At 68.4% G+C, this 110,188-nt stretch carries 122 protein-coding genes, 2 tRNA genes, 1 pseudogene and 1 riboswitch (2 of these 126 running past the window's edge); of the genes and pseudogenes, 71 read left to right on the top strand and 54 right to left on the bottom strand.

Annotated elements, in window-relative coordinates; translation table 11 throughout:
- The 4 genes from EV651_RS20150 to EV651_RS20135 form a co-directional block, all read right to left on the bottom strand.
- Positions 1–1,391, bottom strand: partial view of a phosphoenolpyruvate carboxykinase (GTP) gene (locus tag EV651_RS20150; protein ID WP_133786731.1) — the 5' portion only. The gene continues 493 nt to the left of window position 1, outside the view; only the first 1,391 of its 1,884 coding nucleotides appear in the window; it begins with the start codon at positions 1,389–1,391; its stop codon lies off the left edge, out of view.
- 322 nt (positions 1,392–1,713) lie between these two features.
- Positions 1,714–2,934, bottom strand: coding sequence for a hypothetical protein (locus EV651_RS20145; RefSeq protein WP_133786730.1), 1,221 nt, complete (start codon positions 2,932–2,934; stop codon positions 1,714–1,716).
- Positions 2,934–3,527, bottom strand: a complete 594-nt coding sequence (locus EV651_RS20140; protein ID WP_166658668.1) for a hypothetical protein — start codon at positions 3,525–3,527, stop codon at positions 2,934–2,936. The genes EV651_RS20145 and EV651_RS20140 overlap by 1 nt, the downstream gene beginning before the upstream one ends.
- 225 nt (positions 3,528–3,752) lie before the next feature.
- Positions 3,753–4,307, bottom strand: a complete 555-nt coding sequence (locus EV651_RS20135) for a hypothetical protein (protein WP_133786728.1) — start codon at positions 4,305–4,307, stop codon at positions 3,753–3,755.
- Between the two features lie 180 nt (positions 4,308–4,487).
- Here EV651_RS20135 and EV651_RS20130 point away from each other — a divergent pair.
- Together EV651_RS20130 and EV651_RS20125 are read left to right on the top strand one after the other, a co-directional pair.
- Positions 4,488–4,560: transfer RNA gene (locus tag EV651_RS20130), tRNA-Arg, on the top strand.
- A gap of 196 nt (positions 4,561–4,756) precedes the next feature.
- Complete coding sequence (locus EV651_RS20125; RefSeq protein WP_238157079.1) at positions 4,757–4,981, top strand: hypothetical protein; 225 nt, start codon at positions 4,757–4,759, stop codon at positions 4,979–4,981.
- 54 nt (positions 4,982–5,035) lie between these two features.
- Here the strand turns inward: EV651_RS20125 and EV651_RS20120 are convergent, their stop codons facing one another.
- From EV651_RS20120 to EV651_RS20105, 4 genes are all read right to left on the bottom strand, one after another.
- On the bottom strand, positions 5,036–5,305 hold the full coding sequence (locus EV651_RS20120; RefSeq protein WP_133786726.1) for a hypothetical protein: 270 nt from the start codon (positions 5,303–5,305) through the stop codon (positions 5,036–5,038).
- 112 nt (positions 5,306–5,417) lie between these two features.
- Positions 5,418–5,756: a hypothetical protein gene (locus tag EV651_RS20115; RefSeq protein WP_133786725.1), complete on the bottom strand. Its 339-nt coding sequence runs from the start codon at positions 5,754–5,756 to the stop codon at positions 5,418–5,420.
- Between the two features lie 32 nt (positions 5,757–5,788).
- On the bottom strand, positions 5,789–6,913 hold the full coding sequence (locus tag EV651_RS20110; RefSeq protein ID WP_133786724.1) for a hypothetical protein: 1,125 nt from the start codon (positions 6,911–6,913) through the stop codon (positions 5,789–5,791).
- A 29-nt stretch (positions 6,914–6,942) separates the two neighbouring features.
- On the bottom strand, positions 6,943–7,473 hold the full coding sequence (locus tag EV651_RS20105) for a GNAT family N-acetyltransferase (protein WP_133786723.1): 531 nt from the start codon (positions 7,471–7,473) through the stop codon (positions 6,943–6,945).
- A 112-nt stretch (positions 7,474–7,585) separates the two neighbouring features.
- Here EV651_RS20105 and EV651_RS20100 point away from each other — a divergent pair, with 112 nt between their 5' ends.
- Entirely contained in the window at positions 7,586–8,251 is a 666-nt protein-coding gene (locus tag EV651_RS20100) for a Type 1 glutamine amidotransferase-like domain-containing protein (RefSeq protein ID WP_133786722.1), read from the top strand.
- A 222-nt stretch (positions 8,252–8,473) separates the two neighbouring features.
- Here the strand turns inward: EV651_RS20100 and EV651_RS20090 are convergent, their stop codons facing one another.
- Both EV651_RS20090 and EV651_RS20085 read right to left on the bottom strand, forming a co-directional pair.
- Positions 8,474–8,869: a hypothetical protein gene (locus tag EV651_RS20090; protein WP_133786721.1), complete on the bottom strand. Its 396-nt coding sequence runs from the start codon at positions 8,867–8,869 to the stop codon at positions 8,474–8,476.
- Between the two features lie 99 nt (positions 8,870–8,968).
- Positions 8,969–9,550 (bottom strand): helix-turn-helix domain-containing protein, encoded by a 582-nt coding sequence (locus EV651_RS20085; RefSeq protein WP_133786720.1) that lies wholly within the window; start codon positions 9,548–9,550, stop codon positions 8,969–8,971.
- 80 nt (positions 9,551–9,630) lie between these two features.
- Here EV651_RS20085 and EV651_RS20080 point away from each other — a divergent pair, with 80 nt between their 5' ends.
- Positions 9,631–9,870 carry a hypothetical protein gene (locus tag EV651_RS20080; protein WP_133786719.1) on the top strand — a complete coding sequence of 80 codons (240 nt, stop codon included), beginning with the start codon at positions 9,631–9,633 and terminating at the stop codon, positions 9,868–9,870.
- Between the two features lie 141 nt (positions 9,871–10,011).
- Here EV651_RS20080 and EV651_RS20075 read toward each other — a convergent pair whose 3' ends face one another.
- On the bottom strand, positions 10,012–10,446 hold the full coding sequence (locus tag EV651_RS20075; RefSeq protein ID WP_133786718.1) for a VOC family protein: 435 nt from the start codon (positions 10,444–10,446) through the stop codon (positions 10,012–10,014).
- A gap of 72 nt (positions 10,447–10,518) precedes the next feature.
- On the opposite strand from EV651_RS20075, the gene EV651_RS20070 reads away from it, so the two are divergent.
- The 3 genes from EV651_RS20070 to EV651_RS20065 are packed head-to-tail and all read left to right on the top strand — an operon-like array spanning position 10,519 to position 12,199.
- Positions 10,519–11,286, top strand: coding sequence for a phosphotransferase (locus tag EV651_RS20070; RefSeq protein ID WP_202870407.1), 768 nt, complete (start codon positions 10,519–10,521; stop codon positions 11,284–11,286).
- A 46-nt stretch (positions 11,287–11,332) separates the two neighbouring features.
- On the top strand, positions 11,333–11,497 hold the full coding sequence (locus EV651_RS41420) for a hypothetical protein (protein WP_166658667.1): 165 nt from the start codon (positions 11,333–11,335) through the stop codon (positions 11,495–11,497).
- A 57-nt stretch (positions 11,498–11,554) separates the two neighbouring features.
- Positions 11,555–12,199: a nucleotidyltransferase domain-containing protein gene (locus EV651_RS20065; RefSeq protein ID WP_133786716.1), complete on the top strand. Its 645-nt coding sequence runs from the start codon at positions 11,555–11,557 to the stop codon at positions 12,197–12,199.
- Here the strand turns inward: EV651_RS20065 and EV651_RS20060 are convergent.
- Positions 12,185–12,583 (bottom strand): cytidine deaminase, encoded by a 399-nt coding sequence (locus tag EV651_RS20060; protein ID WP_133786715.1) that lies wholly within the window; start codon positions 12,581–12,583, stop codon positions 12,185–12,187. The two genes, EV651_RS20065 and EV651_RS20060, sit on opposite strands and share 15 nt — an antisense overlap.
- Positions 12,584–12,646: 63 nt before the next feature.
- Between EV651_RS20060 and EV651_RS20055 the strand changes: the two genes are divergently transcribed.
- Complete coding sequence (locus EV651_RS20055) at positions 12,647–13,501, top strand: alpha/beta fold hydrolase (protein ID WP_166658666.1); 855 nt, start codon at positions 12,647–12,649, stop codon at positions 13,499–13,501.
- Here EV651_RS20055 and EV651_RS20050 read toward each other — a convergent pair.
- Positions 13,489–14,064 carry a histidine phosphatase family protein gene (locus tag EV651_RS20050; RefSeq protein ID WP_238157088.1) on the bottom strand — a complete coding sequence of 192 codons (576 nt, stop codon included), beginning with the start codon at positions 14,062–14,064 and terminating at the stop codon, positions 13,489–13,491. The two genes, EV651_RS20055 and EV651_RS20050, sit on opposite strands and share 13 nt — an antisense overlap.
- Positions 14,065–14,077: 13 nt before the next feature.
- The gene (locus EV651_RS20045; RefSeq protein WP_133786712.1) at positions 14,078–14,422 is read right to left on the bottom strand and encodes a ClpX C4-type zinc finger protein; all 345 of its coding nucleotides are present in this window, start codon (positions 14,420–14,422) and stop codon (positions 14,078–14,080) included.
- Positions 14,423–14,602: 180 nt separating this feature from the next.
- On the opposite strand from EV651_RS20045, the gene EV651_RS20040 reads away from it, so the two are divergent.
- Positions 14,603–15,121 (top strand): AAA family ATPase, encoded by a 519-nt coding sequence (locus EV651_RS20040; RefSeq protein WP_370352999.1) that lies wholly within the window; start codon positions 14,603–14,605, stop codon positions 15,119–15,121.
- Positions 15,122–15,221: 100 nt separating this feature from the next.
- Positions 15,222–15,596, top strand: coding sequence for a hypothetical protein (locus tag EV651_RS20035; protein ID WP_131337233.1), 375 nt, complete (start codon positions 15,222–15,224; stop codon positions 15,594–15,596).
- Positions 15,597–15,686: 90 nt separating this feature from the next.
- Here the strand turns inward: EV651_RS20035 and EV651_RS20030 are convergent, their stop codons facing one another.
- On the bottom strand, positions 15,687–16,625 hold the full coding sequence (locus EV651_RS20030) for a phosphotransferase (RefSeq protein ID WP_133786710.1): 939 nt from the start codon (positions 16,623–16,625) through the stop codon (positions 15,687–15,689).
- 20 nt (positions 16,626–16,645) lie between these two features.
- Here EV651_RS20030 and EV651_RS20025 point away from each other — a divergent pair, with 20 nt between their 5' ends.
- Entirely contained in the window at positions 16,646–17,488 is an 843-nt protein-coding gene (locus tag EV651_RS20025; RefSeq protein WP_133786709.1) for a DUF72 domain-containing protein, read from the top strand.
- Positions 17,489–17,506: 18 nt separating this feature from the next.
- A complete protein-coding gene (locus tag EV651_RS20020) occupies positions 17,507–17,965 on the top strand; it encodes a hypothetical protein (protein WP_133786708.1) in 459 nt (152 codons plus the stop codon).
- A gap of 26 nt (positions 17,966–17,991) precedes the next feature.
- Here the strand turns inward: EV651_RS20020 and EV651_RS43105 are convergent, their stop codons facing one another.
- On the bottom strand, positions 17,992–18,483 hold the full coding sequence (locus EV651_RS43105; RefSeq protein WP_133786707.1) for a methylated-DNA--[protein]-cysteine S-methyltransferase: 492 nt from the start codon (positions 18,481–18,483) through the stop codon (positions 17,992–17,994).
- Positions 18,484–18,520: 37 nt separating this feature from the next.
- Positions 18,521–19,351, bottom strand: a complete 831-nt coding sequence (locus tag EV651_RS20010) for a carbon-nitrogen hydrolase family protein (protein ID WP_133786706.1) — start codon at positions 19,349–19,351, stop codon at positions 18,521–18,523.
- Positions 19,352–19,751: 400 nt separating this feature from the next.
- Here EV651_RS20010 and fgd point away from each other — a divergent pair, with 400 nt between their 5' ends.
- From fgd to EV651_RS19995, 3 genes are read left to right on the top strand one after another with little or no spacing between them, the layout of a single operon-like run.
- Entirely contained in the window at positions 19,752–20,756 is a 1,005-nt protein-coding gene (fgd, locus tag EV651_RS20005) for a glucose-6-phosphate dehydrogenase (coenzyme-F420) (protein ID WP_133786705.1), read from the top strand.
- A 10-nt stretch (positions 20,757–20,766) separates the two neighbouring features.
- Complete coding sequence (locus EV651_RS20000; protein WP_133786704.1) at positions 20,767–21,342, top strand: GNAT family N-acetyltransferase; 576 nt, start codon at positions 20,767–20,769, stop codon at positions 21,340–21,342.
- 27 nt (positions 21,343–21,369) lie between these two features.
- The gene (locus EV651_RS19995; protein ID WP_133786703.1) at positions 21,370–21,951 is read left to right on the top strand and encodes a GNAT family N-acetyltransferase; all 582 of its coding nucleotides are present in this window, start codon (positions 21,370–21,372) and stop codon (positions 21,949–21,951) included.
- A gap of 35 nt (positions 21,952–21,986) precedes the next feature.
- Here EV651_RS19995 and EV651_RS19990 read toward each other — a convergent pair whose 3' ends face one another.
- A complete protein-coding gene (locus tag EV651_RS19990; RefSeq protein ID WP_133786702.1) occupies positions 21,987–22,748 on the bottom strand; it encodes an IclR family transcriptional regulator in 762 nt (253 codons plus the stop codon).
- A gap of 112 nt (positions 22,749–22,860) precedes the next feature.
- Here EV651_RS19990 and EV651_RS19985 point away from each other — a divergent pair, with 112 nt between their 5' ends.
- The 8 genes from EV651_RS19985 to EV651_RS19950 all read left to right on the top strand — a co-directional run bounded on the left by EV651_RS19985 (position 22,861) and on the right by EV651_RS19950 (position 28,961).
- Positions 22,861–24,066 (top strand): aldolase/citrate lyase family protein, encoded by a 1,206-nt coding sequence (locus EV651_RS19985; protein WP_238157078.1) that lies wholly within the window; start codon positions 22,861–22,863, stop codon positions 24,064–24,066.
- 9 nt (positions 24,067–24,075) lie between these two features.
- Positions 24,076–24,315: a thiamine-binding protein gene (locus tag EV651_RS19980; RefSeq protein ID WP_130386770.1), complete on the top strand. Its 240-nt coding sequence runs from the start codon at positions 24,076–24,078 to the stop codon at positions 24,313–24,315.
- The gene (locus tag EV651_RS19975; protein WP_133786701.1) at positions 24,308–24,682 is read left to right on the top strand and encodes a helix-turn-helix domain-containing protein; all 375 of its coding nucleotides are present in this window, start codon (positions 24,308–24,310) and stop codon (positions 24,680–24,682) included. Before EV651_RS19980 ends, EV651_RS19975 begins: the two co-directional genes overlap by 8 nt.
- An 86-nt stretch (positions 24,683–24,768) precedes the next feature.
- On the top strand, positions 24,769–25,260 hold the full coding sequence (gene uraD, locus EV651_RS19970; RefSeq protein ID WP_133786700.1) for a 2-oxo-4-hydroxy-4-carboxy-5-ureidoimidazoline decarboxylase: 492 nt from the start codon (positions 24,769–24,771) through the stop codon (positions 25,258–25,260).
- Positions 25,257–25,574, top strand: a complete 318-nt coding sequence (uraH, locus tag EV651_RS19965; protein WP_133786699.1) for a hydroxyisourate hydrolase — start codon at positions 25,257–25,259, stop codon at positions 25,572–25,574. Before uraD (EV651_RS19970) ends, uraH begins: the two co-directional genes overlap by 4 nt.
- 6 nt (positions 25,575–25,580) lie before the next feature.
- Positions 25,581–26,486, top strand: coding sequence for a factor-independent urate hydroxylase (gene pucL / locus EV651_RS19960; protein ID WP_133786698.1), 906 nt, complete (start codon positions 25,581–25,583; stop codon positions 26,484–26,486).
- Entirely contained in the window at positions 26,486–27,829 is a 1,344-nt protein-coding gene (locus EV651_RS19955) for an 8-oxoguanine deaminase (RefSeq protein ID WP_133786697.1), read from the top strand. The genes pucL and EV651_RS19955 overlap by 1 nt, the downstream gene beginning before the upstream one ends.
- Positions 27,830–27,947: 118 nt before the next feature.
- Positions 27,948–28,961, top strand: coding sequence for a type IV toxin-antitoxin system AbiEi family antitoxin domain-containing protein (locus tag EV651_RS19950; protein ID WP_133786696.1), 1,014 nt, complete (start codon positions 27,948–27,950; stop codon positions 28,959–28,961).
- Here the strand turns inward: EV651_RS19950 and guaD are convergent, their stop codons facing one another.
- From guaD to EV651_RS19920, 6 genes are all read right to left on the bottom strand, one after another.
- Positions 28,962–30,239, bottom strand: a complete 1,278-nt coding sequence (guaD, locus tag EV651_RS19945) for a guanine deaminase (protein ID WP_133786695.1) — start codon at positions 30,237–30,239, stop codon at positions 28,962–28,964.
- Positions 30,236–31,102 (bottom strand): xanthine dehydrogenase accessory protein XdhC, encoded by an 867-nt coding sequence (gene xdhC / locus EV651_RS19940; protein ID WP_133786694.1) that lies wholly within the window; start codon positions 31,100–31,102, stop codon positions 30,236–30,238. The genes guaD and xdhC overlap by 4 nt, the downstream gene beginning before the upstream one ends.
- Positions 31,090–33,429, bottom strand: coding sequence for a xanthine dehydrogenase molybdopterin binding subunit (gene xdhB / locus EV651_RS19935; protein ID WP_133786693.1), 2,340 nt, complete (start codon positions 33,427–33,429; stop codon positions 31,090–31,092). The genes xdhC and xdhB overlap by 13 nt, the downstream gene beginning before the upstream one ends.
- Positions 33,426–34,862 carry a xanthine dehydrogenase small subunit gene (locus EV651_RS19930; RefSeq protein ID WP_133786692.1) on the bottom strand — a complete coding sequence of 479 codons (1,437 nt, stop codon included), beginning with the start codon at positions 34,860–34,862 and terminating at the stop codon, positions 33,426–33,428. The genes xdhB and EV651_RS19930 overlap by 4 nt, the downstream gene beginning before the upstream one ends.
- Positions 34,859–36,796, bottom strand: coding sequence for a 2-oxo-4-hydroxy-4-carboxy-5-ureidoimidazoline decarboxylase (gene uraD, locus EV651_RS19925; RefSeq protein WP_133786691.1), 1,938 nt, complete (start codon positions 36,794–36,796; stop codon positions 34,859–34,861). Before uraD (EV651_RS19925) ends, EV651_RS19930 begins: the two co-directional genes overlap by 4 nt.
- 139 nt (positions 36,797–36,935) lie before the next feature.
- Positions 36,936–38,480: a helix-turn-helix domain-containing protein gene (locus tag EV651_RS19920; protein ID WP_133786690.1), complete on the bottom strand. Its 1,545-nt coding sequence runs from the start codon at positions 38,478–38,480 to the stop codon at positions 36,936–36,938.
- 266 nt (positions 38,481–38,746) lie between these two features.
- Here EV651_RS19920 and EV651_RS19915 point away from each other — a divergent pair, with 266 nt between their 5' ends.
- From EV651_RS19915 to EV651_RS19890, 6 genes are read left to right on the top strand one after another with little or no spacing between them, the layout of a single operon-like run.
- Positions 38,747–39,559 carry a hydroxypyruvate isomerase family protein gene (locus EV651_RS19915; protein WP_133786689.1) on the top strand — a complete coding sequence of 271 codons (813 nt, stop codon included), beginning with the start codon at positions 38,747–38,749 and terminating at the stop codon, positions 39,557–39,559.
- Between the two features lie 19 nt (positions 39,560–39,578).
- Entirely contained in the window at positions 39,579–40,463 is an 885-nt protein-coding gene (locus tag EV651_RS19910; protein ID WP_133786688.1) for a 2-hydroxy-3-oxopropionate reductase, read from the top strand.
- Positions 40,463–42,238: a glyoxylate carboligase gene (gene gcl, locus EV651_RS19905; protein WP_133786687.1), complete on the top strand. Its 1,776-nt coding sequence runs from the start codon at positions 40,463–40,465 to the stop codon at positions 42,236–42,238. Before EV651_RS19910 ends, gcl begins: the two co-directional genes overlap by 1 nt.
- Before the next feature lie 3 nt (positions 42,239–42,241).
- Positions 42,242–43,441, top strand: a complete 1,200-nt coding sequence (locus tag EV651_RS19900) for a glycerate kinase (RefSeq protein WP_133786686.1) — start codon at positions 42,242–42,244, stop codon at positions 43,439–43,441.
- Entirely contained in the window at positions 43,438–44,778 is a 1,341-nt protein-coding gene (allB, locus tag EV651_RS19895; RefSeq protein WP_133786685.1) for an allantoinase AllB, read from the top strand. Before EV651_RS19900 ends, allB begins: the two co-directional genes overlap by 4 nt.
- Entirely contained in the window at positions 44,775–45,590 is an 816-nt protein-coding gene (locus tag EV651_RS19890) for a bifunctional allantoicase/(S)-ureidoglycine aminohydrolase (protein WP_133786684.1), read from the top strand. Before allB ends, EV651_RS19890 begins: the two co-directional genes overlap by 4 nt.
- On the opposite strand, the gene EV651_RS19885 is transcribed toward EV651_RS19890, so the two are convergent.
- Together EV651_RS19885 and EV651_RS19880 are read right to left on the bottom strand one after the other, a co-directional pair.
- The gene (locus tag EV651_RS19885; protein WP_133786683.1) at positions 45,580–46,119 is read right to left on the bottom strand and encodes a GNAT family N-acetyltransferase; all 540 of its coding nucleotides are present in this window, start codon (positions 46,117–46,119) and stop codon (positions 45,580–45,582) included. The genes EV651_RS19890 and EV651_RS19885 overlap by 11 nt on opposite strands.
- A 50-nt stretch (positions 46,120–46,169) precedes the next feature.
- Positions 46,170–46,529 carry a hypothetical protein gene (locus EV651_RS19880; protein ID WP_133786682.1) on the bottom strand — a complete coding sequence of 120 codons (360 nt, stop codon included), beginning with the start codon at positions 46,527–46,529 and terminating at the stop codon, positions 46,170–46,172.
- A gap of 18 nt (positions 46,530–46,547) precedes the next feature.
- Here EV651_RS19880 and EV651_RS19875 point away from each other — a divergent pair, with 18 nt between their 5' ends.
- Positions 46,548–47,315 (top strand): SDR family NAD(P)-dependent oxidoreductase, encoded by a 768-nt coding sequence (locus tag EV651_RS19875; RefSeq protein ID WP_133786681.1) that lies wholly within the window; start codon positions 46,548–46,550, stop codon positions 47,313–47,315.
- On the opposite strand, the pseudogene EV651_RS19870 reads toward EV651_RS19875, so the two are convergent.
- Positions 47,305–48,099, bottom strand: a pseudogene (locus EV651_RS19870) (FkbM family methyltransferase). The gene EV651_RS19875 and the pseudogene EV651_RS19870 overlap by 11 nt on opposite strands.
- Before the next feature lie 147 nt (positions 48,100–48,246).
- Here EV651_RS19870 and EV651_RS19865 point away from each other — a divergent pair.
- A complete protein-coding gene (locus tag EV651_RS19865; protein ID WP_133786680.1) occupies positions 48,247–48,576 on the top strand; it encodes a hypothetical protein in 330 nt (109 codons plus the stop codon).
- Here EV651_RS19865 and EV651_RS19860 read toward each other — a convergent pair whose 3' ends face one another.
- Both EV651_RS19860 and EV651_RS19855 read right to left on the bottom strand, forming a co-directional pair.
- Positions 48,577–49,371 (bottom strand): ABC transporter permease, encoded by a 795-nt coding sequence (locus EV651_RS19860; protein WP_133786679.1) that lies wholly within the window; start codon positions 49,369–49,371, stop codon positions 48,577–48,579.
- Complete coding sequence (locus EV651_RS19855; RefSeq protein ID WP_133786678.1) at positions 49,368–50,309, bottom strand: ATP-binding cassette domain-containing protein; 942 nt, start codon at positions 50,307–50,309, stop codon at positions 49,368–49,370. Before EV651_RS19855 ends, EV651_RS19860 begins: the two co-directional genes overlap by 4 nt.
- 105 nt (positions 50,310–50,414) lie before the next feature.
- On the opposite strand from EV651_RS19855, the gene EV651_RS19850 reads away from it, so the two are divergent.
- On the top strand, positions 50,415–51,185 hold the full coding sequence (locus EV651_RS19850) for a TetR/AcrR family transcriptional regulator (RefSeq protein ID WP_202870405.1): 771 nt from the start codon (positions 50,415–50,417) through the stop codon (positions 51,183–51,185).
- A gap of 43 nt (positions 51,186–51,228) precedes the next feature.
- Entirely contained in the window at positions 51,229–51,450 is a 222-nt protein-coding gene (locus EV651_RS19845; RefSeq protein ID WP_133786676.1) for a hypothetical protein, read from the top strand.
- A gap of 163 nt (positions 51,451–51,613) precedes the next feature.
- Here EV651_RS19845 and EV651_RS19840 read toward each other — a convergent pair whose 3' ends face one another.
- From EV651_RS19840 to EV651_RS19825, 4 genes are all read right to left on the bottom strand, one after another.
- Positions 51,614–52,216 carry an FMN reductase gene (locus EV651_RS19840; protein ID WP_133786675.1) on the bottom strand — a complete coding sequence of 201 codons (603 nt, stop codon included), beginning with the start codon at positions 52,214–52,216 and terminating at the stop codon, positions 51,614–51,616.
- A complete protein-coding gene (locus EV651_RS19835) occupies positions 52,213–53,313 on the bottom strand; it encodes an LLM class flavin-dependent oxidoreductase (RefSeq protein ID WP_133786674.1) in 1,101 nt (366 codons plus the stop codon). Before EV651_RS19835 ends, EV651_RS19840 begins: the two co-directional genes overlap by 4 nt.
- 145 nt (positions 53,314–53,458) lie before the next feature.
- Positions 53,459–53,794 carry a tetratricopeptide repeat protein gene (locus tag EV651_RS19830; RefSeq protein ID WP_133786673.1) on the bottom strand — a complete coding sequence of 112 codons (336 nt, stop codon included), beginning with the start codon at positions 53,792–53,794 and terminating at the stop codon, positions 53,459–53,461.
- Positions 53,795–53,845: 51 nt separating this feature from the next.
- Positions 53,846–54,721, bottom strand: coding sequence for an aldo/keto reductase (locus EV651_RS19825; protein WP_133786672.1), 876 nt, complete (start codon positions 54,719–54,721; stop codon positions 53,846–53,848).
- A gap of 180 nt (positions 54,722–54,901) precedes the next feature.
- On the opposite strand from EV651_RS19825, the gene EV651_RS19820 reads away from it, so the two are divergent.
- Together EV651_RS19820 and EV651_RS19815 are read left to right on the top strand one after the other, a co-directional pair.
- Positions 54,902–56,398: an alkaline phosphatase gene (locus EV651_RS19820; RefSeq protein WP_238157076.1), complete on the top strand. Its 1,497-nt coding sequence runs from the start codon at positions 54,902–54,904 to the stop codon at positions 56,396–56,398.
- Entirely contained in the window at positions 56,398–57,207 is an 810-nt protein-coding gene (locus EV651_RS19815) for a polysaccharide lyase family protein (RefSeq protein ID WP_133786670.1), read from the top strand. Before EV651_RS19820 ends, EV651_RS19815 begins: the two co-directional genes overlap by 1 nt.
- Positions 57,208–57,209: 2 nt before the next feature.
- Here EV651_RS19815 and EV651_RS19810 read toward each other — a convergent pair whose 3' ends face one another.
- Positions 57,210–58,790 (bottom strand): alkaline phosphatase, encoded by a 1,581-nt coding sequence (locus EV651_RS19810; protein WP_133786669.1) that lies wholly within the window; start codon positions 58,788–58,790, stop codon positions 57,210–57,212.
- Between the two features lie 172 nt (positions 58,791–58,962).
- Between EV651_RS19810 and EV651_RS19805 the strand changes: the two genes are divergently transcribed.
- The 3 genes from EV651_RS19805 to EV651_RS19795 are packed head-to-tail and all read left to right on the top strand — an operon-like array spanning position 58,963 to position 60,510.
- On the top strand, positions 58,963–59,193 hold the full coding sequence (locus tag EV651_RS19805; protein ID WP_131295164.1) for an antitoxin VbhA family protein: 231 nt from the start codon (positions 58,963–58,965) through the stop codon (positions 59,191–59,193).
- Positions 59,190–60,008, top strand: coding sequence for a Fic family protein (locus EV651_RS19800; protein WP_133786668.1), 819 nt, complete (start codon positions 59,190–59,192; stop codon positions 60,006–60,008). Before EV651_RS19805 ends, EV651_RS19800 begins: the two co-directional genes overlap by 4 nt.
- A gap of 19 nt (positions 60,009–60,027) precedes the next feature.
- Complete coding sequence (locus EV651_RS19795) at positions 60,028–60,510, top strand: GNAT family N-acetyltransferase (RefSeq protein ID WP_133786667.1); 483 nt, start codon at positions 60,028–60,030, stop codon at positions 60,508–60,510.
- Between the two features lie 631 nt (positions 60,511–61,141).
- Here EV651_RS19795 and EV651_RS19790 read toward each other — a convergent pair.
- The 6 genes from EV651_RS19790 to EV651_RS19765 all read right to left on the bottom strand — a co-directional run bounded on the left by EV651_RS19790 (position 61,142) and on the right by EV651_RS19765 (position 67,337).
- Positions 61,142–62,581 carry a diguanylate cyclase domain-containing protein gene (locus tag EV651_RS19790; protein ID WP_133786666.1) on the bottom strand — a complete coding sequence of 480 codons (1,440 nt, stop codon included), beginning with the start codon at positions 62,579–62,581 and terminating at the stop codon, positions 61,142–61,144.
- Positions 62,582–62,662: 81 nt separating this feature from the next.
- Positions 62,663–63,418, bottom strand: coding sequence for a sugar phosphate isomerase/epimerase (locus EV651_RS19785; RefSeq protein ID WP_133786665.1), 756 nt, complete (start codon positions 63,416–63,418; stop codon positions 62,663–62,665).
- A gap of 28 nt (positions 63,419–63,446) precedes the next feature.
- Positions 63,447–64,262, bottom strand: coding sequence for a sugar phosphate isomerase/epimerase (locus EV651_RS19780; RefSeq protein WP_133786664.1), 816 nt, complete (start codon positions 64,260–64,262; stop codon positions 63,447–63,449).
- Positions 64,259–65,431: a dihydrodipicolinate synthase family protein gene (locus EV651_RS19775; RefSeq protein WP_133786663.1), complete on the bottom strand. Its 1,173-nt coding sequence runs from the start codon at positions 65,429–65,431 to the stop codon at positions 64,259–64,261. The genes EV651_RS19780 and EV651_RS19775 overlap by 4 nt, the downstream gene beginning before the upstream one ends.
- Positions 65,431–66,591, bottom strand: a complete 1,161-nt coding sequence (locus EV651_RS19770; protein ID WP_133786662.1) for a Gfo/Idh/MocA family protein — start codon at positions 66,589–66,591, stop codon at positions 65,431–65,433. Before EV651_RS19770 ends, EV651_RS19775 begins: the two co-directional genes overlap by 1 nt.
- Positions 66,588–67,337 carry a cupin domain-containing protein gene (locus EV651_RS19765; RefSeq protein WP_133786661.1) on the bottom strand — a complete coding sequence of 250 codons (750 nt, stop codon included), beginning with the start codon at positions 67,335–67,337 and terminating at the stop codon, positions 66,588–66,590. Before EV651_RS19765 ends, EV651_RS19770 begins: the two co-directional genes overlap by 4 nt.
- 200 nt (positions 67,338–67,537) lie before the next feature.
- Here EV651_RS19765 and EV651_RS19760 point away from each other — a divergent pair, with 200 nt between their 5' ends.
- Positions 67,538–68,392 carry a hypothetical protein gene (locus tag EV651_RS19760; protein ID WP_133786660.1) on the top strand — a complete coding sequence of 285 codons (855 nt, stop codon included), beginning with the start codon at positions 67,538–67,540 and terminating at the stop codon, positions 68,390–68,392.
- Here EV651_RS19760 and EV651_RS19755 read toward each other — a convergent pair.
- Positions 68,379–69,791: an FGGY family carbohydrate kinase gene (locus EV651_RS19755; RefSeq protein ID WP_133786659.1), complete on the bottom strand. Its 1,413-nt coding sequence runs from the start codon at positions 69,789–69,791 to the stop codon at positions 68,379–68,381. The genes EV651_RS19760 and EV651_RS19755 overlap by 14 nt on opposite strands.
- A 114-nt stretch (positions 69,792–69,905) precedes the next feature.
- Here EV651_RS19755 and EV651_RS19750 point away from each other — a divergent pair, with 114 nt between their 5' ends.
- From EV651_RS19750 to EV651_RS19720, 7 genes are all read left to right on the top strand, one after another.
- Positions 69,906–70,799, top strand: coding sequence for a nucleoside hydrolase (locus EV651_RS19750; protein WP_133786658.1), 894 nt, complete (start codon positions 69,906–69,908; stop codon positions 70,797–70,799).
- On the top strand, positions 70,796–72,091 hold the full coding sequence (locus tag EV651_RS19745) for an ABC transporter substrate-binding protein (protein WP_133786657.1): 1,296 nt from the start codon (positions 70,796–70,798) through the stop codon (positions 72,089–72,091). The genes EV651_RS19750 and EV651_RS19745 overlap by 4 nt, the downstream gene beginning before the upstream one ends.
- Before the next feature lie 2 nt (positions 72,092–72,093).
- On the top strand, positions 72,094–72,993 hold the full coding sequence (locus EV651_RS19740; RefSeq protein ID WP_133786656.1) for a carbohydrate ABC transporter permease: 900 nt from the start codon (positions 72,094–72,096) through the stop codon (positions 72,991–72,993).
- A gap of 115 nt (positions 72,994–73,108) precedes the next feature.
- Positions 73,109–73,996, top strand: coding sequence for a carbohydrate ABC transporter permease (locus EV651_RS19735; RefSeq protein ID WP_133786655.1), 888 nt, complete (start codon positions 73,109–73,111; stop codon positions 73,994–73,996).
- Positions 73,997–74,006: 10 nt separating this feature from the next.
- Positions 74,007–75,002, top strand: a complete 996-nt coding sequence (locus EV651_RS19730; protein WP_133786654.1) for a sugar phosphate isomerase/epimerase — start codon at positions 74,007–74,009, stop codon at positions 75,000–75,002.
- Entirely contained in the window at positions 74,999–75,877 is an 879-nt protein-coding gene (locus tag EV651_RS19725; RefSeq protein ID WP_133786653.1) for a transketolase, read from the top strand. The genes EV651_RS19730 and EV651_RS19725 overlap by 4 nt, the downstream gene beginning before the upstream one ends.
- Entirely contained in the window at positions 75,874–76,842 is a 969-nt protein-coding gene (locus EV651_RS19720) for a transketolase family protein (RefSeq protein ID WP_133786652.1), read from the top strand. Before EV651_RS19725 ends, EV651_RS19720 begins: the two co-directional genes overlap by 4 nt.
- On the opposite strand, the gene ribB is transcribed toward EV651_RS19720, so the two are convergent.
- A complete protein-coding gene (gene ribB / locus EV651_RS19715) occupies positions 76,826–77,440 on the bottom strand; it encodes a 3,4-dihydroxy-2-butanone-4-phosphate synthase (protein ID WP_133786651.1) in 615 nt (204 codons plus the stop codon). The genes EV651_RS19720 and ribB overlap by 17 nt on opposite strands.
- Before the next feature lie 84 nt (positions 77,441–77,524).
- Positions 77,525–77,658, bottom strand: a riboswitch (FMN riboswitch).
- A gap of 44 nt (positions 77,659–77,702) precedes the next feature.
- Here ribB and EV651_RS19710 point away from each other — a divergent pair.
- From EV651_RS19710 to EV651_RS19700, 3 genes are all read left to right on the top strand, one after another.
- Positions 77,703–79,187, top strand: coding sequence for a DUF4038 domain-containing protein (locus EV651_RS19710; RefSeq protein ID WP_133786650.1), 1,485 nt, complete (start codon positions 77,703–77,705; stop codon positions 79,185–79,187).
- Between the two features lie 29 nt (positions 79,188–79,216).
- Entirely contained in the window at positions 79,217–80,194 is a 978-nt protein-coding gene (locus EV651_RS19705) for a sugar-binding transcriptional regulator (protein ID WP_202870404.1), read from the top strand.
- A 154-nt stretch (positions 80,195–80,348) separates the two neighbouring features.
- Positions 80,349–81,689 (top strand): threonine/serine exporter ThrE family protein, encoded by a 1,341-nt coding sequence (locus EV651_RS19700; RefSeq protein ID WP_133786649.1) that lies wholly within the window; start codon positions 80,349–80,351, stop codon positions 81,687–81,689.
- On the opposite strand, the gene EV651_RS19695 is transcribed toward EV651_RS19700, so the two are convergent.
- Both EV651_RS19695 and EV651_RS19690 read right to left on the bottom strand, forming a co-directional pair.
- Entirely contained in the window at positions 81,686–82,807 is a 1,122-nt protein-coding gene (locus EV651_RS19695) for a sialidase family protein (RefSeq protein WP_133786648.1), read from the bottom strand. The two genes, EV651_RS19700 and EV651_RS19695, sit on opposite strands and share 4 nt — an antisense overlap.
- Positions 82,804–84,330: a DUF4185 domain-containing protein gene (locus EV651_RS19690; RefSeq protein WP_133786647.1), complete on the bottom strand. Its 1,527-nt coding sequence runs from the start codon at positions 84,328–84,330 to the stop codon at positions 82,804–82,806. The genes EV651_RS19695 and EV651_RS19690 overlap by 4 nt, the downstream gene beginning before the upstream one ends.
- Before the next feature lie 193 nt (positions 84,331–84,523).
- Here EV651_RS19690 and EV651_RS19685 point away from each other — a divergent pair, with 193 nt between their 5' ends.
- From EV651_RS19685 to EV651_RS19675, 3 genes are read left to right on the top strand one after another with little or no spacing between them, the layout of a single operon-like run.
- On the top strand, positions 84,524–84,922 hold the full coding sequence (locus EV651_RS19685) for a cyclic nucleotide-binding domain-containing protein (RefSeq protein WP_130386825.1): 399 nt from the start codon (positions 84,524–84,526) through the stop codon (positions 84,920–84,922).
- Positions 84,912–85,889, top strand: coding sequence for an adenylate/guanylate cyclase domain-containing protein (locus EV651_RS19680; protein ID WP_133786646.1), 978 nt, complete (start codon positions 84,912–84,914; stop codon positions 85,887–85,889). The genes EV651_RS19685 and EV651_RS19680 overlap by 11 nt, the downstream gene beginning before the upstream one ends.
- Before the next feature lie 4 nt (positions 85,890–85,893).
- Positions 85,894–86,628, top strand: a complete 735-nt coding sequence (locus EV651_RS19675) for a GNAT family N-acetyltransferase (RefSeq protein WP_238157075.1) — start codon at positions 85,894–85,896, stop codon at positions 86,626–86,628.
- Here EV651_RS19675 and EV651_RS19670 read toward each other — a convergent pair.
- Together EV651_RS19670 and EV651_RS19665 are read right to left on the bottom strand one after the other, a co-directional pair.
- The gene (locus tag EV651_RS19670) at positions 86,606–87,799 is read right to left on the bottom strand and encodes a hypothetical protein (protein ID WP_133786645.1); all 1,194 of its coding nucleotides are present in this window, start codon (positions 87,797–87,799) and stop codon (positions 86,606–86,608) included. The two genes, EV651_RS19675 and EV651_RS19670, sit on opposite strands and share 23 nt — an antisense overlap.
- Positions 87,796–88,122 (bottom strand): PadR family transcriptional regulator, encoded by a 327-nt coding sequence (locus EV651_RS19665; protein ID WP_130386830.1) that lies wholly within the window; start codon positions 88,120–88,122, stop codon positions 87,796–87,798. The genes EV651_RS19670 and EV651_RS19665 overlap by 4 nt, the downstream gene beginning before the upstream one ends.
- A gap of 133 nt (positions 88,123–88,255) precedes the next feature.
- On the opposite strand from EV651_RS19665, the gene EV651_RS19660 reads away from it, so the two are divergent.
- Positions 88,256–89,182 carry a helix-turn-helix domain-containing protein gene (locus tag EV651_RS19660; RefSeq protein ID WP_133786644.1) on the top strand — a complete coding sequence of 309 codons (927 nt, stop codon included), beginning with the start codon at positions 88,256–88,258 and terminating at the stop codon, positions 89,180–89,182.
- A 1-nt stretch (position 89,183) separates the two neighbouring features.
- On the opposite strand, the gene EV651_RS19655 is transcribed toward EV651_RS19660, so the two are convergent.
- Entirely contained in the window at positions 89,184–91,115 is a 1,932-nt protein-coding gene (locus EV651_RS19655) for a Xaa-Pro dipeptidyl-peptidase (RefSeq protein ID WP_133786643.1), read from the bottom strand.
- Positions 91,116–91,260: 145 nt separating this feature from the next.
- Here EV651_RS19655 and EV651_RS19650 point away from each other — a divergent pair, with 145 nt between their 5' ends.
- The 4 genes from EV651_RS19650 to EV651_RS19635 all read left to right on the top strand — a co-directional run bounded on the left by EV651_RS19650 (position 91,261) and on the right by EV651_RS19635 (position 94,583).
- A complete protein-coding gene (locus EV651_RS19650) occupies positions 91,261–92,274 on the top strand; it encodes a LacI family DNA-binding transcriptional regulator (RefSeq protein ID WP_133786642.1) in 1,014 nt (337 codons plus the stop codon).
- A 14-nt stretch (positions 92,275–92,288) separates the two neighbouring features.
- Positions 92,289–93,191, top strand: coding sequence for a 1,4-dihydroxy-2-naphthoyl-CoA synthase (locus EV651_RS19645; protein WP_133786641.1), 903 nt, complete (start codon positions 92,289–92,291; stop codon positions 93,189–93,191).
- Between the two features lie 79 nt (positions 93,192–93,270).
- Positions 93,271–94,236, top strand: coding sequence for a teichoic acid biosynthesis protein C (locus tag EV651_RS19640; RefSeq protein WP_133786640.1), 966 nt, complete (start codon positions 93,271–93,273; stop codon positions 94,234–94,236).
- Positions 94,237–94,262: 26 nt separating this feature from the next.
- Positions 94,263–94,583, top strand: coding sequence for a hypothetical protein (locus EV651_RS19635; RefSeq protein WP_133786639.1), 321 nt, complete (start codon positions 94,263–94,265; stop codon positions 94,581–94,583).
- Positions 94,584–94,612: 29 nt separating this feature from the next.
- Here the strand turns inward: EV651_RS19635 and EV651_RS41905 are convergent, their stop codons facing one another.
- A complete protein-coding gene (locus tag EV651_RS41905) occupies positions 94,613–94,912 on the bottom strand; it encodes a hypothetical protein (protein ID WP_202870403.1) in 300 nt (99 codons plus the stop codon).
- On the opposite strand from EV651_RS41905, the gene EV651_RS19630 reads away from it, so the two are divergent.
- Positions 94,901–95,551: a substrate-binding domain-containing protein gene (locus tag EV651_RS19630; RefSeq protein ID WP_202870402.1), complete on the top strand. Its 651-nt coding sequence runs from the start codon at positions 94,901–94,903 to the stop codon at positions 95,549–95,551. The genes EV651_RS41905 and EV651_RS19630 overlap by 12 nt on opposite strands.
- Here the strand turns inward: EV651_RS19630 and upp are convergent.
- On the bottom strand, positions 95,548–96,189 hold the full coding sequence (gene upp / locus EV651_RS19625) for a uracil phosphoribosyltransferase (protein WP_133786637.1): 642 nt from the start codon (positions 96,187–96,189) through the stop codon (positions 95,548–95,550). The genes EV651_RS19630 and upp overlap by 4 nt on opposite strands.
- A 103-nt stretch (positions 96,190–96,292) precedes the next feature.
- Here upp and EV651_RS41415 point away from each other — a divergent pair, with 103 nt between their 5' ends.
- The 5 genes from EV651_RS41415 to EV651_RS19605 all read left to right on the top strand — a co-directional run bounded on the left by EV651_RS41415 (position 96,293) and on the right by EV651_RS19605 (position 99,198).
- A complete protein-coding gene (locus tag EV651_RS41415) occupies positions 96,293–96,454 on the top strand; it encodes a hypothetical protein (protein WP_166658664.1) in 162 nt (53 codons plus the stop codon).
- 75 nt (positions 96,455–96,529) lie between these two features.
- Positions 96,530–97,015: a tRNA adenosine deaminase-associated protein gene (locus EV651_RS19620; RefSeq protein WP_133786636.1), complete on the top strand. Its 486-nt coding sequence runs from the start codon at positions 96,530–96,532 to the stop codon at positions 97,013–97,015.
- Positions 97,016–97,046: 31 nt separating this feature from the next.
- Positions 97,047–97,475, top strand: a complete 429-nt coding sequence (locus EV651_RS19615; protein ID WP_133786785.1) for a nucleoside deaminase — start codon at positions 97,047–97,049, stop codon at positions 97,473–97,475.
- 13 nt (positions 97,476–97,488) lie between these two features.
- Positions 97,489–97,579: transfer RNA gene (locus tag EV651_RS19610), tRNA-Ser, on the top strand.
- A gap of 107 nt (positions 97,580–97,686) precedes the next feature.
- Positions 97,687–99,198: a potassium/proton antiporter gene (locus EV651_RS19605; RefSeq protein WP_133786635.1), complete on the top strand. Its 1,512-nt coding sequence runs from the start codon at positions 97,687–97,689 to the stop codon at positions 99,196–99,198.
- A 17-nt stretch (positions 99,199–99,215) separates the two neighbouring features.
- Here EV651_RS19605 and EV651_RS19600 read toward each other — a convergent pair whose 3' ends face one another.
- Together EV651_RS19600 and EV651_RS19595 are read right to left on the bottom strand one after the other, a co-directional pair.
- Positions 99,216–99,779 carry a LytR C-terminal domain-containing protein gene (locus EV651_RS19600; RefSeq protein WP_133786634.1) on the bottom strand — a complete coding sequence of 188 codons (564 nt, stop codon included), beginning with the start codon at positions 99,777–99,779 and terminating at the stop codon, positions 99,216–99,218.
- A 32-nt stretch (positions 99,780–99,811) separates the two neighbouring features.
- Entirely contained in the window at positions 99,812–100,105 is a 294-nt protein-coding gene (locus tag EV651_RS19595) for a type II toxin-antitoxin system VapB family antitoxin (protein ID WP_133786633.1), read from the bottom strand.
- A gap of 182 nt (positions 100,106–100,287) precedes the next feature.
- Here EV651_RS19595 and EV651_RS19590 point away from each other — a divergent pair, with 182 nt between their 5' ends.
- From EV651_RS19590 to EV651_RS19575, 4 genes are all read left to right on the top strand, one after another.
- Positions 100,288–101,835, top strand: a complete 1,548-nt coding sequence (locus EV651_RS19590; RefSeq protein WP_133786632.1) for a helicase HerA-like domain-containing protein — start codon at positions 100,288–100,290, stop codon at positions 101,833–101,835.
- 114 nt (positions 101,836–101,949) lie between these two features.
- Entirely contained in the window at positions 101,950–103,266 is a 1,317-nt protein-coding gene (locus EV651_RS19585; protein ID WP_238157074.1) for a diguanylate cyclase, read from the top strand.
- Positions 103,267–103,287: 21 nt separating this feature from the next.
- Complete coding sequence (locus EV651_RS19580; protein WP_133786630.1) at positions 103,288–103,812, top strand: SigE family RNA polymerase sigma factor; 525 nt, start codon at positions 103,288–103,290, stop codon at positions 103,810–103,812.
- 322 nt (positions 103,813–104,134) lie between these two features.
- Positions 104,135–104,896: a hypothetical protein gene (locus tag EV651_RS19575; protein WP_133786629.1), complete on the top strand. Its 762-nt coding sequence runs from the start codon at positions 104,135–104,137 to the stop codon at positions 104,894–104,896.
- A 132-nt stretch (positions 104,897–105,028) separates the two neighbouring features.
- On the opposite strand, the gene EV651_RS19570 is transcribed toward EV651_RS19575, so the two are convergent.
- Positions 105,029–106,228, bottom strand: a complete 1,200-nt coding sequence (locus tag EV651_RS19570; RefSeq protein WP_133786628.1) for a hypothetical protein — start codon at positions 106,226–106,228, stop codon at positions 105,029–105,031.
- Between the two features lie 155 nt (positions 106,229–106,383).
- On the opposite strand from EV651_RS19570, the gene EV651_RS19565 reads away from it, so the two are divergent.
- Both EV651_RS19565 and EV651_RS19560 read left to right on the top strand, forming a co-directional pair.
- Positions 106,384–106,899, top strand: coding sequence for a SigE family RNA polymerase sigma factor (locus EV651_RS19565; RefSeq protein WP_130386848.1), 516 nt, complete (start codon positions 106,384–106,386; stop codon positions 106,897–106,899).
- Positions 106,899–107,924, top strand: coding sequence for a hypothetical protein (locus tag EV651_RS19560; protein WP_133786627.1), 1,026 nt, complete (start codon positions 106,899–106,901; stop codon positions 107,922–107,924). Before EV651_RS19565 ends, EV651_RS19560 begins: the two co-directional genes overlap by 1 nt.
- Before the next feature lie 34 nt (positions 107,925–107,958).
- On the opposite strand, the gene EV651_RS19555 is transcribed toward EV651_RS19560, so the two are convergent.
- Together EV651_RS19555 and EV651_RS19550 are read right to left on the bottom strand one after the other, a co-directional pair.
- Complete coding sequence (locus tag EV651_RS19555; RefSeq protein ID WP_133786626.1) at positions 107,959–108,462, bottom strand: DinB family protein; 504 nt, start codon at positions 108,460–108,462, stop codon at positions 107,959–107,961.
- Complete coding sequence (locus EV651_RS19550) at positions 108,459–109,253, bottom strand: helix-turn-helix domain-containing protein (protein ID WP_133786625.1); 795 nt, start codon at positions 109,251–109,253, stop codon at positions 108,459–108,461. Before EV651_RS19550 ends, EV651_RS19555 begins: the two co-directional genes overlap by 4 nt.
- 125 nt (positions 109,254–109,378) lie before the next feature.
- Between EV651_RS19550 and EV651_RS19545 the strand changes: the two genes are divergently transcribed.
- Positions 109,379–109,741 carry a nuclear transport factor 2 family protein gene (locus EV651_RS19545; protein ID WP_133786624.1) on the top strand — a complete coding sequence of 121 codons (363 nt, stop codon included), beginning with the start codon at positions 109,379–109,381 and terminating at the stop codon, positions 109,739–109,741.
- 50 nt (positions 109,742–109,791) lie between these two features.
- On the top strand, positions 109,792–110,188 hold the 5' portion of the coding sequence (locus EV651_RS19540; RefSeq protein WP_133786623.1) for a phytanoyl-CoA dioxygenase family protein. 341 nt of this gene lie beyond the right edge of the window; 397 of the gene's 738 nt are visible here — the first part of the coding sequence; the start codon lies at positions 109,792–109,794; the stop codon falls past the right edge of the window.

The raw sequence follows: 110,188 nt of genomic DNA, 5'->3' as shown, positions 1-110,188 counted from the left end.
GTCGCGCCCATGAACACCCCATGCGCCCAGTCACGGGACTCGGTCACCAGCGGGACCGTCGTGGCGCGACGGCCGCCGAAGATGATCGCGGAGATCGGTACGCCGTTCGGGTCGTCGTACTCGTCGGCGATGATCGGGCACTGCTTGATCGGCGTGCAGAAGCGGCTGTTCGGGTGGCTCGACAACTCGCCCGACGCCGGCGTCCACTCCCGGCCCTTCCAGTCGGTCAGGTGGTCCGGCGGCGTCGGCGAGTACCCCTCCCACCACACGTCGCCGTCATCGGTGAGTGCGACGTTGGTGAAAACCGAGTTGCCCTTCTCGATCGTGCGCATCGCGTTCGGGTTCGTCTTCCAGCCGGTGCCGGGTGCTACCCCGAACAGGCCGAACTCCGGGTTCACGGCGTACAGCCGGCCGTCCTTGCCGAACCGCATCCAGGCGATGTCGTCGCCGAGCGTCTCGACCTCCCACCCCTCCAGAGTCGGGTCGAGCATCGCCAGGTTCGTCTTGCCGCATGCGCTCGGGAAGGCGGCCGCGATGTAGTGGACCTTCTTCTCCGGCGAGATCAGCTTCAGGATCAGCATGTGCTCGGCGAGCCAGCCCTCGTCGCGGGCCATCGCCGACGCGATCCGCAGCGAGTAGCACTTCTTGCCGAGCAGCGAGTTACCGCCGTACCCGGAGCCGTAGGACCAGATCGCCCGCTCCTCGGGGAACTGGACGATGTACTTCTCGTCGTTGCACGGCCACGGCACGTCCTGCTGGCCGGGTGCGAGCGGCGCGCCGACCGAGTGCAGGCAGGGGACGTACGGCGCCGCGTCGCCCATCTTCTCGAGTACGTCGGCACCGGTTCGGCACATGATCCGCATCGAGGCTACGACGTACGCCGAGTCCGTGATCTCGACGCCGAACATCGGCTTGTCCGCGGTCAGCGGACCCATACAGAACGGGACGACGTACATCGTCCGGCCGCGCATCGAACCGCGGTACAGCTCCGTCAGCGTCGCCTTCATCTCGACCGGGTCGACCCAGTTGTTGGTCGGGCCCGCGTCGGCTTCGTTGGTGGAGCAGATGAAGGTGCGCTGCTCGACCCGGGCGACGTCCGACGGGTCCGTGCGGACCCAGAACGAGTTCGGCTTCTTCTCGTCGTTCAGCCTGACCATCGTGCCGGCCGCGATCAGTTCGTCGGTCAACTCGGCGTACTCCGCGTCCGAGCCGTCGACCCAGTGGATCCGGTCGGGCTGCGTGAGGGCGGCGACCTCGGCCACCCAGGCCAGCAGGCCGGCGTGGCGGGTCGGTGCGTCGGTCACGTCGTACGGTGCCTCGGCTTCGAGGGGCTCCTTGGCGACTGCGGGGGCGGCGGCTTCGGTATGGGTCGGGCTGGCGGTAGTCGTCATCGGCGGCTCATTCCCTCTCGGCTGTCGGGTCCGGCGACCGCGCGACCCCTCGACGCTGAGGGGGTACGGCTCCGGCCGCCGGGGTCTCCGGCGGTTCGATTCAGCTGGCTGGCGGTGTGATCTGTCGCAGACCAGTGCGTCCAGTGGACGTATACCAGTGTGCAAGTGGTACTACGGTACGGGATCGACCCGAGTGCTGAGAACCCCTAGAACGTGAACCCGGTCACAAACTTTTCGCGACAATCGCTTTCCGGTTCAGCTTGTGAAAACGAGAACGGCCCGCGCTGTTCGCGCGGGCCGTTCCAGGAGATTTTCCGGTGCTTCAGCTGGTCTGCCGCCAGATGTCGTTGACGAGCCGCTGGATGTCCGCGGCCTCCGCGGGCTGGCCGTAGACCATCGCGCCGACCAGCCACCACTGCCCGCCGCTCAGGAACGCGCGCGTCATGGTGATCGTGTACGGCGTTGTCGTCGACACCGTCAGCCAGGTCCGGGCGTCCTTCGCGGTCGCCGGTGCGGTGGTCTTGTAGATCTTCGTCCACTGCTGGTCGAACGTCGGCCGGTCGGACAGGCATTTGGCCAGGCTCGCGCACGGATGCAGGGCGAACTGCGCCTGCATCGCGTTCTTCAGCCCGCCCGGATCCTGGTCGCTCCTGGTGACGATCCGGCGCAGGATCAGCTGCGAGGACTCACCGAGGAAACCCACCTGCGGCGGCCGCGGCCAGCCGACCGCGAACGGCAGCTCGGCGTTCGCCACGACCTGTACGTCGGCGCCGGCGGCGTACGTCGCGCCGAAGACGCCCGGCGATCCGTCGGACCGCTTGTACGGGGCGGTCGTGACGCGGTTGATCGGCGGGATCAGGACGCTCGAGGCGATCGGCTCCGGGCTGACGGCCGGCGGCGGGGCGGCCTCGGCCGGTTCGTCCTTGACGCTGCCGCCGATCGCGGTGCCGATCGAGTAGGCGACGGTGAACACGATCAGCACGACGACCGCGACGACCGCGTAGATCCACGGACCGATCTTGCGGCGGTACTGGCGGGCGACCTCGATCTTCGACTGCGCCTCCGTTACCTGCTCCTGCGGCGTCGCGGTCTGCTCGGGGCGGTCGACGTACGACGGGATGCTGCCTTGTGACGCGGTGTCGCCGGGCGGGAGGATCGGCGGCGTCGCGCCGTACCCGACGAGCTGGTTGCGGACCGCCTGCAGCGACTCGTCGTCGTTCCCGAGTACGCCGTCGAGAGGGTCGACCAGGCGCTCGGCGCCGGTCTCGCCGTAGGTCAGTTGGGTGATCGCGTACGGGCGGCTCGAGGTGAAGTTGGCCGCCCAGAGCGGGGTCTCCTGGCGGCCCGGTTCGAGTGCGGCGTCGCGGCTCGCCTTGGTGAGGCGGTCGACCACGGTCGGGTTCCGGGCGCCTTCCTCACTGAGGACGAGCGCGATCACGTCCGTCCCGGTGAACGTGCGGCCGTGCCACAACTCCGCCAGCGGGTGCAGCAGGATCCGCTGATCGAACTGGTAGCCCGGGATCTCCGGCGTGCTGTTGGTCATCACTGTTTGCTTTCCCAGATCGCCCGGTCCGCGAGGGCCAGCGCCGCCTTCTGCGCCGTGTCCGCGTCCACGGGGTTGGCCTTGTAGTCCACCTGTACGACGATGTCCGCGCGCTGCACCAGCGTGTGCACGGTCCAGGACTCACCGGCCAGTCCGGTCGCGGTTCGGCTGGCCTTGGTCGGGTACGGGCGGTCCCCGTCGTACTTGTTCATCGTCGACCGGCTGAACGTCCGGCTCGCGACCTGGGCCGGCGTGAACGGCGCGTTCCCCGCGCCGGCATCCAGCCCGCCGTACGCCGTGATCGTGACGGTCACGCTCGCCGACGTGTACGCGCGCACCTTCTGGCGCGAGCTCGCCGCCGTGCAGCTGATCGTCGTCGTCCCGCCCTGCGTCATCGTCACCGGACCGGACGATGCCTTGGGCAACAGGTTCGACACGTCCCCGATCCGCGCGCACAGATCCGCCGGCAGCACCCGCGCCGGCAGGATGTCCTTCGGCGTCACCGGCTCCCCGACCGCGAACCCGATCCCACCCCCCACCAGCGCGGCCACACCACACCCGATCGCCGTACCCCGCACCAGTCGACTACCCATGCCCGCGACCTTAACCACGCGAAGGTCCTCCCTACGCCCAACACCCCGCCCCACCACAAGCGGCAGCGCCTCTGAAGGAGCCTGTGAACAAGCAGTGATGGCTGTGAACAGGAAATAACCTGTCCACAGCCACCGCCGCGCCGGTCACGGCCCGACGATTGCCACCTGATCCGGAGGATGCGGCCCGGTCTGCAGCGGATCGGCGTACCGGAGTTGCCTGCTTGGTCAGCTGAGGAGGGTCTTCACCGAGCCGCCGGACTCGGTGAGCTTCGCGCCGAGCCCGTTCAGCGCCTCACCGACCGTCGCGAGGATGCCCGACAGGTCCTGCAAGTTCCCGGCCAGCGCCTCGACCTCGGTCGCGACACCGCCGATCTGCCCGCTTCCGTCGTTCAGCTTCTTCGCCGCGGCGTCGCCGATCCCGGGGATCTTGTCGAGCTCACCCGCGAGCCCGGCCAGCATCCCGGCCGCGTCGTGCAGCTTGTCCTTGGCCGCGTTCATCGTCCCGGCGCTCCCGGCCAGCGCCTTCCGCGCACCGCCCTCGCCGTCGTCCCCGACCAGCGCCCCGGCCGCCTTCGCCGCCTGCTCGCCGGCCTCCGCCAGCCCCGACCCGATCGCCTTCAACAGCTCCGGCAGCTTCCCGATGAGCCCGAGCGCGTCGTCCGGCAGCCCGCGCACCAGATTCAGCACCTTCTCGAAGTCGTCCGAGTTCTCCATCACGAACCCGACCGCCTTCTTCACATCCCCCAGATCCCGCCCACCGAGCAGGTCCTCAATACCCATGCGCGGATCGTAGAGCCCCCACCCACCTCCCCGGCCGCGCCGCACCGTGCCCCCGCCGTACGGCGCCGTGCCCCCGCCGTACCCCGGTCGTACCCCCCGAATTCGCCCCCCGGAGACCTCCCTCCGGAGCCGATTGGCCTCCACCCGCCCCCTCCATGTATCGTTACTCGACGTTGTCCAGCGCTCGTAGCTCAACGGATAGAGCATCTGACTACGGATCAGAAGGTTGGGGGTTCGAATCCCTCCGAGCGCGCAACCAAAACCCCAGGTCACGAGCTGAATGACCTGGGGTTTCGCTTTGTCCGGCGGGCTGTTTTTGCTAACGCCTCTGCTGTCACGGCACCATGTCCGACGTGTCGGTTGCTCGCCCGAGGGTCGTTTGTCTGTGCGGTTCGCTGCGCTTCAGTAGGGAGTTTGCGGCCGAGCGCACGCGCTTGACGCTCGAGTTGGTGATCGTCCTGGCTCCGGAGGCCACCGAGGCGCCTGTGCTGGACCCGTTGCTCGTGCGGGCCTTGGGGGAGCTGCACCTCCGCCGGATCGACCTTGCAGATGAGGTACGAATCGTGAATCCCGGGGGCTACATCGGCGAGGCCACCCGCCGCGAGATCGCCTACGCCAACGCCTTGGGCAAGCCCATCACGTACCTCCACGGACCGGCGAGGGACGACAGCTAGTCGGCTCCCCTGACCCGACACGTCCGGGCTGCCGATTGCTGACAGCCGTGGCTGCTAATCCGCCTTGCGCCCGAACACTCGCTTGGCGACGGAGCCGGTGCCGATAGCGGCGAACAGGGCGACAAAGATCCCCGAGGGAACGGAGCTGAAACTCGAATCGACTCCGTGGAAGGTGGCGTCGCCTCCATAAAGGCCGACGAACAGCACGGCCGCCCACATCGCGACGATCGCCAGCGTGGCCCACATCTCGCGAACAAGGATCCGTGCAGCCCAGCCTCCACGAGGGGACCGAACTGAAGACTGATCTTGCATGGTTGTTGTCATGACTGCCTCCTAAGGTCCACTCCTAGTCTCATCCGGGTGCTGAACCGCCGGGAGAGCCAGAGGTCAGGCACCGCGTAGGCAGAGGTCCCAAGCGGCAGGCCGCGTCTGCTGCTCAGCTGGACTCTCGTCCGGCGAGGTGGATCGAGTCAGGCCCGACGCCCCAGATGCGTGAACGAAGTGACAGCCGGTGACTGATGGCGCGCACCTGTGCAGTGTGCAGCTCGACCCGCAGCGTCTCGTCGGTACCCGGCTGGCTGAAATGGCCGTAGATGTAGGGGTAGGACGGCGGGCCGACCGCCTCCAGATACCGCAGTACGGCGTGCTCAGGCACCGGGTCAGGGACCCAGGCGGAGCCTGCCGTGACGTGGTGACCGGACTCAAGGGCGGCGTTGATCTCGTGGATCTGGCGCAGCTCGATCGTATGCGTGGTGACAGCCACAAGGTGGTGCATGGTGTTCTCCGTCTGCCCGTGGGTTGGCCGACTCAGCTCTCGTCCTGCACCCAGATTGCGTCGTGCTCGATGACGCAGCCAGGGCCACAGGTCCCGGCATACGACCGCGATGATCCTCCCCGCCGGTGGGCCAGTGCGGCGACTTTGGCCAGGTACTGCCGGGGGAACTCGGCGCGGGCTTGGAGTTCGAGTGGGTCGGCGTACGGGATGAGGCGTAGCCAGGAGACGAGCTTGTGTACGCCGACGAGCGCCTCGGTCGCGATGAGGTCGTGGCGGAGGACGTGCGGGTCGGCGTCCAGGTGATCACGCCATACGGCCAGGTAGGCGTCGTACAGGGCTTCTCTGTGTGCGGGCGACAACGGCGCGCCGGTCCACTCCACGACCGAGTCGAGGAAGCCGTGCAGCGAGACGAACGGATGACCCCAGATCGCGTTGCCGAAGTCGAAGAACCGCGGTCGGAGTACGCCGGTTGAGCGGTCGGCGAAGATGTTCGCCGGGTATACGTCGTTGATCTCCAGGTCGAGGGGCACGACGTCGCTGAGGGACGCGGTGTGTCGATCGAGTACGTCGGCAGCCCGCGCAGCTCGCGCTAGCAGATCCGGCTCGAGTCGCAGCGGATGCCCGGGCTGCAAGGCCGCCCACTCCTGGGCTACGGCGCGCACTCGGTCGCCGGCCGTGGTGGGCGGCAGCTCGATGATGCCCGGATGCTCGGTCGCGTCGAGGTGGCCGAGGAGCGTGCGCTGAAGACGTGCCAAGGCTTGTACGACGGTGCAGCGCGTCGCCTGATCCGCAACGTCTGGATGCGTCAGCGTTGATCCTTGATCAGCTGCGAGCAGCCAACTGCGTTCGCGGTCCACGGCGATCGGCACGATCACGTCATCCGGCGCGAGCTGCGCCAAGGCCGCGACGAGACCGGCCTCGAACCGATGCCCCGGATTGTTCTCCTTGAACCACACCAGGCCTTCGACGGTTGGATAGCAGCGGACGACAGACCAGAAGCGCGCCCGGTAGGTGACCGGTACGCCGCTGATCCGGCGACCGCTCTCCGCGAGTCGGGCGCTCACCCAGGCGTCCGCGATCTGCGTCCACTCCTGCGACATCCATCGCTGAACCCACTGGCCTCGAGCATCCGGGCCGAACGGTCTCGCATGCAGCATCCGGCGACGCTAACCCCCGGCGCCGACAGTTACGGCGTGACCGGGGACCGCATGCCTAACCACTGCTCGGCGCCCCAGGCCTCGAACCGCTCCACCTCGATGAACCCCAGCTTCGCCGCGAGGCGCATCGAGCCGACGTTGGCGGTCTGAGTAGCGAGCACCACCGGCTCGCCGGGCAGGACGCCGTCGAGCCATTCGAGGGCCGCCGCGCACGCCTCACCGGCGTACCCGAATCCCCACGCCTGCGGCAGGAACAGGTAGCCGAGATCAGCTTTCCCAACGGCGGCCGGGCGGTGCTTGGTTGCTCTTCTGAGCAGGATCTGGCCGATCATCATCCCGTCGAGCTCAACGACGAAACTTCCGGGCCACCGCTCGGGCACCTCGGGCGTCTCGCGCTCGACCTCGTCACGCGGGCGGGGACCGCCGAGGTACGTGTTCACCTTCGGCGAGGCGAGCAGCTCGACGAACGCCGTACGGTCGCGTGCTTCGGACTCACGGAGTACGAGGCGCTCGGTCTTGATCGGCTCCGGCGGCCACGCCACGAGTCCCAGAGGTTCCATCCGGGCACGCTAACAGAGGGATTTCTGACAGGGTGTCGGATCTGGAACCTAGCGTTCGTAGTACAGGTGAACCGGCGGCCGGTCGAGGGCGCCAAGACAGATGGAGCCAGTTATGCATCTTCTGCTCACGTCCGGAGGCATCACGAACCCGAGCATCAGCGACGCGCTCGTCGAGTTGCTGGGCAAGCCGATCGCCGAGTCCCGTGCGCTGCTCATCCCGACGGCGATGTGGGGCCATCCGATGCTCGGGCCCACCCAGGTACGGGGCTCCGTCACCGGCGAACCTCCCTGGCACATGCCCAGGCTGGGGTGGGAATCCGTCGGCGTCCTCGAGCTCACCGCGTTACCCAGCATCGGCGAGGAGCGGTGGGTGCCCTGGGTACGTGAGGCCGACGTACTGCTGGTGGACGGCGGCGATGCGACGTACCTGTGCCACTGGATGCGGGAGTCAGGCCTGTACGACCTCCTGCCGTCGCTCCACGACACAGTCTGGGTGGGGGTGAGCGCCGGCAGCATGGTGATGACACCGCGGATCGGTGACGACTTCGTCTCGTGGACGTCTGCCCCGGACGACCGCACGCTCGGAGTCGTCGACTTCTCGATCTTCCCGCACCTGGACCACGAGAGCATGCCGGAGAACACCCTGGCCAACGCGGAGAGGTGGGCCGCCGGCCTCGAGGGCCCGTCGTACGCCATCGACGAGCAAACCGCGATCAAGGTAACCAACGGCACCACCGAAGTAATCTCCGAAGGCCACTGGAAAGCCTTCCCCGCCTAGCCCCTCAAACGTGCAAGGGGCAGGCGAGTTCTTGGGAACGGCCGTCGAACGTCCGGCGCTCGATCAGCTCGTCGAACAGGCGAACGTATCGGCTCCGAAAACCATCCGCTGCTCGTCGCCGTACAAGGCAAGCCGCCGGTCCAGAAACTCCGGGCCTTGCTTACCCCAGTACGGCCCCAGCCGGCGTCGTCGTACGACAAATGGGGGCCGTCCGCTTGCCGACTAACTCCGCTCGCGGGAGGTCGGGCGATCCCGGCGACGTACGGCTGAAGTCTCCGCACGGTCAGTTGGCGTCGCGGGTGCCGCGTCGGCGCGGCTATTTGTCAGCAGACGCTCGGCCCTGAGTGCGAGGAGATGTATCTCGCGATCGGTGTCATTGCCGCCGAGGATGAATTCCAACGAATCCTGGTCGGTGTAGTAGCGATGGATCACCTGTTCGAGGTCGGCAGCTGATGCACTCCCCATGTCGAGGCGCGCGGCGAGAGCGACGATGTCAGCGGCATCCTTGCGGCGCTGGGCAACCAGCTTGGTAGCCAACAGGAACTCGTCGGTGGCGTACGTAATGTGCAGACCAGGCGCATCGCCGCGTTGCAACGCGTCCTCCGGCAGCGGCGGCATCCACGGGGCTGGCTCGGGTGTTGAGCCAGTCCTCGGGGAGCTTGCGTTGGCTTGCCATCTCGCGCGCCTCGTCGACTACGGCCTGGTCACGGGCATCGGTCATGCGGTCACCAGGTCGCGGGCGGGGATGAAGATGTTGGCTTGTGCCAAGTAGGCCGGGGTTTGCTCGATGATCTCGTGGTTGTCCAGGAACGGATGTTCAGGAATCCAGCGATCGGGGAGCGGGTTGACCTTGGTCCAGTCGGGCGGGTCCTCGCCGGCTTCCTCGAATTCGTGCGCTGTCAGGACGGCGAGGAGTGCATCGAAGCCTGCATGGCCGGTCGTGCCTGGCGCCGCCTCCCAGGCTGCTTCGGAACCATCGTGACGGCGTAGCAGCAAGCGGAGGTGGTCGCGGCCCTGGAGCAGCATCCGCCACGCCCACTCTTCGTCCCTCGCCTCGCGGATAGCCGTCGCGGTGGCCGGAGCCGTCATGATCCGATACTCACGCGCCGCGTGCAGGGCACGCGCAATCCGCCCAGCCCGCAGGAAGAACTGCGCCGTCGGCTTGGTCCTTCCGGAACGGTAAGTGGAGAAGCGCGAAGCGGACGTGCCGAGCGCAGTGGCGAACGCAGCCTGGGACAGCCCGCTCTCGGCGAGAGCGCGATTCAGGTGCTCGCTGACCGCCTGACTGTCCTTGTCCATGCCCGCACCCCCTGAGCCCGTTATCTAATCAGATAATAGCCTCGTTGTCTGACTGAGCCAACGTCGAGGCACAAGAGATTGTGGCCAAACGGTTCCCGCACAAGCGGGCGTTCGAGATCGACGGGATCATGGTCGAGCTGTTCCTGGTGCAGACCGACGCGACTGGTCCGTTCACCGACTTCTGGGGTGTTGCGCGGCACGACTGGCCGGCGGACGTGTTCGACGTCGAGGCTGACGGTCTCCGGGTCGCCAGCGCAATGGCCGTGACCGGCTACCGGGCGGGCTGGGAAGACCTGCAGTCGAAACTGCAGGGCAGGTGACCGGCCAGCGATCTGGGGAAGGGACGACGTACGGCGCGATCACGCCGCAGGGTGCCTCGACGCAGGAGCATCGATACACGGTCGCGCGGTGACCGTCGTCATCGGGACGAGCGGCGAACCCGCCCCGAGAAACGCATCGACTCAGTCGAGGCAGAATTCGTTGCCCTCGACATCTTGCATGTTGAGGCAGGACTCGTTTTCTTCGTCGGCGAGGAGTAGTTGGCCGCGGGTTGCGCCGAGGGGGAGTAGGCGGGCGCACTCGGCCTCGAGTGCTGCCAGGCGCTCTTCGCCTACGAGGCCGGTGCCGACGCGTACGTCGAGGTGTACGCGGTTCTTGACGACCTTGCCTTCGGGGACGCGCTGGAAGAACAGTCGCGGTCCGACACCCGTTGGATCGACGCACGCGAACGCGGATCCCTGACGCTCGGGCGGTTGCGCGCGGTCGTACTCGTCCCAGCTCTCGAACCCTGGCGGTGGCGGCGGTACGACGTACCCCAACACCTCGCACCAGAAACGAGCGACGCGCTCAGGATTCGCGCAGTCGAAAGTGACCTGAACCTGCCTGACCGTTGCCATGCGACCACCGTAAAGGGTACGGCGGCCAAATGTCTGTCGAGATAATGCGACCGACCGGGCATCATGTCGGGCGTGGAAACCGAAGAGGTGCTGACCGGAGGGAATGTCTCCGACCGGGTCGTGCGGGTCGGCGCGACGGTACGGAAGCCCGCCCTCGTTCAGACGGCCGGGGTGGAGGCGGTGCTCACCCATCTCTCCGACTTCGACGGGGCGCCGCGCACGTTGGGGCGGGACGAGCAGGGACGTCATGTCCTCGAGTTCATCCCTGGTGCGTTGGCCGACACGCTGCCGCCGTTCTCGCTGGACGAGTTGGCCCGCGTCGGTCGGCTGATTCGTGAACTCCACGACGCGATGGAGAGCTTCCGACCGCCGGCCGGCACCGTGTGGGGGGTGGTGGTCCCCGACCCCACCGGCGGCGATCTGATCTGCCACAACGATCTCGCTCCGTGGAATCTGGTGCGCGACGGTGAACGCTGGGTGTTCATCGACTGGGACAACGCGGGGCCGTCGTCGCGGCTGTGGGATCTCGGGTACGCCGCGCACGGGTTCGTACAGTTTGTGGCTGGAGGCAACGTCGACGTCGACGGACCGCGGTTGCGTGCGCTGGCGGACGGGTACGGGCTCGACGCGGAGCAGCGCCGGGCCTTCCCAGCGCAGATCGCGGCGCATACGCGGGGCATGTACGACCTGCTGGTCCACGGCCACCGCACCGGCGCGCAGCCCTGGGCACGTCTGTACGCCGAGGGCCACGCCGACCACTGGGGCCCGACCGCCGACTACATCGAGGCTCACCACGACGCCTGGGTCGCAGCACTGCTCTCGGATTCGAGCCTGCCGTAACGCTTCCCCGGCGGTGCCCGATCTAGCGGGTAGGGGGTGGTGGGGAATGACTGTGCTGCGGATGTTGCTCGCTGTGTTCTTCGTTCTCGCCGGACTCGGAGGCATCGTCTCGGCACTCCGCCGAGGCAACCTGTTCGATCTCGTCGGAGCCGTGGCGCTCTTCGCGATCGCCGCCGCGCTGTGGCCCCGGCGACACCGAAGCCGCATCTAGCAGCACTCCTCGAAATGCATTTGCCGCGCCGGGTGCGCGGCGGGGATCGTTGCGGACATGACTTCCGAGCCGGTGGTGCGATCGGCGGCCGAGGCCGAGGAGGCCCGGTACTGGGCTCGCCTCTACGGGCGTTGGGAGTCGTTCGATCTGATTCAAGCGGCGGCGTTCATGGACGGGTTCGAGCGGCCGTGGTGGGTGGTCGGCGGGTGGGCCGTGGATGCGTTCACCGGCGTACGGCGTGAGCACGATGACGTCGACGTGTCGATTTTCGCGTCCGACGTACCTGCGCTGCGTGAGCACGTAGGCGATCGGTGGCATCTGTGGAACCTGGCCGGTGGCGACATGCGGCCGTTGACGCAGCAGCACCCGGAGGTGTTCAACCCGGCGAGTCAGCTGTGGGTGCGCGAACACGGCGATGCTCCGTGGGTCCTCGATCTACCGCTGACTCCGGATCGAGACGGGCTGTGGACGAACAAGTTCGTGCCGGATCACGTCGGCGCGATCGACGAGGTCACGTGGGTGGCAGACGACCACATCCGCTACCTGAATCCCGAGATCGTCCTGCTGTTCAAGGCGCGGAAACGGCGTACCAAGGACGAGCAGGACTTCGCTCGTGTGTGGCCGATGCTTGCGGAGGGCAAGCAGGCTTGGCTTCGCGGCATGATCCCCGGGCACCCTTGGTTGCGTTCACTCGAGGGGTGACGGCCACTCGGTTTCGGGCAAGAGGGTCCGGAGGGGCGTCGTACGGTGTCTGCCGAGGATCACCTCGGTGTCGAGGTTCGACGGGTCGATCTGCCGGATGAACTCCCGGCAGCGGCCGCATGGGGCGACGACGTGCAGTGGGCCGTCGCCGCGCCAGACGGCGACGATCCTCGCGATCTTGTACTCGCGCGCGGTCACCATCGCGGCGATGGCGGCGTGCTCGGCGCAGAACCCCGTACCGGACGCGGTGTCGATGCACACGCCGACGTACACGTTGCCGGCCTCGGTGACCAGCGCCGACGCCACATCACCGAAGATCCGATCGTCGACATGGTACGGATGCAGCACGGCCGCGGCCGCGTCGATGAGCTCGTCGTTGATCACCCCGGAGAAGCTAGCAACGCTAGCGTCGGTGAATCCACCGGATTTGCATGTGAGACTGCGGTGGTGGCCGAGTCGTATGTGGTGCTCAACGGGGTGCGGCACTGGGTGCGTGTGGTCGGTGATCCACAGGCGGGTACGCCGATCGTCGTGGTGCACGGTGGACCCGGCGGGTTCATCTACGACTTCGAGCGGTTGACGGGGCCATTGCTCGAGCAGCTCGGGCCGGTTGTGTACTACGAGCAGCGCGGCTCCGGTCGCAGCGATCAGGATGGGCGGTACGCCGTACCGCTGCTGGTCGACGATCTGGAACAGCTGCGGCGGCATCTCGAGCTACTGCGGATCACGTTGCTCGGCATCTCGTTCGGCGGAGACCTCGCGGCCGAGTACACGATCGCGCACCCGGACCGCGTCGACCGGCTGATTCTCCAAGGCACCGCGCTGGCCGGTCCGTTGACCCCTTCGCCGTGGGGATCCGGGTTCGAGGCGGTCGCGACCAGCGACGAGATGCGGGCCGCGATCCGTACGGCGGTGGCGGAATCGGGGCCGCGCGCCGTCTGGGAGGTCGTGGATCGACGGACCGTCGATCGGTTCCTGTTCCACCAGCCCACGGCCGCCCGGCGGGTCCGCGAACTGTGGACCGAGAGCGGGCTGATCAACACCGGCGAGATGGCGGCCGCGCTGGCGAAGGAACCTCCGCGATCGGTACCGCTCGTCGACGAGCTCGCCGCGATCGACGTACCGGTCCTGGTGCTGATCGGTTTCTGGGATCGCAATGCGGGCGTCGACGCGTGCCGCGACCTGGCCACCCGGCTCCCGCGCGCGCAACTTCGCGTCTTCGACGAGAGCGCCCACTTCCCGAACGTCGAGGAGCCCGAGCGGTACGTCGCCGAGATCGCCGCCTTCCTTCACACCGACTGACGTGGCAGGAATGGTTCAACAGGATCTGGCTCTACGGCGTCCTGCAGATTGATCTCGTGTACGCCGCAGAACTCGACGCGGCGCGCGTCCGTGAGCGCCTCGATCACCATGCTGTGGCACACGGCAACGAACGGTTCGTCGTCGACAGCGGCCTGTCGATGGAGCGCTCCGAGCGCGCGTCGACGTACCGAGGACTGCGGTTCCCAAGTACGCGTCTCGCCCGGCGGCCACTCGCCGCCGTGGCGGTGGAAGTCGTCGGTCGCCGCGATCGCCTCCGCCGAACGCCAGGACAGCGTCGCATCCGGAAGCCACTCGCGAAGATCGAACTCGACCGCCGTCAACGGAAGCCGAGTCTCCGCCGCGATCAGGCTCGCGGTCTGCATCGCCCGCGTCATCGGCGAAGCAACAATCCGCCGCGCCCCGCAGTCCCGAAGCCGCCGCCCGGCCGCCTTCGCCTGCTCGATCCCTCTTGCCGACAACGGTGAGAAGTCGCGCGCCGGCCCCCACCAGCCCTCCGCGTTCAGCTGACTGCCGTCGACCTCCCCGTGCCGGACGAGCAACACCCGAGTCAATCGCCTACTCCTCGCCCGAGAACCGTTCCCAGGCGGACTGCCGGCTGATGCCGAGGGCCTCGCCGATCCGGGCCCAGGTGACCGAGCGGGAACGCAGGCGCAGTACCCGATCCTGTACGGCGGCCTCGACCTGCCCGCGCGACTTGTCGAGCCGAGCCATGTCGGCCAGCAACTCCTCGTCACTCTTCCCGTCCAGCGGCGGAAACGACGCAATCGGCTGCTCGTTGATCACCTGCACCGACAGATCGACACACTCGTTGCAGATGAACACCCCCGGCCCCGCGATCAACCGCTCGATCTCGTCCTTGGCCTTCCCACAAAACGAACACCGCAACACGTTGTCCGGCATCCCAACCCTCCAGGTCTGTCAGGTTTCCCCTGACACGTTTGTCAGGCTAAACCTGACAAACGTACGGGTCAACGGGCGAGGGAGAATCTGTGGAGTGGAGTTGTTTGTGCGGTATCAGAGTCCGGTGCCGGAGGAGGAGCTCGGCTTCACCTCGATGATGTGGCTGCGAACCAAGCTGCCATGAGGTTGGTGTATTTGACGGGGTCCTCCGGGGTTGGGAAGACGGCTGTCGGTGAGGAGCTGCGGCGGCGGGGGTTTGCTGTGTACGACGTTGACGCGGACGGGTTGGCGCGATGGTTCGAGAACGGGACCGGGGTCGAGGTGCGGATGCCGCCGTACCGCGACGACGCCTGGTTCGCCTCGAACACCTACCGGCTGCCGGTCGACACCGTGCGGCGCATCGCGGATGAGGTGGGCGACGGGGTCACGTTCATCTGCGGGACAGTGGGGAACGACAACGAGATCTGGGACTTGTTCGACACGGTCATCAGCCTCAGCCTCGACGCCGAAACGTTGCGCGGCCGGCTCGTGGGCCGACGCGGCACCTTCGGATCGAGCGGCCCGGAGCTGGAACGCGTACTCGCCTGGCACGCCCAGGTAGACGCCGACAACAGCCGGTACGGCGCCCTACTGGTCAACGCGAACGCCCCAATCCCCGAAGTCACAGACCGCGTACTCGACATGCTCGGTATTCGCTGAGCTCCGGGCGCGATCTGCTGAGGCATCGTCGGCGGGTTTCAGCAGGCGGGCGCCGGCGGGTGGGGTGAAGTGGGCTGGTGGATCACTTACCGTGATGCTTATGGCGTTTGGTGCGAAGGGGAGCAAGGGGGAGTCGTTCCTTGCGGTGGTGGTTGGTGGTGGGGCGGCGTTCGGGCTGGTGGTGCTCACGTCGCGGGCGTGGAAGGCGTGTCACGTCGACGTCACCGGGAGCGTGCCGAACGGGCTGACGTTGCTGTTCCTCGGCGTACCGATCGCGCTGATCGTCAACCTGGTGCTGTTCACCCTCGTCTTCCGGTACGCCGGGAAGGCGTTCCTGTTCTCGCTGATCGCCGCCGCCATCGCGATCGCGATCGCCGACCTCGCGCTCTTCTCCTGGCAAGGCACCCCGGCCGCCTCACCCGGCACCTGCCCTGGCAACGTCCCGCCCTGGTGGCCGACCTGGATCCCGACCTGAACCGCCAGCCCATCACAATCGCACCGCCCCGGGTGTAGTCAGGCGTGAGCGCGCACGAGCGTGGCAATTGTGATGGCCTGGCGGTCCGCCTCAGAGCAATCGCAGTAAGGCGGCGGCGCGTTCTGGGTCGCCGAGGTGGGCTGCTGTGGGGAACAGGCGGGCCCAGGAGCCGGCGCGGGTCAGCTGACTGAGGCGGCGGGCGAGCTCGGCCGCGCGGCGGAGGTCGGGCAACGTGTGACCCCTCCATCCTTCGAGGTACGCGTCCTCCAACCGCGCCATCACCTCAGGACCGTGCTCCTCGGCGGCACGATCGAGCGCGACGAGCAGGCTGCAGAACGGATGCCCGACATTCGCGTCACCCCAGTCGAAGAACGTGTACCGCCCAGCCCCCGCCACCAGGATCTGACCGTCATGCAGATCGGCATGATCCAGCGAATCCGGTACGCCGATCGCCGCCAGCTCCTCGCACCACGCGACCAACCGCGGCCGGATCGACCGCAACCGTTCACGATCCGCCGCATCCAATGTCTCGTTCCCGGCGACGGCCTCGTCGAAGACCCTCGGCAGTCCCGAAACCCGAGCATCAGGTACGCCGAGACGCAGCAACTCCTCCGTCCGCGGTACGAGCGCCCGCTGCAGGTCGGCGTACTGCGTCAACGCCTCCTCCCACTCACGCGGCCCAGCCCTCTGAGCGCGCAGCACCGGCCCGCCGGACGGCAACAGCGACCACCCGCGTTGGGCGTCGACGGCGTACGGCGTGAGGACGTGCTCAGGCGCCCATCGCGACAGTGCCTCGCCCAGCCCGGCCTCGAACGCGCTCCCGGGCGAGGCCGCCTTGAACCACACCGGCTCCACTGCCTCGATCCGGACGATCACCGACCACGGCCGGACCCTCGCCTGACGCGGGCCGGTCTCGCGGATGCCGAGCTCGGCGAGTCGCGCCTCCAGCCAACCGAGCGCCGCCGTACGCCAGGACGGATCCTCCCAAGGCGTCAACGCGTCCGGGTACGCGCCGCGGTTGATGTCCATGCCGGGACCATAATCGAGGGATGACACGCTGGCCGGACTCCCCGTACCGAGTAGGGATCTCGGGCTGGCGCTACGCGCCGTGGCGGAAGGTCTACTACCCCGATGGGCTGCCGCAACGCGCCGAACTCGAGTATGCGTCGTCCCGGCTGAACTCGATCGAGCTGAACGGCTCGTTCTACTCCCTCCAGCGCCCGACGTCGTACCAGCGCTGGTACGACGAGACGCCCGAGGGCTTCGTCTTCTCGGTCAAGGGCCCGCGGTTCGTCACGCACCTCAAGCGACTCGCCGACGTGGACGCGCCGTTGGCGAACTTCTTCGCGTCCGGAGTTCTTGCGCTAGGCAACAAACTTGGGCCGGTGCTGTGGCAGCTGCCGCCCAACTTCCAGTACGACGCCGACCGCTGTGCGAGCTTCTTCGCCCAGCTGCCCCGGACCACAGCCGAAGCGGCCGAGGTCGCCAAGCGCCACGACGAGCGGATGAAGGGCCGCGCACTGCTCGAGCCGAGAGCCGAGGGACCGCTGCGGTACGCGATCGAAGTACGTCATGACAGCTTCAAGACCAAGGAGTTCATCGAGCTCTGCCGCGAGCACGACGTCGCGCTGGTGTGTGCCGACACCGCCGGCAAGTGGCCGATGTTCGGCGACGTCACCGCGGACTTCGCCTATGTCCGGCTGCACGGCGCCGAGGAGTTGTACGTCAGCGGGTACGACGACAAGTCGCTCGGCCGCTGGGCGCGCAAGATCCGCTCCTGGAAGTGCGACACGTACGTGTACTTCGACAACGACGTCAAGGTGCGTGCGCCGTACGACGCCGAGCGGCTGGCCGATCGCCTCGGAATCAGTTCGGCCGCCGACGAAGTGTGAGGGCTTACCGTCGGCCACATGACGCAGAACCCCGGAGAACTCGTCGAGCAAGCAGTCCAACGTTCCCTGAAGCTGATCGTCACCTGGCCGGCGTGGGACGGCGAGCCGCGGACGTCCGACGACGACCGCATCTTCACGCCGCACAAGGCGGTTCGCCGGATCGCCGACCACCTGATCGATCACCTGGCCGAGGTCGAGGCCTTGCTGGCCGGCGTACCGACGCAGCCTGACGAGTGGCACGCGAGCGCACTCACCTCCGCAGCGGACCTCGCGCCGTTCACCGAGGAGGACGTCCGCGAGGCCGAGCAGCGACTGCAACGCCTCGGGCGGACCTTTGTGCTGCGGTACGCCGCCCTCGACCCGGCCGAGTGGGACAAGGACCGCACCCCCAACTGGACCCTCCGCCAGATCGCGGAACATCTGACCGAACTCGACTGGTACGCGGCCCAGGTCGGCGACCTGTCACAAAAGGACTAGATACAAAAGGACTAGTTACAAAGCAACTAGAACAGGCGAGCGCCGACCGGCTCCTCCAGGTCGAGGAGGAACTGCTTCCGCTTCAACCCGCCGGCGTACCCGGTGAGGGACCCGTTCTTCCCGATCACCCGATGACACGGGACGACGATCGACAACGGGTTCTGCCCGACTGCCTTCCCCACCGCCTGCGCTGGCTCGCCGAGGCGCGCCGCGATCTCGCCGTACGTCGTGGTCTCGCCGTACGGGATCTCTTCGAGCACTGACCAGACCCGCCGCTGGAACTCGTCACCGATGAGCCGGGTCGGCAACTCGAAGGTCACCCGCGAGCCGGCGAAGTACTCCTCCAACTGCTCGACGACGACCGCGATGAGCGGGTCGGACGCCTCGACCCGCTCACCCAGCGTCTCCGCCGTCGGCTTCACCCAGTGGTGCGGAAAGTAGACGCCGACCAGCACGTCCTCCGACACCACCACCGTGAGCTCCCCGATTCGGGTGCTGACCACCGCATGCCTGTTCATGCCTATGGAACGCGCCAGCACCCGAACCTGTGAGGCCTTACGACCCGATGCGCTCCCGCGTCCGCTGCCGGAATGCCCGGCCGACCGTGGTCCAGTCGTCCGGCTTCAGGTCGGCGACCGCGATTGCCGGTCGGCCGTCCTCCGGCGCCTGTGCGACCCACTCGCCACGCACGTTCGTTACGCCTGCGACCAGACCGGTCGCCGGGTTCGCGGTGACGGCCAGGCTGATCCAGCAGGTGTTGTTCGCGGCCGTGCCCTGTGCCTGTACGCCGATGTGCCCGTTGGGCCCGTTGGTGCTGGCGTAGGAGACCAGGACGGCGTCGACGCCGAGCCGGTCGTACTCCGTGAACAGCTCCGGGAAGAGCACGTCGAGCCCGAGTGCGAGCCCGAACCGGTACCCGTCCACCTCGAACGTCACCGGCTCCGTGCCCGGCGAGTACATCCAGGTGACCTTGGTGGTCGAGAGCGCGCGTTCGTCGTACCGAGTGACCAATCGGCTCTTGTCCGACACGACGTACATGCTGTTGTGCGGTCGCGCGTCGGGCTGTTGGTGGACCGACGGGATGACCGTCCAGATCCCGAGCTCACCCGAGAGCCTGGTGATCTGGTCGAGCTCGTCCTGCAGTGCGGCCCAGTCGGCCTTGGACCAGTCGGACGGACCGATCTCGTCCGGACCGAGTGATGACATCACCCGCTTGCTCGGGAAGCAGATCGCTCCTTCTGTGAAGTGGACGAGGCGCGCTCCGGCGGCCGCGGCCTCGCGCATCAGGCGACGTACCTCGTCACCGCTCTCGCGGAGCTGGGCGGCGTTGGTCGGGTCTTCACGGACCGTCGACTGGGAGACGGCGATTCGTAGGCTTTCCGGCATGTCTGGTTCTCCTTGGGGAGTCGGACGGAAGTGCCGGAGGGCAGTCGTGTAGGACTCGCCGGTTTTCGCGGCGCGGGCTCGTACCCGTTGCTTGAAGTTCCTGTGCGCTGTCATCTGGCCTTCCACGCACTCGCACGCGATCCCCCAGCGATCCCGTCGAGGCGGCAGACCAGGACGAGCGGCCCGAGACAGGAAGTCCCTTTGCCTTCTCGATGTGACCGCGCTGGGGGCGGTCGACGAAGGTGAGGCGCGGGCCGCGCCGGGCCAACATCCTCTCCGAGCCCCGCGCCCGGAGTCAATCAGGCTCTCCGAATCAGCGCCGGCGACCTCGGGCGGCATAAAGTCGGACCTGGGCGCGGTTGTCTTCCGGAGTACGCGCAGACGACGTTTGGAGCAGAGGGTGAGCATTCGGGTCGGGTACAAGGCTTCGGCGGAGCAGTTCGGGCCGCGGGATCTGGTGGAGTACTCCGTTCGGGCCGAGGAGCTCGGGCTCGACAGTGTGACCGTGTCGGACCACTTCCTGCCGTGGCGGCACGAGGGCGGCCACGCGCCGTTCGCGCTCGCCTGGCTGGCGGCGGTCGGTGAGCGGACCAACCGGGTGCTGCTCGGTACGTCGGTGCTGACGCCGACGTTCCGGTACAACCCGGCGGTGATCGCGCAGGCGTTCGCGACGCTGGGTGTGCTTTACCCGGGGCGCGTCATGCTCGGCGTCGGCTCCGGCGAGGCGCTGAACGAGATCGCGGTGTCGGGGATGGAGTGGCCGGAGTTCAAGGAGCGGTTCGCCCGGCTCCGGGAGGCCGTCCAGTTGATCCGGGACCTGTGGACGAAGGACGGCGTCAGCGCCGAAGGGCCGTACTACAAGACCGTGGACGCGTTCATCTACGACCGCCCCGAGACGCCGCTGAAGGTGTACGTCGCCGCGGGCGGCCCGCTCGTCGCGCGGTACGCCGGGCGCGCCGGTGACGGGTTCATTGCGACGTCCGGCAAGGGGATGGAGCTCTACACGGAGCAGCTGATGCCCGCCGTACGCGAAGGGGCCGAGAAGGCCGGGAAGAAGTTCGAGGACATCGACCGGATGCTCGAGGTCAAGCTCTCCTACGACCGCGACCCGGAGTTGGCGCTGGAGAACACGCGGTTCTGGGCGCCGCTGTCGCTGACCGCGGAACAGAAGCACAGCGTGACGAGTGCGACCGAGATGGAGCGGCTCGCCGACGAACTGCCGATCGAGCAGGTCGCGAAGCGGTGGATCGTGGCGTCGGACCCGGAGGAGGTCGTGAAGCAGTTCCAGCCGTACCTGGACGCAGGCTTCAACCACTTCGTCGTACACGGTCCGGGGAACGACCAGGAGCGCTTCCTCACCCAGTTCACCGAGGATGTCCTTCCGCTGCTGCGCAAACTGGGCTGACAATCACCCCGTGGCCGAATACGAGATCGTTCAGGAGGGCGACCCGCGGTGCGCCGAGCTGGAGGCAGCCGGGTATCGCGTGGTCGCCGAGTCCTGGGCGGTCCGGCTGTTCGAACCGGATCGTGAGCTGTTGGAGTCCGCCGTACGCCGGGTGACCGCCGGCGGACTCACCCTCCGCGAACTCGGACCCGAGTCGGCCGCGGATCTGCATGCGCTGGAGAAGACGAACGAGGCGGACTATCCCAACACGCCCGCGACGCATCGCGTGGTGGGAGACCTCGCCGCCGTCGCGGCACTGTGGCCTGAGCACCGGGTCTTCGGTGCCTTCGACGGCAACCGGCTGGTCGGCGCGACGGTGATCCGCGAGAAGGACGGCTTCGGTGACACCGGCTTCACCTCGGTCCTCGCCACCCATCGCCGCCGCGGCGTCGCCCAGGCCGTCAAGGCCGCGTCGATCCTCGCCTTCCTCGACATCGGCATCACCCGCTTCAGCACCGGCGGAGCCGCAGCCAACCAAGCCAGCCTCCAGGCCAACCAGTCCCTCGGCTACCAACTGACCGAACGATGGCGGACCTACGCCCCCTGACCGCAGGCCTCGCACTAGCATCGCGGGATGCCTCTGCTTGTGGATGCGGTTCTGGCTCAGGGCGTGTTGCGAGATACGGCACAGCCGCGGCTGGCGGTGGACGACGGGCTGGTGCTGCGACCGTGGCAGGGGCGGGACGCCGCCTCGGTGCGGACCGCGTTCGGCTGTCCCGACATCCAGCGTTGGCATGTCCGGCGGCTCGACACTCTCGAGGAGGCAGACGAGTGGATCGGGCAGTGGGTCGACTGCTGGGACGCTGAGACTGCGGCGAGCTGGGCGGTTGTCGATGGAGATGACGAACCGCTGGGTCAGGTCGGGCTGCGCGACATCTCCTTGGCCCAAGGGTCGGCCGCGCTGTCGTACTGGGTGACCCCTACCGCCCGGGGACACGCGGTCGCCGCGAGGTCGGTCGAGGCCCTGTCCGCCTGGGCGTTCGGGCCGATCGGGTTCAACAGGCTGAACATCCACCACTCCACCGCCAACACTGCGTCGTGCCGGGTCGCCGCGCGCACCGGCTACCACCACGAGGGAACGCTGCGGCAGGCAATCATGCACGCCGACGGCTGGCACGACTGGCACCTCCACGGCCGCCTGCGCACCGACACCTGAGCTCAGGTGCACCACCTACACCGATGGACCGCGAGTTAGTGCAGGTCGTCGGAGAGGGACTTGGCGGCTTGGGTCAGGAGGGGGATGGCTTGTTCTACGAGGGATTCGGTCATGCGGCCGGCGGGGCCGGAGATGGAGATGGCCAGGGGGGTGGGGGCGTCGGGGACGGCTACCGCGACGCAGCGGACGCCGACTTCCTGCTCGCCTTCGTCGATCGCGTAGCCGACCTCCGAGGCCTGGTGGAGCTGGGTGGTGAAGACGTCAGGGGTGACGATCGTGTTGTCGGTGTGCTTGGGCATGCCGGTGCGGTGCAGGAGGTCGCGGACCTCCGCGTCGGGGAACTGGGCGAGGATCGCCTTGCCGACGGCGGTGCAGTGCGGCAGGACGCGGCGGCCGACCTCGGTGAACATGCGCATCGAGTGCCGCGACGGGACCTGGGCGAGATACACGATCTGGTCGCCGTCGAGCATCGCCATGTTGGCGGACTCGCCGAGCTCGTCGACGAGCCGGGCCAGATGCGGCCGGGCGAACACACTCAGCATGTGCGACGAACTCTCCCCGAGCCGGATCAGCTTCGGTCCGAGCACGTACTGCCGCGACGGCTCTTGACGCAGGTAGCCGAGGTCGACCAAGGTGCGAACCAGCCGGTGGATCGTCGGCAGCGGCAGGCCGGAGGCGGCGGCCAGCTGGGACAGGCCCATCATCCCGCCCGCGTCGGCCATCGTCTCGAGCAGCCCGAAGGCGCGCTCGATGGACTGCACGCTGCCGGTGCGCCCCTTGCCGTTCGTCTCCACCATGACAACCACCTTTCCGGATCACGGAAGTTTAGCGCCAGATCTCGGAAGCTCGAATGGTTGTGTCTTCCGCAAAGTAGATATTAGTCTCCACAATACGGAAAAGGAGGCTGCAGTGAGCCTGGATGATCTGGTGACCGAGCTTGACCGGCGGCTGGCGGCCGCGGACGCGGCGCTGACGGCGGACTATCGCGGCGATCGCGGTGTCCGGCAGCCGGTCCACACGGTGTACGTTCCGGCCGATCGGTACGACGTACGCACGGTGGCGGACTGGAGTGCGCAGGCGCGCGCGGCCCTCGACGAGTACGGCGGATCGGCGGCCGAGTTCGCGAAGGTCCTGGATCTGCCGGGCGATCTCGCCGATGACGTGTACGACCGCGTGCGGGCCAAGCTCGAGCGTGAGCCGATCGAGGACCTCCGCATCGACTTCGAGGACGGCTACGGCAACCGGCCGGACGACGAGGAGGACGCCGCGGCGATCGCGGCCGCCGAGGTGCTGGCAGCCGGCAAGCAGACGCCGTACCAGGGTCTCCGGATCAAGTCGCTGGAAGCGCCGACGAGGCGTCGTGGTGTGCGAACGCTGGATCTCTTCCTCAAGAACCTGGGCGCGATCGACGACGGCTTCATCATCACGCTCCCCAAGGTGACTTCCGTCGAACAGGTCGAGGCGATGGTGTTCGTGCTCGAGACGCTCGAGCATCAGTACGGCCTACCGCCGTTGAAGTTCGAGATCCAGGTCGAGACCCCGCAGGCGATCCTCGGCGCGGACGGCACCGCGCTGATCGCCCGGATGATCAAGGCCGGCGGCGAGCGCGTAACCGGTCTGCACTACGGCACGTACGACTACTCCGCCTCACTCGGCGTCGCGGCGGCGTACCAGAGCATGGAGCATCCTGTCGCCGACCACGCCAAAGACGTCATGCAGTTGGCGGCGGCCGGCACCGGCGTGTTCGTATCCGATGGATCGACCAACGTTCTCCCGGTCGGCGACGCGGTCCACGACGCCTGGCGCCTGCATTTCCGGCTGGTACGGCGTTCGCTCGCACGCGGCATCTACCAGGGCTGGGACATGCATCCCGCCCAGCTCCCGACCCGGTTCGCGGCGACGTACCTGTTCTATCTGGAAGGCTTCGACCAGGCCGCCCGCCGCCTGCGCGCATACCTGGGTGACGGCGAGTCCGGGTACCTCGACGAGCCCGCAACGGCCGCTGCTCTCGCCGGTTTCGTACTGCGCGGCATCGAGTGCGGCGCGATCGAGACGTCGGAGTTCGACGACAACGACCTCGCCAGGCTGGCGCGCCGAGCAGTCCCGGAGAGTTAGCCTCGCGGCATGCGACTGGTTGCGGAGTTCACCACGGAACCCTTCGATGTGGAGGGGGCGCCGCCCGCGCACGCCACTGAGGCGTTGCGTGCGGCGGAGGCGGCCGGGCTCGACTGCGAGTTCGGCCCGCTCGGTACGCAGGTCAGCGGCGAGCAGCATCTCCTGCTGCCGGCGCTCCCGAAGGTTCTCGAGGCGGCGTTCGCCGGCGGCGCGAGCCAGGTGACGTTGCAGGTACGGCGCGATGCCTGAACAGCACCCGCTGGTGCAGGCGATCGCACCGCTCGTCGAGCGGCTGGACGCTCAACTCGTCGACGCGGCGGAGGCCCGCGCGGACGATGTGACGCTCGAGTGGGACGGCGAGCCCGTGGTCGCCGTACGCCTATCCCCTGCAAAAGCGCCTGAAAAGCCAGAGGGTGGCGTGCAGAGTCTGCTGGCCGGTGTTGCCGAGGAACTGGGCGGTCCATTGCGTGATCTGTCGCGGCACGACAAGCAGCAGGCCGTGCTGCTGCTGGAGGCGCGCGGAGCCTTCGAGTACCGCAAGTCGGCCGAGATCGTCGCCGAGGCGCTCGGCGTCACGCGCTTCACCGTCTACAACTACCTGAACCGCGCTCGCTGATTTCAACAAACTGTTGACGGCGGGCGCGGCAGCTGACACTCTCGTCATACGGAAAGTCGATTTCGGGATTCGAGAAGGTGTGATCCGTGGACCTGGAGGAGTTCAACTCCGCTCCGACCGACCGGTTGCGGCCGGTCCTGGCTGCCTGCTGCGACGTGCCCCGCTGGGTCGACGCGATCCTGGCCAAGCGGCCGTACGGCGATCTCGCGGCGCTGACCGCGGTCGCCGACCAGTCGCTGCGGGAGCTCGACGACAACGAGGTCGATCGCGCACTGCAGGCGCATCCACGGATCGGTGACCGGCCGCAGGGCGCGAGTACCGAGGCGGCCTGGTCGCGGAACGAGCAGGCCGGTGTCGGTGACGACGCCGGCGTCCGACAGGAGCTTGCCGACGGCAACCGTCAGTACGAGGAGCGGTTCGGCCGGGTGTTCCTGATCTGCGCCACCGGGTTGTCGGCGGCGCAGATGCTGGACAGCCTGCGGACCCGCCTCACGCACGACGATGCGACCGAGGCAATCGTCGTACACGAAGAGCTTCGCAAGATCGCGTTGCTCCGGCTGGGCAAGGTGGTGGCATGAGTTCCCTGTCCACACACGTCCTCGACACCGCGCTGGGGCGACCGGCGCGGAACGTCCAGGTCCGGCTCTACCGGGGTGACGTTCTCGAAGCCACCGGTACGACGGACGACGACGGGCGGATCGGGGAGCTCGCGCCGGCGTTGGAGCACGGAACGTACCGGCTCTGGTTCGACGTCGCGGCGTACGCGGTATCCACCGGCCAGGACATCTTCTTTCCCGAGGTCTCCGTGACCTTCACGATCGCCGACGAGCGGCATTACCACGTCCCGTTGCTGCTCAGCCCGTTCGCGTTTTCCACCTACCGAGGGAGCTGATCTCAGATGGCCATCCACCTGGGAGCCAACCAGTACGGCAAAGCCGAGAACCGCGTCGTCCGCATCTACCGCGACACGCCCCGCCACCAGATCCGCGACCTGAACGTGTCGACTGCGCTCCGCGGCGACTTCGAGGACGCGCACACGACCGGCGACCAGTCCGACGTACTGCCGACCGACACGCAGAAGAACACCGCGTTCGCCTACGCCAAGGAGAAGGGGGTCGGGGCGATCGAGGATTACGCGCTGACGCTCGGCGCGCATTTCCTGGACGCTTCGCCGGCTGCGCAGGGGGCGCGGGTCGAGGTCGAGGAGTACGCCTGGGAGCGGATCCAGGTCGACGGGCAGGGGCACGACCACTCGTTCGTCCGGACCGGCGGCGGTGTGCGGAACACGGTTGTCAATGTGGAGGGCCGCGGCGCGGAGCGGAAGACTTACGTCGTGTCGGGGATCAGCGACCTCGTCGTACTGAAGTCGACCGGGTCGGAGTTCCACGGGTTCCTGAAGGACGAGTACACGACACTGCGGGAGACGAACGACCGGATCCTGGCGACATCGCTGGTCGCGCGGTGGCGCTACGACCACACCGAGGTCGATTGGGACAAGTCGTACGACGAGATCAAGGGACTGCTGCTCTCGCGATTCGCCACGATCCACAGTCTTGCGTTGCAGCAGACGTTGTACGGCATGGGCGAGGCGGTGCTCGAGCAGCACCCGGAGGTCGCCGAGATCAAGTTCTCGGCGCCGAACAAGCACCACTTCCTCGTCGACCTGTCGGCGTTCGGCGTCGAGAACCCCGGTGAGGTCTTCATCGCGGCCGATCGCCCGTACGGCCTGATCGAGGCGACGGTCACGCGCGACGACGCGAGCGACGCCGGCAGCGCGTGGGTCAACATCGCCGGCTTCTGCTGATGGAACGGATCGTGATCGAGGGCGCGTACGTGGCGACCCTCGATCCGGCCCGGCGAGAGTTCGTCGGGCACGTGGTTGTCGAGGGCAACCGTATCGCGGCGGTCGGTCCGGGGCCGGCTCCGACGTACGACGATGCACGCGTCGTTGACGGAGACGGCTGCCTGGTCACGCCGGGGTTCGTGAACACGCATCAGCACCTGTACCAATGGGTCACACGCGGTCTCGCTGCGGACGCAACGCTCTTCGAGTGGCTGACGACGCTGTACCCGGTGTGGGCGCGGATCTCCGAGGAGACCGTGTACGTCGCGGCGCGGGCGGCGCTTGCTCAACTCGCGCGCACCGGATGCACAACGGTTGCCGATCACCACTATGTCTTCCCGCGTGACGGTGGCGATCTGCTCGCGGCGGAGATCGCGGCGGCGGGTGAGATCGGGCTGCGGTTCCATCCGGCCCGGGGGTCGATGGACCGCGGTCAGAAGGACGGCGGACTGCCGCCCGACTCCGTGGTCGAGAACCGCGATGAGATCCTCGCCGCGACTGAGGCCGCGATCGACTGCTGGCACGACCCGGCACCCGATTCGATGCTGCAGATCGTGGTCGCTCCCTGTTCGCCGTTCAGCGTGAGCGGCAAGCTGATGCGCGAGTCCGCGGAGCTGGCAAGGCGCCGCGGGGTGCGGATGCACACCCATCTCGCCGAGACCACGGACGAGACGGACTGGTGCCGGGAGACGTTCAATTGCACGCCTCTCGAGTACGCCGACCGCCTCGGATGGACCGGTCCCGACGTGTGGTTCGCGCACGGGATCCACTTCGACGACGCGGAGATCAAGCACCTGGGCAGCACCGGCACCGGCGTCGCCCACTGCCCTAGCTCCAACGCCCGCCTCGGCGCCGGCATCGCCCGTACGGCGGACCTCCGGGCTGCGGGTTCTCCGGTCGGCCTGGGCGTGGACGGTGCCGCGAGCAACGAATCCGGCAGCCTGGTGGAGGAACTCCGCCACGTCCTGCTCTTCGCCCGCGCCCGCGGCGGCCCGCAAGCACTGACCGTCCGCGCCGCCCTGGAGATGGCGACCCTGGACGGCGCCCGCATCCTGGGCCGCTCCAACGACATCGGCTCGATCGAACCCGGCAAACAAGCCGACCTCGCCGTGTGGAACCTCACCACCCTCCCGCACGCCGGCATCCCCGACCCGATCGCAGCCCTCACCCTCTCCACACCCCCACCCCTGACACTCCTGTTGGCCAACGGCCGCGCCGTCGTAGAACACGACGTACTCCAAACCGCCGACGAGGAAACCCTCGCCACCCAGGTAGCCCGCACCCAGGCCGAGCTCGTCGGCTGACTCGTAACCCCCGCCGGGGACTGGGCACTAGCAATAGCCTGTTCCCGGTCCCCGAGGGTTATCCACAGTTGCACGATCACCGGCCCGCGGGTCGTGTGAGACGTGCATCTTCTTGGGCATGAACAGACGACTGGAAGTGATCGCGGCGGGCCGGGGCGGGTGGTTCACGCGCCCCGATGCGCTCGCCGCCGGCTACAGCGACAGCGAGCTCCGGCAACGCGTACGCAGCGGGCAATGGCTGAGACTGAGCTTCAACTCGTACGTCGACCCGCGGGCCTGGCCAGATGAACCGCCTTGGGAGCGGGCGACTCGGGTCCATCTACTGAACGTGCGGATGGCGAGCGAACGGCTCGGTGACGTCGTCGTGAGTCATCAATCCGCTGCCATGCTCCACGGCTTGCCCGTCTGGGGAGTTGACCTGTCGAGGGCGCACTTCACCCGGATGGCATCCGGCGGAGTTCGCACCGGCCGAGGGGTTCGGGTGCATCGCGGTGCGGTCTCCGCCGACGAGATCGTCGAGTTGGACGGCCTCAAGGTCACGACGGTTGACCGCGCGGTGGTGGAGACCGCCTGTACGACGTCGTACGAGGTCGGCGTAGTTCTCGCCGACGCCGCGCTCCACGAGCCGCTGACGACGCGCGAGCAGTCTTCGCCTCACAACCAGCTGACCACCCGTGGCCAGTTGGTAGCTGCTGTACATCGGCATCGGCATTGGCGCGGGGTGCCGGCCGCCCACGCCGCCGTGTTGTTTGCGGACGGCCGGAGTGAGTCGGTCGGCGAGTCTCGGCTCCGCGTGCTGATGGCTAACCACGGTCTGCCCACGCCAGAGCTGCAGGTGGAGATCCGGGACGTCGACGGCGGCCTGATCGGGCGGGTCGACTTCTTGCTCGCGGGCGTGCTGGTGGTCGAGTTCGACGGCGCGATGAAGTACGGCGACAACGCAGACGCCGTACTGGCGGAGAAGTATCGCGAGGATCGCCTCCGCGAGCGCGGGTACGGCGTGGCCCGCGTCAACTGGGCCGACCTGGACCACCCGCACAAAACCGCCGCGCGCCTCAGGCAGGCGTTGTCGGCATATGCGGTGGGGACTGGGAATAGGCAATTGCTGGTTCCCAGTCCCCGTGGGGGGTGATCAGTGGAGGAGGTCGCCGTTGATCCAGACGGCTTGGACGTCGGCGGGGGTTCCTAGGGTGAAGATTCGGGCCAGGGCTTCCTCGGTGTCTTCGGCGTGGGTGATGGCTACCGCGAGGGGCGAGCCTTCGGCGGGGCGGAGGAGTTGGGCGTCGAAGTGGTGGCCTACCGACAGGTGGCCGACCTGGGGCAGGTCCAGGGCCTCGGCGCCGGCGGCGGTGGCGAGGTAGAGCAGGTGGGCTGCGGAGAGCGGCCGGCCCTGGTCGCCTTGGAGTTGCTGGCAGAAGTACGCCTGGAGCCCTTCCTTCAGGAGCGAGAAGCCGGTGCCCGCGCCGACATCCGATCCAAGCGCCACGCGTACGCCGTACTGCAGGTGTCTCGTCAGCGGGAACAGCCCGCTCCCGAGCGCCGCGTTGCTCGTCGGGCAGTGCGCGACGGTGGCGCCGCTGACAGCCAGCATCTTGAGCTCGACGTCCGTCGGGTGGACGTTGTGGGCGAGCACGGTACGCCGGTCCACCAGGCCGTGCCGGTCGTACGTCGTCACGTAGTCGCAGCCCCCGAACAGGTCGGCGACGCTCGCGATCTCGGCCTCGTTCTCGTTCACGTGCGACGTGAACAGCGCACCGGGGATCGCCTGCATCAGGTCATGGCAGGTCGCGAGCATTTCGTCCGTGCAGGAGAGCGAGAAGCGCGGCGTCACGGCGTACCGGTTGCGGCCGACGCCGTGCCAGCGGTTCGCGAGGGCGAGCGACTCGGCGTACGCGCGGACCGGGGTGGTGAGCAGCTCCGGCCGGAGCAGGCGGTCGCTGAGCACGAGTCCGGACGTGATGCGGAGCCCGACCTTGGACGCGGCGTCGAAGAGCGTGTCGACCGCGTCGGCGTAGTGCGCGCCGAAGACGAGCGCTGACGTCGTGCCAGCCGCCGCGAGCCCGCGGACGAACTCTCCTGCGACGCCTGAGGCGTAGTCGACGTCCGCCATCCGCGCCTCCTCGGGGAGGGCGTACCGGTCGAGCCATTCGAGCAGTGGCAGTCCGAGGCCGCCGACGGCGCGGATCTGCGGGAAGTGCACGTGGGTGTCGACGAATCCGGGCAGTACGACGCCGTCCCGCAGATCTACGACCTGCTCGGCGGGATGCGCCTGGCGGATCTCCACGAACGGGCCGCGGGCAACGATCATCCCGTCCTCGACCAGCAGTCCCGCGTCGCTGTCGACCCGCAGGCCGCCGCCCTCGAACGGGTTCTCCGGCGTGTCGATGAACGTGCCACGATAAAGAGTCATGCCTTTGCCTCACGCTGAGCCGGCGTGGGGCGACGCTCGGCAGAATGAGCCGACGCGGGATGCCGCTCGGCGACGAACTGCTGCAGGAGCCAGGCCGCGACGCTCACCGCGATCACGGCCGGTTCCTTACCGGGGAGATCGGACAGACCGATCGGCGTGGTGATGCGAGCGATCGCCTCGGCGGAGTTGCCGTCCTCGGCGAGCTTGCGCCGGAACCGCGTCCACTTCGCACTGGAGCCGATCAACCCGATGGTCGCCAGTTCCTCGTTGCGAATCGCGGCGTCACAGAGCGCGGCATCCTCCGCGTGGTCGTGCGTCATGATCAGAACGTGCGTGCCGGGCGGAAGCTCGCCGACAACGAGCTCCGGCAGCACCGGCACGTTGTGCACGTGGACGTGCGCGACCGCGTCGTCTAGCACTGCTAGCCGATCATCAGTCAGCTGGTCGGCCCGCGAGTCGATCAGATGCAGCTCGAGGTCGTGCCGCGCGAGTACCCGCGCCAGCTCCAGCCCCACATGCCCGACCCCGAAGATCGCCACCGAAGGCACCACAGGCAGTGGCTCCAGCAACAACTTCACCTCGCCACCACAACACTGAACGCCATGCTGGTACGGCGCTTTGTCGGACAACGCCGCCGTTAATACTTCAGGCGTGGTCACGTCCTCGGCGATCATCGCCCGCGAACGTTCGACGGCCAGAGCCTCCAGGTTCCCGCCACCCACCGTCCCCCAGACGTTGTCAGCAGCAACAACCATCTTCGCCCCAGCCTCCCGAGGCGCATGCCCACGAACAGACATCACGGTGACGAGAACCCCAGGACGACGGGCCGATCGCAGCCGCTGAACCGCCTTTACCCACTCCACGAGACACCTCCCCGAGCTCGATCGACCGCCCAGTAGACGGCCTCGGGGGTGGCGGGTGAGGGGAGGTTGACGGTGGTGCCTGGGGGGCCGAAGGCGGCGGCTGCGTGGCGTAGGGCCTCCCGGACGGAGAAGGCCAGCATGAGTGGCGGTTCGCCGACGGCCTTGGAGCCGTAGACGGCGCCGTCCTCGTGGGCCTTCTCCAGCAGGGTGACGTTGAAGACCTCAGGCATCTCGGAGAAGCTCGGCAACTTGTACGTGCTCGCCGCCTGAGTGGACAAACGACCGCGACGATCGCCCGAACTCTCGTCCCAACGAAGGTCCTCGAGCGTCAACCACCCAGCGCCCTGCACGAAGCCGCCCTCGATCTGCCCGATGTCGATCAACGGGCTGAGGCTGTCCCCGACGTCGTGCACGATGTCGACGCGGCGCAGGGTGTACGACCCGGTGAACCCGTCGACCTCGACCTCCGACGCCGCAACGCCGTACGCGAAGTACTTGAACGGCTCGCCGCGCATCGCGTTGGCGTCCCAGTGCAGGCCCTCGGTCCGGTAGAACCCGGCCGCCCAGAGCTGGACCCGCTGGTGATAGGCGAGATTCACCAGTTCGTTCCAGTCCACGCCGTCCCCGGACAGTCCGCGTACGACGCCGTCCACGAAGCGCACGTCCGAGGGGCTGATCCCGAGCCGCCCTCCGGCGACCTGTGCCAGCCGTTCCCGGATCTGCTCGCACGCGTTCTTGATCGCCGCGCCGTTGAGATCGGCACCCGAGGACGCCGCGGTCGCCGACGTGTTCGGCACCTTGTCGGTCCGCGTCGGCGCCAGCCGCACCCGCTCCAACGGCAGCCCGAGCGTGGTCGCCGCCACCTGCAGCATCTTCGTGTGCAGGCCCTGCCCCATCTCCGTGCCGCCGTGGTTGATCAGCACCGAGCCGTCCTTGTAGACGTGCACCAGCGCCCCGGCCTGGTTGAACGCGGTCAGGTTGAACGAGATCCCGAACTTCACCGGCGTCATCGCCAGTCCACGCTTCACATACGAATGCGAGGCATTGAAGGCTGCAACCGAGGCCTGCCGCGCGGCAATATCACCCTTGGCGAGCACCTGACTCCAGCACGACTCCAGCCGATCCGCGTGCCGCACCGGTTGCCCGTACGGCGTGGAGTCGCCCACCTGGTAGAAGTTCCGCCGACGCAGCTCCAACGCGTCGTACCCGAGCAGCGGGGCGCACCGTCCGAGGATGTCCTCGATCACGAGCATCCCTTGCGGCCCGCCGAATCCGCGGAACGCGGTCTGCGACGTCTTGTTCGTCTTCGCGATCCGCCCGTCCACGCGCACATGCGGAATCTCGTACGCGTTGTCGATATGGCACATCGCCCGCGCCAGCACCGGCTCCGACAGGTCGAGGCTCCACCCGCCGTCGGCCGTCAACGTCGCGTCCAAAGCGACAAGCTTGCCATCGGCCCCGAACCCGACGGTCCACGAACTGTGGAATCCGTGCCGCTTCCCGGACATCGTCATGTCCTGGGTCCGGTTCAGCCGCAATCGCACCGGCCGCCCGGTCAGCGTCGCACCGAGCGCGGCGATCGCGGCGAACCCGTGCGGCTGCATCTCCTTGCCGCCGAACCCACCGCCCATCCGCAGGCACTGCACCGTCACCGAGTGACTAGACAGCCCCAGCACATGCGCGACGATCTCCTGTGTCTCCGACGGGTGCTGCGTGCTCGACTGCACGAAGATCTGCCCGTACTCGTCCACCAGCGCCAACGCCGCATGCGTCTCGAGATAGAAGTGCTCCTGCCCAGCGAACTCGAACTCGCCACGGAACACGTGTTCCGCGTTCGCCAGCGCAGCCGAGACATCCCCGCGCTCCAGGTGCCGCCCGATGCCCTGGAAGCTCCCCGCCTCGATCGCCTCGCGCACACTCACCAGCGACGGCAGCGGCTCGCACTCGACCTCGACCGCCAACGACCCGAGCCGCGCGGCCTCCAGCGTCTCCCCGAGCACCCAGCACACCGCATGCCCGTTGAACATCACCTCATCCGGGAACAACGGCTCGTCGTGCTTCACGCCGGCGTCGTTCACGCCTGGTACGTCGTCCGCCGTCAACACGCGCACCACACCGGGCACGTCGTACGCCGGCTTCACCCGAAGAGCGGTCACGCGCGCGTGGGCGTGCGGCGACTGCACCGGCCAAGCGTGCAGTACGTCGCGGGTGCGCATCACCAGATCGTCCGTATACAAGGCGGCCCCGGTCACGTGCAGCGCGGCGCTCTCATGCGGCATCGGTACGCCGACGACCGCAGCAGCAGGCCGTTCAGACAACGAGCTCATGCGCCGACCTCCTGAAAGTAGAAGCGCAACAACGACTGGCCGAGCATCGCGGAGCGGTACGACGAACTGGCGCGGTGATCGTCCATCGGCGTACCCTCCGCGGCCATCACGCCCGCCGCGATCCGCACGGTCTCCTCGGTCCACGGACGACCGATCAGCGCGGCCTCGGTCTCGTACGCGCGCAGCGGGGTGGCCGCGACACCGCCGAGCCCGATGCGGGCCTCGCGGACGACACCGTCCCTCACGTCGACGGCGTACCCGATCGCAACGCTGGAGATGTCGTCGAAGCGCCGCTTGGCGATCTTGTGGAACGCGGTCATCGGTGCCAACGGCAACGGGATCACGATGGTCCGGATCAGCTCGTCCGGATCCTTGACGGTCTGCCGGTATCCGGTGAAGTACTCCGCCAGCGGGACAATGCGCTCGCCCCGCCGGGAGGCGAGGACGAGCGAGGCGTCGAGCGCGAGCAGCGCCGGCGGCGTGTCGCCGATCGGTGAGCCGGTGCCTAGGTTCCCGCCGATCGTCGCGCCGTTGCGGATCAGCCGCGAGGCGAATTGGGGCATCAGCTGAGCGAGCAACGGGACCCGCCCCGCGAGCCGCCGCTCGATCTCGGTCAGCGTCAGCGCCGCACCCAACCGGACCTCGTCACCGCCGAAGCTGAACTCGCGCAGCTCCTCCAGGCGGTCGATCGCGATCGTCAGCGACGGGCGGGAGCCGAAGATGTTCACCTGCACACCGAGGTCGGTCGACCCGGCCACGAGCTGCGCGTCCGGTCGCTCCGCGATCAACTCCAGCACTCCGTCGAGCGAAGCGGGCCGAACGAACTCACCCTGGGTGGACACGATCCCCGTCGCCACGGGAGCGGGCGGGGCCGCGTCCCGGCGGGCGGCGAACGTGTCGTTCTCGGCGGGGGTGTCGAGCGCGTACGCCGCGTCCCGGATCGGCCGGTACCCCGTGCAGCGGCACAGATTCCCGCTCAGCGCGTGCAGGTCGAATCCGTTCGGTCCGTGCTCGTGATCGCCCTCGCCACAAGCACGCCCCGGTCGGTAGTACTCCGCCGCCATACTGCAGATGAAGCCTGGCGTGCAGTACCCGCATTGCGAGCCACCGCGCACCGCCATCTCCTGCTGGACCGGGTGCAAGTCAGCCGGAGAACCGAGGCCCTCCGACGTGACCAGCTCCTGGCCGTCCAGCGACGCGACCGGCAGCAGGCACGCGTTGACCGCGGTCCACTCGGTCTGGGAGTCGGTGCCCGGCCGGGCCACCATCACCGAGCAGGCACCGCACTCGCCTTCCGCGCACCCCTCCTTGGCGCCGGTCAGGCCGCGGTCCCGCAGCCAGTCCAGCACGGTGGTGTGCACGGAGATGTCGCCGAGAGCGGTAACCTCACCGTTGACGGTCAAGGCGGGGGCGCGGAGGGCTTGTGTAGTCATCGATTCGTGCTCCATCGGGTGCGTGCACTGTGGATCGGGTTGGCCTCGGAGACGAAGTCGTCGAACCGGTACCCAGCGATCTTCGCGATCTCGAGCAGCGCTGCGGCGTGCTCCTGGTTCTCGCAGTTGCCGAGCCGCTCGCGACCTTGCTCGACGATCCGCTCGTACGACTCGGCGTCGCGCACCGAGATCACCAGCGGGAAGCCGAAACGGTCCTCGTACGCCGAGGTGATCGCGGTCAGCTCGTCCCGCTCCGGGTCGCCGAGGAACGTGAGGCCCTTGTCCGACTGGTCGCGCAGCGAGGCCTCTCCGCTGAGACCGTCGGCGACGAACTGCGATCCGAGCCGCGGGTACGCCTGGATCAATTCGAGCTGCTCCTCGCGGGAACCGGAGAACAACGCCTCCTGGAACGAGCGCCGGAGCGCGTGAGTGTCGGCGTACGGGCGCATCTCCCAGGCCCGCTCGACGGCCCAGCGCGGACCCTGGAACAGGGAGCCGAAGGTCTCGACGAACTCCTCGCGGCTCATCTCGTTCACCTGGTCCAGCCGGACCGAGTCGCCGGGCTGCCCCGCGACCGCCGGGCCGAAGCTCTTGCCGACGTGGTGGAACAGGATGTTCAGGCCGATCGCGGTCAGGCTGCCGAGCGTGATGCCGCTGCCGAAGATGATCTCGGCCCAGTCCGGCACGGCCTGCGCGACCTGCGGCTGTGCGGTCACGTACATCGCCAGGCCGACGCTTGTCGCCACGATCACCACGTTGCGGTGGTCGTGGAAGTCGACCTTCGCGAGCGTCTGGAACCCGACCACGGCCACGGTCGCGAACATCGCCAGCGCCGCACCGCCGAGCACCGGGTGCGGTACGCCTGCCACGATCGCGCCGGCCTTCGGCACCAGCCCGATCAGGATCATGATCGCGCCCGCGGTCGCCACCACCCACCGGCTGCGGATCCGGGTCAGCCGGACCAGGCCGACGTTCTCGGCGAAGCAGGTGTACGGGAACGAGTTGAAGACGCCGCCGATCGTGGTCGCCAGGCCGTCGGCCCGCAGCGCCCGGGCGATGTCCTCGCGGCCGATCCGCTTCTCGACGATCTCACCGGTCGCGAACACGTCACCGGTGGTCTCCACCGCGGTGATCAGCATGACCACGACCATCGAGATGATCGCCGCGATCGAGAACTTCGGCCAGCCGAAGTAGAACGGTGTCGTCACGCCCGCCCAGGCCGCGTCGCCGACCGCGCCGAAGTGCGCGTCGCCGAACGCCCAGGCCACCAGGGTCCCGACGACCAGGCCGATCAGTACGGCGATGGTCGCCATGAAGCCCTTGAACACCCGCTGGATCAGGACGATCAGCGCGAGCGTGCCGAGTGCGTACGCCATGTTCTTACCGCTGGTCGGCGCCGCGGTCGGACCGGCGCCGCCGACCGCGTCCCCGGCCGCAACCGGCAGCAGCGCCAGACCGATGATCGTGATCACCGAGCCGGTCACCACTGGCGGGAAGAACCGGATCAGCTTGCTGAAGTACGGCGCGATGAAGAACGTGGCCAGCCCGGCAACCAGAACGGCGCCGTAGATCACCAGCAGACCGTCGGTCCCGCCACCGGCCGCGAGGCCGATCGCGATCATCGGCGAGACCGCGGTGAACGTCACGCCCTGCAGCAGCGGCAGCCGTACGCCGACCTTCCAGAAGCCGACCGACTGGATGATCGACGCGATCCCGCAGGTGAAGAGGTCGGCGTTGATCAGGTGGATGAGCTGCTCGGTGGTGAGTCCGATCGCACTGGCGAGCAGGATCGGTACGATCACCGCCCCGGCGTAGAACGCCAGCACGTGCTGAGCGCCGTACACCGCCAGCTTCCCAGGTGGCAGCACCTGGTCGACGGGATGGCGGTTGGTATGACGGCTGGGCCGACTGCTGGGTCGCAGGACTGCCTTCATCGGGACACGCTCCTCGGCTGCGTGGGGCGGCGGGGATTTTGCCTGCCCCTGAGCATCGACTCACCGAGCGGTGGATTGCACCCCGTGAACCTCCGAAGATGAACGACCGGAGAACGCCTCGTTTCGTGCGATCACACAACTACAGCGATTTGCAGGCGAGGAACACATCCACCCGGTCCTCGAGGGTCGACAGATCGCGTCCGGTCAGTTGCTCAACGCGTTCGATCCGGTAGCGAACGGTGTTCACGTGCAGATGCAGGTACTCCGCCGTACGGGTCCAGGAGCACGAGCAGGCGAGGAACGCCTGCAGCGTCATGAGCAGGTCGGCATGGGTACGGCGGTCGTGGTCGAGGACCGCTCCGAGGACGCGGTTGCTGTACGTACGCCGTACGTCGTCGGGAAGTGTGCCGAGGAGGAGGACGTGGGAGGCGACCTCGTCCGAGGTCACCACCGAGACCGGCGCCCGCGCCGCCCGAGCAGCCCGTTGCGCGAACCGCGCCTCCTCGAGCGCGCCGGCGAGCGCGTCGATCGACGTCTCGCCGCTGATCCCGACCGTGAGGCGGGCCCGGTTGAGACCCGGAGCGAGGCGTCCGAAGGCCCGTCGAAGCTGCTCGGGAAGCTCGGGGGTGAACGGCAGGAACGCGACGAGCAGATCGTCCCGGCCAGGGGCGACCACGGCAGGACCGACTGTGAGGGCGACGTCCTCGAGCAGGCTCAGTGCGACCTCGCCGTGCCCGTCCTCCCGCAGCTCGGTGACCGCTACGACCATCGGCCGCTCGGAGTGCGCGCCCGCCTGCCGGAGTCGCGCGGCGACCTCGGCCTGTGGCGCGCCGGACTCGACCAGCGCTAAGGCGTCGGCGACCAACGGGCGCAGTGCACGGCGGCCCTCGTCGCGGCGGGCGCGGTCCAGCGCGGCGATCGCGCTCAGCTCGTGCACGGCCTCGACATGATCGCGGGACCACGTCGTGTGGTCGCCGTCGATGACCAGCACCCACGCGGTCAGCCGGTTGCCGAACCCCGATCCGACCGGGAACAGGCTGTACGGCGAACCTCCTGCCTCCTTCGGCGCCACCGCCACGGCCGGCATCCGGTCGGCGGTCAGGAAGCGTCGCGTCACCGCGTCGACCGTCTCGGCGTCGAGCTCACTGGGACCGGGTACGACGTGGCGCCCGGTCGGGGTCAGCACACGGCAGTCGTGCCCGATCTCGGCGGAGATCCGCGCCGCGAGCTCGTCGAGACTGCGCCCGGCCGCGATCGACGACAGCAGCTGCCGCTGCCGCACCAGGCTCGCCGACAACCGCGCGCCCGTCTCGGCCGAGCCCGCCGCGGCGACGTACTCCGTCACATCCGCGAACGCGACCTCGATCGGCACCTCGACCAACGTCACGTCATGCCGCCGGCACGCTTCCAGGAGATCCGCCGGCACGTCGCCAAGCTGCGCCTTTCCCGCGAGGATCGTGGTCGCGCCGCGGCCGGCCATCGACGCCACGAACACCTCGCTGTCGGCCGCCTGGCGCCGCCAGACCAGCCCGGTCAGCACCACTTCGCCGCCGCTCAGGTACCGCCCCGGCTCCAGCAGGTCGGTGGTCACGAGCCGGCCGATCGGCCGGTCCAGCGTCCCGCCGGCCGAGTGCATCAACCGCAACCCGAGCTCCGGCGCATCGAGCAGTTCAGCCAGCAACACGACGTACCTCCGGCCCGGATCCCCTTTAGAGGAACGTACAACGCGCGCGCCCGCACACGAAGCCCTTCACCCAAACCGACCCACCCGCCCAAAGCCACTTTGTGCACCAGATCCGTGCTCCGAGCGCTCCACTGTACGGATCCGATGCACAAAGTCGGTCTCGGTGCAGGCCGGCGGGGCCGGGCGCTTGACGGGTTGTGGGGGTGAGCTTATGGTCATTTCACAAAGCAGAAGTTAAGTTCCACAATGCGGAAATTGGAGTCGGGATGAGTCACCAGCTGAAGTACACGGTGAACTGTTCTTTGCTCTTCACCGAGTTGCCTCTGCTCGAGCGGCCGGCGGCCGCTCGGCGGGCAGGGTTCAGCGCGGTGGAGTTCTGGTGGCCGTTCGTCGAGGCCGTCCCGCCGCAGCGGCAGGTCGACGCGTTCGTGAACGCGGTCACCGACGCCGGTGTGCAGCTGACCGGCTTGAACTTCTTCGCCGGTGACATGCCGGGCGGCGACCGCGGGCTGGTGTCCTGGCCGAAGCGGTCGAGCGAGTTCCGCGACAACATCGACGTCACCGTCGGCATCGGTGAGCGGCTCGGTACCCAGGGCTTCAACGCCCTGTACGGGAACCGCGTGGACGGCAGCAGCGAGCAGGAGCAGGACGACGTCGCCGTCGAGAACATTACCCTCGCCGCCAAGGCCGCCGCGCGGATCGGCGCCACCGTCCTCGTCGAGCCGGTCAGCGGCGCAGAGCGCTACCCGCTCAAGGTCGCCTCCGACGCGCTCGCCGTCATCGATCGCGTGCAGGCGGCGTACGACGTACCGAACATCGGGCTGCTCGCGGACCTGTATCACCTCGCGGTCAACGGCGACGACGTCGACCGGGTGATAGCCGAGCAGACCGAACGGGTCGCCCACGTGCAGATCGCTGACAACCCGGGCCGCAACGAGCCCGGCACCGGCACGCTCCCGCTCGACCGCCAGCTGACCGCTCTCGAGGGATGCGGCTACACCGGCTGGGTCGGGCTCGAGTACAAGCCGTCCACCACCTCAGAAGCAAGCTTCGGCTGGCTGCCGTACGAGCGCCGCTGATCCATTTAGGAGACGAATAATGACGAACATCGCCTTCATCGGCCTCGGCATCATGGGCAACCCGATGGCCGTCCACCTCGCCAACGCCGGTCACACCGTCGCCGGCCTCGACCGTACGCCGGAGCGCGCCGAGGCACTGATCGCCGCCGGCGGCCGGGCCGCGACCTCGATCGCCGACGCGGTCAAGGGCGCCGACGTGATCTGCGTGATGGTGCCGGACTCGCCCGACGTCCAAGACGTCCTCGAAGGCGAGAACGGCGTCTTCCAGAACGCCGAGACCGGCGCGCTCATCATCGACTTCTCCAGCATCCGCCCGGACGTCACGCAGCAGCTCGCCGAGCAGGCCCGCGCCATCGGCTTCCGGCTGCTCGACGCACCGGTCTCCGGTGGCGAGGCCGGTGCCAAGAACGCCGCGCTGTCGATCATGGTCGGCGGCTCGGCGGACGACTTCGCCGAGGCCAAGCCGCTGTTCGACGTGGTCGGCAAGACCGTCGTCCACGTTGGCCCGAGCGGTTCCGGCCAGACGGTCAAGGCCGCCAACCAGCTGATCGTCGCCGCGAACATCCAAGCCGTCTCCGAGGCGGTCGTCTTCCTGGAGGCGTACGGCGTCGACACCAAGGCAGCCCTCGAAGTACTGGGCGGTGGCCTCGCAGGGTCCACCGTGCTGAACCAGAAGAAGGACAACATGCTGTCGCGCTCGTTCGAGCCCGGCTTCCGGATCGACCTGCACCACAAGGACATGGGCATCGTCACCGCGGCCGCGCGCGAGGCGGGCGTCGTCGTACCGCTGGGCGCCCTGGTGGCGCAGCTGGTCGCGTCGGCCCGTGCGAACGGCGACGGTGACCTCGACCACTCCGCTCTCCTCCGCGGCGTCGAGCGTCTCTCCGGCAAGGCGGTCGTCTGATGGCCCGCATGCGCGCGGTCGATGCCGCCGTACTGATCCTGGAGAAGGAAGGGTCGACGCAGGCGTTCGGGCTGCCCGGCGCCGCGATCAACCCGTTCTACAGCGCGATCCGCGCCCACGGCGGGATCAAGCACGTGCTCGCCCGGCACGTCGAGGCCGCATCGCACATGGCCGAGGGGTACACCCGGGCCAAGGCCGGCAACATCGGCGTCTGCATCGGTACGTCGGGACCCGCGGGCACCGACATGATCACCGGGCTGTACTCCGCCTCCGCGGACTCCATCCCGATCCTGTGCATCACCGGCCAGGCGCCGGTCGCGAAGCTGCACAAGGAGGACTTCCAGGCCGTCGACATCTCCTCGATCGCCAAGCCGGTCGCGAAGTGGGCGGTGACGGTGATGGAGGCCGCGCAGGTCCCGGGCACCTTCCAGAAGGCGTTCCAGGTGATGCGCGAAGGACGTCCGGGTCCGGTGCTGATCGACCTGCCGATCGACGTACAGCTGACTGAGATCGACTTCGACATCGACACGTACGAGCCGCTGCCGGTCTCGCGTCCTGCGGCCACTCGGGCGCAGGCGGAGAAGGTGCTGTCGATGCTGGCGGAGGCCGAGCATCCGCTGATCGTGGCGGGCGGCGGCATCATCAACGCCGACGCGGCCGACCTGCTCGTCTCATTTGCGGAGATCACCGGGACTCCCGTCGTACCGACCCTGATGGGCTGGGGCGCGATCGCGGACGACCACCCGTTGAGCGCGGGCATGGTCGGTCTGCAGACGTCGCACCGGTACGGGAACGCGACGATGCTGGCCTCCGACCTGGTCCTCGGGATCGGCAACCGGTGGGCGAACCGGCATACCGGCGGACTGGATGTCTATCGGGGCTCTCGCAAGTTCATTCACGTTGACATCGAGCCGACGCAGATCGGGCGGGTGTTCGCACCGGACTACGGAGTCGTGTCGGACGCGCGGGCCGCGCTGGAGGTCTTCGTCGAGGTGGCCCGCGAATGGGGCGCTGCCGGAAGGCTGCCGGAGCGTACGGCGTGGGCCGCGGAGTGCCGCGAACGCCGTACGACGCTGCAGCGGAAGACGCACTTCGACGCGGTGCCGATCAAGCCGCAGCGCGTGTACGAGGAGATGAACCGCGCGTTCGGGCCGGACGTCCGCTACGTCAGCACGATCGGGCTGTCGCAGATCCAGGCGGCGCAGATGCTGCACGTGTACCGTCCGCGGCACTGGATCAACGCCGGCCAGGCCGGGCCGCTCGGCTGGACCGTCCCGGCCACGCTGGGGGTCGCGGTCGCGGATCCGGACAGCACGGTGGTGGCGTTGTCGGGCGACTACGACTTCCAGTTCCTGATCGAGGAGCTGGCGGTCGGGGCCCAGTTCAACATCCCGTACATCCACGTGGTGGTGAACAACTCGTACCTCGGTCTGATCCGCCAGGCGCAGCGGAACTTCGACATGGACTACTGCGTGCAGCTGTCCTTCGAGAACATCAACAGCCCCGAGGTCAACGGGTACGGCGTCGACCACGTGAAGGTCGTGGAAGGCCTTGGCTGCAAGGCGTTGCGGGTCTCCGAGCCGGACGGGATCCTGCCGGCGCTGGAGCAGGCGAAGAAGCTCATGGTCGAGCACCAGGTCCCGATCGTCGTCGAGATCATCCTCGAGCGGGTCACGAACGTCTCGATGGGCGTCGAGATCGACAACGTCATCGAGTTCGAGGACCTGGCGATCTCACCGGAGGACGCGCCCACCGCCCTCGCGTTGCTGGACTGACCAGTGCGCGTGGTTGTTGCCTCCGACAAGTTCAAGGGCACGCTGACGAGTGCTGAGGTGGCGGACGCGGTCGGCGCCGGGGTACGACGAGTCCACCCCGACACGACCGTCGTCTCCGTACCGGTGGCCGACGGCGGCGACGGCACCCTCAGCGCCGCCGTCGCGGCCGGGTACACCCACGTCCCGGTCGTTGCCTCCGGCCCCACCGGCGAGCCGGTATCGAGCGGGTACGCCAGGTTGGGCGACACCGCGGTAGTCGAGTTGGCGGACGTCTCCGGGTTGGTCCGCCTTCCCGGTGGTATCCCAGCACCCCTGACAGCCACGTCGTACGGCACCGGCGAACTGATCGCCGCAGCCCTCGACGCCGGCTGCACCCGCATCATCCTCGGAATCGGCGGGAGCGCCTCGACGGATGGTGGCCAAGGGTTGATCGACGCACTTGGTGGGCGGCTTTCCGGAAACAATTCGGCGCTCCGTGACGAAAACCTTCCGGAAAGCGGGCTGTACGTCGACACGGCAGCGCTTCGGCGTCGGTTGCACGGGGTTGAGGTGGTTGTCGCCTGTGACGTGGACAACCCGTTGACCGGCCGGCGAGGCGCCGCGACTGTGTACGGGCCGCAGAAAGGGGCGACGCCGGAGCAGATCGTCGAGTTGGACGAGCGTCTCGGGCGGTGGGCTGATGTTGTTGCCGAGGCGACCGGTGTGGACCTTCGGGACACGCCGGGGGCTGGTGCCGCTGGTGGAGTCGGGTTTGCGGCGCTAGCACTGCTAGATGCCGAACTTCGCCCGGGGATCGACCTGGTGCTGGAGATGGTCCGCTTCCGCGAACAACTCGCCGGCGCCGACCTGGTCATCACCGGCGAAGGCGCCCTCGACGAGCAGACGCTCAACGGAAAAGCCGTAGCCGGCGTCGCAGCAGCAGCCCGCACCTCGTCCACCACCCTCCCGGCCGCAGCCCCCTCAGCCACCGTCCCCGCCGCGGCCTCCTCGACCCCAATCCCGGTGGTTGCGGTGTGTGGGGTCAATCGGTTGGGGCCGGATCAGCTGCGGGCGATCGGCGTGTCGGCGGCGTATGCGCTCACCGACCTGGAACCCGACGTACGGCGGTGCATCGCGGAGCCCGAACCGCTGCTCGAACAGCTTGGCGAACGGATCGCGGTGCGGCATCTTACGATGACCCGAAGGGAAAGAGGGATCGCATGAGCGCTCTGGATCTCGTGATTCGGGCCCGTCGGGTTGTGCGGGCGGACGGGGAGGAGCCTGCCGCGGTCGGCGTGCGGGACGGCCGGATCGTCGCAATGTCGCCGTACGACGCCGAGCTCGACACCGCGACCGAGCTGCGCCTCGCGGACGATGAAGTACTGCTGCCCGGCCTCGTCGACTCCCACGTGCACGTCAACGACCCGGGCCGTACGGACTGGGAGGGCTTCACCTCCGCGACCAAGGCCGCGGCAGCAGGCGGCGTCACCACGATCATCGACATGCCGCTGAACAGCATCCCGCCGACCTGCGACGTCCCGGCGCTCACGCTCAAACGGAAGACCGCCGAGACCCAGTCGTACGTCGACGTCGGCTTCTGGGGCGGTGCGATCCCAGGCAACGTCCCCGACCTCCGCCCGCTGCACGACGCCGGCGTGTTCGGCTACAAGTGCTTCCTCCTGCACTCCGGCGTCGACGAGTTCCCACCACTCGACGCCGACCAGCTCGAGGCCGCGATGCGCGAGCTCAGCACCTTCGACGGTCTGCTGATCGTGCACGCCGAGGACGCGCACCGCATCGACGAGGCGACCGCCCCCAACGGCGCGAGCTACGAAGCGTTCCTCAACTCCCGCCCGCGCGTGGCCGAGAACGAGGCGGTCGCCCACGTCATCGATCTCGCGAAACAGACCGGCTGCCGCGTCCACATCCTGCACGTGTCGAGCGCCGACGTGCTCCCGTTGATCGCCGGCGCCCGCAATGACGGCGTACGGATCAGCGCGGAGACCTGCCCGCACTACCTGAGCTTCGCCGCCGAGGACATTCCCGACGGCGCCACGCAGTACAAGTGCTGCCCGCCGATCCGCGAGGCCGCGAACCGCGAGCTGCTCTGGGAGGGCCTGCGCGACGGCACGATCGACCAGGTCGTGTCCGACCACTCCCCGTCCACGATCGACCTGAAGCACCTCGACACCGGCGACTTCGGCACTGCCTGGGGCGGGATCGCCTCGCTGCAACTCGGCCTGCCCGCCGTCTGGACCGAGGCCCGCCGCCGCGGCTTCACCCTCTCCGACGTCGTCCGCTGGATGGCTGCCGCCCCGGCCGCACAGACCGGGCTCGCCACGAAGGGCGGGATCGAGGTCGGGTACGACGCCGACTTCTGCGTCCTCGCCCCCGACGAGACCTTCACCGTCGACGCGAAACAGCTCCAGCACAAGAACGCCATCACGCCCTACGACGGACGCACGCTGACCGGCGTCGTCCGGAGCACCTGGCTCCGCGGCGACCCCGTCGACATCGCGGCCGACCCACGCGGGCGCCTGCTGACCCGAGGAGAACGATGAGCTACTACGCGCCGAAGGGCGGACTGCCCGCGCAGACCGACCTCACCACCGACCGCGCGGTCTTCACGGAGGCGTACGCCGTCCTGCCGCGCGGCACCATGCGCGACATCGTCACCAGCCGGCTGCCGTTCTGGGACGACACCCGGCTGTGGGTGATCGCGCGTCCGCTGTCCGGGTTCGCGGAGACGTTCTCGCAGTACATCGTCGAGGTCGGACCTGGTGGCGGGAGCGACAAGCCGGAGACTGATCCGGCCGCCGAGGCCGTGCTGTTCGTTGTCTCCGGCAACCTTGTGCTGACTGTCGCGGGGGAGAAGCACACGCTGGTCGAGGGCGGGTACGCGTACCTGCCGCCGGGTGGCGACTGGACGGTGCGGAATACCAGCGACGCGGCCGTGACGTTCCACCTGGTGCGGAAGGCGTACGAGCGGATCGAGGGGATCGACGTACCGCCCGCGCTGGTCACCAACGAGGCGGACGTCAAGGGCCGGGAGATGCCCGGCACCGACGGCCGCTGGAAGACGCAGCGATTCGTGGACCCGGACGACGTACGGCATGACATGCACGTCAACATCGTGTCGTTCGAGCCGGGCGGGGTGATCCCGTTCCCGGAGACGCACGTGATGGAGCACGGCCTGTATGTGCTCGAAGGCAAGGCCGTCTACCTGCTGAACAAGGACTGGGTCGAGGTCCAGGAAGGCGACTTCATGTGGCTCCGAGCCTTCTGCCCCCAGGCCTGCTACGCCGGCGGCCCCGGCCCCTTCCGCTACCTGTTGTACAAGGACGTCAACCGCCACCCGAAACTCACGCTCTGACGATCACCGGGCGCTGGGGTTGGGGGAGGGGGTCGGTGATCAGGCGGGCGTGGCGTTCGACGTCGTAGCGGGTGCCGTCGTAGGTGAGGCGTTGGCGTTCGACGCCTTCGGCGAGGAAGCCGGCGCCGGCGGCGACCGCGCAGGAGGCCGCGTTGTTGAGGCGGTGGCCGAGTTCGAGGCGGTACAGGCCGGCGTCGTGGTGGGCCCAGCCCGCGAGCGCGCGGAGGGAGTCCCGCGCGACGCCCTGGCCGCGGACGTCGGCGAGCGTCCAGTACCAGATCCAGCCGACCCGGTGCCGGTCGATGTTCGTCACCCCCACGCACCCGATCGGATGATCGTCCGCATCCGCCACGGCGTACACGTGCCCGTTGTCCAGGTCCGCGACCCGCCCGATCCAGTCGACGGCGGACGCCCGGTCCACGATCCCGCCCTGGTTCACCATCTCCGGATCGTCATGCGCGACCACCAGCCGCAGCGCATCCCCAGTCCGCCACCGCCGGAGCCCCAGCTCCCCGAGCGCGTATCCCATCCCCCGAAAATACCCCCGCCCGGCCACGCGCAAGCCGCCGTACGGCGCGTTCAGTTCAACGCCAGCGCCACGATCCCGAGGATCGCGGCCAGCGCACCCAGAATCTCGACCAGGCGGTCGCCCACCGGGATCTTCCCGTCGTACTCCCAGTAGGTCGTGTTCTGGTCGAACGTGAACGTCACCCCACGCGCCGTCGCCAGACACCCGCCGGCCGCGACCACCCCTCCGAGGAACAGGCCCAATGGCACCGCAACAGTCGTCGGCGTCGCAGTCGTCGCCAGGACGAGCGCGACCAGACAGCCGAGCCCGGTGACGACGAGGCATCGCGTGCGGACGCGCATCACCAGCCGCAGCACCAGCACGCCGGCCGGCCAGGCGACATACGCGGCGAGCAGAACGGAACGCGGCACTAGGAGAGGATAGGGCGTATGGGATATCTGGATTTCAGGGATCAGGTTGTGGTGGTGACCGGGGCCAGTAGTGGGATCGGGGCTGCGGCGGCGGTCGGGTTCGCGGAGACCGGGGCGACGGTCGCGCTGCATTACCACCGCAACGAGGAGGGGGCGAAGCACACCGTCGGCGCGGTGCAGACGGCGGGCGGTACGGCGTCCTTGCACCAGGCGGATCTCGCCGACTCGAAGGCCGCGGACGCGTTCGTGGACGAGGTGCTCGCGCAGCACGGGCGGATCGACGTACTGGTGAACAACGCCGGCGACCTGGTCAACCGGTCCGCGATCGCCGACGTACCGGACGAGGAGTTCCACCGGATCCTGGACGTCAACCTGACCTCGGTGTTCGCGCTCTCACGGCGGATCGTCCCGGTGTTCCGGGCACAGGGCGGCGGCTCGATCATCAACGTCACGTCGATCGCCGGGCGCACCGGTGGGGCCGGCGGCTCGGTGGTCTACGCGACGTCGAAGGGCGCGGTCAGCACGTTCACCCGCGGTCTCGCCAAGGAGCTGGCGCCGGAAGGCATCCGGGTGAACGCGATCGCCCCCGGCGTGATCAAGACCCCGTTCCACGACCGCCACACCGCCGACGCCCAGATGCAGGCCATGCTCACCACGATCCCGATGGGCCGCACCGGCACCCCACACGAGTGCGTCGGCACCATCCTGTTCCTGGCCTCCGACAGCATGTCGTCGTACGTCACCGGCCAGATCATCGAGGTCAACGGCGGCCAGCTCACCCCCTGAGCTCGGGCCTGAAGACCGCGTTCCGATCCAGCGCCTCGCCGGTCGGCCGGTATCCACATTCGTCCAGTACGGCGTGCAGCCGCGCGCTCGACTCGCTGCGCTTGTCCTCCACGAGCAAGGCGCGTGGCTGCAATCGCTTCAACGTCCTGGTCGCACCGGTCAGCGCAGCGATCTCGGCTCCTTCGATGTCGAGCTTGACGAGATCCAGCCGGTCGAGGGCCTGCTCGCGCGCCCAGTCGTCCAGCCGTACGACCGGCACCTCCTGCACCACCTCACCGTCGCCCTACAGCGAACGCACACCGGCGTCGGCCTCGTCGTACCGGCTGTCCGCCTTGAGCGATGCCAACTCCCGCCGCTCGCCCAGCGCCATCGGCACAACCTCCAGCCGTACGTCGTTGCGCGCCGCGCCGGCGCCCAACTTCGCCACACTGTCAGCTGCGGGCTCGAACGCGATCACCCGCCCACCACCGAGCTCCTTCAACCGCTTCGCCGCCGCCAACGCATGGATGCCGATGTTCGCTCCCACGTCGAGTACGACGTCCCCGCGCCGCAGCTCGGTACGCAAGAACCGCCGTACCGCCGGCTCGTACCGTCCCGCGTAATACAGGATTGCCTGCAGGTTGTCCCGCAGGTCCAGCTCCAACCGCACCCCCTGCCGCCGCACCTGCACGGTCGTGGCCCAGCGCGGCGAGATCTTCACCAGCCCCGGATTCGCCCCCGCCAACCGCGCCGAGACCCGCAACGCGACCCGATGCACCCCCGCATCGGTCACCCCCTCCACCATCCCCACCGTCCGAGCAGTACGACGGGCGGCGCCGGGGCCCAGCAATCGCTCAACCGCAAAGGCCAGACCCCAGGCCGCCCGCCGTACCACTCCATCCCGGACGTCCACTCTCAGCCGTTACCCAGAAACGCCCCGCATACTCGTTTCATGGGGGATATCGACATCGAGCTACGCCGCTCCGGCTTCGTGGACTGGAACTGGGAGTTCGCCTTCGACCATTGGATCGGCATCGTGGTGCTGTTGCCCCTCGCCCTCCTTGGCAACCTCCTGACGCACCTCCTCGTGTTCCGCGGCGGCTGGACGTTGCATGTCTCGGCCGGCGATTACTACTACGCAAAAGTGCGCTACCGCTCCAAGGCTGCTGCCCAGGCTGACCTCGAGCGGCAGCGGGAGCTGGCGGCGGCTGTCCCACCGCCAGCTCCCGTCGAGCCTGTGAACCTACCTACGCGGGGCGGAAGTCTCCGCCGTCCTTGGTGATTAGCGTGACAAGGTGCGGAAGCGGTGTGCTGACAGCGGTAGGAAGATCGCTGTCAGGACCAGTGGTGCGATGAGCGCGGCGAGCCCGGCGTGGGTGCCGATCCAGGTGGCGGTGGCCGATGGGTCGGGGTTGCCGAACAGGGCACGGGATGCCGTGGCGGTGGCGGACAAAGGGTTCCACTGGGCGACCGTGCCCAGCCAGTCCGGCATCGTCGACGTCGCGACGAACGCGCTGGACAGGAACCCGACCGGCCACACCAGCACCTGCACCATCGTCACGCTCTGTGCGTTCTTCACCGTGAGACCGATGAAGATCCCGACCCACAGCAACGCGAACCGCAGCAGCAACAGCAGCCCGAACGCGGCCAGCGCCGACGGCAACCCTTCGTGCCACCGCCAACCGAGCGCCAGCCCGGTGGCGGCCAGTACGACGAGCGTCACCAGCGAGTCGAGCATGTCCGCGATACACCGCCCGAGCACGACCGCCGCCGAACTCATCGGCAACGACCGGAACCGATCCGTCACACCCTTCGAAACATCGGTCGTGACCGCGGTCATCGTGCCCTCCAGCCCGAAGAGCATCGACAACGCGAAGATCCCGGGCACGAGCAGCTCGTAGTACGACGAACCGTCCGGGAACTCCATCGCCCCACCGAGCAGCCCGCCGAACATGAGCAGCATCAGCACCGGGAAGAACCACGTGAACAGCACCAGCCCCGGCTGCATCCGCCAATGCATCAACGTCCGCCGCGCGATCGTCCAGCTGTCCACGAGCGCCCACCCAAGGCCCGTCATGCCGCAGCCCCGGTCAGATGCAGGAAGACCTCGTCCAGCGTCGGCCGCCGCAGCGTGAGGTCCTCCGGCTCAATCCTTGCCTCGTGCAACGAGTTCGCCATCGCCACCAGAGCTCTCGTCCGATCCTTCACGGGGATGCTGATACGTACGTCGGTCACCCGGACCTCCCCGTCCGCCAGCGGCCCGGCCAGCTCCACGACCCGCGGCACATCAGCCGGATCCGCGAGCACCAGATCCAACCAGTCCGACCCCAGTTGTGTCTTCAACTCGTCCGGCGTCCCCTCCGCGACAACCTTGCCCTCCTTGAGCATCGAGATCCGGTTCGCCAGCTGATCCGCCTCCTCCAGGTACTGCGTCGTCAGCAACACCGTCGTACCGCCGTCGACCAGTTGCCGTACGGCGGACCACACCTCGATCCGCCCCGCCGGGTCGAGCCCCGTCGTCGGCTCGTCCACGAACAGCACCCGAGGCGCCACGATCAGACTCGCGGCCAGATCGAGCCGCCGCCGCATCCCGCCCGAGTACTTGCCCACCGCCTGCCCCGCCGCCTCGGTCAGGCCGAACCGCTCCAGCAACTCGTCCGCCCTGCTCTTCGCGTTCCTCAGATGATTGAGCCGCCCGAACATCACCAGGTTCTGCCGCCCCGTGAGTACCTCGTCCACCGCGGCGTACTGCCCGACCAGTCCGATCCGCCGCCGCACCTCCGCACCTTGCCGTCGTACGTCGAACCCCGCGATCGTCGCCGTACCGGAATCCATCTCGAGCAGCGTGGACAGGATCCGCACCGCTGTCGTCTTGCCGGCGCCGTTCGGGCCGAGCAGGCCCGTCACCGTGCCGGCCGTGACCTCCAGGTCGAAGCCGTTCAGCCCCGCACCCTCCGTGCCGCCCCGGTAGTTCTTCCGTACGCCGGCGGCCTCGATCACTCGCTCCGTAGTCATTCCCACCTCTCCGCATGACGCAGCTCGTTGAGCCGTAGAGTGTACCGTACATTGTACGGCTCAGGTACGATGCATCCAACGACGAGCGGTGGAGGAAGGTTCCGAGTGGCAGGAAGGAAGGCGGCGGCACCCGATCCGGCGCGCAGTCTGGCGCTGCTCTGGGGGAGCCACACCAAGCCCGGCCGCTCCGGCCTCACGGTGCGCGCGATCGTCGACGCGGCGATCGCGCTCGCGGACGTCTCCGGGCTCGAGGCGCTCTCGATGCGGATGGTCGCCGAGCGGCTGAAGGTCGGCACGATGTCGCTCTACACGCATGTCCCCGGCAAGGGTGAGCTGACCGACCTGATGTTCGACCAGGTGTACGGCGACCTGTATGCGGACCTCGATGAGCCTCTGAATCAGCCCGGCGGGTGGCGCGGTGCGCTCGAGTTCATCGCCCGCCGCAACTGGGAGGTGCTGACCGCGCACCCGTGGATCCACGAGGTTCCGACCATGCGTACGGCGCTCGGCCCGAACATCACCCGCAAGTACGAGACCGAGCTACGTCCCCTGGACGACCTGGGCCTGACCGACGTCGAGATGGACTCGGCCCTGACCCTCGTCCTCACCCACGTCCAGGGCACCGCCCGCGCCGGCGCCGAACAACTCCGCACCCAACGCGACTCCGGCCTCTCGGACGAGGAGTGGTGGCGTCAGATCTCCCCGACCCTCACCACAGTCATGTCCGGCACCCACTTCCCCACAGCCGGCCGAGTAGGCACCTCGGTAGGCGAACACTTTCAGTCCGCCATGGACCCCGCCCACGCACTGACCTTCGGCCTAACCACAATCCTCGACGGTCTGGCGCAGCTGATCACCTCGCGTTCGCAGGAGTAGTCGCGAGTGCGACGACCGTCCACGGGATCTGGTAGGGCGCATCATGAGCCGGCCGCGTTTGCAGGTACTCAAGTACCCGGCGTCCGTCGTCCAGGCTGCTGAGCAGCCCGGTCCGGTCGATCTCGACCTCGAGCTTCCGACGGGCCTGTCCGGCGTACCCATGGCAATGCCAGGAGTGGAAGCTCAAGTCCGCTTCGAGCCCGACCACCTCGTAGCCGAGTATCGCGGCATCCAGCGGCCGGTTGTCGGTGCAGCCACCACATAACCGCCGATGATCAACATGTCCCGAGTATCCAGTAGCGGGCGGTGTGCACTCTGGACAGGAGATGTCGGGTCGCGGGGTAGTGCACCTGAGCGTGAACGCGTCCGCGCGTACACCGTCTCGCCGGTGCACTACCTGTCGACCTTGCACACCAAGCACCGCGGACTCAGCTGTTGAGTAAGTCCTCGAACGGGGTCGGGTTTTCGAACGGGTCCGCAGTCGTGGGTGTCTCGTGGTTGAGGGCGGCGACCAGTTCGCTTGCCGCCTGACTGATCCGAGGCCGCAGGTTCGCGGCGTTCGGGCCCCAGTCGGTGGAGGCGGCGTACACGGCTGTGGGGACCGGGAGTGCCTTGAGGTAGGCGAACAGCGGTCGTAGAGCGAACTCCAGGACCAGGGAGTGGCGTTCGGTGCCGCCGGTTGCGGCGAGGAGGACGGGCTTGCCGGCCAGGGCCTGGTCGTCGAGTACGTCGAAGAACATCTTGAACAGGCCGGAGTACGACGCGCTGAACGTCGGACTGACCACGATCAACGCGTCGGCGCCTGTCACGGTCTCGAGGACCTCGCGCAACGACGCCGACGGGAAGCCGGTGAGCAGGTTGTTGGTGAGGTCGTGGGCGTGATCGCGGACCTCGATCAGCTCGATCCGCGATCCGATCCCGCGACCGGACAACTCGTCCCGCACGGCCTCCGCCAACTGGTCGGCCAGCAGCCGGGACGACGACGGCGTCGTCAAGCCGGCCGTCACCACTGCGATGACCTTGTCGTTCATTCGATCGTCTCCAGGTCGTGGGCGCGCTCGGCCGCGGCCTTCAGGGAAGCATGTGTCGGCGCGTCCGGGACATGCGCCGGCTTCAGCGCCGCGAACTCCTTCCGCAGCACCGGAACGACCTCTTCGCCGAGGATGTCCAGCTGCTCCAGCACCGTCTTCAACGGCAGCCCGGCGTGGTCGATCAGGAACAACTGCCGCTGATAGTCACCGAAGTGCTCCCGGAACGACAGCGTCCGCTCGATCACTTCCTGCGGGCTCCCGACCGTCAGCGGCGTCTCCCGGCTGAAGTCCTCCAGCGACGGACCGTGCCCGTACACCGGCGCGTTGTCGAAGTACGGCCGGAACTCGCGCACCGCGTCCTGCGAGTTCTTCCGCATGAAGATCTGCCCGCCGAGGCCGACGATCGCCTGGTCCGCGGCGCCGTGACCGTAGTGCTCGAAGCGCTGCCGGTACAGGTCGATCATCCGCTTGGTGTGCGTGATCGGCCAGAAGATGTTGTTGTGGAAGAACCCGTCGCCGTAGTACGCCGCCTGCTCGGCGATCTCGGGCGACCGGATCGAGCCGTGCCAGACGAACGGCGGTACGTCGTCGAGCGGCCGGGGCGTCGACGTGAAGCCCTGCAGCGGCGTACGGAACTTGCCTTCCCAGTCGACGACGTCCTCGCGCCACAGCCGGCGGAGCAGTGCGTAGTTCTCGACGGCGAGCTGGATGCCGTTGCGGATGTCCTGCCCGAACCACGGGTACACCGGGCCGGTGTTGCCGCGCCCCATCATCAGGTCCACCCGGCCGTCGGCCAGGTGCTGCAGCATCGCGTAGTCCTCGGCGATCTTCACCGGGTCGTTGGTCGTGATCAGGGTCGTCGACGTGGACAGGATGATCTTCGACGTCTGCGCCGCGATGAACCCGAGCTGGGTCGTCGGCGACGACGGCACGAACGGCGGGTTGTGGTGCTCGCCCTGCGCGAAGACGTCCAGCCCGACCTCTTCGGCCTTCAGTGCGATCCGGACCATCGCCTTGATCCGCTCACCCTCGCTGACCGTGGTCCCCGTCGTCGGGTCCTCGGTCACGTCCCCAACGCTGAACACGCCGAACTGCATCCGTCCTCCTTCATACCCCAGCCGCCGGTCCACCGGCGTGCTGATAGTTAACTATTAAACTACCAGAACGCCAACCTGCCGCAACTCATTCCGGATGTGCCGAAGGCCCGCGATCAGGCGATCACGGGCCTTCGAAAGGTGCAGATCAGAGCGCATGTGGCTGCAGTAGGTCGTCGTCGCCGGTCAGGGCGGCGGCGATGCGCCGGTGCTTGCCGGCCTCTTCGCGGCGGGAGAGCCGTTCGAGGGTGCGGGCCAGCATCAGGTGCGCGTAGTACTCCGTCGGCTCGCGTTCGATGACCTCGAGGAGATGCTCCTCAGCGGGCTTCAGCAGAGCCGCGTGGTAGTACGCCCGCGCCAGCAGCAGTCGCGTCCCGACGTTGTCGGGAGTCTCCTCGACCACTGGCTTGAGCGCCCGGATCGCACCTCGGTAGTCCCGCTCCTCGAAGTACTGCTGTGCCAGTCCGTAGCTCAGTGCTCGCATGTCTTCCACAGGCCGCGCAACGCCGTACGCCGAAACCGTATTCCTGACGGATCAGGCGGCGTCGAGTACGGCGACCTGCTCGGCCGTGAGCTGCACATCGACCGCGGCGTACGAGTCGCGGATCGTCTCGGGGCGGCTGGAGCCCGGGATCGGGATCACGTGCGGCGACTTGGCGAGCATCCACGCCAGCGTCAAGCGCTGCGGCGAGATGCCCAGCTCCGCGGCCAGCGTGTGGAACGCGGGGTGCTTCGCGCCGAGGTCGCCGGCCCGGCTGATGCCGCCGAGCGGCGACCAGGGCAGGAAGGCGATGCCGAGGGAGTCACACAACTCGAGCTCCGGCTCGCTGGACCGGAACGCCGGCGAGAACTGGTTCTGCACCGAGACGAGCCGCCCGCCGAGGATCTCCTGGGCCTGCTTGATCTGCGCGGGGTTCGCGTTCGAGATGCCGGCCATCCGGATCTTGCCGGCGTCGAGCAGGTCACGGATCGCGCCGACCGAGTCCTCGTACGGCGTCTTCGGGTCGGGCCGGTGGAACTGGTACAGCCCGATCGCCTCGACGCCGAGCCGCTTCAGCGACGCCTCGGCCGCCTCCGCGAGGTACTTCGGGGACCCGTTCTGCGTCCAGCTCCCGTCGCCGGGCCGGAGGTGACCGCCCTTCGTCGCCACCAGGACGTCCGAGGTGTCACCGCCGTACGACGCCAGTGCCTTGGCGATCAGGCTCTCGTTGTGACCGTCGTCGGTCGCGGTCAGGTGGTACGCGTCGGCGGTGTCGATCAGCGTGATCCCGGCGTCCAGCGCGGCGTGGATGGTCGCGATCGAGCGGGCCTCGTCGGGCCGGCCCTCGATCGACATCGGCATCCCGCCGAGCCCGATCGCGGACACCTCGACGTCACCGATCCGGCGGGTCTTGTTCGTGTCAGCTGCCATACGTCCAACCTCCCGCGTGGCGACTGCGAATTCCAACAGGAATCGCCGCAGGGATTCAGCACTCCGAGTGGTTAATGTCGTCAAGGGCTTACAAATCGCAGAGTTATTACGTAAGAATATGGCGGAACTCGCCTCAGGAACGGAGCCCCGCCCGTGCCGTCCCGTCGTACCTTCCTCCAGTTGACAGGCCTGAGCGCTGCTTCGGTCGCGCTCGGCATCTCCGCACCGACCGCGGCCGACGCCACCCCGGCCCGCCCGATCCCGGACGGCGCGTTCGCGCTCGGCGTCGCGTCCGGCGACCCGCGCCCGGACGGCTTCGTGCTGTGGACCCGGCTCGCCCCCAACCCGCTCGCAGTCGACGGCCACGGCGGCATGCCGGCCGGCGAGGTGCCGGTGCAGTGGGAGGTGGCCGAGGACAGCCGCTTCAAGACCGTCGTACGGCGAGGGCTTGCGATCGCGTCGCCCGACCTGGCACACGCCATCCACCCGGAGGTGCGTGGTCTCCGCCCGGGCCGCGAGTACTTCTACCGCTTCCGCGTCGGCGCGCAGGTCAGTCCGATCGGTCGCACCAAGACCCTTCCGGCGTACGGCGATCAGTTCACGTTCGCGACCGCGTCCTGCCAGGCCTGGTACCACGGCTATTTCGCCGCGCATCGCGACATCGCCCGGCGCGCCCCGGATGCCGTGTTCTTCCTAGGCGACTACATCTACGAGTACGGGATCGTTGCCGGGGACAACCTTTGGCGTGCGGGTGTCACGGTCGGGCCGGAGCACGGCGTCGAGATCGAGACGCTGGAGCAGTACCGCTTGCGCTACAGCCTCTTCAAGACCGACCCCGATCTCCAGGCGGCGCACGCGGTCGCACCCTGGTTCCTGGTCTGGGACGACCACGAGGTGCAGAACAACTACGGCGCCGCCAACTCGCTGTACGGCGTACCGCCCGAGCTCTTCGTCCATCGCCGTGCCGTCGCGTATCGCGCGTACTACGAGAACGCCCCGCTCGCCCTCGGCAGCCTGCCGCAGGGTCCGGACGGCCGCATCTACCGCCGGTACGACGTCGGCTCACTGGCGAGGGTCCACCTCCTCGACACCCGCCAGTACCGCGACCCGCTACCCGTCGACGAGGCCGATCGCGTCTCCGAGAAGCGCACGATCATGGGCGCCGAGCAGGAGACCTGGCTGTACGACGGACTTCGCAGCTCTCGCGCGCCGTGGAACATCGTCGCGGGCGGCGTCGTACTCAGTGCCGTCACCGACGACCGCACCGAGCAATGGGACGGCTATCCGGCGAACCGCCGCCGTGTCCTCGAGGCGATGGGCGGAGCCGGGACGTCGGTGATGCTCACCGGCGACATCCACCGGCACGTCGCGTCGGAGCTCAAACTCGACTTCGCCGACCCCGCCTCGCGGACCGTTGGAGTCGAGCTCGTCTGCTCGTCGGTGGGCTCGAACGGCGACGGCACCGACACCGACGCGTACGCGAAGGACTGGCTGCAGCACCCGTACATGAAGCTCTACAACGCCCGTCGCGGCTACGTGCACAGCACGATGACGCGCTCCGAGCTGACCACCGAGTTCGTGAACTTCCCGTACATCCAGGCCGACGCGAACGCTCAGCCGAACGTCGTCGCCCGCTTTCGCACCCCCGTTGCCGATCCCCGCCTGGAGGCACTGTGATGCGTCGACCACCAGCAATCACCGGCCTGCACGGCGCCGGCGGCATCAGAATCGTGACGCTCGACTGGAAACCCGTCTCGTGGGCGACCGTCGTCGACCACTACGCGGTGTACGCCGACGGGACCCTGATCGGCAAGACCGTCTACCCGCACTTCGTGCACCGCGGCCTCGGCTTCACCGGCGTCACGAGGTCGTACTCGGTCGTCACGGTCGATGCCGCAGGCAACCGATCCGCGCAGTCGACGGCGGCCGCGGTCGCGAACCTGACGTCCGTCACGATCTCCGGTACGCCGATCGCGACGGTCGGAACGTTCGACGGCAAGGGCTCCGAGCTGGCACTCTCGCCGAAGGGCTACGCCCAATACCCGACCCGCTTCCCGTCGGACGTCGACTACACGTTCGGTACGTCGACCCCGGCCGTGGACTGGTCCTACCTCCTGCCCGGTCCGGCGGACAAGTGGGCCGGCACGAAGAACCACCGCGCCACGTTCCGCTTCGACCTTCCCGCCGTACCCCAACAGGATCTCGACCTCGCGCTCTGGTTGATCGACAGCCACGCCAGCCTCGCGGCCTCGGCGCTCCTGACCATCAACGGCACCGAGGCCGGCCGCCTCACCTTCGCGAACGGGGCCACCAGGGGCTCGACCATTGCCGACAGCATCTACCCGGGATCGCCGCTCAAACCGTCGTACCTGGAGCTCCCGTTGCCGAAGGCCCTCTTCCGCGCCGGGCAGAACACCCTCGAATTGTTCAAGGACCAAGGCTCCTGGATCGCCTACGACGCCCTGGGGGTGTTCGCCCGGCGTTGAGGTCAGGCCGAGTGGACGTGCGGGCGGCGGTCCTCGACGACGTACGTCGCGCGCGTGCTGATCGGAGCGCCCGGTGTGTCGACGTACGGCACGACCCGGAAGTCGTTGCGCCACTCGTGCTGGTCGATCGTGACACGCGAGTACCCGCGCTGTGAGTTGAAGAACTTCAGGTGCGGGTTCGCGGCCAGGAACTGCTGACCCTGGTCCGTCGTGTCGGCGCCGTTGCCGCCGCTGGTGATCGACGTCCCGACGAACTCGGTGCCGACCGTCGCCGAGTCCGGGTTCGCGAAGTCGCGCTTCAGTTCGAGGGCGTAGTTCTGGTGCCGGTCGCCGGTGATCACCACCAGGTTGCGGACGCCGCTGTCCTGCGCGGCCGCGAGCACCTTGTTGCGCTCGGCAACATAACCGTCCCACGGGTCCAGCCAGACGTGCGTCTCCGGGCCCGGCGTCCAGTCGGTCTGGCCCATCGGGGTCTGGTTGCCGATCACCTGCCAACGTGCCTTCGAGCGGCGGAAACCGTCCAGCAGCCAGGCGCGCTGCTTGCCGCCGAGCATCGTGTTGTCCGGGTCGAACCGGTCGTCGCAGGTGGACGAGTCGCCGTCGCCGCACGGCTGGTCGCTGCGGTACTGGCGGGTGTCGAGGATCGTGAAGTCCGCGAGCCGGCCGTACGGGAGCCGGCGGTGGTAGCGGATGTCCGGCCCGGACGGCATCTGCTCGTGCCGCACCGGCAGGTTCTCGTACATCGCCTGGAACGCCTGGGCGCGGCGGGCGCGGAAGACGGCCGGGTCCTGGTCCGGCTCGGTGTCGAGCTGGGAGAGGTCGCCGGCCCAGTTGTTCTCCACCTCGTGGTCGTCGAACGTGTGGATCCACGGGTGCGCGGCGTGCGCGGCCCGCAGCGGGGCCTCGGTCTTGTACAGCGAGTACTGCAGGCGGTACCGCGCGAGGTCGAACGTCTCGGTGTGGAACCGCGGGTCGGTGGTCACGCCGCGCTTGTTCGTCTTCACGCCGGACTCGTACAGGTAGTCGCCGAGGTGCACGACCAGGTCGAGGTCCTCGTCGGCCATGTGGTCGTACGCCGTGAAGTACCCGTCCTGCCAGGCGTTGCAGGACGCGAACGCGAACCGCAGCTCGCGCGGGTTCGCCAGCGGGTGCGGGGCGGTCCGGGTTCGGCCGGTCGGCGAGACCTCGTGACCGGTGCGGAAGCGGTAGTAGTACACGTGGTCCGGCAGCAGGCCGCGGACCTCCGGGTGGACGCTGTGCCCGAGTTCGGGGGTTGCGACGACGCTGGAGCGCCGTACGACGTGGCGGAAGTTCTCGTCGTACGCGACCTCGTACTCGACCCGGACCGGGCGCGCGGGCATGCCGCCCTTCCCGTCGACGGCGTACGGATCGGTGGCCAGACGGGTCCACAGCACAACCCCGTCGTACTGCGGATCGCCCGAGGCGACCCCGAGCGTGAACGGGTTGCCGGTGCCGGACGGGGACGCGTACGTGGTCGAGGCGTCCCAGGCCCCGGTGCCGAGCAGTACGGCGGCAGCGCCCGTACCCCCGTACCCGAGGAAGCGACGGCGGGACACGGACATGGTTCCTCCAGATGACGGGCGGGTCAGCAGCGCTGTCAGTCTTCAGTCGCCGGGTGGCGGTGGCTTGACGCGGAGGTTAACGGTCCAGTTCGGTAAATTAACGAGAGCCGACGGTAGGAGCCGGAGCTTCGCTAGGCTGGCCGGAATTGCCGACTACACGGGGAGCTGACCGATGCCGTACGAACCGTGCCGCTACGCGCGCCGGTGGCCGGACCTGTTCGACCAACTCGACGACGAGCAGAAGCAGCGGGTCAGCGACGCGCTGGCGAACAACCGCCTGGAGGGCTGGGAGCCCGGCCGGGACGACGTCGCCGATCTGATCGACCGCGAACTGGGCCGGATCGACACCGCGGAGTACATCCGCCGGACGCTGTCGAAGGTGACCGGCGGCGGACCGGCGTGACCGAGGAGGTCTCGCCGGAGGAAGCAGCGGAGGCCGCCGCGCGGAAGCAGCGCTGGGACGCGTACTTCTGGGAGCCGGGCAGCTGTCTGAAGAACAAGCTCGACATCAAGAACCCGATCGAGCTGCACTTCGCCGAGTACAGCCTGCGGGCCGTCCGGCAGGGCGAGATGGACCGCGGTGAGGTCGACATTCCGCGCACGTACGACAAGGCGCACCTGCAGGCGATCCACAAACACATGTTCCAGGACGTGTACGACTGGGCTGGGAAGTTCCGGGACGTGAACATCTCCAAGCAGGGCAACCCGTTCGTGCCGGCCGACCGCCTGGACAAGTGGACCGACAAGGTCAGTGCGAAGGTCAAGGACAAGGACTGGTCGACGATGTCGCGCGAGGAGTTCGTGCAGAGCATCGCCGAGGTCTACAGCTACCAGAACCTCACGCACCCGTTCCGCGAAGGAAACGGCGCGACCGCCAAGCAGTTCATCAGCCACGTGTCCGAGATGTCGCCGTACCGCCTCGACTTCGACCGCGTCGAGCGGGACGAGTGGAACGCGGCGTCGAGTGCGTCGTACCCGGAAGACCTTCAGAAGAGCACGGACCCGGACCCGCGGAAGATGTACGCCGTCTTCGACAAGGTGACCGTCGAACGCGGCTCCGTCCTGCGCGCCGACCCAGAGCTGGCGGCCGCTCTGCAACTCCAGAATTCGACGTACGCCGGAATCGACAAGTCGGAGCAGATCGACGTCGACGACAAACGCCCAGGCACCCATGCCGTCGAGCGCGAAGCCGAGGCGGAGGCCGAGCACCAGACCTGACCGGTGCAGGATAGGCCGTATGCAGACCGACGAACGCATCCGCCGTGCCCGGCCCGAGGACATCCCGGCGATCGTGGAACTGGTGTACGCGCTCGCGGAGTACGAACGTGCTCCCGAGGAGTGTCACCTGACCGCGGATCAGCTGCAGACCGCCCTCTTCGGCGAGACCCCCGCCGCGTTCTGCCACGTCGCCGAACACGAGGGCCAGGTAGCCGGCTGCGCGATCTGGTTCCTGAGCTTCTCCACCTGGCGCGGCGTCCACGGCATCTACCTCGAAGACCTCTTCGTCCGCCCTGAGACCCGCGGCACCGGCCTAGGCAAAGCCCTCCTCACCGCCCTCGCCCAGGAATGCGTCCGCAACAACTACGAACGCCTCGAATGGTCCGTCCTCAACTGGAACACCCCCGCCATCGACTTCTACAAGTCCCTAGGTGCCAAACCCCAAGACGAATGGACCACCTACCGCCTAACCGACGAACCCCTCAAAAACCTAGGCTCGTAACCTGCTTCACCGCACCAGCCGAACCGCACCCCGCGAGCCGACCGGCCAGGCTTTCGACGCGCCCCGGCGAACTCATGATCCGAAGCAGTTAGCCGTCGTTCGCAGACAGTTTCCGAGGGTGGAACTGCCGTGGGTCATCGTCCGCCTAACCGACGTACTCAAGAACCTGGGCTCGTAAGGAACTGCTCCCGCAACTCGACCAGCAAGCGCTCCTTGTCCGCAACGGTCCCATTGCCAGCCAGGCCGTTTCGATCGCGGCGTGGAACGGGTCCTCGTCGAAGGTGGGGGTGACCACCGTCTCGGTGTTCTCGAACGGGTCGCGCTCGTCGAACCACCCGTGCACCTGTATGCCAAGCTGAACGATCGTCCGCCGGACAACGCCAGACACACCGGTGCAGTGGGGCCGGAATGGTGGGGTTGGGGAGTCCTACCTACCCAGATCGGGCAGTAACTCTCCCCACCCGGAGACAGATCCAACCAATCGCAGGCCTTGGCGCACACCCAGGGTCGTTGCACAGGAAACTGCGTGAATGGGTGGGTGGTGATCAGCCCGATCCGGGGTCGTGGGACAGGCGGTGGTGAGACGGGACCTGCTATTGCCTGTCCCCAGGCACCAGTACCTGTCCCACTCCTAAGCGCGGCGGTTCTTGGCGGTGTACATGGCTTGGTCGGCCTCGTGGAGGAGGGCGTCCAGGTCTGTGGTGGTGGGGGTGATGGGGACGGTGCCTACGCTCGTGGTGACCTTGACGGCGATGTTGGGGAGGGGGCGGCTGACGGCGGTTTCGAGGCGGGTGATGAGGGTGGCGAGGTCGTCGGCGGTGATGTCTTCGGCCAGTACGGCGAACTCGTCGCCGCCCAACCGCGCAACGGTGTCGCCGTGGCGGACCGCCGTACTCAGCCGGGTCGCGATCTCGCGGAGTGCGCGGTCGCCGGCCTCGTGACCGTAGCCGTCGTTGACGAGTTTGAAGTGGTTGAGGTCGCAGAACAACAGTGCTCCGGGGCGGCCGGTGGCCCGGGTCTGCTCAAGGACCTTCGTGAAGCGGTGCTGCAGGAGCCGCCGGTTCGGCAGGCCGGTCAGCGGGTCGTGTGCGGCGTGGTGCCGGAGTTCGCGTTCGGCGTCCTTGCGGGCGGTCACGTCGTCGATCTGGACGAGCAGGATCCGCGGCCGCCCGGCGCCTTGCGTGACGAGTGACGCCGTACCGGCGAGCCAGATCGCGTTCCCGCTCGGCTGCGTGAACACCCGCTCGAACCGGTACGTACCGTTGCTAGCGGCAATCTCTTCCAGCTCGCTCCGGGTCTGATCCGGCTCCTCGTCGCGCAGGAACGTCACCAGCCGTGTCCCGAGCAGCTGATCCGGGGTGTAGCCGGTGATCCGGCAGAACGCGTCGTTCACCCGCAGGATCCGGCCCAGCTCCGGCCCGTCGAACGCGACCGTCGCCATCCCGTTCCCGGCGCCCTCGAAGACGAGCCGGAACGTCGCCTCGCTCGCCTCCAGCCGGGTCTTCTCGGCCAGCAGCCGATCGGTCAGCCGCGCCTTGTCGATCGCCAGCCCGGCCTGGGTCGCGAAGATCTCCAGCAGTTCCCGGTGGATCGGACCAGGCCGGCGCTGGTCCTCGGGCAGGTCGACCGAGAGCATCCCGACCAGGTCGCCGTCCGACGAGTACAGCGGCGCGAACAGCGCGTCCAGCGGATGCCAGGCGTCCGGTGCGTCGGACACCGGTACGTCGGGCACCCAGCCGGTCACCTCGCCCTCCGGCAGCCGCTCGTGCGGGACGAACCGGAGCTTGCCCCACGCGTCCGCGATCGCGAACTCGGCGTCGAACAGGTCTGACGCGCTCACCTTCCCCAACAGCGCGGCCCTGGCCTCCGGCGACCCGGCGACGGCGATCACCTCGAACTTCCCGTCCGGGTGCCGGATGTTCAGGACCGCGATGCCGAAACCGAGCCCGTTCACAACGCCGTCGACGACCGCCTGCAGCGTTTCGGCAAGGCTGCGCCCGGCCCCCATCCGCGCGCTCACCTCGTACAGGCGACGGACGGCAGACAGCCGCACCGATGGCTCGTTCTGCACTCGTTGAGGATAGGCCGATTTCACCGCGGGTGAGCACTCGTATCCACAGCTGACCCGGTTAAGCGTTTGCTGTCACACGAATCAGTACCTCAGCTCGGTCAGTCCGCGGTAGCTGCGCTCGGCCGAGTGCCAGGCGTCCGTGGGCTTGTCGTGCTCGACCAGGTACTGCTCCACGCCGCCTGACTCCGAGTGCGCGAACATCGCGCCGAAGTCGAGTTTCCCGGCCCCGACGTCCTCCCAGGACCCGTCCTCGGCCATGTCCTTGACGTGCAGCGCCGGAAACCGGCCCGGGTGCTCCTGGAACAGCTTCGCCGGATCGTGCCCGCCGTCGACCGCCCAGTACAGGTCCAGCTCGAACCCGAGCAGCTCCGGGTCCACGTCCAGCAGGATGTCGTACAGCACCTGCCCGTCGACCTCATCGAAGTCCCGGCCGTGGTTGTGGAACAGCAGCGTCAGCCCGGCGTCCCGCGCCGCCTTCCCGGCCTCGGTGAACGCGGCCGCGGCGGTCTTGAACCCCTCGATCGAGTGCAGCTCGGAAGGAATCGACGGTACGACGGCCCACTGCGCCCCGAGCGTCTGTACGTCGGCCAGCGCGCCCGCCCAGTCGTCGCTCATCCGCGCGTACCCGACATGCTCCAGCACGATCGACAGTCCGGCGTCGTCCGCGAACCCACGGATCTCCGCCGCGCTGTGGTCGAACCGCCCACTCACCCCCACCGTGCGGTACCCGATCCCGGCGAGCCGCTTCAGCGTCCCCGGATAGTCCTCGGCCAGCACATCTCGCATCGTGTAGAGGTGCATCCCGATTCCGTCGGCAGGGATTATCCGGTCAGTCATGCTGTGCCCATTTCTTGGCAGCTCCTTGTCAGAGGACGTGTTGCTGATACCTCGCCAGCGCCAGGTCGAAGACCTCCTGTCCCGGCGCGTCCCACAGTTGCTGGTTGAAGATCTCGACCTCGATCGGTCCGTCGTACCCGGCCGCGTCGCAGGCCTCGCGGAGCCGGCGCAGCTCGATCGAACCGTCGCCCATCATGCCGCGCCCGAGCAGCGTGTCCGCGGGCAGCGGGACCACCCAGTCGCTGACCTGGTACGACACGATCCGCTCGCCGGCCCGCTCGATCTGCCGGTACACGTCCGCGTCCCACCACAGGTGGTAGGCGTCCACGATCACACCGACCTGCGACGCCGGGAACTGCTCCGCCAGGTCGAGCGCGCCGCCCAGCGACGACACCACGCACCGGTCCGAGCAGAACATCGGGTGCAGCGCCTCGACGGCCAGCGTGATACCGCGTTCCTCGGCGTACGGCGCCAGCTCGGCGATCCCGTCGCGCACCATGCCGCGGGCCCCGTCGAGGTCACGTGATCCGGGCGGCAGTCCACCGCTGACGAGGATGAGCACCGACGTACCGACCGTCGCGGCCTCGTCGATCGCACGCCGGTTGTCCTCGATCTTCGCCTTCCGCTCGACAGCGTCGGTCGACGTGAAGAAGCCGCTGCGGCACAACGACGAGACCTTCAGGCCGGCGTCCGCGACCAGACGAGCGGCCTTGTCGACGCCGTACTCCTGGATCGGCTCGCGCCACAGCCCGATCCACTCCAGACCGGCCTTCGCGCTCGCCCCGACGACGTCCTCGAGCGGCCAGTACTTCGTGGTCGCCTGGTTGAGGCTGTATCGACTCATGTGTCGATCCCGCTCACGCGCAACAACTGGCGGAACCGGTCGACGGCCAGCTCGGGATTCGTCAGTACGCCGGCCTGGTCCCCGAGCCGGAACGTGTCCGCGAGATGCGGCAGCGATCGTCCCGTCTGCAGGCCACCGACCATCGTGAACCCGGGCTGGAACCCGTTCAGCCAGGCCAGGAAGGCGATGCCGGTCTTGTAGTAGTACGTAGGCGCGGAGAAGATCTGCCGGGCCAACGGCACCGTCGGCGCGAACACCTTCTCGTAGGTCTCCAGGTCACCGTCGTCCAGAGCCTTGAGAGCAGCTGCTGCTGCCGGAGCGATCGCGGCGAAGATCCCGAGCAGTGCGTCGCTGTGGCGTTCGCCGTCACCGCGGATCAGTTCGGGGTAGTTGAAGTCGTCGCCGGTGTAGAGCCGGACGCCCTCGGGCAGGCGGTTGCGCAGGGCAACTTCCTTTGAGGCGTCGAGGAGCGAGATCTTGATGCCGTCGACCTTTGACACGTTGTCGTTGATCAGCTCGACCACGGTGTCCGCGGCCGCGTCCACCGAGGCGCTGCCCCAGTAGCCTTCGAGCGCGGGGTCGAACATCGAGCCCAGCCAGTGCAGGATGACCGGTCGGGTCGACTGCGTGAGCAGGCGGTCGTACACCTTCCGGTAGTCGTCGGGGGACTCCGCTGCCGCACACAAGGCGCGGCTGGCCATCATGATCGGCTGCGCCTCGGCCGCCTCTGCCACCGCGAACTGTTCCTCGTAGGCAGAGATGACGGTCTCCAGCGAATGCTTGCCAGCGGCAAGTTGATCGGTTCCCGCGCCGACCGCGATCCGTCCCTCGGGCGCTTCTGCTGCCGAGCGGCGGATCAGTTCCTGCGTCGCCGCCCAGTCGAGGCCCATCCCGCGCTGGGCGGTGTCCATCGCCTCGGCGACCGACAACCCCAGCGACCAGAGGTGCTGCCGGAACTCCAGCGTGTGCTCCCAGTCGATCACGGCGGGCGCGCCCGGCGAGTTGTCGCCCAAGGGGTCGGCGACAACATGCGCGGCCGCGAACGCCAGCCGACTCGAAGCCGGGGAATAGGTGCCCTGGGCAACTGGCTCGCCGATCAGGCGATACGTCTCCAGCAGGCCACCCGCCGCGCCCCCCGAGTCAGCCGGGAGATTCAGCTCCAGGGCCATCAGTTGGTCCCGAGGTCGAGGGCGGGCACGTCGAGCTTGCGGCCTTCGTGCCAGGACTTGAGGCCGAGCTCGGCCAGCTGGACGCCCTTGGCGGCCTCGGCGAAGTCCCAGGTGAACGGGGTGCCGTCGACCACGTGCCGCAGGAACATCTCCCACTGGACCTTGAACCCGTTGTCCATCGGCTCGTTGTCCGGCACCGTCGCCCACTGGTCGCGGAACTTCTCGGTGACCGGGAGGTCCGGGTTCCACACCGGCTTCGGCGTCGCAGACCGGTGCTGGGCGCGGCAGTTCCGCAGGCCGGCGACCGCCGACCCCTCGGTCCCGTCGACATGGAACTCGACCAGCTCGTCGCGGAACACCCGCGTGGCCCAGGACGAGTTCAGCTGCGCGACGATCCCGCCCTCGAGCTCGAACACGCCGTACGCCGCATCGTCCGCGGTGGCGGTGTACTTGTCGCCGTTCTCGTCGACCCGGGTCGGGATGTGCGTCGCGCCCTGGCAGTACACCGACTTGACCTCGCCGAACAGCTGGTCGAGCACGTACCGCCAGTGGCAGAACATGTCGAGGATGATGCCGCCGCCCTCTTCGGACTTGTAGTTCCAGGACGGCCGCTGCGCCTCCTGCCAGTCGCCCTCGAAGACCCAGTAGCCGAACTCGCCGCGGACCGAGAGGATCCGGCCGAAGAACCCGCCGTCGATCAGCCGCTTCAGCTTCCGCAGGCCGGGCAGCGACAGCTTGTCCATCACCACGCCGTTCTTCAGGCCGGAGTCGAGGACCAGCTTGGCCAGGTCGACGGCCGCGTCCAGGCTCTCGGCGATCGGCTTCTCGCAGTAGATCGCCTTCCCGGCCTCGACCGCGGCCCGGACGCCCTTCTCGCGCAGCTGGGTGAGCTGCGAGTCGAAGTAGATCTCCACGTCCGGCGCGGCCAGCGCCTCGGCCAGGTCGGTGGTGTACCGCTCCAGGCCGTACTGTTCGGCGATCCGGCGCAGCTTCAGCTCGTTGCGGCCGACCAGGATCGGTTCGGGGATGATCATCGTGCCGTCGGCGGCGGGGATTCCGCCCTGCTGCCGGATCGCCACGATGGAGCGCTCGAGGTGCTGGCGCAGGCCCATCCGGCCGGTGACGCCGTTCATCACGATGCCGATGCGTCGCTCGTTCACAGTCTTACCTCTCGCGCTTGAGTGTCATAAACGTCGAGGCGGCCGCACATGCCGTGCCGGCCGAGCTCGGTGGGGGCGGGGAGTCGATGGAGCTCGGCGGACTGCAGGTGCGGCGCGGTGCCGGCCTCCAGCGCGTCCAGCGCGGCACCGGTCTCGTCCGCGAGTCGGCGGGCGCCCTCTTCCCAGCGCTTCCGCCAGTCCGCGAGCTGCGGCTGCACGATCTGGATCGCCGCCGCGAAGAAGTCGTCCAGCGCCGCAGGCCCTTCCGCCTCGTACCGTTCCCGCAGTACGGCGTACCCCTGCAGCGCGAGGTCCCGCCGGGCCATCGCGGACGCCGTACGATCCTCGCCTTCACCGGTCAGCGCGGTGGCTTGCAGGTACGTCTCGCGGTCGGTGAGGTGCTCGGGCGGTAACGTCAGGACGGCGTCGCCGGCCTCCGGGAGTCCGGAGTTGGACATCAGCGTGAGGATCTGCAGACCGCCGCCGTTGACCAGCCGGTGGATCGTGCCCGGGTCGAACCAGACCACGGTTCCTGCCTGCAGCGGGGTCTCGGTGTAACCCTTCGTGTTCAGAGTCTGTACGGCGCCGGTGCCGGCGACCACGTAATACCCCTCGGAGCAGGCCAGGTGCACATGCGGCGTACCGCCGACCAGGCCGTCGGGAGCCTCGATGTCGTACACCGTCAGCTTCGAGATGCCGATACCGCCCGGCAGCGCCACGGCCGGTCCGGGCTCGAACTCACACATGCGCGCCTCCCTTCGAGCCTTGGAAAGGGCTTTCCGCGGCTTGTGACCGTAACCATAGGTGGGCGAAAACCTCCCGTCAACCTGTAACGGAAAGCGATGTCCTCCACCCTGGTGGAACTGCTGTGAGGTTGGCTACGTCGTAGCCCTTCAACAAGACAAACGCCCTCCGGCCACGGTGCCGGACTCTTGCGGAGGTGGTCATGGCCGAAAGGATCAGTAGACGGCAGGCTCTGTTGCTCGGGGGTGGTGCGCTGGCCGGCGCGGCTACGCTCGGTTCGGTGGCCGCGGCCCAATCGGCATCAGCGGCTCGACCGGCGGATGCGGCGTCCAGAGCTGCGGCCGGGACCGGGTGGTTTCGGCTGCCGGTGGTGACGGCCAATATCGGCCGTAAGCACCTCGATGCCCGGGAGCCGGCGATTCGGGCGGTCCGCGGTGGCGATCCGGGATACCGGCCGTTCGTCGGCTGGCAGGAGATCGGTGAGGGGGACTCGGGTGAGGTGCCGATGATCACGCGACACTTCGGGAGCAAGTACCACAACGCATTCCTGCGCGACCCCAAGTCCTTCCGGGTGCCGATCTCGGTGCCGGCGCCGTGGAAGATCGTGAACTCGAAGCGGACCTTCGTCCACGGCGGTATCGCGAAGGTGACCCCGCCGCGCTTCATCAACGAGGTGGTCGTCGAGCACACCGCGCACCCGGGGCTGAAGTTCGTCCTGATCAACTCGCATTACATCGCCGGCGCCTACAACGGCAACAACAACCCGAACCTGCGTGACGAGTGGCAGCTGCACAAGAAGCTCCACCGCGAGCGCGTGATGGCCCACCACGACAACGGTCAGCTGGTGATCTGGACCGCGGACACCAACAACCCCGGCTACGACCGGGCGACCGGCCAGGACGCCGAGCACAAGGTGTATGCCCACGGCATCGACCGCATCAACTGGCTGCCCGGCGACGGCACGGTCCGCCTCGACCTGGTCGGGACAAAGACGATCCCGATGAGCGTCGACGGCCACGACGCCCGGCTGGCTGTGTTCCGGATCAAGCTGGCCTGAGGCGCACCGAGGCGACCGCCTGGGCCCACTCGGCTCGGCGCCGGCCACGATCGCCGGCGTCGGGCTCGGGCTCGAACGTCCGGAAGGACCGCTGACCGGCCCAGCCGGTCGTCTCCCCGAGTGTGGTCCAGGCCAGCTCGGCCACACCGAGAGCAGAGATCTCGGGTACGTCGGCAGCCTCGACGCGATGGCCGAGCAGATCCGCCTGCGTCTGCATGAGCAGGTCGGACACCGTCGCGCCGCCGTCCGCGCGGAGACTGCTGAGCGTGCCGGGGATGGTGTCCGTGATGTCGCAGATCTGGTGAGCGACCGCGTCAACCGCCGCCCGCGCGATGTGCGCCCGCGTGGTCGAGCTGCTCATCCCGGTCAGCGCCGCCCGCGCTACGCGATCCCAGTGCGGCGCCCCGAGCCCGGCGAAGGCCGGCACCAGTACGACGCCCTCGGCCGACGGGACTGTCACCGCGAGCGCCGTCAACGCGCCGACGTCCGGCAGGCCGAGGAGGTCGGCCGTCCAGGCGAGTGCGGCCCCGGACGACACGATGTTCCCTTCCAGCGCGTACCTCGGCCGATCGGTCAGCCAGGCGAGCGTGCACCCGCTCGGCACGAAACCGTCCACCGGCGTCATCACCGACGAGCCGGTCCCGTACGTCGCCTTCGCCATCCCTGCCTGCGTGCAGCCCTGCCCGTACATCGCGGCATGTGAGTCCGCCAGCACGGCCACGATCGGGATGCCGTCGGCCAGTCCCGGTACGTCTCTCGTGACTCCGAAGCCGGCGTTCGACGGCCGTACGTCGGGGAGCGCTGCCCGCGGCACGTTGAACGCTTCGAGGAGTTCCGTCGACCAGTCGAGCTCGCGTGTGTCGTAGAGCAAGGTCCGGGAGGCGTTGCCGGCCTCGGTCAGGTGCTCCTGGCAACCAGTCAGTCGATGGATCAACCAGGCGTCGACGGTGCCGACGTACGCGCCGGACCGCTCGAGGAGCCAGCGCATCTTGGGGGCGGAGAACATCGCGTCCACGCGCAGTCCGGTCCGGCGGCGGACCAGATCGTCAACTTCCGAGGGGAGTTGGGCGCACCACTCGGCGGTTCGGACGTCCTGCCAGCCGAGGACAGGTCCAACCGGCTCACCCGAGCGGTTCCAGCCCACGACGGATTCGCGCTGGGTCGAGAGTGCGACCGCGACGACCTCGGCCACGGAGGTGGTGGCGGAGGTCAGGCAGGTGGTGATCGCGGTGCAAACGCTCTGCCACAGGTCGGTCGCGTCTTGTTCGACCCAGCCGGGGCGCGGGGTGGACAGGCCGACCGGGGCGGAGGCGGTGGCGAGGACGTGGCCGGCGGCGGTGACCAGGGCGGCTTTGGAGTTCGTCGTGCCCTGGTCGACCGCGAGTACCGCCTGGACCATCGCCCCTCCAAGTTTCAACTGAGCTCTTGACGTGACTCTAGCCGCGTGGTGACACTCGTGGCGACAGGCTATGCACTACTGAATATCTATTCATCTCAAGCCGGAGGAGAGCGCGTGAGGCCGAGCAGACGCCGGGTGATCATCAACACCGATGCCAAGAACGAGGCGGACGACCAGTTCGCGATCGTGCACGGGCTGCTGTCGCCGACCTTCGACGTCCGCGGCCTGATCCCCGCGCACTTCGGCACCCGCCGGTCGGACCGCAGCATGGAGGAGTCCCGCGAGGAGCTCGACCTGCTGCTGGACCTGATGGACCTGACCGGCCAGGTCACGGTCGCGAACGGCGCCGCCACCGGCATCCCCGACGAGCAGACTCCGCTCGACTCGCCCGGCGCGCGGTTGATCATCGAGGAGTCCAAGCTGGCCTCCGAGGGTGACCCGCTGTTCGTGTCGTTCCTGGGCCCGCTCACCGACATGGCGTCGGCGATCCTGCTCGACCCGGAGCTCGTGCACCGGAACGTGATCGTGATCTGGATCGGCGGTCGCGGCTACAACGGCTACGCGGCCGACCACCGGATGGAGTTCAACCTGTCCAACGACATCCACGCCGCCAACGTGGTGTTCGGCTCCGGGATCACCGTCTGGCAGGTCCCGAGCGATGTCTACACGAAGGTCTCGGTCAGCTACGCCGAGCTCGAGGAGAAGATCGGCGACGCCGGTCCGCTGGGCAAGTACCTCATCGAGCAACTGATCGAGTGGAACGCGACGTACCACGGCGAGCCGATCGAGTCCCGCTCCCTCGGCGACTCGCCTGCCATCTCCCTGATGCTCTACCCGCACAGCGGCAACTTCCGGACCCGTCCGGCGCCGCGCTTCGGTGTCGACGGCTGGTACCTGCCCGGCACCGACAACCCCATCCAGGTCTGCGAGCAGGTCGACGTCCGCTTCCTGCTGGAGGACATGTTCGCCAAGATCCGCCGTTTTGCCCGCCAAAGGAGCACCTCATGAGCACGTTCAGCCGCCGTGGCTTCCTCGGTCTCACGTCCGCCGCCGCACTCGGCGCCGGTCTGTCCGCCTGCACGGGCGGTGGTACGTCGACCAGCAGTGGCGGCGCCACCGGCGCGGCCTCGAACGACCTGCGCGTCTTCACCTACGAGGGTGACGAGACCATCGGCCTGTTCAAGGCGCAGCTGAAGAAGTTCGACCAGCAGGCCGGTACGACGACCACCGTCGAGAGCCTGCCCGGATCGGGTGCCGCGGTCTACCCGGACAAGCTCCGGACCCAGTTGCTCGGCGGCAAGGGACCGGACATCTGGCGGATCTGGGGCGGTCAGATCGGCAGTCCGTTCGCGAAGGCGAAGCAGGTGCTCGACCTGGCGCCGTACTACCAGAAGTACGGGTGGGACAGCTCGATTAACAAGCAGGCGATCGAGGGCATGACCTTCGAAGGCATGAAGGCCGGCCTGCCGTTGCTGTCGCTCGGTCTCGGGGCCTGGTACAACAAGTCGCTGTTCGCCAAGGCCGGCGTGAGCGCGCCACCGAAGAGCTATGCCGAGCTGGAGGAGGTCAACGACAAGCTGGTCGCCGTCGGCGTCACGCCGTGTGGCCTGGGCGGAAAGTACGGCTGGGACATCATGCGGCTGTTCGAGTACCTGCTCGAGCACACCGCCGGCCCGGAGCTGCACGACAAGCTGCTGACCGGTGACGAGAGCTGGGACCGGCCGGAGGTGGTCGAGGCGTTCACGCTCTTCAAGAAGTGGCAGGACAAGAAGTGGCTGCCGCAGGGTGCGCTGGGCCTGGACCCGTCCGATGTCGAACCGTGGTACGTGCAGGGCAAGACGGCGTACACCATCGTCGGCCCCTGGACGGAGGCCGCCGCCATCCTGTCCGCGAAGAAGAGCCCGTCGGGCTTCGGCAACTTCGAGCTGCCGACCGACAAGTCACCCGCCCGGCACTCCGGGTTCGTCGAGGGCTACATGATCAACGCCCAGGCGAGCAACCCGGACAAGGCGGCCGAACTGCTGGACTTCCTGGCCAAGCCGGAGACCCAGAAGGCCTTGCAGATCACCGCCTCGACCGTCAAGGGCGCCGAGCCGGACCCGAAGTCGCTGCCGCTGTCGGCCGAGTGGGCGCAGAAGTACGGGAGCAACCCGTTCTACACGATTCAGGACCAGGCGTTCCCGAAGAAGCAGGCCGACCAGTACTTCAGCGTGCAGAGTGATCTGCTGCAGGGGTCGGTCAAGCCGGACGCGGCGGCGAAGAAGATGCAGGAGATCGTCTCTGCCTGGGCGAAGAGCTGAGCATGGCAACGACTGTCGCGCTCTCCAAACCCCAACGTGGCGGCCGCTGGTCCCCGTGGTTGTTCGCCCTGCCCGCGCTCATCGTGTACGTCGGGTTCCTGGTGTACCCGGCGGTGTCGTCGCTGTGGTTCAGCCTGACCAACTGGGACGGACTGAGCGCGACGTACAAGTTCGTCGGCCTGGACAACTACCTGAAGATGCCCAGTGACCCGGTCGTCGTGACCGCGGTGAAGAACAACCTGATCTGGACCGTGGTCACGATCGCCGTACCGACCGTCATCGGTCTGCTGCTGGCGATCGCGCTGAACGGGAAGGTGCACGGCAAGCCGATCCTGCGGCTGATCTTCTACACCCCGGCCGTCCTGCCGCTCGTGTCCATCGCGAGCATCTGGGGCTGGTTGTACAACCCGCAGTACGGCGCGATCAACTCGTTCCTCAGGTTGCTCGGGCTCGACGGACTCGCCCAGCCCTGGCTCGGGCAGGACTCGACCGCCTTGTGGGCCGTGATGGTCCCGGCGATCTGGTTGCGCACCGGCTTCCCGATGTTGCTCTATTTGGCCGCGTTGCAGGGCATTCCGAACGAGCTCTACGAGGCGGCGACCGTCGACGGGGCGACGAAATGGCAGCAGTTCTGGCACGTGACGATGCCGAGCCTGCGGCCGGCGCACTACATCGTGCTGGCGCTGTCTTTGATCGACTCGTTCAAGGTCTTCGACATGATCTATGCGATGACGTACGGCGGCCCGGGTACGTCGACGCAGGTGATGGGAACGTGGATGTACTTCAACGTCTTCCAGTACTACCAGGCCGGCTACGGCACCGCGATCGCTGTCGTGATCACCCTGGTGGCCGTCGCTGTCGGCATCCCGTACGTACGCTCCCAGACGAGGGAGGCCTCATGACTGTACTAATGCCACGCCTCCGGCGCGGCGGGTCATGGGGCTGTGACTCCCGGTCTTCCCTCGTCGCTTCGGTCGCTTCGCTCCCTGCGCTCCTCAGTCCAGACCGGGAGGCCCCATGACCGTGACTGCTCCGGTTCGGGTCGACGTGCCGATCGAGTCCGTCGAGCCCGCGAAGGCGCCGAGGACGAGGCGTGGTCTGGTGATGACGCTGGTTCTCATCGTTGTCGCGCTGTTCTGGATCTCGCCGCTGGCGCTGCTGGTGATCACCGCGGTACGTCCGCTGTCGGACTTCATCGGGAACGGGCCGCTCTCCTGGCCCGCGGACTTCACCTGGAAGAACTTCTCGGACGCGTGGGGGATCGGCAACTTCGCCACGACGTACAAGAACAGCGCGATCCTGGCCCTGATCAAGGTGCCGCTCGGGGTGCTGGTGTCGGCGATGCTCGGGTTCGCGCTGGCCAAGCTGCGGATGAAGTTCCGCCGGACGGTGATGTTCACGGTGTTCCTCGGGCTGACCATCCCGATCTACATCACGATCGTCCCGGTCTTCATCATGATGCGCTCGGCCGGTGCGACCGACAGCATCTTCGGGCTGATCGGGCCGTACCTGGCCTTCGGCATCCCGTTCGAGGTGCTGGTGCTGCAGTCGTTCTTCCGGCAGCTCCCGGACGAGATCATCGAGGCCGCCCGGGTGGACGGCGCCGGTGACTGGCGGGTGTTCTTCACGATGATCCTGCCGCTGTCGGTCCCGGCCCTGGTGACCGTGGCGATCCTGGACGCGGTCGCGACCTGGAACGAGTTCCTGTTCGCGCTGATCCTGCTGAACTCGGACGCGCACAAGACCATCCCGGTCGGGCTGCTGAACTTCCAGGGCCAGTTCGCCAACAACAACACCGGCCTCGCGGCAGGCATTCTGATCGCCGTGGTGCCGATCCTCATTGCTTACACCTTGCTTCAGCGTTGGATCGTCGGCGGACTCACCGCCGGTTCTCTCAAGGGTTAGGACACAAGATATGACTGACATGCCGGTCTTCGGCGCAGGGATCTGGCACTTCGCGACGTACAAGGACCGCTATGCCACCGACGGGTACGGCGAACCCGTCGGACTGCTCGAGCAGATCGACCGCGCCGGTGCGGTCGGCGACCTGTCCGTCGTCGACCTGAACTGGCCGTTCGCCGGGTACGACGGGACGCTCGACGAGGTGAAGGCCGCGCTGCAGCGGAACAACCTGAAGGCGATCGCGATCACGCCGGAGATCTACACCCGAGACTTCGTCAAGGGCTCGCTGACCAACCCGGACCCCGGCGTCCGCAAGCAGGCGCTGGAGCTGTTGCACCAGGCAACCGAACTCGCCAAGGACCTGGGCTGTTCGTACGTGAAGCTGTGGCCGGGTCAGGACGGCTGGGACTACCCGTTCCAGGTGAACTACCACGACATCTGGAACCTGGCGCTGGACGGGCTCAAGGAACTGGTGAGCGCGCATCCGGACATCAACTTCGTGATCGAGTACAAGCCGCGCGAGCCGCGGGTGAAGATCATCTTCCCGAACGTCGCCCGGACGCTGCTCGGCATCGAGAAGATCGGCCTGCCCAACCTGGGCATCCTGCTCGACTTCGGCCACTCGCTCTACGGCCAGGAGACACCGGCCGACGCGGCGCAGCTTGCGATCGACTACGGGCGGTTGTTCGCGATCGACGTCAACGACAACCTGCGCGGCTGGGACGACGACATGGTCGTGGGCTCGGTGCACTTGGTCGAGACATTCGAGTTCTTCCACACGCTACGCAAGAACAACTGGGAGGGCGTCTGGCAGCTCGACCAGTTCCCGTTCCGCGAGGACAGCGTCCAGGCCGCGAAGCAGGCGATCACGTTCCTCAAGGCGATCCACCACGCGCTCGACGTACTGGACGACGATGCCCTCGCCGCCGCGCAGGCCTCGCACGACGCGCTCGCCGCGCAGAAGCTGGTCCAGAAGGTGCTGCTGAGTTCGATGGCGGAGATCGTATGAGTCTGACAGTCGAGCACACGACGATGCCGGTGCTCGGCCGGCTGCCGGTCCACAGCAGTCGCGCCGAGCAGATCGCGCACATCGCCGAGGCCGCCAAGCAGATCCGGATCCAGGACCTCAAGCTGGTCCACCACGCCGGCGCCGGGCACATCGGCGGTGACTTCTCCGCGATCGACATCCTGGCCACGCTGTACGGCGCTGTGCTCGACATCTCGCCCGCGACGGTGAACGACCCCGAGCGGGACCGCTTCATCCTGAGCAAGGGGCATGTCGCGGGAGCGCTCTACACGACGCTGGCCGCGTTCGGGTTCCTGCCGGTCGAGGACCTCGCGACGTTCCTCAAGCCGCTGTCCGCGCTGAACGGGCACCCGAACCGGAACAAGGTCGCCGGCGTCGAGGCCAACACCGGTCCACTCGGGCACGGCCTGCCGGTCGCGGTCGGTCATGCCCTGTCGGCGAAGCTCGACGTCTCGTTGCGCCGTACCTATGTGCTGGTCGGTGACGGTGAGCTGCAGGAGGGCTCGAACTGGGAGGCGATGATGGCAGCCTCGCAGTACCAGCTGGACCGGCTGACAGTGATCGTCGACCGGAACCGGCTGCAGCAGGGCGCGACCACCAAGGAGACCAACGACCTCGACCCGTTGCCGGAGAAGGCGGCCGCGTTCGGGTTCGCGGTGGTCGAGGTGAACGGTCACGACCACGGCGAGCTGCTCGACGTGCTGTCCGCCGTACCGTTCCGGCCGGGCAAGCCGACGTTCGTGATCGCCCACACGCACAAGGGCCATCCGATCTCGTTCATGAGCAACAACGTCGCCTGGCACCACCGCGTACCCGATGCCGCTGAGTACCAGCAGGCCCTGAAGGAGCTGCAATGACCGTCCTCGAGACCCGCTCGATCGCGGACCAGCCGCGGTACGACTGCCGGGACGCGTACGTCGAGACGCTCGCCGAGCTGGCCGAGGCCGATCACCGGATCGTTGGTGTGGTCAACGACTCGGTCGGGTCGAGCAAGCTGAACAGCTTCCGCAAGGCGTTCCCGGACCGGCTGATCAACGTCGGCATCGCCGAGCAGGACATGGTCGGCGTCGCGTCCGGGCTGGCCAACGGCGGCCGGATCCCGTTCGTCTCGGCGGCGTCCTGCTTCCTCACCGCCCGCGCGCTCGAGCAGATCAAGGCCGACGTCGCGTACTCGAACACCAACGTGAAGCTCTGCGGCATGAGCCCCGGCGTCGCGTACGGCGAACTCGGCCCGACGCACCACTCGATCGAGGACATCGCCTGGCTGCGCGCGATCGCCAACATGACGATCATCGTTCCGGCCGACCCGATCGAGACGGCGGCGGCGTTGCGCTGGGCGGCGGCCTCGGACGGGCCGGTGTTCATCCGGGTCAGCCGGATGAGCGTGCCGAAGGTCTACGCCGAGGACTACGAGTTCGAGCTGGGCAAGGCGATCACGGTTCGCGACGGGAGCGATGTGACGCTGATCAGCAACGGGACCGTGCTGTGGCGGGCGCTGGCCGCCGCCGAACGGCTCGCGGAGGAAGGGATCTCGGCCCGGGTGCTGTCGATGCCGACGGTCAAGCCGCTGGACACCGACGCCGTGGTCGCGGCCGCGCGGGAGACGGCCGGCATCGTGACCGCGGAGGAAGCGGTGTCCGGCGGCGGTCTCGGCGGTGCCGTTGCCGAGACCGTCGTACAGCATCATCCGGCGCGGGTGTCGATCCTCGGGTTCCCCGAGTTCGCGCCCACGGGGTCGGCCGGCTATCTGCTGGACCGCTACGGCTTGTCCCCCGAGGGCATCGCGGATGCCGCCCGCAACCTGGTCACGACAGGTAAGTGACGAGATCCGCGATCGAGATCATCGCGAGACCATGAGCGTCGGCGAACGCGCGCAGGTCCGCGCCTGCCATCAGCGTGCCGTCGTCGTTCATGAGTTCGCCGATCACGCCGACCGGTGGCAGCCCGGCGAGCCGGACGAGTTCGACGGTGGCCTCGGTGTGACCGGGCCGCTGCCGGACTCCGCCGGCGACCGCGCGCAACGGCAGGATGTGGCCGGGCCGGATCAGGTCCGCGGGCTGCGCCGAGGGATCGGCCAGCACACGGACGGTCCGCGCCCGGTCGGCGGCGGAGATGCCGGTCCCGACACCGGTCGCCGCATCCACCGACACGGTGTACGCCGTACGCAGGCTGTCCTGGTTGTTCGGCACCATCAGCGGCAGCTCGAGCCGGTCCAGGATCTCCGGCGCCGCGGGCGCGCAGACGTATCCGCTGGTGTGACGGACGAGCAGGGCCATCAGCTCGGGCGTCGCGAGGCTCGCGGCGAAGGTCAGGTCGCCTTCGTTCTCGCGGTCCTCGTCGTCGACGACCACGACCGGCCGCCCGGCGGCGAGCTCGGCGACAACGTGTTCGATGGTGTCCAGGCTGGTCACGGTGTTCACGATCGTTGTCCTCTCGGGCAGTGCACTCAGAGCACTCCGGGGCAACGACAAGCTCCACGACCCAGGTCAGGGGACGTGCAGCTGCCACGTGCGTCTTCCCATCCGGACTTTCACCGTCGGTCCCGGAGTTCCACCAGGTCAACCGCTCCTTCTCACGAAGTCACGGGTCGCGGACTGTCACCGCCGGCTCGGAATTTCACCGACCCCAGAGCACGTGTGTTATTCCCATCAGCTTAACGGCAACGAGCATCCCTGGAGTGTCATGTCCATCTCATCCGTCTGGCGGGAGATCGAACTCACACTGTCCGCTGCCGAGGAGTGGGTGGAGTTCGCCCACGACAGTGGTCTCGTCCTCCGGCGCCCGGTTTTCTGGGACGGGGCGGACGTGCACCGCGTCCGTTTCGCGCCACCGCAGGCGGGTCGCTGGCGTTGGACCCACGGCGCGGAGGGCGCCGGCGAGAGCGGTGAGTTGGAGGTGCGTACGGCGGACAGCGACGAGGCGAACCCGTTCTACCGGCACGGGTTCTGGCGGATGTCGCCCGGTGGGCGCAGCCTGGTGCACGCGGATGGCACGCCTGCTCTGCTCGTCGCGGACACCGCGTGGGCGTTGCCGTGGCGGGCGACCCCCGACCAGGTCCGCGAGTACGCCGCCGACCGCCAGGCGAAGGGGTTCAACGCGGTCCTGCTGATGACCGTCCAACCGGACATGCGCGCCGTCGGGCCGCGCGACCGGACCCAGGACGAGGGGTTCGCGGTCGGCTTCGAGGATCTCGCCGACGCTCACCTGAACCAGATGAACGTCGAGTACTTCCAGTACCTCGACGTACTGCTCGACATCTTGGTCGAGCACGGCCTGGTCCCGGTCCTGCAGCCCGTGTTCCAGGGCTTCGGCTGGAAGGGCCTCGACGTCGCGGGCACCGTCGTACCGCCATCCGAGTACGCCGCCTATTGCCGCTATCTCGTCGCGCGGTACGGCGCTCGGCCGGCCGTCTACCTGGTCGGCGGGGACGGCTCCGGTCACGAACCGCAGACTGCCGCCGGAGGAGCTGAAGTGCACGCCGTCGACTGCTACGCGCAGCCGACCGGTATCCACTACCGGCCGCACATCCGCGCGAATGCTCACCAGGACGCGGACTGGCTGGACTTCCAGTGGTGTCAGACCGGGCACACCGGCGAGCACGTGGCGGAGCGGGTCGCGGACATGTGGCGCAACGAGCCGGTGAAGGCAGTCGCGAACGGCGAGCCGACGTACGAGCACACCGGCCGGACGGGTATGGCCGAGGGCTGGTGGCAGGGGCACGAGGCGTGGAGCAACCTGTGCGCGGGCGGCACGATGGGCGTCGTCTACGGTGCGGGCAGCCTGTGGCAGTGGCGACTGCACGCGGAGGAGCCGGGCCACGCCGAGTTCTTCCTCGCACCCGGCGCGGGCTGGCGCGAGGCGATCGACTTCGAAGGATCGACGTACGTCGGACTGCTCGGAAAGATCCTGGACGGGTTGCCGACCACCGACATGGCGCCGGACTGGACCCGGACGATCCCGGGGCGGGCGCTGAGTACGGCGGAGGGCGGCCTGATCGTGTACCACGAGAACGGTGGACCGGTGATGGTGTTCGACGACACCGTCCCGCTGAGTTACACGATCGTCGATCCCCGTGACGGCTCCGTCGTCGCGACCGGCAAACGCGACACCCCGGGAAGTCCACTGCCTGACGCCGGTGGCGCACCGCGGGTCTACATCTGCCTATAGTCCAGGTTGATCGTCTCGAAGGGAGCGCCGTGAACAGCAACCGTGGTGTGCGCCAGCCGGGGCTGGACGAGCTGCGGCTGCTCGCGAAGGTGGCGCGGATGTACCACGAGAAGGGCATCCGGCAGCCGCAGATCGCCGCCGAGCTGAACCTGTCCCAGGCACGCGTTTCCCGGATGCTGAAACAGGCCGTCGAGGTCGGCATCGTGCACACCGTGGTGACCATGCCGAGCGGCGTGCACAGCGACCTCGAGGACGAGCTACAGGGCCGGTACGGGTTGCGCGACGCGGTCGTCGTCGACACCCTCGGCGTGGGGGACGACGTACTGCCCGCGCTCGGCTCAGGCGCCGCGGCGTACCTGGACATGACGCTGACCGGCGGGCATGTGGTCGGGATCTCGTCCTGGAGCGAGACGCTGATCAGCGCGGTCGACCGGATGCCGCGCAAGAGCGTCCCGGTGGTGGACAAGGTGGTGCAGATCGTCGGCGGGCTGGGCGACGCCGCGGTGCAGATGCAGGCCACCCGGCTGACCGCGCGGTTCGCCGAGCTGACCGGTGGGATGCCGGTCTACCTGCCCGCTCCCGGGCTGGTCGGGACCCCCGCCGTACGTCGGGCGATGATGAACGATGTGTCCGTCCGGGACGTTCTGGGCACCTGGGGACAGCTCACCGACGCCCTGGTCGGAATCGGCAGCCTCGAGCCCTCGCCGCTGCTGCAGCGCAGTGGGAACGCGGTCGCGGAGGCCGACCAGGACGAGTTGCGCAGGCTCGGCGCCGTCGGGGACGTGTGTTTCCGGTTCTTCGACGAAGAGGGAAAGCTCGTGCGCTCGACGTTCGACCAGCGGGTCATCGGGGTGACCGCGAAGGAGTTGCTCGCGGTGCCGCGCCGGATCGGGGTGGCCGGCGGCGACCGGAAGTACTCCGCCATCCGCGCCGCCCTGCTCGGAGGCTGGGTCAACATCCTGATCACCGACCTCGCGATGGCCCATCGCCTGCTAGGGGGTGTCTGATGGTCCCACGCCTACTGCGCGGCACTCGGCACGGCACCTCGCCGCACTGGAGCAAAGGCGACGATGAAACCACATCGACGCCTTCGCTCCAGCACGCCGAGCCACCGCACCGAGCACCTGCTCGCTACGGCGTGGAACCATCAGACACCCCCTGATGGAGCCTGACGAGCAGCGGGAGGTCTACGCCACCATCGACCTGGCCTTGCGGGTCGGTGAGGTGCTGCTGTCCAGCGGCGCCGGTACGGCGGACGCGACGGCGACGATCCTCGGTGTCACCGCGGCCGGCGGACTGCGCGGCTGCGAGGTCGACATCACGTTCACCTCGATGGCGGTCTCGTACCAGGCCGCGCCGGACGTCGCGCCCGAGACGCACATCCGGCTGGTCCGCTACCGGTCCCAGGACTTCTCCCGGCTGACCGACGTCGACCGGCTGGTACGACGGTTCGCCCGCGGCGACGTGACCCGCGAGGAGGCGTCGCGCGAACTCGCCCGGTTGACCTCGGCCGGTCCGCCGTACCCGCGCTGGAGTGCGGTGCTCGCCTGGGGCGTGATGGCCGGCGGCGCGACACTGCTGCTCGGCGGCGGCTGGCTGATCACGTTGCTGGCGGTGCTGACCGCGATCGTGATCGACCTGAACAACCGGTGGTTCAACCGGCAGCGACTCCCCGCGTTCTACCAACAGGTCGCCGGAGCGTTCGTGGCGACCGCGGTCGCGTTGGTCCTGTACGCCGTGCACGCGCCGGTGAAACCGTCCCTGGTCGTTGCCGCCGGCATCATCATGCTGCTGGCCGGGATCGCCCTCACCGGTGCCGTGCAGGACGCGATCACCGGCTACTACGTGACCGCCGCGGCCCGGAGTCTGGAGGCGATGCTGCTCACCGGCGGGATCATCGCCGGTGTCTCACTCGGTCTCGCGCTGGGGCTGAAGTTGGGGCTGCACGTCGGGATCGAACCCCAGACGATCCAGCTGGCGAACCTCCCGATCATGGTGATTTCCGGCTCGGTGATGGCGGTCGCGTTCGCGTACGCGTCGTACGCACCCCTCCGCGCGTTGCTGCCGGTCGCCGTGATGGGCGCACTGGCCTCGCTGATCTTCACCTTGATGACGAGGGCATCTTTCGGGCCGGCCTGGTCCACTGCGGCGGCTGCCTTCGTCGTCGGTCTGGGCGGCTACTCCAGCGGCCGGCGGACCGGCGTACCGCCGCTGGTCGTGGTCGTCGCCGGCTCGATCCCGCTACTGCCGGGGCTGACGATCTACAAGGGCCTCTACGAGTTGATGGCTGTCGGGCAGCTGATCGGCATCGTCAGCCTCACGACCGCGGTCGCGATCGGCGTCGCACTCGCCGCGGGCCTGATCCTCGGCGAGTACGTCGCGCAACCCATCCGCCGCGAGGCGCGCCGTCTCGAGGACCGCCTGGCCGGTCCTCGCCTCGTCGGGCCCCGACGCCCGGTCCGCCGCCGTACCTCGTCCCGCCGCCGGCGCCGCGCGGCCTAGCTGGCCGGCCCGGTGGCGAAGTACGTCTTGCAGGTCGGGCCGTCGTAGTCCGAGGCGAGTTCGAGGACTGTGCTGCCGTCTGGGGAGACGACCATTGGGGAGCTGTAGTTCGGGCAGTAGTTGTTGTACGGATTGTCGACGGCGACCGGTGCGGCCAGCTCGGACCAGTAGCCGCTCGTTCCGGTGGTGTTGGCGAGGATGGTGCGGCCGTTGCCTTCGGCCACGGAGCCGTCGGCGTTCTGGAGGACCTGGCCGATCAGCAGCAGCTTGCCGTTCGGTGCCAGAGCGATCGTCGGAGCGTGCGTGAAGTACCTGCCGTCGGCGGTCTGCGCCCGGACACCGGGCCTGGCGGGCGATCCCCAGTTCCAGCCGTCACGGGACTGGCGGGTGTAGACGGCGCAGTCGTACTGGCCGCCCACGCCGCAGACCTCGTACGACATCACGTACGTCCCGCTCGGTAGCCGCCGTACGACGGACATGCCAGGTCGGTGCGCCACCGTCGGGCTCGACACGGTGGGCCGCGCATCCCTCCAAGTGATGCCGTCGGTACTCCTGACCTCCATGAGCTTCTGGCTGTGCGCCGGATCGGTCTCGTCGGAGTAGTGGCAGACGAGCTGGCCGTCGGCAGCGACCGCGAACTCGGGCTCCCACAGGCCGCGGTCGTTCGGCGCGGTCGCGCAACTGGACAGGTACGACCAGGTCCGGCCGACGTCGTTGCTCCTCCAGATCCGCAGCGACATCGGCCGCGCGTCCGCGCCGACCGAGGCGGCCCAGAGCAACGTGCCGGCCGGCAGCGCGCCGATGCGCCGTGGGAGCTCGAAGAGCGTCGCGCAGCACAGGCCCTTGCCGTTGGACGCCTGCGGGTCCGCGACCGTGCCCACCTGGGCGAAGCTCGTGCCGCCGGTGGTGCTCTCGTAGATGGCGCCGAGTCCGGTGTTGCCGTTGAACGTCACCACGCTTGCGAGGATCCGGCCGTTCGCCGTACCGCTGTGTTCGAGCCGGATCGCGCGTGGATAGAGACCGACACTGTCCCGCAGCAACTGCCCGGTCGCGGCCTGCGCCGGTGCCGGCACCAGGACACCGGCGATGATCAGGAGAACCAGGAACAACCGTTTCATCGGATTTCCTCCAGCGCGACGTCGTCCAGTTGCAGCCAGACATCCTGCCCGTGGCCGAAGAAACCGCCGTACAGCTGGATCAACGACTCTCCGCCGGCGTCGAACTCGACGGAGACCTTCGTGTACTGCGGATGCGCGCCACCGGACTGCTGCGCGATCGTGCGTCCGCGGAGCGTGCGGACGCCGAGCATCGTTTCGCTGTTGTTCTCCGCCGTCCGGATCCAGGCGGACAAGCGGTAGCGGTGATTGGGGCGTACGGCAACGGTCTGCTGGATCTGGTGGGTGCCGATCGAGTCGCGGACGAACGCGTTGTTGGTGCCGGTGTGGCCGAGGTTCGTGCGGTCGATGCCACCGGTGCCGCTCAGTTGCCACGGTGCGGACGGCATACCGCTGGTCTGGCTCTCGAAGCCTGGATCCGTGACCAGGTTGGTGACCCGGCCGTCGTCGGTGAGCTTGGTGCGCATCAGGAAAACGTTGTACGGATCCCACTGGGACATCGTGAAGTACAGGTCCGGTCCTGACGACCAGGGGTGCATGAAGGATCCGTAGAGGCCGGGGTATTCCGAGCCTTTGACAACGACCTCTTCGCCGCTCCACGGGCCGGTGAGGTCCTTCGCCGACCGCAGCACGATCGCGGCGCGGTGCTCGTCGAGATACATCATCAGCCATTTGCCGGTGTACGCGTTCCACTGCACCGACACCTCGCCGATCGGGCCGGCCGCGATCGGTACGGCGGCCGACTCCTGCGGTGACCATGTCCGGCCGTCCCAGTACCGCCAGGCCCTCTTCTGGAGTACCTGCTGCTCGGGAACCCTCGCGAGATGGGCGTTGCCGAAGCGGCCGTTCGGCGTACCGATCATGTAGACGTAGCCCTTGTCCTTGACCAGGGCTGTCATCTGGAAGTTGTCGTCCCAGGACTTGGTGTTCAGCCAGCGGGCGCCGGCGTCCTTGGTCCAGTTCTCGCCGTTGTCGTCGGAGTACGCGAAGCCGGAGTAGTTCGTGAACCAGCTGCCGGCCGGACCCCAGTAGTTGACCGACATGTACTGCACGTACTGGCGCTTCCCGACCGAGATCCCCGCGGTCGGGATCACCGTGTGCTCGTCGCGGTCGATCCTCTTGCAGGGCAGGAACTCCTTGGCGTGACCTGGCCGGTCCTCGGCCGCGGAGTCGAGCGTCATCCCGTCGGCAAGGTTGCGGTCCTTGCTGCGGAAAAGCAGGTTGCACCGCCAGTCGATCGTCGCCTGGTCACCGGCGCCGCCGCCCGGCCCGGTCCAGCCGCTGCCGTAGCTGTCGCCGAACGCGGTCAGGATCTCGCCGGATCCGTTGTCCCAACCGATGCCGAGATCGGTCGCCTTCAGGGCGAAGCGCGCCTCGGTGTCGTTGATCGACTCCGGACCGGTGAGCTTGGCGATCCGCTCGACCGGCGACGGCACGGCCGTTGCTTGGGCGGGCGCGGACTGGTCGGCAGGCACCACGGCCGCTCCGATCAGGGCAGGCAGGACGAGCAACCATCGTTTCCGCATCAGGGGCTCCTCGGGCGGTTGCAGAGAGCTGGGATCGAGAAATCGATTGCCCGACCGTAACCGCGGGTCGCGGCGACGGTCAATGGGTCGCGACCTCTGCGCGGGCCGCGGCCCGCCTGTCCCCCTGGTCGCGGCGCGTGCGTTAGAGTTACTGACTGGAAACATCGGCTGATCGCCGACGAGGAGGATCGACGTGGCACTGGGTAGGACGTCCCCACGGGACCTGCCGTTGTTCGCGGATCTGTCCGGACGCGACATCCGGGACATCTTCCGGGCCGGCGAGGAGGTCTCGGTACCGGCCGGCTGGTCGCTGATCCTGGAGCAGACGCCTCCGGACGCGGCGTACCTGATCCTCAGCGGTACGGCGGCGGTCCGCGAGAAGGGCCAGGAGATCGCCGAGCTCGGCCCGGGCGACATCGCCGGCGAGGTCGCGGTCCGGAAGAACACGTTGCGAACGGCAACCGTCACGGCGAAGTCGCGGCTGCAGCTGCTGCACTTCACCCGGGAGAAGTTCGACGACCTCACCCGCCGGCTGCCGGCGTTCCGGGACGCCATCGACGCCACCATCGCCGAGCGCCGCGGTGGCCACTGACCCTGGGGCGCCGGATCTGGCCGGGTTGACGCGGGAGTTCGAGCAGACCCTGCTGGGCGGGGAGCGGAAGTTCACCCGGATCCAGGTGTCCGAGCGGGCCGGGATCTCGATCCAGCGCGCCGAGCGGATGTGGCACGCGCTCGGGTTCGCGACCGTGCCGGACGACGAGGTGGCCTTCACCGACGACGACGTCGAGGCGTTGCGGCTGGTCGCGGCGCTCGAGGACGACGGGTTCATCGAGCCCGAGATGGAGTCGTCACTGGCCCGGAAACTCGGCCAGACGCAGTCGCGGCTGGCGTCGTGGCAGTCGGCGATGTTCCTGGAGTTCCTCGGCGGGTCCAAGCTGTCCGCGGACGAGGCGATCGAGGTCGCGGGTCAGTTGCTGCCGGCCATGGAGCGGCTGCAGACCTACGTCTGGCGCCGGCACCTCGCCGCGGCGGCCGGGCGGGCGGTGGCGGGGTCTGACGAACTGGCGCGTGGGGTGCGGGCGGTCGGGTTCGCGGACATCGTCAGCTACACGCGCCTGACGCGGCGGTTGACCGAGGCCGAGCTCGGGGAGCTGATCGAGCGCTTCGAGGGCATGGCCGCCGACGTGGTCGCGCTGAACGGCGGCCGGGTGATCAAGTCGATCGGCGACGAGGTGCTGTTCGTGGCCGACACCGCCGCGCAGGGGGCTGCGGTCGCACTCGCCTTGCAGGACGCGGTGAACGCCGACGAGGACCTTCCCGAGCTGCGGATCGGGCTGGCGTACGGCACGATCCTGATCCGGCTCGGCGACGTGTACGGCGAGGTGGTCAACCTGGCCGCCCGTCTCACCACGGAATGCAAACCCGGCCGGGTCCTCGCCGACCGCGAACTCGCCACAGCCCTCGACGGCCACGCGTCGTACGCCGTCCACCGCCTCCGCCGCGTCGCCGTCCGCGGCTACCGCCACCTCGTCCCGTACGCGATCCAACGGGCAGAATGACCGCGTGCACGAGCTTCTGACGACCGCAGCGCTGGCAACGGCGGCTGCGGATGATCCGATGATCCTCTGGGCCGCGCAGGGCTTCGGCCCCGGCATCCGCGCCTGGTACGACGGAGATGCCGTGGCGGTCGCCTCGCCGGACGTGTCGAAGCATGATCGGCTCGCGGTGATCGGTCCGGTCGGCGACGCGGTGCGGTTGACCGCCGACGTGCTCGCCGAGGTGGGTCCGTCGTACCGGCCGTTCGGCGACGAGGCGCTGATCCGTGAGCTGGCGGAGCGCGTGCCGGGGCTGACGTTCTCGGCGGCGTTCGGGTGGATGGATGCGGACACGCTCCCGGACGTCACCACGACGGCTGCCTGGCAGGACGATGACTCCGGCGTTGAAGAGTTGCTCGCCGCGGCGTCGCCCTCGTCGTACGCGTGGCCCGGGCATCCCGGCGTACGGCGGTGGGCCGCGGTGACGGGCGAGCGGGGTGAGTTGCTGAGTATCGCCGCGGATGCGTGGAGCGCCCCCGAGGTCGGGTTCCTCGCCGGAGTCGCAACGCATCCTGTTGCCCGAGGCAAAGGATTGTCGCGGCAGGTGTGCGGATTCGTCACCACCGAACTGGTCAAGCGCCACGGACGAGTCGGGCTGATGGTCAACGGCGACAACACGCCAGCGATCAAGGTCTACGAACGCCTTGGCTACACGTATCGCGGGGTCGCGGCGGCGTCAGTTACCTGGTCGGCTTCTCTGTGAGCGTCGTGCCTGGGGTCGGGGTTGCCGAAGGGGCGACGGGGGTCGGGGTGGTCCGGGTGGCTGGAGCGGGTGGCGGGACGAAGGGGGCCTTCGTGGTCTCCTTGCAGGTGTCCGGGCCGGAATAGCCGTTCTCGTCGGGGACGACCACGGCCTGCGGGAACAGGTTGCTGGTGGTGTCCCGGGGCTCCTGCCCGTAGTTGGTCGCGCAGTCCTGCAGCTCCATGCTGATCGGGTTGCCGTCCTGGTCGTACAGCCGGACCGCGACCTGCTTGCCCTGGGCATCGAACGGGTAGATGTTCGAGACCGGGGTGCCGTTCACCACCACGCCTTTGGTCGGTGGTTCGAAGTTCCGCGTGCTGCCGCGGTAGTCGTTGTAGTTGTCCAGGAACCCGAACGACGCACCGACGTACGCGGCGGCCAGGAACGCCGGGACCGCGACCGCCGCGACGACGTTGAGCGGTACGACGTACCACAGCCACCGCCGGTCCTGCTGGGTCCGGCGACCGATCCAGATCGAGACCGCCGCGCCGGCGACGGCTCCGACCACGGTCACCGAGATGGCGCCGAACAGCGCGAAGAACCCGGCCGCGCCGATCATGCCGCGCGCGACCCACCAGACCGGTTGACCGATCGTCACCAGTTCGTGCCGGACGTTCGGCGGGACCTGGTCGATCCAGCCGCGGACCGCCGTCGCCCACTGCGCGCCCCGCGGGGTGTCCAGGACGATCCGCGGGTCGTTGCCGTGCAACGCCCGTACGCCGAGAAACGCCGCGACGAACAGCACGCCGAGCCCGAGCAGCCCGAAGAACGCCGTCTCGTCGCTCGACCACGCGAAGATGCTGACGGCAACGAAGAGCGGCCCGACAGTGCCGGCGATCAGACCCCAGCGCAGCGCGTTCCAGCCCGACGTGAGGTAGTCCTGGTTGACCGGCTCGGTGCGTGCCGGATAGCCCGCCGCGGTCCGCAGCTCGTCGGCGTACTGCCGCGGCGTGCCGAGGCGCACCTGCAGGTCGCTCAAGGTCGGCTCGGTGTCGAACTCGCCTGCTACCTCGGTGAGGTGGTCGGTGACGTCCTGGAGCACGTCCTCCAGCTCACCCGGCGGCAGGTCGCTGAGCTCGGCGCGCACCTGCGTCAGGTAGATCGCGACCGCTCCGGTCAGCGTGCTGTTCACGCGGCCTCCTCCTCCAGCAGCACCGACATCGTGTCGGCGAAGTGATTCCAGGTCTTGGTCGATCGGGCCAGCAGGTCATGGCCGGTCTTGTTCAGCCCGTAGTACTTGCGGTGCGGGCCTTCCTCGCTCGGTTGCACGTACGACGTCAGCGCGCCGGCCTGGAACAGCCGGCGGAGCGTCCCGTACACGGACGCGTCCGCCACGTCCTCGAGTCCCGCGGCGCGCAGCCGGCGAAGTACGTCGTACCCGTAGCCGTCGGCGTCCCGCAGCACGGCCAGCACTGCGAGATCCAGTACGCCCTTCAGTAGCTGGCTCGTATCCATCGAGACCTCCTCCGGCACCGGCGGTGCTCCGCTGCGAAGACTACTACACATTGTGGAGTACTCCGTTAACCACTCAGAGGTTCCGCAATTTCGATCAAGTCGGAGGCGGGGTGGTGGGGGCACAGTGGTGGACATGGCGGATGTGTTCGAGGAATTCGTGGCGGTGGTCGCCGACGGTCTGCGCGGTCTCGACGGTCCGGTGAACGGTGCCGGGCTGGCGGGACGGGTGCATCTGTCCCGGTTCCACTTCGACCGGGTGATCGGTGCGGTGGCCGGCGAGTCGCCGTTCGCGTTCCGGCGGCGGGTGTTGCTGGAGCGGGCGGCGTACCGGTTGCTGGTCGAGCCGGTCGCCGTACTGGATGTCGCGATCGAGGCCGGGTACGGGTCGCACGAGGCGTTCACGCGGGCGTTCGCCAGGGCCTATGGGATGTCGCCACGGGAGTGGCGGCAGGAAGCGTCGCGGGTGTTCTTCCTCGCGGCGCCGAGTGGAGTGCATTTCCAGCCGCCGGCCGGGCTTCGGCTGCCGGCACGTAGAAAGGTGAGAGGCATGGACGTACTTGTCAGGATGGTCGAGCATCACGTGTGGCTGACCGGCGAGATGATCGAACGCGGCGCCCGTCTGGACGCCGCCACGCTGGACCGGCCGATCGAGCTGTCCGTCGAGGGGATCGACGACGACATCTCGATTCGCTACCTACTGGACCGCCTGGTCTGGCAGGAGGAGATGTGGCTGGCGTCCGTCGAGGACCGCCCGTTCCAGGTCCCCGAGTGCGGCCGCCAGGTCGTCACCCCGATCCCCGACCTCCGCAACCGCCACGCCGACGCCGGCGCGCGCTTCGTGGCCCTGGTCAACCAACTCAACGAAGACGGCCGCTTCGACGAGAGCTTCGTCGACACGACCTGCGAACCACCCCGCGTCTTCACCTACGGCGGCATGGTCGCCCACGTCCTCACCTTCGCCGCCCACCGCAGATCCCTCCTAATAGGCGCCTTCCACACCGCCGGCATCACCGACCTCGCCTTCGGCGACCCAATGCACTTCGTAGCCGAAGGCAACTAGCTTAGTTCTTGGGGTCGTGGAGGTTGGGGCGTTGGGTGGGGGTTTTGATTTGGACGGTGATGGTGGGGGTTTGGGTGGGGGCCGTTAGGTGGCCGGAGGCTACGGGGATGTTGAGTTTGCTGGCGGCCAGGTCGATGTTGATGGTGGCGCCGGTGGTGTTGGGGGTCGTCCACTCGGTGTCGGACAGGGTGATCGCGAGTCCGACGATGCGGCCCTTGGGGATGATCTGGTCCTGGGCGCGGAGGGGGACGGTGACGGTGGTCCACTGGCCGGGCTTCAGCGGGGTCGGCTGCGAGAGCGACTTGCTGTGGGCGGCGTCGATCCAGCCGCGGCTGACGATGCCGTGATCGCTCTGGGTGGTGACCTTGTCGACGGTGAAGTAGCAGCTGTCGTCGTAGTCGGTGCTCGAGCCCTCACAGGTGCTTTCGTCGGTACGGCGGATGCCGGAGTACCGCGCGGCCTCGCCGTACTCGACGAGTCGCGCGGTCACCGGCGTCGTCGACGAGTCGGACTTCAGCCGGAGCGTGACCGACGGCGTGCCGCTGATCCGCAGCGGTGCGGTGAGCGGTGCGGACAGGAACATCTGCCGTCCCGCGATCACCTCCGACGGGTCCGCGACGATGTCGTCCTCGGTCAGATCCGGATCGTCGGTGACCATCACCGAACCCTTGCCCGCGGCACCTAGTTTGCCGGCCGCGAGCGGCACCGACACCGGGCGGTTGACGGCCGGCCAGGTCTTGTAGTTGCGCCACACGTCGGGAGCTGTCTCGACCGAGACCATCGGCTCGTTCATGACGCCGTTCTGCACGCCCTGCAGCCAGTAGTCGAACCACTTGTGCAGCTCGTCCACCCACTCGTCGCGCCGGAACTCGAACGGATCCACGTGGTCCTCGAGACCCAGCCACAGCTTCCGCGGTACGCCGTTCCGCGACAGCGCCGACCACCACTGTGAGAAGTGGTTGGTCTGCACGTTGTAGTCGCTGAGCCCGTGTGTCATGAAGACCGAGGCCTTCACCTTCGACACGTTCTTCGTGTAGTCGCGCTCGGCCCAGAACGACGTGTAGTTGCCCGTGTCGTCATCATCGTTGTCGCCGAGCTTGCCGCGGACCTCGTCGCAGGCCGCGCTGTCGTGCCCGACGTACCCGCCCAACCAGGGCATGTAGTCGTCCGAGTACGGTACGCCGCCGGACCGGGTGTAGTCGTACCACGAGGAGATCGCCGAGATCGGCACGATCGTCTTCAGGCCCTTCACCCCGGTCGCCGCGACACCGTTCGCGAGTGTCCCGTCGTACGACTTGCCGATCATCCCGACCGCGCCGGTCGTCCAGGACGCCAACACCTTTTGACCGCTGGCGGTGTGCGCGGTGTTGCGGCCGTTCAGCCAGTCGATCACGTCGACGACCGACTGGATCTCGCCCCGTCCGCCGACGTCGCCGCAGCCGGTGGAGCGGCCGGTGCCGACGACGTCCACGCCGACCATCGCGTAGCCGCGCGGGACGAAGTAGTTGTCGTAGAACAACGGCATCTTCCGGATCACGCCGTCGCTGTCGTACGTCTTCTTCTCGCTCTCGTTGCCGCGTCCGCAGCAGGAGTAGTACGGCGAGGCGTCCATGATGACCGGGATCTTCGTGCCGTTGAGGACGGGCTCGCTCGGCCGGACGATGTCGACAGCGATCACATCGTCCTTGCCGTCGCTGTCGGTGTCCAACGTGGTGTCGACGTATACCGACTCGCGGATCGCGTTCGCGTAGTCGTAAACCGGCTGTGTGCTCTTGGTGCGTGCGTCGACGTGCTGCGGCACACTGGGAGCAGCCGGGGCCGGCGTACCGGGCCCGTCCGGGAGCGGAGCAGCCATGGCCGGACCGGTGACGGTCGTCAGGCTGAGCACGGCGGACGCGACCAGGATCGTCACCCGGGCATGGACGGTCCTCATGGCTGGGAAGGCTAGTCACTCGCGCGCCGCAACGCCAGGTTCTGACCGGATTGGTAGCGACCTGCCCGATACTCAGCGTGAGAACGGGTGGGTTCGGTAGGGTGACCGCCACCGCCCCCGGGGGGACGCACGAAAGGGTAGGCCAGTGAATCTGAAAGCACCGGTGACATTGCTGGACGTGGCGCAGCGTGCGGGTGTGTCGGTCGCGACCGCCTCCCGCGTGCTGAACGGCGGGGACCGGATTCCCCGTCCAGAGCTGCAGGAGCGGGTCAAGGCCGCCGCCGACGAGCTCGGCTACACGCCGAACGCGCAGGCGCAGGCGTTGGCCAAGTCGTCGACGAACGTGGTCGGCATCCTGGTCCACGACATCGAGGACCCGTACTTCGCCGCGATCGCGAACGGCGTGATGCGGGCCGCGGACGAGCGCAACCTGCTGGTGATGATGGCCAGCACGTTCCGTGACTCCGACCGCGAAATCGCCTACCTGTCGTCGTTGCGCGCGCAACGAGCCCGGGCCGCGGTGATGATCGGCAGCCGGCGGACCGACAGCGAGAGCCTGGCGCGGACGGCGACCGAGGTCGAGACCTTCCTCAACTCCGGCGCGGGTCTCGCCCTGGTCAGTCAGTCCGGGATGCCGGCGCACACCGTTGAACCGGACAACCGTTCCGGGTCGGCGGATCTCGCGCGCGAGCTGGTCGGGCTCGGCTGGCGGAAGTTCGCCGTACTCGGAGGGCCGGAAAGCCTTGCGACCGCACGCGATCGGCGGGACGGCTTCGTCGCCGGGCTGGCCGAGGCGGGGTTGGAGCCGGTGGCGGTCGAGTCCGGCGACTTCACTCGCGACGGTGGGTACGCCGCTGCGGAGCAGCTGCTCGATCGCAAGGCCGATGTGGACTGCGTGTTCGCGGTGAACGACGTGATGGCGGTCGGTGCGATGTCGGCGTTGCGGGCGCGCGGTGTCGACGTACCTGGCCGGCTCGGTGTCGCCGGCTTCGACGACATCGCGACGCTGCGGGACGTGTGGCCGGGACTGACGACAGTACGGCTGCCGCTGGAGCAGATGGGCCGGCGTGCGTTGGAGCTCGCCATCGAGGGCGGCGACGCGACGACCGAGATGTTCAAGGCGGAAGTAGTACTGCGGGAGAGCACCGCACGCGGCTGAAATATGCTCGCCGGGTGACCGTCTCCGAGATCTTCGACCCGTCGGCCTGGAAGCAGGTGGACGGCTTCGAGCTGACCGACATCACGTACCACCGCGCGGTCGACGCCGGTGTGGTGCGGATCGCCTTCAACCGGCCCGAGGTGCGCAACGCGTTCCGGCCGCAGACCGTCGACGAGCTGTACCGCGTGCTGGACCACGCCCGGATGTCCACCGACGTCGGCTGTGTGCTGATCACCGGCAACGGACCGTCGCCGAAGGACGGCGGCTGGGCGTTCTGCTCGGGCGGCGACCAGCGGATCCGCGGCAAGGACGGTTACAAGTACGCCGAGGGTACGACGGCCGACTCGATCGACCCGGCGCGCGCGGGCCGGCTGCACATCCTGGAAGTACAACGGCTGATCCGCTTCATGTCGAAGGTCGTGATCTGTGTCGTCCCCGGCTGGGCCGCGGGTGGCGGGCACAGCCTGCACGTGGTCGCGGACCTCACGCTGGCATCCGCGGAGCACGCGCGGTTCAAGCAGACCGACGCGGACGTGGCGTCGTTCGACGGTGGGTTCGGGTCGGCGTACCTGGCGCGGCAGGTCGGACAGAAGTTCGCCCGCGAGATCTTCTTCCTCGGCGAGGAGTACTCGGCTGAGGACGCGTACCGGATGGGCATGGTCAACAAAGTCGTTCCGCACGCCGAGCTCGAAGCGGTGGCGCTGGAGTGGGGCAAGAAGATCTGCGCGAAGTCGCCGACCGCCCAGCGGATGCTGAAGTACGCGTTCAACCTGATCGACGACGGGCTGGTCGGACAGCAGCTGTTCGCCGGTGAGGCGACCCGCCTCGCCTACGGCACCGACGAGGCCGCCGAGGGCCGCGACGCGTTCCTCGAGAAGCGGTCACCGGACTGGTCGCCGTACCCCTACGCTTTCTAACACCATCCGATGGTTAGTTAGCAGAAAGATGTGCGCGAACTGATGACAGTTCGCGGTAAACGGCTTACGGTCGGGCCCTATGAACAATCTCTCCCGCCGTGGGTTGCTCGCTGGTGCCGGTGCTCTGGTCGCCGCCGGAGCCGTCGGTGTGCCCGCCGCCGCCAATCCGTTCACCCTGACTCCGACGCGCCGTTTCGTGCTGGACGGACCGGGTGGCGAGATGTTCCGCAGCAAGCCGCTGGCGGACGTGACGGTCATGCAGTCGATCGCCTTCGACAGTGCGAACCAGCGGCTCTTCGCCGGGCAGTTGCGGGCCGGCTCGCCTTCCAACAGCGGTGATCTCACGCTGACGCAGCTCACGCTCGCCGGTGACGTCGTCGGGCACATGTACCTGAGCGGGTTCGGCCACGCGGTCTCGATCGGCGCGGAGACCGTCGGGCGTACGACGTACCTCTGGACCGAGACCGACGTGGACACGGCGAACGCGCGTGGCCGGCAGATCGCCCGTTTCCGTTGGCAGGACGGCTCGACGCTGACGAAGGACTCGCCGGGGCTGCGCAGTTGGAAGCCGGTCGCGGACGGTGCCGTGTTCACTCCGTCGGTGGATCAGCAGCACGGCCGGATCGGGATCCGGCACACGCTGGCGGATGGGTTCCACATCAACGTGTACTCGCTGGCCGCGGCGCGCGCGGGGGACTTCTCCCGGGTGCTCGCGTCGTTCAAACAGCCCACGATGACGGCGGGCATCGACTTCCAGGGCTGGGCGCTGTACGGCTCGTACGTCTACCTGTGGGAAGGCGAGGCGTACGCCGGTACCTTCGATCCCGCCCTGGCGACGTCGAAGCTCTGGACGTACGACATCAACAAGGGCGAGGTCGTCGAGTCCGTGAAGATCCTCGACGGCGCCGACCTGGTCTACCGCGAAGCCGAAGGCGTCGGCGTGTACGTCGACCCGCGCGGCTGCCCGCGCCTCTGCTTCGGCTTCGCCTCCGGCGTAACCGGCGACCGCCGCGCCAACCTCTTCTACCGCGACACGCTTGTGTGATTGCCCCTGCGCCCTCACGATGGGGCGTGGCGTTGCCCGGCCCGCAGCTCGACGCGGCGACGCAGTTCCTCCGCGCCCACCGCGGCCGGGTCGACCTGGTCACGATCTCGTTGTGGGGCAACGACGCCAACGCATTCGTTGCCTCCTGCAACGGAAATGTCCAGTGCATCGCCCGGGGTGCGCCGGCCGCGATCGCACGCGTGGCGGGCAACGTCGAACCGATGCCGGTCTTCGATGCCTACGACGGTACGGCGCTGTGTGCTACACCCTGCTGTGCCGGGACGGCGACGCACACCCCTCCGACGCGGGCTACGCCGTACTGGCCGACCTCGCGGAAGCCGCTCTGACCTGAGTTTGTCACCGCCGCCCGGTTCGTTCAGGCCTGTTGGTCCAGCCAGTCCGCGTACGTCGGTCCGGCAAGGGTGGCGTGTGGGCCGGGGAGGAAGGCGCCGTTCTCGTACAGGTCCCGGTCGGGGTTGGCCGGGTCTTTGACTTCCTCGACGCGAGACGGGCTGCCCTGGCGGGCGGCCAGCAGGCGCGCTGCGTCCACGAGGTTCTCGGCTCGTGGCCCGGCGACCTCTGGGTACGGCGCGTCTGTGGGCTCCGGAACCGCGGCGGTCGCTACCTCGACGAGTTTCTCGGCAACGGTGCCGGCGGCAACGAGTTGGGTGCGCATGACGGGGACATAGGCGACATCGCCCTGGGTGCCCCAGCCGACCAGTTCCGCAACGACCTGCGCCCGTACTGGGACGCCTTCCGCTCCGGGCATCCCGAGTGGAGGCTGCGGATCCTGCAGGCGCCGTTCGTCGACCCGTTCGCGGGCCTGCGCCGCGGGGACGTCGACGTCCTGGTCGCCTGGCTGCCCGTCGAGGAACCCGATCTCACGGTAGGCCCGGTCCTGTTCGCCGAGCCGCGGGTGCTGGCCGTGGCCGCCGACCACGAACTCACGCGGCACACGACGGTCTCGCTGGAGATGATCGCCGACTTCCAGCATCCGAATGTGGAGGCAGCGGACTACTGGCATGACGGCTTCGTCCCGACCCACACTCCCAGCGGCCGCGCGATCGAACGAGGCCCCGTCGTGTGGAACTCGGAGGAGATCTTCACCCTGGTCAGCACCGGTGAGGTCGTCAGCCTGTTCTCCGGCCACATGGCCCGGTACTGGGCCCGGCCCGACATTGCCTACCTGCCCGTCCGGGACATGGACGCCCTGCCGTACGGGGCGGTCTGGCGCACCGACACCGAGAACGACCTCATCCGCGCTTTCGCCCAGACCGTGCGCGACCTCGGCCCCACATCAACTGAGCTGAGTTAGTGGGCGACGCCGTACAGCCTGTCGCCGGCGTCGCCGAGGCCTGGGACGATGTAGCCCTTTTCGTTCAGGTGGGAGTCCATGCCGGCGATGACGAGGTTGCACGGTACGTCGAGGTGGGTCAGTTCGTTCTCTACGCGCTTGACGCCTTCCGGGGCGGCCAGCAGGCAGATGGCGGTGATGTGGTCGGCGCCGCGGTCCACCAGGAACTGGATCGCCGCCGCGAGCGTGCCGCCGGTGGCGAGCATCGGGTCCAGGACGTAGCACTGGCGTCCGGACAGGTCCTCGGGAAGGCGTTCGGCGTACGTCGACGCGGTCAGGGTCTCCTCGTTGCGGACCATGCCGAGGAAACCGACCTCCGCGGTCGGGAGCAGCCGGGTCATGCCCTCGAGCATGCCGAGACCGGCGCGCAGGATCGGGACGACGAGCGGCTTCGGCGCGGCGAGCTTCACGCCCTGCGCCTCCGCGACCGGGGTCTGCACCGTGATCGGACCGGTCCGCACGTCCCGGGTCGCCTCGTAGGCGAGCAGCGTGACGAGCTCCTCGGTCAGCCGCCGGAACGTGGGTGAGTCCGTGTGCTCGTCGCGCAGCGCGGTGAGCTTGTGGGCGACGAGCGGGTGGTCCACGACGAGGATCTGCATAAGGCCGAACGGTACCGTCGGCGATTCGCGGCGCGAAAGCGCGCCCGCTGGCAGACTGGAAAGTGCATTGGATTCGCCCTGTCGCCCACCAGGGAGTAGTTCGATGGCCGAGAAGACGCCCGAGCAGCTCGACCGACTGCGCCGCCGCGCCGCCTTTCTGCGCGAGCTCGACGAAGCGCGCGCCCTCCGCGACCGGATCGCGCCCCGGCGGGCCCGCGTCCGGCAGTTGCGCGAGGCGATGCGCAGAGCGACGTACCACCACTGAGGCGTTGACCGGTGTTGGCGGATCCGATATCGGCTTGAGATCGCCGGGACGCCGCAGACCTGCGACGATGATGCGGTGTCTGATGCCACGGTTACCGACCTGGACTTCGCGGTCGCTGCGTACACCGAGGACGGGAACTGGACCGTCACGCCGCTGGTACTGCGCGGTGAGCCCGATCTGTCCACGCTGGTGTCCGCACTCCGCAGGTACCCCGGTGAGGCCGGGGTGCTCGGCCTGGTGTCGGTCGACGAGGACTTCTTCGTCCTGGTCCGGGTGCTCGGCGGCCGCGCCCGGCTGCTGATCTCCGACGTGACGGCTGCGACCGAGTGGCCGCTGGCCCGGCAGGTCGTGGACGAGCTCGACATCCCGCTGGCCGATGACGACGACGAGCAGGTGCCGGCCGGCGACCTGACGATCGTCGCCGACCTCGGGATGACCGCGATGGACCTCGGCGCGCTCTGCGACGACGTCGACCTCTATCCGTACGAGATGCTCGAGGAGATCGCCGAGACCCTTGGCTTCGGCAATCAGTTCCACGACGCGATCGAAGCCGTTGGCTAGCCCGATCCTGCGGCAGGCGTGGTCGCGGTTGATGACGCTCGCCCTCGAGGAGGCCGAGCGGGCGTTGCCCGACGTACCGATCGGAGCCCTCGTGGTCAACGAGGGCGGGGAGATCATCGGGCGCGGCCACAACGAGCGTGAGGCGACCGGCGATCCGACCGCGCACGCCGAGGTGCTCGCGATCCGCGAGGCGGCCCGGCAGGTCGGCGAGTGGCGGCTGACCGGCTGCACGTTGGTGGTCACCCTCGAGCCGTGCACGATGTGCGCCGGGGCGATCGTGCTGTCCCGGTTGGACCGGCTGATCTTCGCGGCGTACGACGAGAAAGCCGGTGCGGTGGGGTCGCTGTGGGACGTCGTACGGGACCGCCGGCTGAACCACCGGCCCGAGGTGATCGGCGGCGTGATGGCCGACGAGGCCGGTGCCCGGCTGCGCGATTTCTTCATCGGCCACAGACCTTGATATTGTCCTCGGCGGTGGCGTGTCCGAGCGGCCGAAGGAGCGCGCCTCGAAAGCGCGTGACGGGCAACCCCCGTCCGAGGGTTCAAATCCCTCCGCCACCGCCAACCGCCCTCCGGGGCGGCCAGATAGGCCGGAGACCCTGATGCTGTGTGATGCGTCAGGGTTTTCGTCTCTCTGGACCTGACTCGGGACGCTCGACGAGAGGGCCCCTATGGATGTTGCGGAGCTCGACCGGATTCTGCTCGCGGGCGCGGCGATTCTGCTGGTCGCTGTGGTCGCGGTGCGGCTGTCCGCGCGGCTCGGGCTCCCGTCGCTGCTGATCTACCTCGGGATGGGGCTGCTCCTGGGGGAGTCGGGTCCGGGGCACATCCATTTCGAGGACGCGCAGCTGGCGCATGCGCTCGGGTTCGCGGCGCTGGTGGTGATCCTGACCGAGGGCGGTCTGACCACCAGGTGGAACGAAGTACGGCCGGTGATGCCGCTGGGGCTCGTGCTGGCGACGGTCGGGGTCGCGGTCAGCGTCGGTGTCGTCGCCTGTGTGGCGCATTTCGTGCTGGGGCTGAACTGGCAGTTGTCGGTGCTGCTCGGGGCCGTGACGTCGCCGACGGACGCGGCGGCCGTGTTCTCGGTGCTCAGACGGGTGCCGATCCGTCCAAGGCTGCGTGGGGCGTTGGAGGCGGAGTCCGGTCTGAACGACGCCCCGACGGTCCTCCTGGTCACGCTCGTCAGCACCGGCGAGGTCGGCGAGAAGGGCCTGCTGTGGTTCAGCGGCCTCGTCGTCTACGAGCTGGTCGTCGGCGCGCTGTTCGGCCTGCTGATCGGGTGGGTGAGCGTCGGGCTGATCCGCCGCATGGCCCTCGGCTCGGCCGGTTTGTACCCTCTGGCGGTGCTCTCCGTGGCGTTCATCTCGTACGCCGGTGGCTCGGTGCTGCTCCACGTGTCGGGGTTCGCGGCCGTGTACGTGACGTCGCTGGTGCTGGGACGGGCCGAGTTGCCGCACCGGATGGCGACCCGGTCGTTCGTCGACGGGATCGCCTGGCTCGCGCAGATCGGGTTGTTCGTGATGCTCGGGCTGCTGGCGTCGCCGGGGCGGTTCCGGTGGGACGACGTACTGGTCGCCCTGGTGATCGGGGTCGCGGTGACGGTCGTCGGGCGGTTCGCGTCGGTGGCGATCTCGGCGGCGCCGTTCCGGTTGCCGTGGCGGGAGCGGACGTTCATCTCGTGGGCGGGTCTGCGGGGCGCGGTGCCGATCGTGCTCGCCACCATCCCGCTCGCAGAGCAGGTGCCGCAGGCGCAGCGGATCTTCGACGTGGTGTTCGTGCTGGTGCTGCTGTTCACGCTGCTGCAGGGGCCGTCGCTGCCGTGGCTGGCGAAGCGGCTGGGCGTCCTCGACGAGAACGCGGCGCACGAGGTGGACATCGACGTCGCGCCGCTGGAGTCGCTCGGCGCGGACATGCTTCAGGTGTACGTCCCGAGCGAGTCCCGGCTGGCCGGGGTCGAGATCACAGAGCTGCGGCTACCGCCCGGTGTTTCGGTCGCGCTGGTGATCCGCGGAGAGCGTGCCTTTGTCCCGGACCGCCGTACCGTGCTTCGAGCGGCCGACAACCTGCTCGTGGTCGCGCCCAGCCCGGTCCGCGAACAGACCGTCCGCCGCCTCCGCGCCGTCTCCCGAGCCGGCCGCCTGGCGGGCTGGTTCGGCGAACGCGGCCGCGAGAACAGTTAGGTCCTGTCTGGCAGGACCTAGTTCGGGTTCTGCCCAGACGGGATCGGCTGGGGGCTGTGGATGACCGGGAGGCAGACCGTGGCGCCGGGGGCGACCGTGACCGACGGGATGCCCTTGAGCTTCACGGAGCCGAAACCGGCGCCGATGACCAGGTCGACGGTGTGATCGGTGCGACCGTCGGCAACCATGACCGCCTTCTGGTTCAGCTGACCCGCGACCAGGAGCATCTCGGGCGCGTCCGCGGCGGCACCGCGCAGCGCCACCACGTCGACCTTGTCACCCTTGGGCTCGTTCGCGACCTTGTCGATGTTGAACCCACGCTGCTTGAGCGCGTCGGCCACCCGGCCGGCCGAGCCCGCGCGGGCGCCGCCGTTGTAGACGTTCAGCACGACCTGCTTCGGGACCAGACGGTTGTTCGTCAGTTTCTGCTCGGTGCAGGTCGGCTCGGCGCTGCTGTTCACGAGCGAGTTCCAGCCCCACCAGCCCCCGCCGGCGAGGATTCCCAGCAGGATCACCATCGTGATCGGCGTACGCCACCGGATCCGCGAGTGCGGTCTCGGTTGCGGATGGATCGCTGTCATTTGCTCCTCCCCCCGTGAGCGGCAGCCATTGGTCAGTCCACTACCAGTACCCGTGCGTGCAGGACCTGACGCTGCTGCAGCGCCGCCCGGAGCGCGCGGTGCAGGCCGTCCTCGAGGTACAGATCGCCCTTCCACTCCACCACGTGCGCGAACAGATCGCCGTAGAAAGTCGAGTCCTCGTCGAGCAGCGCGTTCAGGTCCAAAGTGCCCTTCGTCGTGACGAGTTCGTCCAGCCGCACCTGCCTGGGCGGCAGTGAAGACCAGTCCTTCGGCCGCAGCCCATGGTCCGGGTACGGCTTGTCGTCCCCGACACGCTTGAAGATCACCCCCCGAAGTCTAGCGGTGTGAAAGGTCGTACGAGGAGGTCATGAATGTCACCGGAATAGTCCGGTGCGCCGACGCAACCTTTCGGTGCCGTCAGACGTCCCCCAGGAGCAGGGCTGGAGGACTAGCATGCCGACCGGGTAGTACAGCGAGAGTTCAGGCAACCGGGGAAAGGCGCGCTCAGATGGCCGAGAAAGCCGACGTCGTGGAGACCGTGAAGCAGGGGTACGCGTTCGAGGGGGCGGCGCTCGAGTTGGGTGCGCTACTGGTCGACGGCGAGCCGGCACCGGAGGCGGCGGTCCGGATCCCGCTGGGGATGATGAACCGGCACGGCCTGGTCGCGGGTGCTACCGGTACCGGTAAGACGAAGACTCTGCAGTTGATGGCCGAGCAGCTGTCCGCGGCCGGTGTCGCGGTGTTCGCAGCCGACATCAAGGGCGACCTGTCCGGCGTCTCGCAGCCGGGTGAGGGCAACGACAAGCTGCTGGCCCGGACCAAGTCGATCGGCCAGGACTGGACCGCGACCGGCTTCCCGACCGAGTTCTACGCGCTCGGCGGGCAGGGTACGGGGATCCCGATCCGCGCGACGATCACGTCGTTCGGCCCGGTACTGCTGTCCAAGGTGCTGGGGCTCAACGACGTCCAGGAGTCGTCGCTCGGGCTGATCTTCCACTACGCCGACAAGGCCGGCCTGACGCTGCTCGACCTCAAGGACCTGCGGGCCGTCATCACGCACCTCACGTCCGACGAGGGCAAGGACGACCTGAAGGAGCTGGGCGGCCTGTCCGCGGCGACGGCCGGCGTGATCCTGCGGTCGCTGATCGGGTTCGCGGACCAGGGCGCCGAGGCGTTCTTCGGCGAGCCGGAGTTCGACACCGCGGACCTGCTGCAGCAGCGCGACGGCAAGGGCGTCATCTCGCTGCTCGAGCTGCCGAACCTGCAGGACCGGCCGGCGCTGTTCTCGACGTTCCTGATGTGGCTGCTCGCCGACCTGTTCCACGACCTGCCCGAGGTCGGCGACGTCGACAAGCCCAAGCTGGTGTTCTTCTTCGACGAGGCGCATCTGCTGTTCAACGACGCCTCGAAGGCGTTCCTCGACTCGATCGCGCAGACCGTCCGGCTGATCCGGTCGAAGGGCGTCGGCGTGTTCTTCGTGACCCAGACCCCGAAGGACGTGCCCGACGACGTCCTGGCGCAGCTCGGTTCGCGCGTGCAGCACCAGCTGCGGGCGCACACGCCGAACGACGCGAAGGCGCTGAAGGCGACGGTGTCGACGTTCCCGAACTCGTCGTACGACCTGGGCGAGGTGCTGACCCAGCTCGGGATCGGCGAGGCGATCGTGACCGTGATGAACGAGAAGGGCGCGCCGACCCCGGTCGCGTGGACCCGGCTCCGGGCGCCGCAGTCGCTGATGGCGCCGGCGTCCGCGGAGCAGCTGACCGCGACGGTGCAGGCGTCGGCGAACAACGCGAAGTACTCGCAGACGGTCGACCGCGAGTCGGCGTACGAACTGCTCGCGGCGAAGGTGCAGGCCGGTGCCGCACAGGCCGAGGCCGAGAAGCAGCAGCAGGAGCAGGCCAAGCAGCAGCAGGAGCCGCGGCCGCGGGCGCAGAAGCAGGAGAAGTCGGTGGTCGAGCAGGTCGTCGGGTCGTCCGCCTTCAAGCAGTTCGCCCGTTCGGCCGGCCGGGAGATCGTCCGCGGCCTGTTCGGCGCGGCCCGCCGCCGACGCTGAGACGCATCGGCGATCGTTCTCAAGTCGTCATCCACAGCCGCGCCGACACCGATTGGGACCTGACGCCCGCACGTCGTACCGTGTGAGGTGATGGTTGCACAGAGTAGGCGAGCGATGCGTTCCTGGGCGCTCTGGACCCTGACGGTCCCGGCGTTCGCCGTTGTCGTGCTCGTCGACCTGGCCGCGATCGGGTACGGCGTGCACGCGTTCACCGACCGTCCGACCTGGCGCGGGCTGGACGTCGTGTTCGCGCTGACCGTGTCCGCGCTGATCTCCGTCGAGGGCGCGCGCCGGGTGGAGAGCCGGCGGCGGCGCGGCGGCGCACTGCACAAGGACTTCGCCCCGGCGTGGATGATCGCCGCGGCGCTCATCCTGCATCCGGCACTGGCGATCCTGGTCGCAGTACTGCTGCGGATCTGGTGGCGGATCCGAGCCGGCAAGTGCATCCCGTACCGCTGGGCCTTCTCGACCGCGGTCCACGTCCTCGCGGTCGGTGCCGCGCACGCGGTCTTCGTCTCCGCGCGTGGCCTGACCAGCGACAGCGGCCTCGGCCTGGTCGTGTCGATGGCCGCCGGCGCGATCGCGTACGTCGTGACCGACACCCTCCTGTGCGGCCTCGCGATCTCGCTGATCATCCCGGGCAGCAACCGCCGCGAGACAGTCGGCGGGCTGGACGATCTGTGCACCGACGCGACCGCCGCCACCTTCGGCTGCCTGCTCGCGGCGGCCTGCCTGATCAGCCCGTGGTTCGCGTTCGTCGCGATCCCGATCACGCTGACCGCGCAGCGCGCGCTGCTCCTCGGCCAGTTGGAGACCGAGGCCCAGACCGACCCGAAGACCAGCCTGACCCGGGTCGACTGGTGGCGCCGCCGGACCGAGCAGATGCTGCGCACCTCGCGGAACCAGCACGAGTCGATGGCGGTGCTGCTGATCGACATCGACCACTTCAAGCAGGTCAACGACCGGCACGGGCACCTGGTCGGCGACGAGGCGCTGCGCGCGGTCGCGACGATCCTGCGCAGCGCGATCCGGGCGAAGGACGTGATCGGCCGGTTCGGCGGCGAGGAGTTCGTGATCGCGCTCCCGGACACCGGCCTCGACGAGGCGACGGTGACCGCCGACCGGCTCCGCAACGCGGTCGCCAACAGCCCGCTGGCCGCGATGTGCGCCGGCGTACTCGACGCCCCGGACCTGGACCCGGACACCTTCCGCCTGACCGTCAGCATCGGCGTCGCGGTGTACCCGAACGACGGGGCGACCGTCGACGATCTGCTGCTCCGCGCCGACCGCGCGATGTACGCCGCGAAGGACGCCGGCCGGAACCGGGTCCGCCTGGCCGCCGACACCGTCCCGCTGCCCCGGCTGACCGCGTCGAGGCAATTCTCGGAACAGACAGAACCTTTGGCGCCCGCTCCGCGTCCTGTGAGGTGAGGACGGCAGGACGGAGCGCACATGGCGGCAACGGGGAGTCGTGACGACGACTTCACGGCGTTCGTGCTGGCCAGATCCGCGCGGTTGGTGCACTTCGCGCGGGTGCTCTGTGGTGACGCCGGCCTCGCCGAGGATCTTGTGCAGACCGCGCTCGAGAAGGCGTACCTGCGCTGGGACCGGATCGAGATGGCGGACCCGTTCGCGTACGTCCGGCAGGCGGTGGTCAACCAGCACCTGTCCTGGGTACGGCGCCGGCCGTGGCGTGAGCGTCCCAGTGGCGACGCGGCGGAGCTCGACCTACTCCTCGAAGCGGCCGTCGATCCGAGTGGTGGGGTCCACCGGCGAGTGGCGGTCGGGGCCGCGCTGGCCACGCTGAGCCGGCGCGAGCGAGCAGTCGTCGTCCTGCGGTACGTCGAGGACCTCACCGAACGCGAGACCGCGGCGGTTCTCGGAGTGGCGATCGGGACGGTGAAGAGCGCGAACGCGCGGGCCCTGGACAAGCTGCGGGCCGCGCCGGAGCTGAGCGGCGTGGGGGAGCGAACATGAACGACGAGCGCGGGACGCCGGCCGAGGAGCGGCTCCGGGTCGTGCTGGCACCGGACGATTCCATCGCGCCACTCGATCCGGCGCGGGTGATTGCTGGTGCCCGTCGGCGGCGGGTCCGGGGGCGGGTCGCTGCGGCCGGGGCCTCGGTTGCGGTCGTCGTCGTGATTGCGGTCGCGGGAATCGCGGGCAGTGGTCAGCTGCGGGGCGAGGTACCGCAGCCGGCGAACCCTGGTCCGTCGCCGACTGTTCGGACCCCGACTCCGACTCCGACGCGCGCGACTCCGACCAGACCTGAGCCGACGCCGACGATGCCGCCCAGCGTGTGGCCGACCGGGCTGCCCACGGCGCGACCTACGAGGACTCCGTCGCTGACCACGCCCGTCACACCGCCGCGGCGTTCTCCGTCGGGGTTGCCCACGTCGACGCGCGCTCCACGCTGAACAGAACCTTTCGCGACCCGGCCGCGTCCTTCAGCCCGACCGAACATCAAAAAGGTGCGGAGGGCAACAATGGACGAGGTAGGCCGGAAGCGGCGGATGACCCGGATACTGCTGGGCGGGCTCGCGGCCGCGGCGGTGGTGGGCGTCGCAGTCGCCGGTACGGCGATGGCACGCAGCGGCAACTCAGCCGCCGACACCACCGCCCAAGGCGGCCCAACCGCCGCAACCCCCTCGCAGGCCACTCCAACGGCAGCCACCCCAAGCGCAGCTACCCCAAGCGCAGCGGCCACCCCGACCCGCTCACCATCGTCACGGCCGGTCTCCCCGACCCTCCCGCCAACCCCGTCTCCCACCTGCCGCCCAACGGCAACGCGCCCGCCGACCGCGACCCCGAGCTTCCCGCCGACCGTAGCCCCAACGCGTCCGCCGAGGGCGACGCCGAGTCTCCCGCCGACTGCGGCGCCGACTCGTCGGCCGGTTCCTACGCCGACTCGCTCGCCGAGGGATTCTTCCTGCGCGACGCCGACGGTCTCGCCGACGCGGCCGCCTGTGCCGCGGGCGACTCCGACGCGGTCTCCGCGTGCGGTGCGGCCGACGCCGACGCTACCGGGTACGCCGTCTGTCGCGCCGACCCGCTGGTCTGAGCCGACGGCGACTCCGACGCAGCCGTCGCGCGGTAAGTAGGGGCGGACCTCAGCCACTCACCAAGGGGACGGCCGCACGCTCACCGAGGAGTCGGTGGGCGTGCGGCCGTGGTGTTGGTGAGTGGCGGACGTTCAGCAGGCGCCGAAGCTGCCCGCCGAGATCCACGCCTTCGCGACGTACATGCCGGCGTTGACCCGCAGCCACACATTGCTCGTGCCCTGCGACCCGGTGACGCTCTCCCCGGTGGTCTGGCACTCGACAGTGACCTGAGCCGACTTGCCGGCCATCCCAACGACCGCGCCGGTCGAGTTCGGCGCGTTCCGCACGTTCAGATACCCGGACGAGATGGACACCGTCCCGCGCCCGCCGTCGCCGGTCCACAGGTACGTGACGTCGACCCACGAGTTGTCGGCCAGCTTGAGCGCGTCCCAGAACACGCCGTCCGCGAGGTCGATCCCCGCCGGGTTTGCGACCGTCCGGCCGAACTGGTCCTTCCCGCCGTTGTACCCGCTCTGGTACGCCGCTTGCGCCTCGGGCTTGCCCTGCGGCAGGTCCTTCCACATCTCGCGGGTCGCGCTCGGGTTCCAGTAGTCGTCCTTGGTGTTCCACGGTCCGACGTCCCACACCGGCTCGAACGCGCAGCGGGAGGCGGTGCAGACCTTCACCGAGTACGTGCCGGATCCGGCACTCGACAGACCGCGCCGTGACGGCAGGGCGACGAAGTGGTCCCGGCTCACGATCACGTGGCCGTTGGCCGTCGTACCGCCCACCAGACCTTCACGCGTGGCGAAGACGTGCGACTTGAGCGGTGCCGCTTGGATCGTCATCCGCGGTACGGCGGTCTGGTCGGTGGGCTGGACCGTAACGTCGCCGACCCACGGGCTCGCGCCGGTCGACGGTGCGCTGACGATGATGCGGACCTGGACCTGGTCGCTCGCGCCGGGCAGCGCAATCGGCGTACCGGCCTTGGCAGCTGTCCACTCGGACCACCTGTTGTCGACCCACGACCGTACGTCGACCTCCGCCGACGAACCGTCCGGCGTACCTGAGGTGTAGCCGACGACAACGGCCGACGTGGGATCCGCGAACCGGACCGGTGTGAGTTCGGCCAGGCCGGAGCGTTGCTTGATCTCGGTGGATCCGATCGCGGCCGGCGCGTCGCCGAGGAGGATGCGGCTGCCGTCGACCTTGACGTTGCTGGATCCGGCGACGGGTCGGGCCGCGACCGAGACGGGGTCAGGGGTTGCGGCGGTGCTGGGCAAGGTTGCCGTAAAGATCGCGGCGGTCATCGCCAGACAGGCGGTGAGCGCGGTTGTACGGGTGATACGCATGGGCGGAACCTCCGGGGCGGTGAAGGCTTGAGCACCCAATGTGACTCACAAACACCTCTTCTGCATAGCCCGTGAATAAATTTCTCGTGACTAGGCAGAACCCGATCGATCACCCAGCGGGTTTGGACCGGTGTGACAGAGGCTGAGGAGAATCGATGACCCGGACCGCGGACGCCGACTTCGAGCGATTCGTCGTGGCGCAGTCGACCCCCTTGCTCCGCTTCGCGGAGATGCTGTGCGGCGATCGGCACACCGCCGAGGATCTGGTGCAGCAGGCGTTGATGCGGTCCTACCCGAAGTGGCACCGGCTGGAGGGCGACCCGTTGCGGTACGTCCGGCGGGTGCTGGTCAACCGATTCCTCTCCCAGGCCCGCCGGCGCTGGAACAACGAAGTACCCAGCGATCCGGTGCAGAACGACTGGGACCAGCGAGCGGTGGCGGACTTCGCCGGGGCGGTCCAGACCAGGGAGGCCGTGCTCTCGGCCCTCAGTGGTCTGACCGTCCGGGAGAGAGCCGTGGTCGCGCTGCGCTACTCGCAGGATCTCTCCGAGGCCGAGACCGCCGAACTGCTCGGCATGGCGGCCGGGACCGTGAAGAGCACGGCCTCCCGGGCGCTGGCCAAGTTGCGTCTGGCACCCGACCTGATCGATACCGGAGTTGGAGGAAACTGATGAGTGACGAGCAGCGGGTACACGACGCGCTCACGTACGAGATGGAGCCGTGGCAGCCGGACGCCGGCGACCTGATGCGGCGCGGCAAGCGGCTGAGCTGGCTGCGCCGGGGACTGGCCGCGGCGGGTGTCACCGCACTGGCCGGAACCGTTGCGACGGTGTCCGCCGCGGTCGGCGGACCGGCCCTGCCGGTGAAGAACCTGCTGGCCGGTGGCGGAAAGCCTCCGGTGCCGGCGGTGATTCCGGCCGATACGCCGACGGCGCCGTCGGTGGACCCGACGTGCCTGCCGCAGAAGCCGGAGAAGCCGCAGCTGCCCAAGGTGACGGTCTCGGTGAACAAGACCATCGACCCGAACAACCCGCAGAAGCCGGCGGTCCCGGGCAAGCCTGGTCTCCCGTCGCTGCCTGGTAAGCCGCAGGTGCCGACGACGAAGCCGACGCTGCCGACGGGCAAGCCGAGCCTTCCCACCACGAAGCCGAGCTGGCCGACGGGCAAGCCGAGCCTCCCGACGTCGAAGCCGAGCTTGCCGGGTAAGCCGACCGTGCCGACCACCAAGCCGACTCTTCCGAGCTTGCCGACGGTGCCGACGAGCAAGCCGTCGCTGCCCGGGAAGCCCACCCTGCCGAGCGTCCCGACCGCCAAGCCGTCGCTTCCGACGACGAAGCCGAGCCTTCCGACCACGGTTCCTTCGGCCAAGCCGGTCCCGACGCCGACGCTGCCGGACTGTGTGAACGGCGTACCGACCGCGAAGCCGAGTGTGCCGACGAGCAAGCCGACCCTGCCGACGGTGCCGGGCAAGCCGACCACCAAGCCGACTGCGTCGCTGCCGACGGTCACGGTCTCCGGTGGCGTGGAGGTGACCGTCGACCCGGGCAAGCAGCAGACCGCCGAGCCGACGCTCCCGAGCAAGCCGTCGATTCCGACGACCAAGCCGACGTTCCCCACCCCGTCCGAGAAGCCCAGCATCCCGACGCCGAGCTTCCCGACAACCTTCCCCACCGGCCACCCCTCCACCAGCCGGTAGGGCACCCCGCCACCGGCGAGTAGGTCACGCAGCGCTACTCGCCGGTGGCACCATCTACCAGCTCGCGGGCCACGTCCAGGTGGCCCGCGTGCCGTGCGTATTCCTGTAGGACGTGGAACAGGATCCAGTTCAGCGTCGGTCGGTCGTCAGGCCCGAAGCGGCCGCCGGCAGCCGCGACCGTTGCCGGATCCTCGCCGGCGACCACGCTCCGGGTGAACTCGCCGCCCGCGTGCAGTTGGGCCAGCAGGCTTTCCAGGGTGTCGTCAGGTTCGAGGGTCCAGGGGCTGTCCGGATCGTCCGCGGAGTCGCCCCACGGGTGATCGACGGCCTCACCGGTGAAGCCCCAGCGCAGCCAGCGTCGCTCCATGAAGACCAGGTGCTTCAGTAGCTCCAGCGGCGCCCATCCCGACGGCAGCCGGCTGTTGCGCAGCTCGGTGTCGCTGAGCCCGACGAGCTTCTTCTCGATGATTTCTCGGTAGCGATCGAGGTACTGCAGATGCAGCTCGATCGTGTCGGCGAGGTCGCGCGGGGGCTTCACGACAGCGCCCGCAGATAGTCGGCGGTTGCGTCGTCGGCCGGGTAGAAGGACTCGATCATGAGCTCCGACACCGTGACGTCGAGCGGTGTGCCGAAGGTAGCGATGGTGGTCAGGAGCGACAGTTCGCGGCCGTCGTGAGCGAGGTTGAACGGTACGACGACCTCGGCCGGCCCGGGTGGTGCCGGTTTGTCGTCGACGGCGTACCCGCGAAGTTCGTCGTACAGGTCCTGGAGTTCGGGGTCCGCGGTGCCGGCGACCTGGCGTTGCAGGCTCGCGAGCGCGGCGGCGCGGACCTCGGCGATGTTGGCGATCCGCCGGGCCAGGCCGTCCGGGTGCAGGGTCAGGCGGAGCGCGTTGATCGGTGCCTGCAGCAACTTCTCGTCGACGTCCGTGGTGAAGATCGCGATCCCGGCGTTCGCCTCGACGATGTTCCACCAGCGGTCGACGACCAGCGCCGGGTACGGCTCGTGGGCCTTCAGCAGGCGACGCAGCGTCGTACGGATCGCGAGCATCGACGGCGAGTGCAGCGACGCCTCGCTGTAGACCGGAGCGAACCCGCCCGCCAGCAGCAACTGGTTGCGGTCCCGCAGTGGTACGTCGAGATGCTCGGCCAGCCGCATCACCATCTCGCGACTCGGGTTCGACCGCCCGGTCTCCACGAAACTCACGTGCCGGGTGGACACCTCGACCCGGTTCGCCAGTTCGAGCTGGCTGAGCCGCCGGCGCTCCCGCCAGCCGCGCAGAAGCTCACCGACAGGGCGCTGGAACGTCTCCTCGATCGTCGCTGCCATGCTCCGACCGTAGCGGGTGGCCCTCGACCTGACATAGACACCGCCATTACCTCTGACGTCATCGACGGTACGCCGGACCTGGCGGCAAGGTTCTGGTCATCGCAACCGATCGAGGAGGAAACACCATGAACGCAACGACTCTCGCCGACCAGTACTTCGCGATGTGGAACGCCGCCGACGCCGACCACCGCGCCGAGCTCATCGCCGGGACCTGGACCGCGGACGCGACCTTCCAGGACCCGAGCTTCGAGACCACCGGCCACGACGAGCTGAACAAACTGGTCGGCGCCGCGCAGCACATGTTCCCGGGCCTGTCGTTCGTCCGGATCGGCGACATCGACGAGCACCACAACTACCTGCGCTGGACCTGGCACCTGAAGGCCGAGGGACAGGAGCCGGTCGCCGGCGGCACCGACATCGTCGTACTCGACGCGGACGGGAAGATCCGGCAGCTCATCGGCTTCCACGACTTCGCCCCGGAGCACTGAGGCACATCAATTCGGTGGAATGTGCTCGCCGCACCTGCGCAGGATGGAACATGCTCACCACCGAAGAGCTGGATGTTTTCGAGCGCGACGGGATCGTGAAGATCCCGTCCGCGTTCACCTCCGACGAGGCCGCGGGGATGCGGGACGTGCTCTGGTACGAGCTGTCCGCTCGGCATGCCATGGATCGCGAGGACCGTTCGACCTGGACGCCGTTGCGACCGACGGGTTTGAAGACCACCAAGTTCGATCGGCGCGCGCACGCGATCCTCGGTCCGCGGGTGCGGTCGGCGCTCGACGGGCTGCTCGGCGAATGGGTCGAGCCGAAGCATCAGGGCCAGGTGCTGGTCACGATGCCGGAGGGCGTGCCGTGGGCGGTGCCGCATCGGCAGTGGCACACGGACGTCGGTTTCGAGAGCGAGACCGGGGCGGTGAAGATCTGGGCGTTGT

The organism is Kribbella sp. VKM Ac-2571, from assembly GCF_004362255.1.
In the GTDB taxonomy this organism is placed as follows: domain Bacteria; phylum Actinomycetota; class Actinomycetes; order Propionibacteriales; family Kribbellaceae; genus Kribbella; species Kribbella pratensis.
The sequence above is the reverse complement of the archived record's forward strand: the minus strand, read 5'-3'. Positions and strand labels throughout refer to the sequence as shown.

Coding starts and splice junctions, on each gene's coding strand:
- EV651_RS20145 (WP_133786730.1), bottom strand. CDS start 2,934: ATGACCAACAGCACGCCGGAGATCCCGGGCTACCAGTTCGATCAGCGG.
- EV651_RS20140 (WP_166658668.1), bottom strand. CDS start 3,527: ATGGGTAGTCGACTGGTGCGGGGTACGGCGATCGGGTGTGGTGTGGCC.
- EV651_RS20135 (WP_133786728.1), bottom strand. CDS start 4,307: ATGGGTATTGAGGACCTGCTCGGTGGGCGGGATCTGGGGGATGTGAAG.
- EV651_RS20120 (WP_133786726.1), bottom strand. CDS start 5,305: ATGACAACAACCATGCAAGATCAGTCTTCAGTTCGGTCCCCTCGTGGA.
- EV651_RS20115 (WP_133786725.1), bottom strand. CDS start 5,756: ATGCACCACCTTGTGGCTGTCACCACGCATACGATCGAGCTGCGCCAG.
- EV651_RS20110 (WP_133786724.1), bottom strand. CDS start 6,913: ATGCTGCATGCGAGACCGTTCGGCCCGGATGCTCGAGGCCAGTGGGTT.
- EV651_RS20105 (WP_133786723.1), bottom strand. CDS start 7,473: ATGGAACCTCTGGGACTCGTGGCGTGGCCGCCGGAGCCGATCAAGACC.
- EV651_RS20100 (WP_133786722.1), top strand. CDS start 7,586: ATGCATCTTCTGCTCACGTCCGGAGGCATCACGAACCCGAGCATCAGC.
- EV651_RS20090 (WP_133786721.1), bottom strand. CDS start 8,869: ATGCCGCCGCTGCCGGAGGACGCGTTGCAACGCGGCGATGCGCCTGGT.
- EV651_RS20085 (WP_133786720.1), bottom strand. CDS start 9,550: ATGGACAAGGACAGTCAGGCGGTCAGCGAGCACCTGAATCGCGCTCTC.
- EV651_RS20075 (WP_133786718.1), bottom strand. CDS start 10,446: ATGGCAACGGTCAGGCAGGTTCAGGTCACTTTCGACTGCGCGAATCCT.
- EV651_RS41420 (WP_166658667.1), top strand. CDS start 11,333: ATGACTGTGCTGCGGATGTTGCTCGCTGTGTTCTTCGTTCTCGCCGGA.
- EV651_RS20065 (WP_133786716.1), top strand. CDS start 11,555: ATGACTTCCGAGCCGGTGGTGCGATCGGCGGCCGAGGCCGAGGAGGCC.
- EV651_RS20045 (WP_133786712.1), bottom strand. CDS start 14,422: ATGCCGGACAACGTGTTGCGGTGTTCGTTTTGTGGGAAGGCCAAGGAC.
- EV651_RS20040 (WP_370352999.1), top strand. CDS start 14,603: ATGAGGTTGGTGTATTTGACGGGGTCCTCCGGGGTTGGGAAGACGGCT.
- EV651_RS20035 (WP_131337233.1), top strand. CDS start 15,222: ATGGCGTTTGGTGCGAAGGGGAGCAAGGGGGAGTCGTTCCTTGCGGTG.
- EV651_RS20030 (WP_133786710.1), bottom strand. CDS start 16,625: ATGGACATCAACCGCGGCGCGTACCCGGACGCGTTGACGCCTTGGGAG.
- EV651_RS20025 (WP_133786709.1), top strand. CDS start 16,646: ATGACACGCTGGCCGGACTCCCCGTACCGAGTAGGGATCTCGGGCTGG.
- EV651_RS20020 (WP_133786708.1), top strand. CDS start 17,507: ATGACGCAGAACCCCGGAGAACTCGTCGAGCAAGCAGTCCAACGTTCC.
- EV651_RS43105 (WP_133786707.1), bottom strand. CDS start 18,483: ATGAACAGGCATGCGGTGGTCAGCACCCGAATCGGGGAGCTCACGGTG.
- EV651_RS20010 (WP_133786706.1), bottom strand. CDS start 19,351: ATGCCGGAAAGCCTACGAATCGCCGTCTCCCAGTCGACGGTCCGTGAA.
- EV651_RS19995 (WP_133786703.1), top strand. CDS start 21,370: ATGCCTCTGCTTGTGGATGCGGTTCTGGCTCAGGGCGTGTTGCGAGAT.
- EV651_RS19990 (WP_133786702.1), bottom strand. CDS start 22,748: ATGGTGGAGACGAACGGCAAGGGGCGCACCGGCAGCGTGCAGTCCATC.
- EV651_RS19980 (WP_130386770.1), top strand. CDS start 24,076: ATGCGACTGGTTGCGGAGTTCACCACGGAACCCTTCGATGTGGAGGGG.
- EV651_RS19975 (WP_133786701.1), top strand. CDS start 24,308: ATGCCTGAACAGCACCCGCTGGTGCAGGCGATCGCACCGCTCGTCGAG.
- uraH (WP_133786699.1), top strand. CDS start 25,257: ATGAGTTCCCTGTCCACACACGTCCTCGACACCGCGCTGGGGCGACCG.
- pucL (WP_133786698.1), top strand. CDS start 25,581: ATGGCCATCCACCTGGGAGCCAACCAGTACGGCAAAGCCGAGAACCGC.
- EV651_RS19955 (WP_133786697.1), top strand. CDS start 26,486: ATGGAACGGATCGTGATCGAGGGCGCGTACGTGGCGACCCTCGATCCG.
- EV651_RS19950 (WP_133786696.1), top strand. CDS start 27,948: ATGAACAGACGACTGGAAGTGATCGCGGCGGGCCGGGGCGGGTGGTTC.
- guaD (WP_133786695.1), bottom strand. CDS start 30,239: ATGACTCTTTATCGTGGCACGTTCATCGACACGCCGGAGAACCCGTTC.
- xdhB (WP_133786693.1), bottom strand. CDS start 33,429: ATGAGCTCGTTGTCTGAACGGCCTGCTGCTGCGGTCGTCGGCGTACCG.
- EV651_RS19930 (WP_133786692.1), bottom strand. CDS start 34,862: ATGACTACACAAGCCCTCCGCGCCCCCGCCTTGACCGTCAACGGTGAG.
- uraD (WP_133786691.1), bottom strand. CDS start 36,796: ATGAAGGCAGTCCTGCGACCCAGCAGTCGGCCCAGCCGTCATACCAAC.
- EV651_RS19915 (WP_133786689.1), top strand. CDS start 38,747: ATGAGTCACCAGCTGAAGTACACGGTGAACTGTTCTTTGCTCTTCACC.
- EV651_RS19910 (WP_133786688.1), top strand. CDS start 39,579: ATGACGAACATCGCCTTCATCGGCCTCGGCATCATGGGCAACCCGATG.
- gcl (WP_133786687.1), top strand. CDS start 40,463: ATGGCCCGCATGCGCGCGGTCGATGCCGCCGTACTGATCCTGGAGAAG.
- allB (WP_133786685.1), top strand. CDS start 43,438: ATGAGCGCTCTGGATCTCGTGATTCGGGCCCGTCGGGTTGTGCGGGCG.
- EV651_RS19890 (WP_133786684.1), top strand. CDS start 44,775: ATGAGCTACTACGCGCCGAAGGGCGGACTGCCCGCGCAGACCGACCTC.
- EV651_RS19885 (WP_133786683.1), bottom strand. CDS start 46,119: ATGGGATACGCGCTCGGGGAGCTGGGGCTCCGGCGGTGGCGGACTGGG.
- EV651_RS19875 (WP_133786681.1), top strand. CDS start 46,548: ATGGGATATCTGGATTTCAGGGATCAGGTTGTGGTGGTGACCGGGGCC.
- EV651_RS19865 (WP_133786680.1), top strand. CDS start 48,247: ATGGGGGATATCGACATCGAGCTACGCCGCTCCGGCTTCGTGGACTGG.
- EV651_RS19860 (WP_133786679.1), bottom strand. CDS start 49,371: ATGACGGGCCTTGGGTGGGCGCTCGTGGACAGCTGGACGATCGCGCGG.
- EV651_RS19855 (WP_133786678.1), bottom strand. CDS start 50,309: ATGACTACGGAGCGAGTGATCGAGGCCGCCGGCGTACGGAAGAACTAC.
- EV651_RS19845 (WP_133786676.1), top strand. CDS start 51,229: ATGAGCCGGCCGCGTTTGCAGGTACTCAAGTACCCGGCGTCCGTCGTC.
- EV651_RS19840 (WP_133786675.1), bottom strand. CDS start 52,216: ATGAACGACAAGGTCATCGCAGTGGTGACGGCCGGCTTGACGACGCCG.
- EV651_RS19835 (WP_133786674.1), bottom strand. CDS start 53,313: ATGCAGTTCGGCGTGTTCAGCGTTGGGGACGTGACCGAGGACCCGACG.
- EV651_RS19830 (WP_133786673.1), bottom strand. CDS start 53,794: ATGCGAGCACTGAGCTACGGACTGGCACAGCAGTACTTCGAGGAGCGG.
- EV651_RS19825 (WP_133786672.1), bottom strand. CDS start 54,721: ATGGCAGCTGACACGAACAAGACCCGCCGGATCGGTGACGTCGAGGTG.
- EV651_RS19815 (WP_133786670.1), top strand. CDS start 56,398: ATGCGTCGACCACCAGCAATCACCGGCCTGCACGGCGCCGGCGGCATC.
- EV651_RS19810 (WP_133786669.1), bottom strand. CDS start 58,790: ATGTCCGTGTCCCGCCGTCGCTTCCTCGGGTACGGGGGTACGGGCGCT.
- EV651_RS19805 (WP_131295164.1), top strand. CDS start 58,963: ATGCCGTACGAACCGTGCCGCTACGCGCGCCGGTGGCCGGACCTGTTC.
- EV651_RS19795 (WP_133786667.1), top strand. CDS start 60,028: ATGCAGACCGACGAACGCATCCGCCGTGCCCGGCCCGAGGACATCCCG.
- EV651_RS19785 (WP_133786665.1), bottom strand. CDS start 63,418: ATGACTGACCGGATAATCCCTGCCGACGGAATCGGGATGCACCTCTAC.
- EV651_RS19780 (WP_133786664.1), bottom strand. CDS start 64,262: ATGAGTCGATACAGCCTCAACCAGGCGACCACGAAGTACTGGCCGCTC.
- EV651_RS19775 (WP_133786663.1), bottom strand. CDS start 65,431: ATGGCCCTGGAGCTGAATCTCCCGGCTGACTCGGGGGGCGCGGCGGGT.
- EV651_RS19765 (WP_133786661.1), bottom strand. CDS start 67,337: ATGTGTGAGTTCGAGCCCGGACCGGCCGTGGCGCTGCCGGGCGGTATC.
- EV651_RS19760 (WP_133786660.1), top strand. CDS start 67,538: ATGGCCGAAAGGATCAGTAGACGGCAGGCTCTGTTGCTCGGGGGTGGT.
- EV651_RS19755 (WP_133786659.1), bottom strand. CDS start 69,791: ATGGTCCAGGCGGTACTCGCGGTCGACCAGGGCACGACGAACTCCAAA.
- EV651_RS19745 (WP_133786657.1), top strand. CDS start 70,796: ATGAGCACGTTCAGCCGCCGTGGCTTCCTCGGTCTCACGTCCGCCGCC.
- EV651_RS19740 (WP_133786656.1), top strand. CDS start 72,094: ATGGCAACGACTGTCGCGCTCTCCAAACCCCAACGTGGCGGCCGCTGG.
- EV651_RS19735 (WP_133786655.1), top strand. CDS start 73,109: ATGACCGTGACTGCTCCGGTTCGGGTCGACGTGCCGATCGAGTCCGTC.
- EV651_RS19730 (WP_133786654.1), top strand. CDS start 74,007: ATGACTGACATGCCGGTCTTCGGCGCAGGGATCTGGCACTTCGCGACG.
- EV651_RS19725 (WP_133786653.1), top strand. CDS start 74,999: ATGAGTCTGACAGTCGAGCACACGACGATGCCGGTGCTCGGCCGGCTG.
- EV651_RS19720 (WP_133786652.1), top strand. CDS start 75,874: ATGACCGTCCTCGAGACCCGCTCGATCGCGGACCAGCCGCGGTACGAC.
- EV651_RS19710 (WP_133786650.1), top strand. CDS start 77,703: ATGTCCATCTCATCCGTCTGGCGGGAGATCGAACTCACACTGTCCGCT.
- EV651_RS19700 (WP_133786649.1), top strand. CDS start 80,349: ATGGAGCCTGACGAGCAGCGGGAGGTCTACGCCACCATCGACCTGGCC.
- EV651_RS19695 (WP_133786648.1), bottom strand. CDS start 82,807: ATGAAACGGTTGTTCCTGGTTCTCCTGATCATCGCCGGTGTCCTGGTG.
- EV651_RS19690 (WP_133786647.1), bottom strand. CDS start 84,330: ATGCGGAAACGATGGTTGCTCGTCCTGCCTGCCCTGATCGGAGCGGCC.
- EV651_RS19665 (WP_130386830.1), bottom strand. CDS start 88,122: ATGGATACGAGCCAGCTACTGAAGGGCGTACTGGATCTCGCAGTGCTG.
- EV651_RS19660 (WP_133786644.1), top strand. CDS start 88,256: ATGGCGGATGTGTTCGAGGAATTCGTGGCGGTGGTCGCCGACGGTCTG.
- EV651_RS19655 (WP_133786643.1), bottom strand. CDS start 91,115: ATGAGGACCGTCCATGCCCGGGTGACGATCCTGGTCGCGTCCGCCGTG.
- EV651_RS19640 (WP_133786640.1), top strand. CDS start 93,271: ATGAACAATCTCTCCCGCCGTGGGTTGCTCGCTGGTGCCGGTGCTCTG.
- EV651_RS41905 (WP_202870403.1), bottom strand. CDS start 94,912: ATGCGCACCCAACTCGTTGCCGCCGGCACCGTTGCCGAGAAACTCGTC.
- upp (WP_133786637.1), bottom strand. CDS start 96,189: ATGCAGATCCTCGTCGTGGACCACCCGCTCGTCGCCCACAAGCTCACC.
- EV651_RS41415 (WP_166658664.1), top strand. CDS start 96,293: ATGGCCGAGAAGACGCCCGAGCAGCTCGACCGACTGCGCCGCCGCGCC.
- EV651_RS19615 (WP_133786785.1), top strand. CDS start 97,047: ATGACGCTCGCCCTCGAGGAGGCCGAGCGGGCGTTGCCCGACGTACCG.
- EV651_RS19605 (WP_133786635.1), top strand. CDS start 97,687: ATGGATGTTGCGGAGCTCGACCGGATTCTGCTCGCGGGCGCGGCGATT.
- EV651_RS19600 (WP_133786634.1), bottom strand. CDS start 99,779: ATGACAGCGATCCATCCGCAACCGAGACCGCACTCGCGGATCCGGTGG.
- EV651_RS19590 (WP_133786632.1), top strand. CDS start 100,288: ATGGCCGAGAAAGCCGACGTCGTGGAGACCGTGAAGCAGGGGTACGCG.
- EV651_RS19585 (WP_238157074.1), top strand. CDS start 101,950: ATGCGTTCCTGGGCGCTCTGGACCCTGACGGTCCCGGCGTTCGCCGTT.
- EV651_RS19580 (WP_133786630.1), top strand. CDS start 103,288: ATGGCGGCAACGGGGAGTCGTGACGACGACTTCACGGCGTTCGTGCTG.
- EV651_RS19570 (WP_133786628.1), bottom strand. CDS start 106,228: ATGCGTATCACCCGTACAACCGCGCTCACCGCCTGTCTGGCGATGACC.
- EV651_RS19565 (WP_130386848.1), top strand. CDS start 106,384: ATGACCCGGACCGCGGACGCCGACTTCGAGCGATTCGTCGTGGCGCAG.
- EV651_RS19560 (WP_133786627.1), top strand. CDS start 106,899: ATGAGTGACGAGCAGCGGGTACACGACGCGCTCACGTACGAGATGGAG.
- EV651_RS19550 (WP_133786625.1), bottom strand. CDS start 109,253: ATGGCAGCGACGATCGAGGAGACGTTCCAGCGCCCTGTCGGTGAGCTT.
- EV651_RS19545 (WP_133786624.1), top strand. CDS start 109,379: ATGAACGCAACGACTCTCGCCGACCAGTACTTCGCGATGTGGAACGCC.